The organism is Blautia sp. RTP21359st1_E11_RTP21359_211015 (assembly GCF_040910705.1).
In the GTDB taxonomy this organism is placed as follows: domain Bacteria; phylum Bacillota; class Clostridia; order Lachnospirales; family Lachnospiraceae; genus Blautia_A; species Blautia_A fusiformis.
This window is the reverse complement of the sequence record NZ_JBDGAB010000004.1, coordinates 1-115,343: the sequence shown is the minus strand read 5'-3', so window position 1 is coordinate 115,343 and position 115,343 is coordinate 1. Positions and strand designations below refer to the sequence as shown.

The following is a 115,343-nucleotide window of genomic DNA, read 5'->3' as shown; positions in this document are numbered from 1 at the left end:
AAATTCCCGGTCATGAAACTGTACCTTATCCTCTCCAAGTATCATAAATCCCTGTCCTTCATAGCAGAATCCGATTTCCAGATAATTATGAAAATGGAGATAATCGATATCGTTCCCATAATTCTGAACCCACTTCTGTCCAAGCAATGCAAGGATGGGGCTCCCCTCCGGCATCTTATAATATCGAAGCTCCATTTTGGGTTTTCGTTTTTTTGCCACAAATATTCCTCCGTATGTTTTCTGTTCCAATATTTACTGATCTTTCTGTTATATTACAGCCATACATAAAAAAAAGCAACCTGCAGGATAACAATACTTGATAACTCTTGTTTCTGCAGATTGCAATTTTTATATCAGCTATTTACTTTTTATCTGTTTATTCCTCATCCAGGTAATATCTTCCATATGCATCTGCCGCTTTGATTGCTGCAAATACAGTTTCCGGTGTAACTTCAAATGGCATGTTGTGAAGTGTATCATTCTCCGCACATGCAGTTGTGGCAACTTCCATAAGCTGCTCATCAGTTACCTTCCCAGCTCCAAGCTCTGCCAGAGTAACAGGAAGTCCTACTTCAATGCACCATAAGATGATCTCTTCCAGATCTTCCTGGGGAATATTCTCCAGTACCAGCTGTGTGATGGTTCCGAATGCAACTTTTTCTCCATGATACATATGATGGCATTCTTCCAGTACAGTAAATCCGTTATGGATCGCATGTGCACCTGCAAGTCCTGCACTTTCAAAACCAATTCCAGAAAGAAGTGTATTAGCCTCAATCACTTTCTCAACTGCCGGTGTGCATACGCCTGCTTCCAGAGCTATCTTAGCTTTTACGCCCTCATCCATCAAGGTATTAAAGCAAAGTTCAGCCAGTGCCATGGCAGCCTCTGTTGTCTTACCTCCTGCACAGGAAGTTGCTCCGCTTCTCTTGCATGCCCTTGCCTCAAAATATGTTGCCAGTGCATCTCCCATACCAGCCACAGTAAGACGAACCGGCGATTTGGTGATGATATCTGTATCCATCAGAACAAGATTCGGATTCGCCGGAAAAAACAGATATTTTTCAAAAACTCCTTCTTCTGTATAAATAACAGACAAAGCACTGCAAGGGGCATCTGTAGATGCGATCGTCGGACAGATAAATACCGGTGTTCCCGCATAGTATGCAACTGCCTTCGCTGTATCAAAGATCTTTCCTCCACCAATACCAATGGTAAGATCACACTGCTCATCTTTTACGATCTTTACCAGACGATCAATCTCACTGTTACAGCATTCTCCGTTAAAATAATCAAAAACCACCTCACAGGTACTCTCAGCAAAGCTCTCTTCGATCGTTTTACCGATTCTTTTATATCCGCCTTTACTGATCAGAACCAACGCTTTTTTTCCGCTCTTTGCAGCATAAGTTCCAAGATTCTTCATTTCTCCCGCACCCTGTAAATATTTGGACGGACTGATTAAAATTTTCGCCATTTTATACTTCCTTTCTTTGTTTTCAGAAGTCAGCCTCCGCATCCGGCTTTTGTATTTATATTATAATTGCTGTATTTTTTTATTGCAAGGAGTATTTGAGGATTTATGCAGCATAACCTGAGTTACTGTTACTGTTCACTCTGTTCCTAGTAATATACTTTGTGATCACATGAAAATCAGTTACAGCCAGCTTTCCAGAACATCATTCAGCTTATTCATATCCAGCGGTTTCGCGATATGTCCATTCATGCCTGTATTTTTGGCCAGCTGTACATCTTCTGCAAAAGCATTGGCAGTCATGGCAACAATAGGCAGTTTTCCCTTTTCACCCGGAAGGCTCCTGATTGCTGCAGTTGCCTCATAACCATTCATGACAGGCATTTGGATATCCATAAAAACAAGATCATACGAACCTTTCGGAGAAGCTTCCACTTTCTCAACTGCAATTTTCCCATTTTCTGCCGTTTCCACTTTTGCACCTGTCATCTGCAAAATTTCACCAGCAATTTCTCTGTTCAACTCATTATCCTCAACCAGAAGAATCCTTTTTCCCGTGTAGTCTGATTCTGACAGCTTCTCCAGATAATTTCTTGCCGTTTTTTCTTTTCTTCCTGAAGTAAACTGCCGCAGTGTTGCCGTCAGCCGGGAACGGAACAGCGGTTTTGCAATAAAAGCATCTACACCTGCAGTCTTTGCTTCTTCTTCAATTTCGCTGAATTCATAGGATGTCAGTACAATGATGGGGATCTCTTTTCCTATCCGTTTCCGGATCTGTCTGGCAGTTTCTATACCATCCATCTCCGGCATCTTCCAGTCTAAAATAACAGCAAAGTAATCATCTTTCAACTCATGCCGTGCATAACAGCGCTCAACCGCTTCCCTGCCAGAGAGAACCCATTCACCCATAATACCGATTTCCTTTAATGTTGCAACTGTACTTTCACAGCATGTCCTATCATCATCCACAACCAGGACCGGCAGATTCATCAGATCTCTGTCCTGTTCTTTTTCTTTTTCCTGAAGCTCCAGATAAATTGTTACTGTGATTTTAGTTCCCTTGTGCAAGGTACTGTCCACTTTAATAGTGCCATTCATCAGGTTCACAATATTTCTGCTGATTGCCATTCCCAGACCAGTTCCCTGGACTCTGGTTGTCCGGTGGTCATCCGCGCGGCTGAACGGCTCAAACATGATTTTCTGGAATTCCGGTGACATACCGATCCCATTATCCTCAATCGTAAATTCATAGCATCCAAGTTCTGAAAATCCATTTGGCTTTTCCTCTATGGAAAAAATAATATTCCCGCCATCCGGTGTATACTTGATCGCATTACTCATCAGATTCACAAATACCTGCTGAATCCTCAAGCTGTCACCACAGACAGCCTCATGTTCAATATGATTGATGTGTATATCAAAATTATGTTTATGTTCATCAAGCACCGGTTTCGTAAGTGTAATAAGATTATCTACCAGCTCTGACAGATTGAAATCTTCCTGTGCCAGTGTCATTTTTCCACTTTCAATACGTGCCATATCCAATACTTCATTGATCAGCCCCAGCAGATGGCGGCTTGATTCTGTGATCTTGCCGAGGCATTCAATGACTCTGTCCTGGCTCTCAACATTTGCTCCTGCGATTGCTGTCAGACCCACAATCGCATTCATTGGTGTCCGGATATCATGGGACATATTGGAAAGGAATTCTGTTTTCGCACGATTTGCATTTTCTGCGGACCGGTAAGCCTCCTTCAGTGCCTGACGGGATTCAATCTCTGCTTTCTTCTCCTGTGTCACATCCATGGATGCCAGCAATACCTTTTCCAGCTTTCCATTCTTCCATTCCAAGGGAATATAAGAAGCGATTTTATAAGTCTTTTCATCCAGGCTGCAATACTCAAACTTATAAATATCATTTTCACTTTTCAGTTTTTTCCGAATATTATCCGGGGCTATCAGGATATCTATAGCTTCCAATGGTTCCAGTGTCTTATATTTTTCAAGAACCTGCATCTGAAAATCATGATAAAATCCCAGAGGTTTATATATCATCTGTCCATTCAGATTGTAGAATTCATATCTGTCATTTTCCAGATCACAGACAACAAAGCGGTCAACCAGACGCACTATGCTCTGGATCAGCTGCTCCATGGAAGCATTATCCGCTGCCATCTGCAGATGCCGTGTGCTCTCTACCTTTGCCTCTGTGATATCACGCAGAAAGATCATGGCATATTCTGAATCCTCTATTTCGCCACGTATGACCACATTGCGGACCCATCGTTCTTCTCCATTCAGAGTGATACGGCACTCTAAAGCCAATTCGGTTTCCAGCCCCTTCAGCCTTTCTGCAATATAACCACGGTCGTAAAAAGAGGATACCGCCTTCTTATCTGTCTCCACAACATAGGAATCCACAAAATGCCGGATCAATTCATCCCACGTATGACTCTGTTCAAAGACGGTCATCAGGGACGGTTCAACCTTAAAGGTATCAAAAGTATTCGCTTCCAGATTCACATAATACTCGCACAAATCTGCTTTCGTAAAAGCCCGGTGGAAAGCAGCAGATTTTTGTGCCTGCATGATTTCTTTTTTCTCCCCATCAATGTTAATAAAAATCCCGGCAATCCTGCTGGCAGAACCATCCAGACGGCGTATTACTTCTGCCGATGCCCGAAACCACTGGTATTGATTATCCTTCATTCTCATACGATACTCTACCTGGTATTTTATCTGGTTCGTCTTATCCTTAATTGCCGCCTGAAGCTGCACCATTACTCTTTCTTTATCCTGTGGATGCAGAAGATCTGACCAGGATTCCAGTTTATTCGGAAAGTCCAGGGTGTCATGATAGCCAAGCATTTTTCGGAATTCATGACTCCAGTTTGCATTCACAATCTCACTGTTTTCGTCACAGTCAAAATACCAGAAGCCAGAATAGATAGCCTCATTGAGCAGTGCCAGATTTACATGATCCCAGTTGACCTGTACGGACATAACCCAGATCTGTCTACCCGCCTCATCTGTCGCATCCTCTTTACAAAGCCGTACATTATTCACTGTACCGTCTGCTGCAAGGATCTGTGCTTCCCCTGTTCCATGAAGCTGCAAAAAACGGTCTCGCTCCAGTATATCTTCCTCGTCATAAAAGAAGTTTCTCAATGAGCCTTTTGTCTGTTTCATGAAAGTATCGAATGTATATCCTGTACTATGCAACAGCAGATTACTCACAGACAAAATAGACAGGTTTTGGTCATAAAATCCTGTCATTATACCTACCCCACCATTATTTTCCAGTGTTTTCTGTACGGCCTGTGACATGGCCTGTGTCTGCCCCGTTACAGTCTCACCTAATGAATATATTTTGTCTTCATAATTTTTCATTTTATAAAAGTCCTCTCTCCGTCTTATGCCTTCTTCATCCTGCTTTTATCTGTATACAGAAAACCTGTCCCTGCTAGTTTTGTTACCCATTTTTGCATACAAAAAGGACATCTGCCAAAATCTGCCAGTGTCCCTACTATATTCTTTAAAATCACACATCTATATAGTATAAAAGGTATCGGAATCTCTCCTGTTCAAACATCTTTTCCATATATTATGATGATATGGAAACAGTGGCAACCGGCTGACATGGTCAAGCTTTCTGACTTTAGTCCCTTCTGGCTTTGCGACCCTGCCTTTCAACAGGTTTGCCTTTAAAATAATTTTCATTTTTTCCAAAAATAAAATACCATGTGGTTTTTCTTACGTCAATAATATTTTGGTGGAAAATTTACATATATTTTAACCGAATCAAGTAACTCCCCTGTGGAGGTTACGAAAAGCAATAAGCAGTGGGCGAGGACCTCTCGTAACTAACCTCTCATGTCTACCAGGATCACCATCCTCTGACGAGTCCTAAATTGTCGGGTAGAAACACCTATTACTAGGTATATCCCCCACAGATCCGTACGTGCCCAATTCAGGCATACGGCTCTTCACGACACTTATGCCTCAGATTATCCATATAGGCTCACGGCTGTATACCAGGTCTCTTATTTCGGCATAAATGCCTTCTGGCATGTATGGGATTGAATATCTCCCATCCACAACTAGTTTTGCGATTGTTTTTGGATCTTTTGAATCTGTTTTCTTTGGACTGTTATCATCAAGTTCCTTGATCTTCTTAACCGAGAATGGATTGACCATTACTAATCTTTTCTGATGATCATTTACATACTTCGCAAACGCAAACCAGTAATGACCTGTTGGCTCGCAGCCGATCAGAACTGCAGTCTTTTTATTCTCAGTCTTAAGTGTCTCTGCCCAAAGGTTGAAAGAATTGAACCCTTCCAGATCGTTATGAAAAGGAAAAATACGTTTTGTAAGTTCGCGTCCTCTGTTATCAAAAGCTCTTGCATAATGTATCTGGCTTCCTATATCAACTCCGACAACCATTGTTGAATCTGTTACTTGCTCAATCTTTTCATTCTGTGTATAATTCATTTGGAACCTCCAGTGCTTGATTGTTTTGTTTACATCCGCCAAGATGCAACTCAATCATACCTTGAGGTTCTTTTTTATTCAATTGGCGCTTTTAATGAATTACAGGAATGCTCCTTTCAAGCATATTCAGCACTTATATATTGCTTCCCAAATATTTTAAAGAAAAGCGTACCACTATTTTAATGATACGCTCATCATTATTAAATCACTTCAAAATGCTTCAATGCATCCTTTATTGCTTCAACCTTCTCTGGAGTTGGATGCTTCCTCGGCTGTTTCAATTTCTCTACCGCATTAGGAGCATCGTACATCGGCAAGCCTAAATCTCTCTTTACCTCTGCAATATATGCGGTATGTACTTTGAAGCCGTATTTAGCTTCTATGTACTCCTTTATCATTTTGTAGGTCACTCGTTCTTTGGGCTTATAGCTTTCCGCTCTTTTAGCAATATTATCAAGTGGAACTTTTCCCTCACCCTCGCCAAACTCAACTTTTACGTTGATATGTCCGTCTGGCTTTTTGTGGGAAAGCAGTACTACCGTCTCCACATGCGGTGTCGTTTTTTACTGCTTTAACAGTACGCAAACCCGCATAGTTACTGAGTTTTTACACCCTTTGACAGGTTGCTAATATCTGTAATCATAAGGTTAAGACATGGCGTACAGACCGTTTGATTTTGTAAACGTGTGGCGGGTACGCCGATATTTTGTAACACTTTTATAATACAAAATTATTCTAAATACTGCTACCATATTTGGTAATATATCAGTACGCCGATTTGTTTTGGGCATTTTTGCGAATGGCATTAACACCCTTTCAATGTTCACTTTTATTGAAACCGATATTTTCCTTTTCCATGTCCTGTTACAGGTACGATTACCTCACTATCAACCAACAGTTTTATTAACTTGGAAGCTCTTGATGGCTTTAATCCAGTAATTTCTTCAACTATCGTTCTTCCGAAACAATTTTCTTTTCCACATTTTGAAAATATTTCTACTGTATGATTTATTGTTTTTTCTGAAATCGTATCTGAGAAAGAAAGTAATTTATTTCGAATGTCCACTTTTGTGCTTTCAATGTCCACTTCTCCACTCTTAATGTCCACTTTTACTCTTTCAATGTCCACTTCTGCAAACCTTCCACTAATGTGCATCGTACGATTATGAAGTTCATTCTTCTCATCCAACAATAAATTTCTTAAAAACAATTCCAAATACTCGGTTGTTTCATGAACACCATTTTTCAAATCGTTATAATTGGCCCTAACAAGTGCATTTCTAAAATACCATGCATTCTCCGCAAAAATGTCGTTAGTTGCATCAAATCCAAGTGTTCTAAGATACTTAATAAAAAATACTGCCGTAGTTCGTGTGTTTCCCTCTCCGAATACATGTATCTGCCATAATCTTGATACAAAAAACGCCAGGTGGTGAATAATTTCTTCCATGCTCAAGTTTTTATAACTAAACTTCTTTTCCTCTGCAAAATCATAGTCCAAGGTTGCGCGAAGTTCTGATGCACTTCCATAAAGAACCGTTGCTCCATTCAGCACCCATTCCTTTTTTGTAATATTATAATCTCTCAGTTTTCCTGCATGTCCATAAATCCCAGCAAACAACTTTTTATGAATAGAGATATACTCATTCGGAGTAAAACTAAATGCTTTCTCCGATAAAATTTTTGCAATTCTAACAGCAACTTTGTCGGCCTCTTCCGTACGGTCGTCTGTATCTGCTTTTGGATTTTCTTCATAATACGTATTTAGAAGTTCCTGCGCTTCATCAATCGAAATATCACCTTCAATATTCTTTATTGCAGTATCAATCAAATACTTCGAAGGCTTTAATCCATCCACTGCTTGAAGTCCGATAGCTGTATGCCAGGCGTAACCTTTGTCTCTTTTACTTGGTTCTGATTGCCTTATATACTCTTTAAAAGGATCTTTATCCATCAAATTGCCTCCATTCATTTTTACCAATACCAGCTCTTTCTGATACTGTCTTGCAAAGATTTTTCCTTTTCTTCAGCACTTTTTTCATGCTGACGTTTTCCCAGATATTCATCCTCAGTCTCTATAGACGGATCATACCAGTCAGCTTTCTTCAGCGCCCATTCAATCCATTCTGGAGTAATATCTTCATTTCCACTATCTATCATAGCCTGAATATATTCTCTTATTTCCTTTGCAATTCTATAGTCTTCAGCTTTGTTTACAAGTTCTTTTACAAGACGAATTTCTTGTTCTTTTCTTTGTCTATTTTCTTCTCTACATCTCGCTTCTTCAACTCTCTTACGTTCTGCCTCTTCACGTGCTTCTCGTACAATTCTATTCTCTTCTGCCTTCTCATACAGGGTAACCAAAATATCACCCAGTCTATCTTCTAATTTTTCAGAATCGTTATCTCTAATGTAGCTTCGCTCCCCAAACTCAATACGAAGTTTACCATTATATACCTTGTCATATTTTCTAATTTGCGGTTTTGAAGCCCATCTATGATTTTTGATATCATCATTATACTTTACGAGCTCCTGTGCCTCTTGCTTAGTCATTTCATGCTTTACTTGGTCTTGACTCTCAACCATACGAAATCTAACAATATCATCTCTAATTTTCACAGACAAATCACTATTAATACTTCCACCTAAAGATTCAATTGATTTGAATACGGTATCTAATATAGCAATTGCACGTGACATACACTCATCAGACATTTCCTTAAAGAATGCAGGTTCGTTTTCTGGTTTATTATGTCTTGGATTATAGTATGGTCTACTCTGTGCTTCTTTCAGTTTTGACTTATAATCTGCAATATCCTTCTTGTATTGGACCAACATTTTATGCAATCGTGTACTTTGACTTATCTGCAGATTGCATGCATATTCTAATACTTTATTTCTTTCCGTCTCATCCAAATAATCAAGAATTCCATCCGGCCACTTAGGTATATTCTCCATTTTTTTCTGTGATAAATCTTCCTCGACTGCTACGTCCAATTCTTCTGTTACGTCAGTATGCACTTTCTCTACTACTTCTGCCTTAGCTTTCCGAATACGCTTAACAACCGCGTCTTTCGTTATCAATGAAATTTCTGTATCTTCCAATCCAGAAAATTCTACAATCTCATTCGATACATCTTTTCCCATATTCTTCTTAGTCCAATAACCAGAAGAAGGAAAAGATATATTTTCTACTTTACAAGTTGCTATCAGTTTACCATAATTCAAGTTATATTTTCTGGCTACCCCTGCAACTGAAAGAGCCCATATTTCATCATAGAGCTGCTTACGAGTCAATTTAACTATTCCTTTTTCATTCTCCATCCTGGCAGCTCCTTTCCTGCATATTTTTTGTCAACATCTTTGTATTTTCCCAGCGAAAACGCATATTCATAAAGCTCTAATCCTGCTGATCCTCGTTTTCGCTTAATAGAAAAACCAAATCTTTTTTCATTTCTTCAAACTGTTCTATTATAGTATTTAGACTCTTTTCTATATTTTGAACTTGTACTTCTGATGTTTTCCCATACTTATATGCAATCAATCTCTCACCAATTATGTGATAGGACCAACTCTCAGAATATGTTCTATCTCTTTCTTCATTGTGAATTGCAAAACCGATCGGTAAAAGATCATTTCTCATGCCGATACTAACCGCCATAGGGGATATGCCTAGGTAATCTGCCGCTATCTTACATGTTATTTTACTCATATTTCTAATATCTTCATCTGTATATTTAGGCATAATTTATCTCCTTTAATAAAAATATTTTTCCGCCCTGAACAAGAAAAACTTTTTAAGCTATAAGTAAGTCGCCTTAATCTAAAAAATCAAACTGAGATGCTTTTGATGCAGTTTTGAACCCATCATTTCTATCATGCTTTCCTTCTTCGTTTATTTCTGTTAATATATCTTTAATTTTACTTAGGCCACTTATCTTAAATTGGTATACGGTAAACTATCCGTACTGCTCTAACTTTAAGCCGCCGTTTCCGGCGGCAAGGTTTTAAATATTAGTTGCTTTTGTTTTGCTCCGGCATATTGCTGGAAGTTTTTCAGACCATGGCAGGATATCATCTATAAAACTATATTCCCTGTCATCCTGGTGTTCCTTCAATACAGTCAGGACATGTTCAAGATACCGAAAAGGATTCAGATTGTTAGCTTTTGCCGTTTCTGTGATGCTGTAGATAATGGCACTGGCATTTGCGCCATCCAGACTGTCGATCAGCTTCCATGTATGCTTATGGAGACAAAAGCTACGCAGAGCACTTTCTGTCGCATTGTTATCCATAGGAATATCACCGTCTTCCAGAAAGGCTTTCAGAGAAACTTCCTGATTGATACAGTAGTTGATCCCATCCAGAGTCTTTCCTCTGGAAAGCTGATTTTTAATCTGGATCTCTTTTGCCCATGCAAAGAAGGCCTCTACAAGAGGTCTGATATTGGCCTGACGGTACATCTTTCTGACTTTTGCAGGCTGTCCCTCCATCTGGTTGTCCAGATGATAGATTGCTGCGATCCGGCTGACTGCTTCGTAAGCTACAGTCTCTTTCGCATTTTTCTGTGCTGCTTTCGGCAGGGCTTTCAATGCCTCCGCAAACCTGCGCCTTGCATGTGACCAGCAGCCGGCAAAGACGATGTCTGGATTTTCCCTGTCCAGCTTCCTGTATGCAGAGTAACCGTCGCATACTACGATCCCTTTAAAATCCTTCAGGAATTCTTCCGGATGGTCCGCTTTTATGATTGTCTGGTTGTCCTTACCAGCGTAGACTGCCACATGATGTTCTTCAACAGTATAGACTGCCGGCTGCACACGTACCCTTTTATATATCTCGTCTGGAAGCTGTTTCCATCCATCTGTGCCAAAGACATCCTGGAGTTTTTCTTCTGACAGGGTATGGACGATCACTTCAATCGGAAGATCTTTTAGATCTGCCTCCCGTTTTCCTTTATTTTTACGACGCGGCTGTATCACATCTTCCTCAACAGGCTCAACCACATACAGTGTTTCCGTAAGTGCTTCAGCCTCATTAAATATAAGCTCCAGTTCCAGCTGTCCGGAGATCGTTTCCAGTTTTTCGGAAGAACGGCCGTAACGCTTATTGTTTGCATCAGCGATCTGCTCGATCAGGCGCTCCATGTTTGTATTCAGCTGGTGAATCTGATCCTGCATGGACAGGATGACTGCCATAAGTGTTTCCCTGCTGAAATTATTCAGTTCTTCTTCTGTATATACTTTTGCCATGGATGCCGTTCTCCTTTATCTGATGTTCCTATTGTAACGCAAAGATAAAGAAAAAGCGAATCAGGCAGACAGGGTATTCGTCATTTTTACTAATAGATGAATACTCTGAAAAACTCAAAAAACTATTAGTTTTTCGGGCTTTTCAGAGTACTTATCCACAAGCCCTGTAAAGGGGCCTGAAAGTACTCCTGAATAAATGAAGGCAGCGGAATTATGAAAAGTGGATAACTCTTTTTCGGGACTTATGATGATTGGAAGATGTTTTTTTATTTTCTCTGTTTTGCACAGGATCTTATAAAATCTTATCCGGTCTGACTTCCTGGATCGGATGGCGTGCAACAATTTCCAGTCCCTGCATGAGATATTGGTACTGCTCTGGGGTGATCTCCAATGCTTCTTCTTTTGTGCGGGGCCAGTTGAATGCACCCAACTCCAGTCTTTTGTATAGAAGCAGGAAGCCGTCGCCTTCCCAGACCAGCCCTTTGATGCGGTCAGTACGTCTTCCGCAGAACAGGAACAGAATATCTTTTTGATACGGATCCAGCTGAAAATTGAACTTGATAATGGATGCAAGCCCCTCCATACCACGTCTCAGATCTGTGTAGCCGGTAGCGAGATAGATCCTGCGGAACCCGGAAGCATCATTCAGCATGAAAGATATCTCCGATACGTGACAGGAGTTCTGCTGAAACGGAATTGGATATCTCTACAGAGACCGGTCCTTTTCGGAGGATGATATCCGGATGGAGTCCATTTCTGACAGACTCCTGTTTTATTGGAATGCTGATCTCTGCGAACGAAATCTTTTGTGGGCTGGTTTCATCTGCCGGGTCTGTGATAACCGAAAGGTCCTTTGATGTCGAAGCAGCAAAAGCTTCTTTTCTGAGAATCCTTTGCCAGTAAAAGAATTGTTTGTCTGAGATCCCATTAGCCCGGCACCATTCAGTTTTATTCATACCGCTGTTCAAACATTCATTCATGATCTGGGTCCAATGTTCAATGCGGACCTGACGTGTGATCTTATCCATAAGATCCTCCTTTAAAAAACTTTTAGTTTTACAAAGGGATTATCTCATGGTTTTAGGTAAAAAGCACGGTACTAACTATTTACCGTATACAAAAATCCAGCGATTATACCAAGCGTAAAAACGAAGAAGGCCGCTAGTACTGCGCTAGTGACCTTCATTGTTTATACGCTCTTTTCTTCTTTCACAATATATTCCCTTAAATACTTAAACGGAAACGGAACAACCGTTAACATTCCATACCTTACAAACTCTACTCCCATAAGTGGCAACACTTTCTTAAAAATTAACTTACTGCCTTCTACCGCCTGTATCTCACGCACTACGCTGGCTCTCTCAATTGTGTATTTCATTCCATTACCAATTTCACCAACTGAATATTTTGCATGCGTATCATCATAATCAAAATAATTAATGTCTATATTTCCGGAAAGATACTCGCGTCTCTCTTCTTCTCCACGCAGGTAGGCATATAGCATAATACCGGTATTCTCAAAAACATAGCGCACAACTTCTTTCTTTGTTGTAATTCCTTTGAATAATCCCATTACATTGGCTTTCGTGTATTCTGCATTCACGTCGATATGCGGGATAACTATATCCAATTCTGCGTGTACTTTTATTTTATCTGTTGTATCCATTACTAGACGAAGCCAAGTTACTACGTCTTTTCCTGGAAATCTACCTTCACTAGCTACATTCTTAAGCACATCACCCATCGCAGTATAATCAGGCATAGAATACATATTAGTATCCTTTATAAGATTAATATTACCCTCTGCATCTTTTACTAAACCTATAACACCTCTATAATCATTTTTATTCTCTTCATTCAAACCGAAATAATCCATGTATTTATCATACTCTGTCATGGTAAAAAGATTTCGTTTCAATGCTTCAATTTTAAATGAACCGTCCGGATGAATGGTCATGAAGTAATATGTACCGTCTACAACTACACCAAATAACCAGTCTGCTTTATATCCGTATTGACTCCAATCCACCAATGTAATTTTACCAATAGCAATGTCCTTTTTAATTACAAGCTCTTTCAGAATATTATAAACTGCCGCTGATGATTGGTGTTTAAAATTCTCTACTGTAATATGCTGAACAACATAATCCTCCATGCTTTCTTGATGCGGGTCCACTTCCGAATCTGAATAGAAGGATTTATCATGTATATATCGTACGTTAAGCTTCTTCTTTGATAATCTTTTACCAACGCTGCATTTTGCCTCTGGAATAATTTTATTAATACCATCCGCTACATCCTGCAAATAATCTTCAGAAGTTTCAGTGTGTACAGCATCCACTATATTAATTCCAGAATTCAAAACTTCCTTTTTAACAATATCCTTATATAACTCCAACGACGCACGCTTATATTCCAAAATTTCGTCAATACTATATTGTTTAAATTTAACACGAATATACTTACCAAATTCATCATGTAAGGCATTCAAAATATCATATAAAACACCCATCTTGGTACATGAAAACGTTTCATAATCCGTAAAGTCAAAGAATGTAATGCTACCCCTTTCACCATCTACGGGTTTTATAATAAAGTTTTCTCTACGGTCTTTATTTTCATTAGATACTCGTTTTAAGGTATTATTGTTATAACTGAACTCATATTGCGGAAAATCCTGTAACTTTCTTTTTTCAAATTTCATTTGCTTTTTAAGTGCCAGTGATGTCAACCTATGTGCTACCAATTTTACACACATATCATCTCCGATTTTCACCTCAAGGCACTGCATACCCCAAATAAAATTCTCCTTATCCTTATTCAGCCATGCAGGTCGAAAACATAATAATTTCCCTGACAGATTATTAAAAGATATCATTTCATCAACCGGACTCGTTAGCGCATTCAAAAACAATTGTGTCAACAAATACTCCGGTATACTGCTACTTGTCATAGATTTTATAGACAAACTATCTCCATCCTCTTTTGCATTCAACAAACGTACAAACTCAGCTCTGGAAATAGCGTTTTTAGGAAGCATAACCCAAAAACTCTTTCCGCTTTCAAATTGCAGAGCTGATATCTTTATATCATCAATATCTAGAAAAGTAGCTCCACCTTTTATATATTTATCCGATGTTGTAACATAATAAAAATCATAATCTTTGTCAATGTTGGAATATTCAAACGAAGCCAGGAGTTCATTCGAATAAAGTTTCTTTATACTCATTGCAAATATCCCTCCCGATTTATTTTTGCTATGATTTCTGTTCCTATTTCTTTTCTATCCAACCGATATAAATATGGTATCTCAATAATTCTACCATTATCACTAGACGTAATCTGCATATTGTGATCAAGCATAATATTGATTATTACCGCTCTCTTTCCTCCACACTTATCTAGCTTTTCCAGGACGTTTTTCTTTTCTTCTTCCGCAGATATTAACATGGTTTCTTTCCATAACTTGAAATCAACATACACGCCATTACCTAGGGTATAATCAAACAATTCAAAAAACTCCGGTGGCATTTCCTGCAACGTTACTCCTGCATATTGTTCTAAAATATATTTACCAACAACTTCGCCTAAGGCACCTTTATAAATATTATTAAACATAGGTGGCGTCAATATAAACTCACTAGGAACAAAGCTCGTTGCATATCCATGCTTTTCAAACAATGCTTTCACTCCTGGGATTTGCATAATCTCTTTCAAATGCACCTCATCCTCTGACATCTTTTGTGGAAGACTACCGTCAAACTTGATATTTATATTTTTATTATAGTCTCCTTCTTGCTCATAAGAATAAGCTGTAATTTCTCCCGGCGCACACATATATACAAGCTGATATTGCGAATTCTGTTCTACGTTTTTTCTGCTTAGTGTAGGCCTCATAAGGCATAGCTCACGCAATGCTTTCCAATAATCTATACTATCATCAGTCCAATTGCGCTTCAGCTCATTTATAATCTGCATTGCCTTCAGTGCTAATGCTCCGGCACGATTTTCCATTACGGCAATATCCAAATTTTCATTTGCCTGACCATTATAATATGTTTTACCCACTTTAACTAGTTCCGCAAATTCAGGATTCAACATTCGTTGCTCCACAACAGACAAATCGTAATCTGTTAAAATGGTATTATCCACATAAATATATATATCCGGATTCTTAAGACCGGTTCTACATATTCTTCCTACTGCCTGTATTAATGTTCGAATCGCAAAATTATTTACAGAATCTGTTTTATATGGTTCTCCCTTTTTTCCCGAAAAAGTATATCCACCACTGAAGCATATAAATGCATCTTTAATTACTGCAATCCCATCTTTACGAGAAACTTCTCCTCTTTCCATCAAGAATTCCATCTGATATACAAAACGAATTAAATCTTCAGCTTCAATTCCCTTTTTGCTATCCACATTCACCAGAAGATTTGTCGGCTTCTCAAGATATATGCAGTCAAAGTCTTTTTCCATATCTCCTCTATCGTAATCATTAACTGCTACAATAGTAGCATTCCCCGGTGCTTTATATTGCAAATTTTGTCCCGCACCAACTGTATTATAGGAAGATATAACAAAGAGTTTTTCTCCCTTTGACAATCTCTGTATAAACTCCGCACGCTTAGCATCATAATCTTCACTATTTATACTGTATAACAAGTCTTTACCTTTTAATCCCTTGATACCATAAAGCTTAATAATAGCGTCTGCGAATTCCTCTAATAATTTAATATCAAAAAGCCCCTTATTCTCCTGCGGCAATTTATTATTAAGACACAAGAAGGATTTAACCGAATCATTTAAGATAAATGCCTTCATTACCTTTACAACACGAATAAAGTTATTCTTTGCATATTCAACGCGCTCAAATGATATTGATAATTTTTCCGCATACTTCTTTATAAGTGCTTCGTTTCCGTTAAATATCTCTGATAATTCAACTCTATCATCCGCATTATAAGAAACTGGCTCCACATGAATATTTACTTTGTCATAGTTTGCAACAAAAGTTTGAAATGACTCCTGTAATCTACACCTATCTGCTTCTGGCATCACATAATATTTATCCTGCAACATCCTTTGAAGATATTCCAAGTCATAATTGCCAACAACCGTTTCAAGTGTTGCGGTAGCTGAAATACCTATAATTTGAGCCTTTTCAGACAAGTGAAGTAAAATATGTTCTGGCGAATCCTGAAAATCAAATAATTGAATCTCCGAACGCATACTGTGATTAGGATCATCTATAAAATCATAATAGCGAAATCCCCTATTATAGACAGAGCGGTCAAAATACTTTAACGACATTTTTCCATTGCTGTCTTTTTTATCTTTCTTCGACTTTACCTGGCCTCCCATTACGATAGGCTTCAAATACCTTATCTGTTCTCTTGATAAATGAAACTCTGTCAGCACTGACTCAATTGCATTTTCAAACGTATAATCATCGTCACCCGGCCTTTTATCCTCATCCTTATGATGCTTATAATTAAACGAAAGATTTCTAGCTCCGTTCTGAAAATAAGTCAAGCAGCCTTTAACACTGGCAAGCAAACTTAATACGCCACCTTCTTTCTCTGTTGGTCTTCTTTTTGTAAAACGCAACCAGTTCTGTTTTGCCTTCATATCAGTATCTATATCAATAAAAGCATTTTCTCCCTCAAATACCGAATGAAACTGTAAGTCATTGAAAATAAAATTACGACTTCTATCGCCTTTACCATCTTCTTCTGTTTTGAAGCTATATTGCATCGCAAAACGGTCATATGTTTCATCAAACACACCACCAAATCCTTCAATAATTTCCATAGGATTTTTCGCGTTTTTGTGTTCATCAAGATATGCTTGTTGTAACTTCGATGCAGTAGTAAGCTCTGCCGGAAAATCTCTCGTCTTCAAAGATGCATATACACGATGAAACAGACCTAAATAATCAATATGATTTTCTAAGCCTCTTGTTATGATCTGATTAAGTAACCTGTCTCTTGTTGCATCAAACTCATCTATAAAAATAATTGCATTTTTTGTAATATCCTTATTGTAAAAGCTATATGTAGGTTCAATAATAGTAGTGTTTCCCAAGAAAAACTTATCCATTGACATAAAAAATATTCGCTTCGCTCTCGTATATACCGCCGGATACAATTCTCCTATCCAATGATATTCCGGATTATTAGCGATATTCTTTAACTTTTCCTTTGGTGTTCTGAACTGCTTCAGCTCGCTTTCTATCACCTTACGAAAGGCACCTTCCTGCTGCTTGCGAATTGCATCCTCTGCGTTCTTGCATAAAACATTTATAATGTCCTTACTGGTTCCTTTTAATTCACGCTTTTTATCTCTGTATTCGTTTAATAGTTTTACTGAACCATGTAAATCCTTAAATTCTTGTTTCATAGTGATTGCTGCTGGAATTTTTCTGGCACGATATAACTCGTCCAATTTTTCTACAACCATATCTGCATTAGCTTCTATTCGCAAACAATATTTATCATAATCATCTGCTTTACCACGCCTTGCAAAATGTTCACGCAACTCTTTATCCGGCAAATTTTTCTTAAGAGTTGTAACAAAGAAAATCTTCTTATCTTTGAATTCAGGCGCATCATAATTGTCGACCATAAAATCCAATACACTATATGTTTTTCCAAAGCCAGTCGGCATATCCAACAAGAACAATCCCGTATCCATTGACTTGCAAAAATTTACAATCGCCTGTTTCATAGTATCCTCCAAGTTTTTCTTAGTATGGTGTGAAGATTAAAGTCCTTCAAAAGCTTTTCTCTTACCTGTGCTGTTGCACCAGTATCTGTAAGTACACTATCCGGAAGAACTACACCAACACGTCCACCTGTTTTTACAATAGACATGATATGCTGTAAGAAGTTAACCTGATTATCGGATGTTTTTACAAACTCAGGTCTATTAGCTGCAACCTCCACACTTCCTTGAGGTCTTGTTCCAAATGGTGGATTCGCTAGTATCACCTTGTACATCTTATCTGATGTATCAATAAGAGAATCCTGATATGCAATAGGGCTCTTGTTTACACCGATATCATGTAAGTAAAGATTCATTGATGCAAGTGTTACTACAAGTGCAGTATTATCTGCTCCAAATAAAGCATGATTCTTAAGGAACTTCTGCTTTTCAATATCCTTGCTCTGTCTCTTCATATGCTCATAAGCTGCAAGCAAGAAGCCACCCGTACCACACGCAGGATCGGTTGCCCTTACAAAATTGATACAATCACACGATTTCCCCTTTTGTACTCGTGAACGATGAACACTATGTGCATTATGAACGATACGCACAGTGTGCAAGGTTTGTGCATAATCGAACGATAGCTTTTGTGCGCACATCGGCAGGTCTCCTTTCCTAGGATTTAGGTATTGCAAACTAGAATTTGTCAGCCTAATTGCTTTTTGATTTCAGCTTTCACTTTATCCAAATCAAGGTATAGGCTTCGCACAACTGAACCAGAGCAAGGTAACTCTGATAGCTAACCATATCAATAGCGTGGCAAGAGCCAGTTTAAACGGCTGTACCCCATTTAAACTGGCTCAGTTACTGATAGACAGAAAACTATTGGAACTTTGCGATCTTAAAGATATACCCGCGGATCAGGTGATATTAAAACCCACGCTGTTAAAGCACTAAATATCACATTCATTTCCGGCATCGTATTCTCCAGACCGGTGGAAGTTACCCTTGCAAAGAACAGCCAGCGGTCCTTTCGTGATGTTCCAAGCCCGTAAAAACACGGTGTTTTCTCCTTATATTATAGTTTTGTTTTGTGTAAATATCTATATCTTGTAGAAATTAATTCTGCAGAAATCCTTTTACTTATCAGTACTAGCACATGGTGGAAGTTACTTTTTCATTCAACCGTTATAAAATGCAAGCAGCCTGTATGCTTCATTACACACAGGCTGCTTAATCAAATTTATTATAATTGATGAAAAATCGGTTGCATTTTGTCAAAAGTACAAAACTTTTTGAAACCAAGTGCTTTTAATTCCTGTTATGATAATGAGGATATCCCAGCAATACTTGCTATCCCTGATACCTTATTCTTTCTACCAGCGTTTCCTTTTTCAGATTACTGCTTAAAACGCAGGAAAGTACAATCTGCAACAGACCGACCAAAAAAATCATAATAAAAATTGGTACGATTGGAACATGATAGATATTCATTCCAAATATTCCATTATGTTTTGCATAGGAAAAAAGTGCATAGCCGAGCGGCAGACCAATGATCAAAGCTACGCATATGGTACCAACCGTAAACATCATTCCCTGTAACTGCAGACATAAATTTAATTGTTTATTTGTCATACCCACAGCCTGTAATACACCATATTCCTGCTTTTTTGTCGTAATATTCATGATCATAGTATTCGCCATATTCATAAACCCGATGAGTCCTACAATAGCCATAAACAGATAACAGCCAAGCTTCATCATGCTGCTTGCAAATTCGGTAGATTGTAACTGCGCATGATAAGTATCCATTTTTATATGCGAAGTATTAGAAATCAAAGTATTCAGACTCTGTTCCACAGATGCAACATCTTTTTTATCACAGTCCACCCACAGATAGCCATAGGCTGTTCCCCTCGGATTCATGGAACGGTATACACCTTCCGGAATGACAAGATAAGTGTCCGCGCTTACAAAGGATCCTGCAATCTTTCCCTGATAGGTATAGGTTTCACTTCCATTCTCAAAGTCAAATGCAATGGATTCACCCGGAGCATATCCATCTTGTTCCATCCACATCAACCAACCAAAGAAAATTTCACCATTCTTTACCGCCTGATGATAGTCCATAGAGCCAATATCCCCGTCTTGGCGCATAAAATCAAAATCATTTTTACTCACAATATCAACCGGAAATCTTGTTCCGTTCAGATTTACAGAGACAATCTCTCTCGTCATGACATCTGTCACTCCTGGAATGCTTTTGATTTCTTCAATCATTGAATCATTCAATGGATTATCCGTCAGAATCGTATCCAGATTATTCTCCGGATATCTTTCATCGTACTCAGCAGAATAGTCAAGCTGCAGTTCAAATTGTCCATGATTAACGGAAAGACGTGCTTCATGCTCCGTATCAATATTTCCTACATAATTAGAGATAATCACAAACAATGCGCAGGAAAGCCCCAGTGTGAGGATGGTACCAATGGTTCTTTTTGGATTACCCGTTATATTTGCCATTGCCATAGAAAACACGGTGACATTTTTTTTGCCATTTCGTTTTCCTTTTTTGTGTGTTTCTGCATTTTCTAAATACCGTGTTGCTTCGATAGGTGAAATCCGTGAAACAATTTTCATTGGTTTACGCAGCGCCAAAGCAACGGTAAAAAATGACACGAAAATACATAGAAGCATAACAGGCAGGGAAAACAGTGGCATCTGCTGATTTTGGACTCCCATAGAGCCAGTTCCAGTTGATACAAGGTTTCCCTGTTCTACCAGCCAGTTAAAACCGCATTTTGCAATCAGAAAACCAAGAAGCAATCCAACTGGTATTGAAGAAATTGTCAAAAACATACCCTCTCTGAAGATCAGTTGTTTCATCTGCTTTTTTGTCGCTCCCAGAGCCTTGATTTTTCCATACTCCTGTATCTTGTTGGCAATACCGACCTGAAAAATATTATAAATGACCACAACAGAGAAAAGTACAATTGCAAGAATCAAAACCCCGCATACCGCAATCGTTTCATAACTCGGCTGCAAGACCCATTGCAAATAGAGATCATTGACTATAACGTTTTTTTCTTCGATCCCACAAGCTGCTGCAATCTGCTTTATAACCGAATCAATATTATTCATAGATACATTTGCAGAATCATTTAAAGTAAAATAAATATTATACTGTCTGTCATTCTCTGCGACGTGCTCATCATAAAACTCCTGTGACCCGAAAGCAACATAAGATGCCTCGATGGTATACTCATCCCGATCATATAGGATTCCGCTGACAACAAATTCTTCCGGCTTATATTCTGACTGCATCCCTGCGCGGTAATCCAATGTAACCGTATCTCCGATCTTTACATCACCATACCCCATTGCACGAAAAAATGCTCTTCCTGCGGCAATTTCCTGCATTTTTTCCGGATACTTTCCTTCCTTCAACTCATATTCTTTATTATAAGGAAGCATTTTTCTTGCAGTCTCATCCATGCAGACAAACCCGCCTTTTTCATTGCCTTTTATGATACCTTCGGTGCACATAGTGCCTGTAGCATCTATTTCCGCACGGCGGTTTACTTCTTTTAACTGCGATCCGTCTGCGGAAACAAACAGACCATAATTGCTTCCATATGATCCTGCCGCCCGACTTTTCTGTAAATGAATTACCCCATTTCCCACAGTACTGATGATAACAAGCAGCATCGTGGTCAGACAGATTGCCATCATGATCAGTATACTTCTTGTCCTGTTTCTTTTGTCATTGCTATATGCAATCCTGCTTATTGTCTTCATCTGAAATCCACCACCTGTCCGTCCTCAATCACCAGAATACGGTCAGCGACCTGTGCAATTTCGTCATCATGGGTAATCCTTACAATTGTCTGTCCATATTTTTTTGCTGTCATCTTAAGCAGAGCGATTACCTCATCACTGGTCTTAGAATCAAGATTTCCTGTCGGCTCATCTGCAAATATAATTTCCGGACGATTCACCAGTGCTCTTGCAATTGCTACTCTCTGCTGCTGTCCTCCGGATAACTGATTTGGCAGATTATAAATCCGGTTTTCAATCCCCAGAGTTGCAATAATATCATTTACATACGCTTCATCCACTTTTCTTCCATCCAGCCCCAGTGGCAGTACAATATTTTCCCAGACATTAACAGATGAAACCAGATTAAATGCCTGAAAAACAAATCCGATTTTTCTTCTGCGGAAAACAGCAAGGGCATCTTCCTTCATCCTGTATAAATCTTTCCCTGCTAAAGTAACACTGCCTTTTGTCGGGGTATCAAGCCCTCCAAGCATATGAAGTAATGTACTTTTACCGGAACCTGACTTTCCAACAATTGCGACAAATTCTCCCTGCTCAATCTGAATGTCCACCTGATTGACCGCTTTGACCTGATTCTCACCTACGCCATAAAACTTACAAAGCTGCTTGGTTTCTAATATCACACTCATGTGTTGCCTCCTTTTTAATTCTGTAAAGCGTACCTTTTCAGCACGCTTTCTTTGCCTGTTTATATATTTGGTCATTTTTCAACCTACATCCAAATTGTATCAGGACAATCTTTCATTTCACTTTCAAAAAACGAGCAGAAATCTTACAGAATTGTAAGATTTCTGCTCACTTAAAATTTAACCAACATATGGTAATTGAATCACAAACGTGCTTCCTTTTTTCTTTTTGCCGGAGGTTACCGTAATCGTACCTGCGTGTTTTTCGATAATTTCTCTCGATAGAAAAAGTCCGATTCCTGTACCACTCTTTTCCATGACCTCCTTGGAACTTCCTCTGTAAAATCGTTGAAAAATTTTGTGATACTCATTCTGCGGAATACCAATTCCCTGATCCTCAATTTCCATTCTTACAAGATCGTTTCTTTTTTGTAACCGGATAAATATTTTTGAACCACCCGGACTGTACTTGACCGCATTATCCAGAACGTTGATCACAGCTTCACCAAGCCACCTTTTATCCTGCATAATCGTGCATGTTTCCAGTTCTTTTTCATAGTCAAAAACGAATTCAATTTCTTTCTCATCCGCTTTAGGATAAGTGCGGTTCACAGCAGATATGACAGTATCCATAAGCGGAAGTTTTTTCTTATTAATCTGAATCAGTCCAGTTTCCATCTTGGATATTTCAAGAAGCGACTGCAATAATGTCTCCAGTCCATCCAGAGCGCTCCGACAACGGATACGAAACTCCTCCTGTTCTGTGGCACTTAAGTCATTCTGCATCAGCACACTAAAACATGTATCCAAAGCTGCAACCGGTGTCTTTAACTGGTGAGAAATATCAGAAACCATTTCTTTCGTGTTCTCCTTTTCTGCCCTTGCTTCTTCCTTTATCAACTGAATATGATGTCCGATTGCTTCAAGCTGGTCATTCAATTTTTCCAGTTCTGCATGATTTTCCGTTTTCAGTAAATCATCAAATTTATTTTCACGGAATCTGATCAGAATTTCTTCCAACTGGTCTAAAATTTTCTGATGACACGCATCTTCTTTTTTCTTCCAATAAAGTAAAAAAGTCAAAAGAAGCACGCATATCACAGTGCTTACAGCACCGGTCACCATAACCTGATGCCGGAATTGCGAATAAAATGCATTCCCTTTATTCCCCCAGTATCCATATTGCTCCAATAATCGCCTTCCCTGTTCGTTAGTTTCAATATCCTTATCCTTAAGCAATTCCGAAACAGCATCCAGCCCGGAAAATTCTTCCTTTGCAGCAATCTCTGTCATAAGATTCATTTTATATTTATAATCTTCATAAAACACATACGTGGTAAAGCAATTTAATATTACAAACACTAATATGACCGGCAATACCAAAGACAAGGCTGATGTGAGTTTCCTGTGATATCTCTTTGTCACTGCCTTACCTCCTGATTCCATATATACCCAAGACCTCTGATATTCTTTATATAGACCGGTGCAGCCGGATTGTCTTCAATTTTCTCACGGAGTCTTCTGATATTGACAGCGATTGTATTTTCATCCACAAAATCCCCTTCCAGATCAAACACATTTTCCAATATTTGTGTTTTTGAAAGAATCTGTTTCGGATTCTGAAGAAAAAAAGTCAGCATTTTCAACTCCGTTTTTGTCAGACTGATTTCACGACTCTTTATCAGGACTTTCATTTCTCCTGCGATAAATACGATATCTCCCGAAATCATCTTTCCGGCTTCCGTTTTCTCCTGTCTGCGGCGGAAATGTGCTTCTATTTTCAAAAGAAGTACCGAAAGACTAAACGGCTTTGTAATATAATCATCTGCCCCTGCTTCATATCCCATGACCTGATCCATCTCCTGATCTAGTGCTGTAAGACAAATAATGTATGTATTATAATTGCATCTCATCCACCTTACAAATTCCAGTCCATTCCCATCCGGAAGATTCACATCACAAATGGTAACATCCACATTATTATCACTTGCAATTCTTTTCGCTTTTTTCACTGATTCTGCTGAAAAAACCTCATATCCGGATTTTTTCAGTGAAAATGTAATTCCACGATTTAAATTTTCATCATCTTCAACCACGAGTATACCTGGCATAGCATCTGACCTCTCTTTATTAACTATTCATCTTAAAATGCTTCAATGCCTCCACAATTGCACTCTCTTTATCTTCTGGACACTGCGGTTGCCTGCTATCTTCATTTTTAGGTAAATTATAATTCTTTCCAACCTCAATTCCGCATTTTCTCTTTACCTGTGAGATATACAGATTGGAAACCTTCATGCCGGCATTATGTTCAGCCACATACTTCTTTATCTCATCATATGTAGCCTTAGTCTCTGCAGATGTTATATCCATATCATCAAGTTCAATCGTGACATTAATGTAATCATCCGGCTTTTGTTTCAGTTGGGACAAAAGAACAACCGTCTCCACATGGCTCGATAGGTCCGGATTGATGTCGGTCATCGGGAACCTATCCAGACTAATATGGTATGTACCAAAATATCTCCGTTTGTTTGCGGAAACATATCTACAAATTCTGTAGCAGAAAATTCTTGATACATTCCGCTATCCATATCACAGCCTAAACCTCGCCTGTTCACGGAAAAAGTTCAACTTTTTTATTCGTTTCTACTATTATAGTGATTCAAACATAAAAGTCAAATTTTGCAAGGAACCTCCATCGCCTCAACCTTGTCCGTTCTTCCTACAAAAACAGGTCAACAGCTATTTTTCGTCCTAACTGATAGCCAGGTTTCCATGCACTCGACCTTATCATACCTGAAAATCCAGCATTGAAAGAGAGGACCGATCCTATTACTTCTTCGCATTCTCTTCCAGTTCCAACATGTATTTATCAAAGTCAGACATGAACAATCTGTCCTGAATAACACGATACTTTTCAAATTCAGTCTCGGCTTTAGCCTTGGCAATCTCTGCCGTGATCTTTCCTGCATCCTGAAGGACCTCTCTGTCATCAGCCATCAGGAATAGATCCAGACGCTTTGCCCAGTCCTCCATTGTCATCGGAATGTAACGTTCTGCACGATCCTCGGCCAGATCCAGATAAGCAGAAACGATACGCTCTAATGAACGCATTTCCTGCTCTGAAAGATAATTCTTCGCAACACTCACATCACTTTTTACAATCTTTCCTTCCGGTGCTGCTGCCCACGTGGTCAGCCCCATATGTGGCTTATCAGCATCTGCTCGCTCATAAATCAACTCTGCTGCCGTATGTCCGTGAACTGCATAATGCATCTTGTTCTGCACCTTGGCAAAAAACTGCTTTGTTGTTTTGGATGTGCGGTCGTAATCAAGAGCTGTAGCATAGATGTCCGTTATCTTCTGATAGAATCTACGCTCAGATAAACGGATCTCACGAATCTGCTCAAGCAAACGATCAAAATATTCTGTTGTAAGCACTGATCCACCATTTTTTAGACGTTCGTCATCCATAACCCAGCCTTTGATGGTGTAGTCCTTGGCAATTTGATTGACCCATTTACGGAACTGAACCGCACGCTCTGAATTTACTTTAAAGCCTACTGCAATAATCATCTCCAAGGAATAGTGATTTGTGCTGTAGCTTTTTCCGTCAGCGGCAGTTATCCGAAATTTTCGGATAACTGAATCCTCTTGTAATTCGCTATCACTGAAGATTTTTTTTACATGATAATTTATGGTGCGAACATCCACATCGTACAACGTGGCCATCATCTTCTGTGTCAGCCATATATTCTCATCCTCATAGCGCATCTCAATGCTGTCCTGCTGATCACCGACAGAAGCAACATAAGTCAAATATTCTGCAGCGCTGGAACGGATGGTTATTTCATCTTTTTTCTTTTTCAAATAAGAGACCTCCTTCTGGTTTCTTCTCATTTCACCAATTGAAAATCACAACAAAATTGATGGCTTTAATATTTCTTTGCAAGTCCAGAAAAATGTGACTCCACAATTCTATCCATCTGATTAGCAATCTCCGCAAAAGGCTGGTTCAAGTCTAGAGTTTTAACACTTATCTGACTTCCATGCATTTGATACACATTGTCCGGTTGTATTTCTTCTTCTGTCTTTGCATAGAGAAGCATTCCAGAAACTGTATTTTTCTCCTCTCCAAATTGATAACTCCGATTTTTTACGTATGTAAAAATCTGATACAAATTATTGGAATGAATCGTATGTTTATCAAACTGGGACTGTGTTGTGTGACTATAGTATTTTGCGTCAATAATAAGTACAGTATTGCCACGTTGCAGATGAATATCACTTTGCATGACCGGAAGCATGGTTCCAATACCATCATCCAGTGACCACGGAATCTGTGATGCACTGACAGATAATTCAGGATAATGTCTGCTGTAATATTCCAGAATAAATTTCTCATACAACCTACACATACGTTGCTCATCTACGAAAGAGGCTAACCTATAGTCACCTGAATCTGTTGTAATAAGCATCCCCTCAATAATCAACTGGCAAATACTTACAAGCATTCTATATGTTTGATTGTTACGCTGAAAACGAATGGACGACCATTTAATTCCTGTTGGTTCTATTATCTCTACATTTGAAAAATACAACATTTTCTTTTTTAGATCATCTTTGTATTTTGCTTGCACTTTTCCATTGCGTAAAAGAAGCGTAACAGTTGTTTTCAGTATTTGATTCAGTAAATTGTTTTCTGACAACTCATCAAAGTCGCAAGTAAGTACCCTTTTATGTGCCAACCTATTTTTAATTGTACCCGGCATATTTATTTTGCCGCGCATAACTGAAAGTTCTTCCTGACGACTTATGTATTCTCTATATAGCCCTTGCTTTAACTGCAATCCAATTCCCTTAGACAGAATCGCTGCCAGCAGATTATACATCTCGTCAAAAGACTCTACTGCAACATCTTCATAGGTTTCTTGGTTCAGTGCCTGAAAAGCATAAGAAAGCATATGATAAATATTATTGATTAAAATGCTCTTATCCTTTGTCATTGAAATACACCGTGCAAAATATTCTCCCAACGTTGCAGTTTGTCTGTATCATCAAACCAGTATTCTGCTAACATAGGCAACACATCAAAATCAACCACATCTTGCATCCATTCTTCTGTACACTCATCTGTGTTACAGAAATAGCTATGCCCAATACAGAAACCTTTACCAAGTGATTTATCTTTAGCAATTTCTTGGTTCAATTCCTTAATACGGTCAATCAGAGTATTGAATGTGTCGTTTGCGAATCCTTCCTGATATTTAATAAAACCTTCTGAATCAAATCCCGGTTCCATATCAAAGAAGCTAAAACGACGACGAAGTGCGTAATCAATCATCGCCAGACTTCTATCAGCAGTATTCATCATACCAATGATATGTAGACGCTTTGGGACAGAGAAACTTAGGCCATTGTAGGCTAATGTTGCTTTCGTATCTCTATAATCTGCCTCAATTAACATGAGTAACTCACCAAAGATCTTACTCATATTTCCACGGTTGATCTCATCAATGATAAAGAAATAATCTTTATCAGGATGGTTTGCAGCCTTTTGACAAAATCTATAGAAAATACCATACTTCAATTCAAATCCATCTTCAACCGGCTTATACCCCATCATGAAATCTTCATAGGAATAATTTTGATGGAATTGCACAAACTCTATGCGATCATCATCCTTCTCACCCATAATCGAATATGCAAGTCTCTTTGCCGCAAATGTCTTTCCAACACCTGGAGCACCTTGAAGAATAATATTTTTCTTCTTTTTCAAAACTGCAACTAAGCGCTCATACTTTGCTTCAGTCATATATACATCATTTAAGAACTTTTCTTTGTCATATTTTTCAATACTATCTGCTGCAGGTGGTGCTGGATTTTCATCACGAATCATGTCATAAATGAAATCATATTCACCCTTTGTCAGTTTGAACAGACTACCCTGCGGATTACCAAAGTACTCCATCTTTTCAAGTTCTGGACAAGCTTTCAGAGTTGCATAATCAATTGGAGAAGACAGCCCTTCTACTTTTTCAAAATAAATTGATTTTCCATCTTGTTCCGCACTAATTTTGAGAATTGCAACTACCTGCTTTACCGGTGTGGACTCATAGCCGATTATCATATCTCCAGCCTTTGCATCTAAGAAATTCTGAAAAATACGCCGTTTATTGCCATTATCATTATATAATGTATAATCCTGTACTTCTCCAACTGGCATGCTAGCCATACTCCATATTTTGGGATTTGCATTCAAAAACCAGTATCTATGATCTTCTTCTCCTTCTTCATCTTGCGCATACAAAAGGACTTCTGATAAATCGACTTGATCTAGAGCTTCTGCTAATTCATCACGAAGTTTCCAAACATAAGATCCTTCTTCATCTTTTGCAGCATTCTTACCAACATATAATACAGGCCAAAATCGAGAGTTTTCTTCATCTCTTGCAATTACTGGACATCCAGTTTTTTGAACAATACGTCTTGCCAATGCAACAGATCCACTATTATAAAAGTTCTTGGTTTCTCCATATTTCACAGCAAGCTGAGTGCAAGTAGCCTTTCCACCATAATCCTTCATTCGTTTCATGATTTCGAGACTGCTCTCATTAAATACGTCTTTATCTGTCAGAAGCTCTAACCAATCCTCTACCGTTAATGCCGGAGTATAATCAGTCGGCCACCACTCATCCGCTTTAGGACCTGGTTCCTCCTTGTTCCAATAGCGAGAAATAAAGAAGCCCACATCTATTGTAAGAGTTCGTAATTCAGGATCAGCGTAACATGTAGATGTCAGCTGAGAATTAAGCAGATTTTTAAGTTCATCATCCTGCTGAAGTTCAGCACAAATCTCATCATAAAATGCCACAAAATTCCTGATGTTATCAGCATAAGCACCCTTTTTGAATCGATAATCACTTTCCAGCTCCGACGAGACAGCTTTTACTTCACTCAATTTGTAGATGTAATATTTATCCGGATATCGAAGCCATAAATATGTCATTATCGCATTTTCATACTGGTAATGCTGAGCCGCTCCATTGCCATACCTCTCTAATAACGTATTAGATTTATTTTTGAAGCTGGCTACTCTCTCGTATAAATCCTTGCTCTCATCATACAGTTCAATATACATTGAGCGTACTTCTTCTGGCGCAATCTCTGCAAACTTGGTAATCATTCTTGCTGGGAAGTTATTTACCGATGTCAACAAATTAGCCGTCTGAGCAAGTGACTTTGTTAGCATCTGTGCAAAATCATCTGAATTGACATCCCAATTTAACTGAAAGCATTGCACAGCCTCCCATTTATATTTTTCATTAGGCCACTGTTGTTGCACAAAGCGTTTTTTGTACTCTACCAGCACTTCTTTTAGTCGAAATTTATCGAACACTGTCTTTCACCGCCTTTATACTGATTCTCTAAGACTTTTATAAATCTCATCAGAAAAAATTCCCATCACCTGATGTTTCATTTCATCATTTGACAACAACATTGAAAAGAAATCTTGATTCTGTGACAATCCTTCAATAAGTGCATCATCAATATCATCAAAATAAGAGAACTCAAAGTCTTGCTGTGTATTATTCTTAGCACTTGTTTTAAGTTTATCTGATTTCATAAGGATATCTCTAATCTGCAGCATAGCCTTTACAACAACATCGTTATCATAGTTCTTGCCAGTCTTGCTGTTAATCTCATCGATTATTTCAGACAGTCTCTTTTCTTTATCCTCACTCAAACCAAAGTGTTCCGCCGTTGGCAATTTCATTACCGGCTTTGCAACCAGATCAGATGAAACATGTTCTTCACCCTTTTTCTGAACAAATTGAGAGGCTTTGATCTTTCCATCTAAATTAAAACCACCACCCGGATGCTTAATATTGATATAAGCTAACAGGTATGAAATAAAGTTATATTTCTTGTGCAAATCAGTATCTTCAAAACTAGAAACTTGAAGCAAAAACTCATAATAACGAACAAATCCACGCATATCTGCCACAGCTTGACGCTGTGTTTCATATTCATAATGTTCCAGTAGCTTCTTGCTTTTCTGCAGGAAGAATGTCAATCTTTGCTTCTGTTTTCCTGTTACTTTCTGTGAATACAATATATCATTTGCAGCTTCAATGTCAGCCGGATCAAATAATGCATAGGCATCAATAGTAGCTTCCAAGTCGTAAATTGCATTAGGCGTTACTGAATTTGCCAGTAATGTTGTGGTGTAGTATGGAGCAAATGCAGCTTTGATATCCTCGTATGTATTTACAAAATCCAACACAAATGTCTTTTTATCATATGGAGCACAAATACGATTCAGTCTCGAAAGTGTCTGGACAGCATTAACACCTCTAAGTTTTTTCAGAACATACATTGCGCACAGTTTTGGCTGATCAAAACCTGTCTGATATTTATTAGCAACCAAAAGCACTTGATAATTATCTGTATCAAATTCTTTGGTGAGTCTATCCTCCGGAAAACCATTGATAGATGCCTCTGTATATTCTTTATCATCATCCGGTAGTTTTACTTTTCCAGAAAATGCAACCAGAGCATGAATTCCGTCGTAACCTTTCTTGGTAATGTACTCCTCAAAAGCCTGTCTATATTTAACAGCACCTTGTCTGGACGCGGTAATAACCATTGCCTTAGCCTGGCCACCCAGTTCCTGCATTACCGTTGTTCGGAAATGCTCAACAATTACTTCTACACGCTGTGCAATATTAGTATCATGCAATTCTATAAAGCGTGCAATCTGCCTCTTTGCCGCATTCGTTTTACAACGAGGATCGTCTTCGATTTCCTTGTTAAGCTGGTAAAAAGTTGAATACTCTGTATAGTTCTGCAGAACATCAAGAATAAAGCCCTCTTCTATAGCCTGCTTCATCGAATAAACGTGAAATGCTTCTCTCTGGCCATGCGTATTCAAACGACCAAACAACTGAATTGTTGTCGGCTTAGGTGTAGCTGTAAATGCAAAAATTGATACATTTGCTTGCTTACCGTTTCTTTTGATTTCACTTGAAATCATATCTTCAACATCTGATTCAGTTTGATCACCAGAACCAAGCGACATTGTTACCGCAGCCATATCTTTACCTGCAGTAGAAGAATGTGCCTCATCAATAATTACTGCAAAACTTTTATTCTTAAGGTCCTTTACACTATCAACAATATACGGGAACTTTTGAATTGTGGTTGCAATAATCTTTGTATTACCATTCAATGCAATCGCAAGGTCAGCTGAATTGCACTTATCGTCCATAACACGAATCAATCCGGCCTTATGCTCCATTCCCATGATTGCTTTTTGAAGCTGACGGTCAACAACAACTCGGTCAGTGACAATAATGATGTTGTCAAAAATTATCTTGTTTTCTTCGTCATGAAGAGATGTTAAACGATGTGCCAACCATGCTATAGAATTTGTTTTTCCAGATCCAGCGCTATGCTGAATCAAGTAATTCTGTGCAGTGCGATTTTCTCTAACATCGGCAAGCACTTTTCGAATAACATCCAGCTGGTGATAACGAGGGAATATCAAATTCTCAGAACGTTTGATTTTCCCGGTCTTATCATCTACTTTTTCTTTTGTCTCGACAAAAATAAACTTACTTATTAAGTCCAAAATCGTATCCTTTGTAAGGATATCTTCCCACATATAAGATACGCTATACTTATCTTCAAACGCAGGATTTCCAGCACCAGCAGTTACACCTTCTCCGTTTCCCATATTAAAAGGAAGGAAGAATGTAGCGTCACCTGCGAGTTTTGTTGTCATATACACTTCTTCTAAGTCCATAGCAAAGTTTACCAACGTACCTGCTTTGAACATAAAAAGACGTGTTTTGGGGCTACGGTCGGTTCGGAACTGATAAATTGCATCCTGATAAGACTGCCCAGCTGCATTGCACTTAAGTTCAAATGCAATAATAGCTAGTCCATTCAAAAAGATAACAACATCAATTCGTTCTTTATCGCTGGCCCACACTTCCTCCATTGCAGAGAAAATATTCTGTCCATACTTTCTAGTCAAATCTGGATTGAATGTAGTTGCCGGTTTTGTGTACATGAGTTCCAGCTTCTGATTAGAAATTTCGATTCCATGCTTCAGCACATCAAGAAGGCTGCCACGAGTTTTTGTCGTTTCAGCATTGATAAAACTAACAATCGTCTCTTCCAAATCAGACTTATATATTTTTCTCAGATATTCCATCGTTTCGTGCTGAGTATCTTCTAGAAACTTAAAGAGCATCTCACGGTCAACTGCAAAATAACGATCAAAGTCACTTGCCTTACGAATAACGTAACCATTATCCTTTTCCAGTCTTTCAAGAAGAAATTTCTGATATTCTTTTTCGGAAAGAATTGATGCGTGATGAAGAAGCTTCTCGCTGTATGAAGCAACTCGTTTTGCAGCATTTTCTGCATGTTTTTCCGCATCCAAGTTCGTAATATCAATTATCGTTTTATCATCCATTGATTATCCCTCCTTACTCACTTTTCAGCCGTTTGATTAGTTGACGTGCAAAAAGCAAAGCAATCTGGTCGCAACTATACTTGGATGAGTCAATCGCTTGTATATCCGCTATAGATGGATACTTTTCTTGTAACTGTGAAACCGTAATGTTGTGCAAAATCGGAAGAATCAGCTTCTGTCCATTTCTATTCTGTCGATTTAAAAACTCATTCAATTCACGCTCGGTCCACTCTCGATCAAAGAAGTTTTCCGAAATAACGATAATTGCAAACTCTGCTTTTTTCGTGCCGTTCAGAATACGATCCTTCCAATTATCTCCCCACTCCAAAGACTCTTTATCATAAAAAATCTTAATCCCCAGTTTGTTTAATGACTGATATAATTCTTCAATCAAATCTTCTTTGTCCTTGTTAGCATGGGAAATAAACACATCAAATTCAGGCAAGGTTTTTGCCTGATACTTTGGTACACTAACCATTGAAATTCCGTTCATTTTATTTATAAAATCTTGGTCCTTACTGATGCTCTCCAAACATCCAACGAGATTTTTGTAAGCATCCAGATTTCTATGAAACAGAATTGTTTTCATGCGGTCGCCTAATGGATGTTCTTTAAGATAATTATTGTAAAAAATCTCTACATCATTGATCCATACTTCACTCGGACGATTATATTCGTTTATATCCGTACCGATTGCCGCTGCATTAATTGGGCTTTTAATAGAATGAGTCCTTTCTAGCAGATTATTAAGTTGTTCTTCAAAAGTAGCCATTAGACAACCTCCTTCTTCCCAGTTACATACTCAAAGATGAGTGATTTCTTATATTCGTCAAGTGTTGCAAGCTGCTCTTTCTTATCAGAGATAACATCATCCGCCTTTGCAAGCACTGCATCGACATGTTCAACAATCGCTTTTTGTTCATCCAGCGGTGGAACAGGATATGAAAGATCCGCTAACTTATTCCAACGCAAATCACAAGAACGAACTCGAATTCCGGTTGCCAGTGCAAGGAATACATCACTGTACGCCATGCTACGAAGATAGTACATAATGTATCGCTTGTTTTGGTTGGAATCTAAAACATTAAGCACAGGTGACGCCTTGCCTCTTGAATCAGAAATGCCAATAGCGCCTGCAAAGCCGTCCATACCATGTACAACCAGATCACCGATATCAATGCCTTGATAACCGATTTCTTTATCAGACATCGTAAAACCATCTTCACGTCGATTGCTTCTCAGGGTTACCTCACCATCGCGGAAACAGGTTATTACACCATCATCATCACGCACCGGCTTCTGCATATATCGTAGAATGTACTTGCCACGAATAACCTCCCAATGTGAAGGCATATTGCCAATCCATTGAATCCCGCTGTCCTTCATCTCGGCATCGGGATTCAGTCCTTTGGTGACAGTTTCGGTGATAACAGACCGCTTGTACTGCTCCAGCGTGTCGATCTGAGTTTGAATGTCGGTGGTCAGCACATCAATTTCAGCGCATTTAGCATCGAGAAAATCGGCAATGCGGTGCTGCTCACCTGTTGGAGCAACCGGTATAAAAAGGCCGCCAAACTTATCCATCGGAATGCGCATTCGAATTGTATTCAATTTTCCATTTCCAGATTCTTTAATAAGAATGCCATTTCCAAGTCCAAACAAACTGCGTTGAAACATCGTTGTCTGAAAGATATAGTTATAGTAGCGTACATCTTCCTTTGCATTCCAAGGGCGAAGCATATAATAAACAGGACTAACACAACCAAAATATTGCGACAGCCCCACAGAGCCAGACAATATATTCATGCTATTCATTACGATATCCCCAGGATAAGCCAGTCTGTATGCACTCACATCCTCTTTAGGTTTGTTTCCTCCACCTTCTTTTTGATCGTATGGAATGACGCCTTGTTTAGCAGTCAACGAAAGAATTTCTGTTGTCCTAACAGGATTATTTTTCTCAACTCGTTCTTGCAAACAGTATTTTATTTTTCTTAGTTCCCAATTGGAGGGAAGCTCTCCCAACCAAGAGATTCCACTCGCTTTCATTTCTCTCATATCAGCACCACCTTACTCAAACAGCTTTGCCACACGCTTTGAAACCGAAAATTCCAGTTCCATAAACTTTGTTTCCAGCTCTTCACTTGGCGTTGATGCCTGATATTTGTAGAAATACCGCGTGAATGGGATTTCAGCACCGGTCTTGATGACAGGTTTTTTCTTTCCAAGATCTTCCTCAAAGAAAGCGGCGGCATCCGGGATATGAGGCAAAACCTCACGTGCCATATAATCTTCGATGCTTTCCTCCCATTTCACCAGTTCGGTGTCCTTGGTTTCTTTGTCGTAAATAATCCTTCCCTTGCGGTCACGTTGAATTTCTGCATTCTTATCCATAATAGAGAGGCCATTAGCAATCTTGTCGAGCAATTTTTTATCAGATGTTGCCGAAGCAAGTGCCTTAGTCAGTACAGGCATAAACTCAGTCGGTGAATTATATACTTGTTCTGAAGTGACAGCTTTCAATGTAGTAATAATCTCATCGTATAAGGCCTGATTGTTTTGGAATGATTCCAATTTTTTCTGTTCTTTGCCAGTTAGTTCTTCAGCATTCTCCAATTCATTAACCTTAGCCTGATCATAGAGAGAAGAAAGCGCACCCTTAGACAGCATAGCTTCGATACGCTCCTCTGTAATGGCATAGCTACGCTGAAGAGGCTGCATAACCGTGTACTCACGGTAAATGAACTCCTCGTTGTCGTAAATCTTGCAGTACTCGTTTTCTGCAAATTCTGCATAGAGCTTCGTTACGGTGCTGCGGTCTTCCGGAGATATTTCATTTTTCTTATCACCCAGAGCCTTGCGCAGTTTGTGGAAGAAGGACGAAGCATCTATCAACTGAATCTTGCCCTTGCGCTCAGCACGTTTATTTTTTGAAAGCACCCAGATATATGTAGCTATGCCCGTGTTGTAAAACAGATCTGTTGGCAATGCAATAATTGCTTCGATTAAATCGTTTTCTAACATCCAACGACGAATTTGGCTTTCGCCAGAAGCTGTACCACCTGAAAATAATGGACTACCATTTTCAATAATAGCAGCACGACCAAAGTTATCATCCATTTTGTCAATAGCAGATTGCAAAAACAGCATCTGCATATCGCCGGAACCAGGGAGCCCAGCACCCCAACGGCCTTCAAATCCCTTTGCATATTCATCATTAACGGCTTTTTCTACACCTTCAGCTGCATCTTTACCTCCCCACGGAGTACCAAATGGCGGATTTTCAATAACAAAGCGCATCTTGGTTTCAGCAAATCGATCTTTCTTCATAGTGTCCTGATAGCAGATATTCTCTGCGTTCTGACCTTTGATGAGCATTTCTGCAAGACAGATAGCATAAGATTCCGGATTGATTTCCTGCCCAAAAAGACGAACATCTGCAGTAGGATTATATCTCTTAATGAAGTTATAGCTTGTGGAGAGCATACCACCTGTACCACATGCTTGATCCAAAACTGTAATTACCTTTCCATCGTCAAAGATATCGTCACAGCCTTCAGCTAACAAAATATTTACCATCAATTTAATGATATCTCGTCCAGTGTAATGATCACCAGCCTCAGCGTTTTCAGAGAATCTACGAATTAGATCCTCGAAAATGTATCCCATCTTTACGTTATCAATCGTGCGAGGATTCAAATCCAATTCTGAAAATGCTTTGACGACACTTAACAGGCGATCGTTTTTATCCATCTTGTCAATCTGCTTATAAAAGTCCAAACCTTTCTCAGCAGACACAATAATCTCCTGCACATTAGGAGAAAAACTCTGAAGATACGCTTTAAAGTTGGCTGCTAAATTGTCGGCATCATTAATCAATTCTGCAAGTGTAAATTCACTAGTATTGTAGAACTGAAATCTAGAAATACGATACATAGCTTTTGCTGGGTAATTTGGATTTGCTTTAAACTGTGCAACCACCTTATCTTTGGTAGGTTCCAGCGCACACTCAAAACGTCTGATAATAACCATCGGAATGATTACATCTTTATATTTATCACTCTGGTATGTACCACGCAGCTTATTTGCAATAGACCAGATAAAATTTACCTCTGTTGATACATCGATTGGGGAATCATCCCACATTGCATCAATTGTCTGCTTTTGTGCCATTATATTTTCCTCCATTCAGGCTAAGAGTTTCTTAGTCAATGTTAATTTTATATTTTTAGGTGTCCCAAAATCCGGACTTAGTCCTCAATTCCCATCATCATCTTATAGTGTTGTTCCTGATGCATAGCTGTGAAAATCAGTTCAAACACCTTTTTGCATTGTTCCACATCACTGCCGTCATCAATATAGTTGAATCCATCACTGATAACTGCTGGGCTATCATTCATGTATGTGAGCATACTTGAAGCAATATTGTAGCGATCATAATTTGGCTTCTGACCTTCTATTTCGTCCACAAACAGTGGTTTATTCTGCTCCAAAACAATTTTATGAAGATCATTTCCTTCATAACCGCATATCTGAATAAAGTAGTACTCAAGAATATGACGGATTACATTCTTCACTGTATTTGCCGTTTTCAGTTCTTTGTATTCATCCCACAAAGCAGCATAAGAGTTCTGAATTGGATTATAGTTTTCTTGTTCAGTAGGTACTCTCTGGCTCTGACGCACACAAAGTTTAACCGAAGATATGTTTTCCACCTTACGAATCATATAAAAAGAAACACTGTGGTATCTCTTTGCTTGGTGATGTGTAATCTCCTTATGGAAATAAACATTGTGAGTCAGAATGAAAATCTGTTTAATATAGTCACCATCGACTTTATGGCTACGGTAATCCGTGTTGTTGTAGCAAACTTCAATCATCTCTCTAACAAGAGCACTGACGATGAATAATGCTCCGCTATCCATACTAGATACTGGGTCATCTATAACAACAATTTTATCTTTTACGGCTTCACTGCTAAGGCTTCCTTTAACAAGGTGATAGTAGTATAAAAACGCAATAAAGTTTCTTTCACCTTCGCTCAGTTTTTCTGCAACACTTCCATCCGGACGAATTACTTCATATGTATTTGCGACTCCATCCTTAGCGCGCAAATGGAAGCCCTCAAAGCCTGAATTATCAAGCAGTACATTGATGCTATCAATCGTTGCCTCTGTATTCACAATCTGCTTGTTTAATTCGTTGGCTTCTTCCTTCTTAGCAGTAGCATCTTTTCTCAGTTGCTGCATCTTGCTCTTTAGAGATTTAATTTCGGCATCTAAGTCTGTCAACGCTTTATTGTATGCTGCAACGTCGGCTTTCAAGAGCTCTGCAAGATACTCCCACACCTGCTTTTTGCATAAAACTTTCTCGGTTTTGATATCACCAACAATCTCGTTGTTTTCTTTGATTTTCTTATTAAAACCATCAATCAGTGTCCCAATCTCAATCAACAAACTATCAGTATCTTCCAGTGAGGCAATTGTTGTTGGTTCTTTAATCTTTGCTGCAATCCTCTGCTTATTAATAGTAATAGCATCTATAAGAAGCTGAACCTTTACTTCATATTCTGACAGGTCCAATCCCGGCATAGCCACAGATACATTACTTTCCAGTGTTGCTACAACGGAATCCATCTCTAATTCATAGGTTTTCTGGAATGAATTAATCGCAGCAATATCCTCCTGATACTGCGCATCAAAACACGCAGCTATTTCTTTATCAAAATTAGATGGTAGTTTCTGCTGGCAATATGGACATTTCCCGTCTGTCTGACCAGCAAAATGAGTATGACCACTTCGTACCCAATCAGTAGCTTTTAACGCTTTAATAAATTTTGCAAAATCCGTATCGCTACTACTGGAGATTGGTTTGCCCATCAATTCATATCCCGGCAGGGATGCGTAGGTAACTTTACCGGCCTTAGACAGCATGTTGTACTGCTGTGCATCGCCTGAAAAAACGGTACTGTATAGAACTTTTAATTCATCAAAGTTATGGGCAACCGGAGTAATCGCTAAAATCTCTTGAGCAAATAAGGCTGCCTTTTTCTTACCCTTGATAGCTTCATTAAACAGCGTTCTTGCTTCCGCACTCTTGCTCCAACAATCTGACTGGAATGTTGATAAGGCAGTACTCTTATCCTCTACTTTCTGGTCTATAGCGGCCTTATGTCCGTTGTATTCCTCGCCCATTTTCTTGCGTTCAGCATTGAGAGTATCAACCTGTTCCTGAATGGCAATGTTGGTTTCATTTACGGTAAATACACCAGCAAGATTTCCATAGTTGCGCAGGTTAGCATTTATAAAATCTGTATCATACACAAGAACATCATAATCAGCTGATGCTCTTCCAGCTTGCCACTGTAAATGCTCATCGTTTACCTTGAACGTTCGTGCAATGGTAGATTTGCCTGCACCATTCTTCCCATAGAAGAAATTTACATATGTCGGTTCTATAACCTCATTAGAGAATGTGGCATCATTTAACGTTATTTTTTCTATTGCTGATTTCATTTTAGGGTTCATATGCAAATCTACCTCCTGCTTCTATTCTTTAATTTTTCCTTCTCTGACCCATTCATCAACTTCAGAGATTTTGAATTTATATCGTTTTCCAGCTTTATATACAGGTAATTTTCCTTCTTTTATCCAAGTACGGACTGTATCCTGACTCAAGCTGAGATGTTCTGCTACATCTTCAAGGTTTACCCATTTTTCAACTTGCATGTTTTCATATTCTGCGCTCATATTATTCCTCCATGTTCGATTCCAGATGAGTGGTTACATATTTATAGGGAGAATACTGATATCCCAGCTTCCCTTAATACCTCTACTGCATTTATCTTTTTTACTGCCCAGTGCATGCGATTTAATTCATTCGTTCCACTGCAGCCTTCGATTCCGAGTTCAAACCGAAGTTCATTTATTTTCTGCTGTGGTATCCAATTGAGTATTTGATAATATACTTTGATACCGTTGTTCTGAATTTTCACATCAACAATCAACCCATAAGCAGCATAGTGGTCTGCGTCCGTTTTTCCATAAGTGTGGTTCTCAGTCGCAATAATTGCTGGGTAGGTTTTCAGTGCCGAAATTGCATCATCTGACAAAGTCGCATAAGCTGCTTTCAATTCCTTTGACGTGCTTTCCGTTATTGCTCTATCCTTTCGAACAAGGCAATGACAGTACTGAGGATTTAATTCATCATCCCCGACAACCAGAAGATTATAGAAATCTGTATTTAATGTAATGGTATGCGCTGCGTTAGGGCTTCCCGGCATAGGTGGTGCTCCGCCCACCATCATTACGCTATAGGTATTATTCACTGCATCCGTATGAGCTACCAACGTATTATTGTTACCGGGCAAATTAAATGTTGTATTCGGTGTTTGCGTTTGCAAAGCTCCCGGTTGTGATGGTTGTAATTTATTCTCCATCTTTTTTCAGCCCTCCATAATAATTGTTCGTAATGCTATCAACATGCTGAATGAAGCTATTATTATTTCCGGTCACATTAAAATTGAAAACCATTTGCTGTTTTGACTTTTCTTCTTCCCGACGAGGTTCTTCATAGACTTCTTCAACAATAATATCATCTGGCGATTTATATGCTTGATTATCGGCTACGTTGTCATCTTCAAATTCAATATAACTAAGCTTAATATCGACAGGCCAATTAACACCAATATCTCCAGTGTAAGCCCTTTTGCCTCCACCCGTGGATGGACACCAAATCTCAAATGTTTCTGCCCCAGCCGTATTATCAACATTACATACAGCATAATGAAATACGCCTAATAGAAATGACTGCAAAGGAATCTCTTTCATATTTACGAGTTCCTTCTTCTGCGCTGTTGTGCCATCTTCCCTAATATAGAAAGATTGGCTGTCATCAATGTAATTATCTAATGCTATTAGTTCGACGAGTGCTTTCACGAGCAGCTCGTCTTTTTTTATATCTCCTCCAGCATCAATGAATCCATCCACAAAGCAGCACATTTTTCTCACTGTATCCACATACTCGTTCTTCACTCTTTCGTCAAAAACTCTCAATGCCGTTTTATCACCAAACGGGAAGTAGCCGCCACCGGCATTCTTACATTTTTTATATTCTGATGCATTACCCTGAATCGTTTTAATTTCAGTTGGCATCGGTGTTGCTAAATCAGAACGTATCACTCTCGCAAGACCAATCAAAGTTTCATATTCAGTTAATCCATCTTTTTTTCCTGCGTAGTGTTCATTCGCACCTAACAGTTGCTTTCTTGCCTCTAAAAGTAAAGTGAAAAACGTACCACCACATAATCTTAAATTTTCTTTTTTTGCCATTAATTGTCCCTCTAATCAAATTTACCTACTCAACTTACTCAACTGTGAATGGCAGTCCTACTCAACTTACTATTTTCTATCCCTGTGAAAAGCCACAGGGATTTTTTGTTGTTTGTTGACTGTTGAATCTGATGAATACAAATCAGAGCAATTCCCAACAAACCCTACTAAATCATTATAACACTTTCCGACATTATTTTCAATGCAGTGAAAATGAACGAATAATGAACTCTACGGTGAAATATGCCTGAAATCTCTATTCCCACCTGTGGCTGGTCACAAATTTACGCCAATCACAGGAGGAAAAACAATGGCAAACAAAGACAATCAGAGTAAACAATACCGTATCTACATCAAGGAATCTAAAAGCTGGGTGGATGTTAACAAGGAGTTCTACACGAACTACTATCGTGACATCAATACCTACCGCAAGCGTCAGCAGGAGCATGGTCGTTGTGTCTGCCCTGCAAGCAAACGCTATTTATGCGATATGGACTGTATGACCTGTCCGTATGCTAAGGCTGGCAACCAGCTTTCTCTCGATAACACCGTAAGCGACGGTGAAGGAAATGAAAAGAGCTGGCTTGATGACATGCCGGATGAATCCGTAGCTATCGCTGAATTAATGGAGGACGCAGAACTTCTTCGTGCCCTCTATGCAAAGCTGAATGAGCTGGACCCGGAAGGTCGTCTTATCTGTCAGCTTATTATGGAAGGAAAATCTGAGCGTGACTGTGGCAAGGAAATGGGGCTCTCCCGTAATACCTTTGTATACCGCAGAGACAAGCTACTCCAGAAGCTTCGCTCAGATCTGAAAGATTACATCTAATTTGAATAGTCGTCCTCTGATATTTCAGGGGACGATTTTTCTTTTCAAAAAACTTTCTATAATTTTTCGGCCAAACGACCATCTCACCTCCATTGAGTAGTGTAAGGCGAAACAAAGCGACCTACAGAAAGCGAGGTGAACACCGTGAATCAGACCTTTCACAACAGAAGAGGCACTGACGCAGAAGTAATTGCTACCCTCACAGCAATCAGTCAGGTATCCGCAAGAATGGCGAAGAATCTTAGACTCATCGCCGCACACAGACAATCCGAGGAAGGAGGAACAACAAATGTCAAAAATGAACGATATGGCTATGACCATCGAAGAACTGAGAAATGCTGCCGCTGCTATTAACGATACAGCAGACTGGCTCGCACAGCAGTTTGGAGGAACACCTAAAACCACTGAAAAATCAGAAGCCCCTGCCACTCCTGCGAAATCTGCACTGACCCTTGAGGAGGTTCGAGCTGTTCTGGCTGACAAATCTCGTACTGGACATACGGCTGAGATTCGAGAGCTTCTTAAAAAATATGGTGCAAGCAAGCTGTCACTCGTAGACCCAAAACATTATGAAACCCTGCTCAGGGAAGCGGAGGTGCTCTAATATGCCGCCTAAAGGACATGCACTCCTCTCCGCATCCTCTTCTGACAGATGGCTTCACTGCCCACCGTCAGCAAGGCTTTGCGAAACCTATGAGGATAAAGGTAGTGATTATGCTGCAGAAGGTACCGACGCACACGCTCTTTGTGAGTACAAGCTCCGTAAAGCTCTCGGCATGGAAGCTACTGATCCAACCAAAAGTCTCGACTGGTACAATGCCGAAATGGAAGATTGTGCCACCGGGTACGCCAGCTTTATTATGGAGCTTTTGGAAGATGCCAAGCAGACCTGCTCCGATCCAGTTGTTCTGATTGAACAACGAGTGGACTTTTCCCGTTGGGTGGAACAAGGCTTCGGAACCTCAGATGCTATTCTCATCAGCGATGGAACTATGCATGTGATTGACTACAAACACGGTCTTGGAATACTTGTTTGCGCTGAAGACAATCCACAGATGAAATGCTACGCTCTTGGCGCTCTGGAGCTTTTCGATGATATTTATGACATCGATACGGTCAGCATGACCATCTACCAGCCCAGACGTCAGAACGTTTCTACCTATGAAGTCAGTAAGGATGACCTGTATCAGTGGGCCGATGAAGTTCTGAAGCCTACCGCAGACCTCGCCTTTGCCAGTGATGGAAACTTCCTGTGCGGTGAATGGTGCGGATTCTGTAAGGCAAAGCATGAATGCCGGGCCAGAGCAGAAGCCAATCTTCTACTCGCACAGCACGATTTCAAACTGCCACCACTGCTTACGGATTCAGAAATTGAAGTCATTCTTTCCCGTGTCGACGAGCTGGTCTCCTGGGCCAACGACATCAAGGAGTATGCACTCCAGCAGGCAATCAGCGGTAAAGAATGGACCGGTTGGAAGCTGGTCGAAGGTCGCTCTAATCGCAGATATACCAACGAAGCCGCTGTATCAAAGGCTGTCGAATCTGCTGGTTTTGACCCTTATGAAAAGAAGCTACTTGGTATCACTGCTATGCAAAAGCTACTCGGCAAATCTCGCTTCGAGGAACTCCTTGCAGCCTATATTGAAAAGCCACAAGGCAAACCTACTCTTGTGCCGGAAAGCGATAAACGCCCGGCAATGAACACAGCAAAAAATGATTTATGGAGGAATATGACAATGAGTAAAAATGTAAAAATGACAAATCCCATGAAGGTTATCACTGGTCCTAACACACGTTGGAGCTATGCCAACGTCTGGGAACCTAAATCCATCAACGGTGGCACTCCGAAATATAGTGTCAGCCTGATTATCCCAAAATCCGACACAAAGACTGTTGCAAAGATTGAAGCTGCTATCGAGGCTGCATACCGTGAAGGTGAAGCAAAGCTCAAGGGCAATGGTAAATCCGTACCTGCTCTTTCTGTACTTAAGACGCCTCTTCGTGACGGAGATCTTGAAAGACCGGACGATCCTGCATACGCTGGCAGCTTCTTTGTGAATGCAAATGCAACCTCTGCACCTGGTATCGTAGATGCAGACCGCAATCCTATCCTCACTCGTTCTGAGGTTTACTCTGGAATCTACGGTCGTGCCAGCATCAGTTTTTACGCTTTCAACAGCTCTGGCAATAAAGGCATCGCCTGTGGCCTTAACAATTTGCAGAAGATTCATGATGGCGAGCCTCTTGGCGGTAAGGCATCTGCTGAATCTGACTTTGCAACTGATAACGACGATGATTTTCTTGACTAATGGAGGTAGCAAACTATGGAGACAATCGTGATTAGCACAATTCTTGTAAACATCTGTATCGGCTGCTTCGCTTGCGTCGGTCTCACTACTGCAATCTCTATGATTCAGAGTATCATCAACGACCATAAACGTGAAAAGCGTGAGCAGGAAAAAGACAAGCGCGACCTCGAATACCACGAAAAGCGCATGAAAGACTTTAAGTAATCTATCAACCTGCTGGCGGTGGAACTCACTGCCGCCAGCACATTTTCTGACAAAAGGAGACAACCTATGAATGAATTTGCAGAAATCTTAAATCTATTTATTGCTAATGTCATCTCCTATACCTTTTTTGCGGCGGTATATGGCTTCATCATCTACAACGTAGGAAAAATCATTTTTTACCTTGTTAGTTATGCGGTATACCACATTCGTCGTGACATCAATAAATATAAATCCAATAAAGATAAACAGTAACAAGGCAGGCGGCAGGGATTTCTCTGCTGCCTGTTTTGTAGAAAGGACAATCTCATGAAAACACTTAGTATCGATATTGAAACCTACAGCGATGTGCCACTTCAGAAAACCGGAGTATATCGCTATGTAGAGTCACCTGATTTTGAAATCTTACTCTTTGCCTACAGTGTAGATAACCAGCCCGTTCAGGTCATTGATCTTGCCTGCGGAGAACAGATTCCAAAAGAAATCCTTCTTGCTCTAGAGGATGAATGTGTCATCAAGTGGGCCTTCAACGCTACCTTTGAACGCATCTGTCTTTCTCGTTTCTTAGGTTATCCGACCGGAGAATATCTGAAACCGGAAAGCTGGCGTTGCTCTATGATATGGTCCGCCACGATGGGGCTTCCACTCTCCTTGGAAGGTGTCACGAATCAAAAAGCGCTTTGATGTGAGAGAAATAAAGTCCAGCAAGGACATCACCGACTGGAATGCTGGAAAGATACCAGTCGCAGTCATTCATCCTGCATCTGCTGGTCATGGACTCAATCTACAGGCTGGCGGTTCCACCCTTATCTGGTTTGGTCTGACATGGTCACTGGAATTATATCAGCAGACCAACGCCCGACTTTGGAGACAGGGCCAAGCCGCCGGAACCGTGGTGATAGAGCATATCATCACAAAAGGAAAATACAAATCAACCACAATCGTTTTCTTGGATACACGAAAGACGCGGACGGCAACCTCATCATCGATCCAGAACAGGCAGAAATCGTAAAGCGCATTTATCGAGAATATTTAGAAGGTCTCAGTATGGACAAGATTGCTGCAGGCCTGGAGCGTGACGGTATCCTTACCGGTGCCGGAGGGGAAAAGTGGCACACAAGCACCATCAACAAAATTCTCCGAAACGAGAAATACATCGGTGATGCCCTGCTTCAAAAGACCTACACTACAGACTTTCTAAACAAGACCAGAGTTAAAAATAACGGTCTTGTTCCACAATACTATGTAGAAGGCGATCACGAAGCCATTATTCCGAAGAACATTTACCAGCAGATACAGGAAGAACTTGTCCGCAGACGAGTGGTAAAAACCAGTGACAATGGCAAAAAACGAAGCTACAGTTGCAATCACTGCTTCTCCCAAATCGTCATTTTCGGCGAATGCGGTGAAATGTTCCGAAGACTCCACTGGAACAATCGAGGCGTCAAATCAATTGTCTGGCGCTGCATCAGCAGGCTGGAATCCACCGGACTTGAATGCCACGCTCGAACCATCAATGAGCTGGTTCTTCAGGATGCCGTTGTCAATGCCATCAATCAATTACTCGGCGACAAAAATAACTATCAGGCACAGCTCCAGCTTAACATTGCCGCAGTCATCCGAGCTTCACAGGTAACAGCCATAGACAGCATTGACAAGAAGCTAATGGCCCTGCAACAGGAGCTGATTCAAAAAGCCAACAGTAAAGAGGACTACGACGAAATAGCGGATGAGATCTTCAGATTCCGAGAACTTCGTCAGAAAACCACTGTCGATACCGCCGCAAGGGATGAACAGATAAAGAGAATTAACGACTTGCAGGATTACATCTCACAGCAGACCGCCCTCCTTACTGAATTCGATGAATCACTGGTGCGACGCTGGATTAAGCAGATCACCATCTGGGATGACCGCATAATAGTTGAATTGAAATCTGGCGTCAGCATTGATGTGGATGCATAACTCTATAGATATACAATGGCTCCCCACCACTGGATAATTCCCGGTGATGGGGAGCCTTTTCATTTTATTTCAAATTTTCAATATTTAATTCCATGAACGTTAAAAAGTTAGTAGCATCTTTTAACAAACAGGAAAAGGTTTCTGCATAGTTTTCTTTTTTCACATCAAGCTTTTTCGTAATTTTTTGATATCCCTTTCCTTTACGATGTCCCGTTCCACTTGAACGTAACTCCTGTAGATTTCTCAAGAACTTAATATGCTCATTATAGTTTTCGATATTACTTTCACATAGCCAAGCTTCTATTTTTGAAATGCTACCTACAAGTTTTTCGTAATTACCAGTTAACCGTTTTGAAATGCTCTTTTCATTTAAAGAATCAATCAGTATTTTGACTAAAGAAAGAACCAGCATATCCATCTCAGTAATTGAATTATTTACTGGAACTCGTAATATTTCAAAATTATAAGCATCCTGCTCTGTTAATGATAAAAATAAAGGCCATCCATACTTTTCAGTGAAAACTCTATTTAATCGTGTATAAGCTTTCTTAAAAACAAAATCTGGAGACTCTGAGTCTGATGCAATACACATAAAATCTCTCTTTATTTTTGTTTTGCTCAATTTTCCTCCAATCGACTTGTTAAATCCCCTCCAATAATGCTGCTCGGCTTCACTTGGTAAATCTCTTCCTAAATCACCTAAATAAGCTGATACATAATCTGAATTACTATTATCAATATACAATGACCACAATACACCACATCGAATAATTCCATCTTCGACTTTATAAATTTCAGGTTTCGAATAATACTTATTCAGTACTGCACTGTCAAAATATACAGGTGTTAAATAGTGCGGCGCTGTTGGATTTGCCCCGAAGTAGTTGTTTAATTCTTTCGGATTACAAGTATGGCGTATTTCTTTTCCGTTCTCATCTATACCAATAATAAAATCAACATAAGTCTTTTCTTCATTATACGGCCAAATATTACTATCACATAAACTGCAACCTGAGACAACATTTTTTGCATAAATGATGGAATAATTTTTCCTTTTTAGTCCAGTTGATGTATTTCCGATATTAAGTGCATAAAAAATTGTGTTTTCGCTATTTCTATAAACCAATCCATCTTCCTTGATTTTTTCCGAATTATCGATAGAAACGCACCTGCTATCAATATGTATCATCAATACTTTTTCTTTTACTGCTAGATACGTTTTTAAGTATCTTTTATGTATAGTTACATACCCATTATCATTCATTTTCACTACGGTAATTCCTTCACCGTTAGAAACATCAATATATTCATTTTTTTGTGAATTGAAATACAGATTGAATAATAATCGAAACTCTTCAACAATTTCTATTGAATCTGTAGCTACGCCATTATATTCTCTTTTTATAACAAGTGGTTCATAACCATTGTCATTTCCCCAACGATGATAAACCTTTTCATCATCCTCCCAAGAACCGTAAACTGTAATTCCAGGCATCAATGTATGTGCATTATATGTATCATTTTCCATATCATTTTCAACTTCATTCAAAGGAAGAAGAAAACTCTGAAGGTATATATCATACTTTTTATCAATTTTATTTCCTGATACAGGAACCATTATGTCAGCATCTAATCCTCTCTCTATCCATTCTCGAATATCAATCTGATACAAATAATCTTTATCCATCATCTTTCAAATCCTCCTGTTATCTATTCCACTGCCAAGTCTGCCCCTTAGTATCGAGTGGCTTAAACTGCGGTCGGCTCTGACAACAATCCTAGTGACACAACCTCTGACATCTAATCCACAGCCTAAACCCTACCGCTATTCTCCGGTACTCAATTTCTCTCCAATCAGACCGAAAAGTAGATATGTTTCCATATAATAAAACCGAGCTTTCCGCAAGGCTTCTCTGATGATACCAACCTTACAAAAAGCCCGGAAATACGCCGCTTTTCAGCACTTGATTTTATTTTCTTGACAGCAAACACACAGTCTCAACATGGACTCCCTGCGGAAACATATCAGTAGTAGAAACCCGCACCAGTTCATAATCCTCCGCACACAGCACCTTCAGATCCCTCGCCAGTGTCGCACTGTCACAGCTCACATACACAACCCTCTCCGGCTTCATTTTAAGGATCGTATTCAGAAGTACCTCATCACAGCCCTTCCGTGGCGGGTCTACCACGATAACGTCTGCATAAACGCCATTCTTCTCATACTCTCTCGGCAGCACTTCCTCTGCTTTTCCGACAAAAAACTCTACATTCTCAATGCCATTGAGCTTCGCATTCTCTCTTGCATTGTCAATGGCCTGTGGTACGATCTCCACGCCGCGGACGAATTTTGCTTTCTGGGCCAGGAACAGGGAGATAGTTCCGATTCCGCAGTACAGATCCCAGACAGTTTCATTTCCCGTAAGGCCGGCGTACTCCAGAGCCTTTCCATACAGTTTTTCGGTCTGGATGGGATTGACCTGGAAAAAGGACAGGGGAGAGATCTGATAGGAAATATCTCCGATGCTGTCCGTTATATAGGACTGTCCCCAAAGGAGGCGAAGCTGATCACCCAGGATCACATTGTTCCGTTTTTTATTAACATTGATGGTAATGCTGGTCATTTCCGGAATTTCACAGAGTGATTCCACAAGAGCCTTTTCTGCAGGGATCTTATCTCCGTTTAAGATCAGACAGACCATCATCTCATCTGTATGGAAGCCGTAACGAATCATAATATGACGTACAAGACCTTTTCCCGTGGCCTCATCGTAGGGCTGTACATGATATTTTTCCATGTGTCCGATCACACGGTCCAAAACCTCTTTATTCTGTTTCACTCCCAGAATACATTCTCGGTTATCAATGATGGAGTGGGTTCTTCCTGCATAAAAGCCTGTGATGATCTTTCCGTCTTTATTTTTTCCTACCGGAAACTGTGCCTTGTTTCGATAATGATAGGGGTCTTCCATCCCCATGATCGGTTCCATATCAAGATTCTGAAAACCTCCGATTCTTTCCAGATGTCCACGAACCTTTTTCTCTTTAAATTTCAGCTGCTGCTCGTAGGATAATGCCTGAAGCTGGCATCCTCCGCACTGGCGGGCAATAGAGCAGACAGGTTTCACACGGTATGGAGACGGTGTGATCACCTCCATCAGGCGGCCATAGCCATAGTTCTTTTTTGCCTTGATGATCTTGGCTTTGATCCGGTCTCCGATCACGGCGTCTTTCACAAAAACGGTGAAGCCATCGGCTTTCCCGATACCTTCACCGTCAACTCCGCAATCCTCTATATCTAAAGTGAGTATATCGTTTTTACGGAATTCCATGTATTAAATATCTCCTGTTCTTCTTAAATTGGACTCAAAAAGCCGGTTGAAACCAAGCCATTCTTTTTTGCCTTTGTCTGCGTGAAAAATTTCTGTCAGTGTCTCCATCCTTGCATCTGTATTGTCTGCCAGATTCAGGGCAACTGCCTCTGCAAGTGCCGGTTTCTTGGGAGAACCGTACTCAAGCTCACCATGATGTGCAAGAATACAGTGGATCACCTGATTTTCAAGCTTCTCCGGAAAATCCGGGATCTCTTTTGCAAGATCATGCACCATCTGTGCCCCGATCACAATATGTCCAAGAAGCTGTCCCTCATCTGTATAATCATTCATCGGAAAAGCAGAAAGCTCCTTCGTTTTGCCCACATCATGAAGAAGTGCGGTTGTGATCAGAAGATCTCGGTTCAATAGTGGATATGCATTCGCCATATAATCGCAGAGACGGGTCACTCCAAGAGTGTGCTCCATCAGCCCGCCGATAAAGCCATGATGTACGGTCTTCGCTGCAGAATGTCCCTCAAATATCTTCATAAATTCCTGATCTTCCACAAAGAGCTTCTTCAGAAGCTGGGAAAGATAGGGATTCTTCACACTGTTGATAAGCTCTCGTAGCTGGCTCTGCATATCATCCACACTGTTCTCACTGGTAGGAAGATAATCTGCCGGATCATACTCCCCTTCTCCTGCCTTGCGTGCTCTCTTGATATTCAGCTGCATGGCGCCTGCAAAGCTTGTCACATCTCCCATGATCTCAATGTAATCAAGAGTATCAAACTCATCAATTCCCAGAGAATTGGGATCCCAGATCTTACCATCGATCACACCTGTTTTATCCTGAAGGATCAGATTCTCATAGGGCTTGCCATTCTTCGTTGTAGCTGCCTGTTTCTGTTTGCAGAGATAGATCCCGTTTACTCTGTCTCCCTCATGTAATTCATTTAAAAAACGCATAAAATTCTTGCCTTTCTGTTCTTTTTACTTTCAAAGCAGACATACTCACGAACACATCCGCTTCACACTTTGCATTCATAGCCAGACTTTCTTTATGATCTTTGGCCGCATCCCGGTCCGGGCTTTCTGGCATTTTTGCACAGTTTCCACTTACTTCCGGGCTTTATTCAGTATCATAACACATTTTACTTTCCTTTGCTATGGAAATCATGTAAAATAGGAAACGAAGTGTTTTTTTGCATATCCTGTGTTACGCAGAAAAGCACAGAATCAACAGAAGTAACAAAAAGGAGTAACTATAGCAACAATGAACAAAAAAGCATACAAAGCACTTGAATACTATAAAATCATAGATCTGCTCACAGACAAGGCATCCTCCCCCATGGGAAAAGATCTCTGTCGGAAGCTTACCCCTTCCACAGACATTGAAGAGATCCGGTCCATGCAGCTGCAGACACACGATGCCCTTGCACGCCTGTTCAAAAAAGGCGGCATTTCCTTCGGCAGCGTCAAGGACATCCGCGGCACATTAAAACGTCTTACTGTTGGCAGCGCCCTGAATACACCGGAGCTGCTTTCTGTCTGCAGTCTTCTTGAGAATACCGGTCGTGTAAAGGCCTATTCCAGAAGTGACCGTGATGACGGAATGACCGATTCCCTTGACGGAATGTTTGCGGCACTGGAACCTCTGACACCCCTCAGCACAGAGATCCGCCGCTGTATCCTTTCCGAGGATGAGATCAGTGACGATGCCAGCAGCACGCTTCGTCAGATCCGCCGCAGCATCAAAGCCACCAACGACCGGATACACACCCAGCTTTCTTCTCTGGTTGCAGGAAGTGCCAGGAATTATCTTCAGGATTCCGTTATCACCATGCGCGACGGTCGCTACTGTATCCCGGTAAAGGCTGAATATAAAGGCCAGGTTCCCGGTATGATCCACGACCAGTCCGCCACTGGCTCCACCCTTTTCATTGAGCCCATGGCTGTTGTCAAGCTGAACAACGACATCCGCGAGCTAGAGCTGAAAGAGCAGAAAGAGATCGAAGTGATCCTTGCATCCTTAAGCCAGCAGGTAGCTGCTGAGCTGGAGGCTATTCACGCAGATCTTTCCATCATGGTACAGCTGGACTTTATTTTTGCCCGTGCCGCACTTGCCATGGACATGAACGCCAGTGAACCTGTTTTCAACACAGAGGGCCGGATCCGGCTTCGCCAGGCCCGTCATCCACTGATTGATAAGAAAAAAGCCGTTCCTATTGACATCCGTCTCGGGGATGATTTTGACCTCCTGGTTGTCACCGGACCAAACACCGGTGGTAAAACTGTTTCCCTGAAAACCGTAGGTCTTCTTACCATGATGGGACAGTCGGGTCTCCATATCCCGGCGCTGGATCGTTCCGAACTTGCACTTTTCCGCGAGGTTTATGCTGATATCGGAGATGAGCAGAGCATTGAACAGTCCTTAAGTACCTTCTCCTCTCATATGACAAACGTGGTTTCCTTCCTGAAATCCGCAGATCAGGATTCCCTGGTCCTCTTCGATGAGCTTGGTGCAGGTACGGACCCTACAGAGGGTGCCGCTCTTGCCATTGCGATCCTGTCACATCTTCACGAGCAGGGTATCCGTACCATGGCAACCACCCATTACAGCGAACTGAAGATCTATGCCCTCTCCACTCCAGGTGTGGAAAATGCCTGCTGTGAATTCGATGTGGAAACCTTACGTCCGACCTACCGCCTTCTGATCGGTGTTCCGGGAAAAAGTAACGCATTTGCCATTTCTTCCAAGCTGGGGCTTCCGGATTTCATCATCGCCAAAGCAAAGGAACAGATCAGCGAGCAGGATGAATCTTTTGAAGATGTTCTGACATCCCTGGAGCAGAGCCGTGTCACCATCGAAAACGAGCGTGCTGAAATTGCCCGTTACAAAGAACAGGTAGAAGAGCTGAAAAAATCTCTTCAGGAAAAAGAAGAAAAGCTGGATGAACGTAAAGAGCGGATTCTCAGAGAAGCCAATGAACAGGCACATGCGATTCTCCGCGATACCAAGGAATACGCAGATCAGACCATGAAGCTTTTCCATAAATTCCAGAAGGATCACGTAGATACCGCTTCCGTGGAAAAAGAGCGCCAGAACCTGAAAAAACGTATGTCAAAAGCCGAAAATGGAATGTCTTCCAGACAGCAGAAGCAAAAGCCAAAGAAACAGCTGAAGCCATCCGATCTTTCTCTTGGCGATACCGTAAAGGTGCTCAGCCTGAATCTCAAGGGAACAGTTTCCAGTCATCCGGATTCCAAAGGATATCTCTTTGTGCAGATGGGTATCATACGTTCCAAGGTTCATATCTCCGATCTGGAGCTTGTGGACGAGCCGGTGATCACCACTCCGTCCATGCAGCGTACCGGCGCCGGAAAGATCCGTATGTCCAAGGCAGCCAGCATTTCCACAGAGATCAATCTTCTGGGAAAAACCGTAGATGAGGCAGTTGCAGAGCTGGATAAATATCTGGATGACGCCTATATCGCACACATGAAATCCGTCCGTATCGTTCACGGAAAAGGTACCGGTGCCCTCCGCAAAGGTGTCCACAATTACCTGAAGCGCCAAAAGCACGTAGCTTCCTTCCGTCTCGGCGAATTCGGAGAAGGCGATGCCGGCGTGACCATTGTAGAATTCAAGAAATAAAAAGGAGCTGAAGCCATGGCTACAAAACAGAAAATCCTCATTGTTGACGATGACAACAACATTGCAGAGCTGGTTGCTCTCTATCTCACAAAAGAATGCTTTGAGACTAAGATCGTAAATGACGGCGAGGAAGCCCTGAAGCAGTTCCATATTTTTCACCCGGATCTGATCCTTCTGGATCTCATGCTTCCGGGCATTGACGGATACCAGGTATGCCGTGAGATCCGTCACACCTCCGATGTACCGATCATTATGCTTTCCGCCAAGGGAGAAACCTTTGACAAAGTCCTGGGACTGGAACTTGGAGCGGATGATTACATCATCAAGCCTTTTGACTCCAAAGAGTTGGTGGCACGTGTCCGTGCGGTACTGCGCAGATTTCATGTAAAATCTCCGTCTGCCGCGCCAAAGGAAAAATGTGTTTCCTATCCGGATCTGGTGATCAACCTGACCAACTATTCTGTAACTTATATGGGACACCAGATCGATATGCCGCCAAAGGAGCTGGAGCTTCTCTATTTCCTGGCAGCTTCTCCCAATCAGGTTTTCACAAGAGAACAGCTTCTGGATCACATTTGGGGCTATGAATACATTGGCGATACCAGAACCGTAGACGTTCACATCAAACGTCTACGTGAGAAGATCAAGGATAACCCAAACTGGGCTCTTTCCACAGTCTGGGGAATCGGTTACAAATTTGAGGTAAAGGATTCATGAAACAGCATCTTTATACTAAACTGCTGATCCTGTACTTTATGCTGGGCGGAATCTGCTTTCTGCTGCTTTCCTCCGGTGGCTCCTACCTGGTAGAAAAAAGGCTGGAGCGCTCTACCGGAGAGTCCCTTTACCGCACTGCCAGCCAGCTGGTTTCCAAAAATGAACTTCGTCAGGCTGTAAAAAGCCCCAAAAACAAATCCCTCACCCTGGCTCTTTCCTCTGCAGCAGCCTTTCAAAATGCAGATTTCTGGGTTATGGATACAGATGGGAACGTTCTGATAAACACAAACCAGCAGTCCTCTGATTCCGGTGATATCACCGTCAGGAACTTCCGACCGGAAGATTACGAAGATACCTGCTATTCCTCCGGTACGTTTTACGGGACATTAAAAACCACACAGCTAAGCACAGTCGTTCCCATAAAAGATACGGATCTGGTGACTGGTTATCTGGTGATCCACTACCCTATGAAAAACCTCTACGAAAGCCGCAGCAATATCGTAGAGGTTATGGTCCTGATCTTTATTGTGATCTATGCACTGTTTTTTAGTTTTCTTCTGATCTATTTTTACAGGGTCCACAAACCTCTGAAAGAAATCTTAAAGGGTGCCCTGGAATTTGCCAACGGAAATCTTACCTACACGATCCCCGTAGATTCTGAAGATGAGATGGGATATCTTTCCCACTCCCTGAATTACATGGCAGACAAGCTGAACAAAAACGGAGAGTATCAACGACAATTCATTTCCAATGTGTCCCATGATTTCCGCTCGCCTCTGACCTCCATCAAAGGCTATGTGGAAGCCATGCTGGACGGTACCATCCCACCGGAAATGCAGGAACGTTATCTGAAAGTCATTGCTTTTGAATCCACCCGTCTGGAGAAGCTTACCCGAAGTCTCCTTACCTTAAACGAACTGGATGTCAAAAAGCGTATGATGCATATGCGGCGTTTTGATATCAATGAAACGATCCGTACCACAGCCGCCACCTTTGAGGGAACCTGTTCGGAACGAAACATCCGTCTGGAGCTCCTCCTTGCGGGAAAAGAGCTTTTTGTCCGTGCAGATATGGAACAGATCCAGCAGGTACTGTACAATTTATTGGACAATGCGGTAAAATTCAGCAGCGACAATTCTTCTATCACACTGGAAACCACAGTCAATCATGGCAAGGTTTTTGTCTCAGTCAAAGACCATGGAAGCGGAATTCCAAAGGAAAGTCTTTCCAGGATCTGGGACCGTTTCTATAAGATTGATGCCTCCCGTGGAAAAGACCGCAAGGGTACCGGGCTTGGCCTTGCCATTGTAAAAGAGATCATCAACGCTCATAAGCAGAATATCAATGTGATCAGCACCGTAGGTGTTGGAACAGAATTTATCTTTACACTGGAAAAAGCAAAATAAAACATCAAAAAACCTCTGATCCGGAAGGCTGTAAAAGAAATATCTCTCAATATCTCCTACAGTACTTCCAAATCAGAGGTTTTTATTTACTCTTTGCAGGCTTATTTCCAATCGTAATTTCTCAGATGGCCTTCCAGATTCATATGCGTAAAATTATGCTGTCGCAGCGCCTCATAAAGCACAATGGCAACTGAATTGCTTAAATTCAGGGAACGGATATCTCCGATCATCGGGATCCGCACGCAGGTTTCCTGATTGTTTACCAGGATATCCTCCGGGATTCCCGCACTCTCCTTGCCAAACATAATGAAACAGTCATCCTCATACTGCACATCTGTATAAGTCTGAGGTGCCTTGGTGGTTGCGTAATAAATCTTTGCTCCCGGATTCTTTTTGAGAAAATCCTCATAATCCAAATATCTGGTCACATCCAGATGTTCCCAATAATCCATACCTGCACGCTTGATGGCCTTTTCATTCAGGCGAAAACCAAGCGGTTCGATCAGATGCAGCCTGGTTCCTGTTGCCACACAGGTTCTTCCGATATTTCCTGTATTTGCCGGAATTTCCGGCTCATGGAGCACAATATTCAAAACTCCCATTTATTTTTTTCCTCTTTTCTACATAGCATTAAATATACAAAATATGCATTCGCAATCCGCTTCGCTGCTTGCTCATGAGATCAAAAAGCCAAGCTTTTTGGTCTCATCTTCTGCCGGGCGTTCCAGATATCTGGCATTTCCGCCGCTGTAAAGAAGCCTGTTATTTCCGGAATCGGTCTGCCCGATCACTGCTGCCATGATCCCCTCTCGCCGCAACTGCTGCACAAACGCATCACCGCCATGGATTCCCATAAGAATACTTCCGCCGGAAAGCAGCTTGTACGGATTCACATCAAGGATCTCACAGATCTCTATGGTTTCCTGTCGGATGGGCACACTTCGAAGATCTGCACTAAGACCTACTCCGGATGCCTCCGCCATTTTCCAGAGGGCAGCAAGAAAGCCGCCTTCTCCCATCCGATATCGGGCACTGGCTCCGGATTCTTCCGCCATTTTCCAAATTTTATCATTCTCTGTTCCTGTTCCGTAAACCTCAGGAAGCTTTACAGCATCCTCGAGAAACCGTTCTGCAAAAAACTCCCGCAGCCTGTCATGATAATTCTTTGTGATCCATGCAGTTCCTTCTGCTGCCACAGGGCCTGCCACGATCAGCTCGTCTCCCGGCATAAGCCGTCCGTCTATCTCTGCCTGAAGCGCCTCCAGTGCTTTTTTTCCAAGTTTCATAACTGCCGCCTTAATAAAGGATAAGCGAAAGCACAGTCGGAACTACCATTGCCAGTACCAGAATAACTGCGATGATCGCTGTGATCACTTTTCTTTTTTTCGGATCAAACATTCCCATAATTATTATTCACCTCATCTGTAATATCCGTTAATTGCGCATTGTTGGTCAAAGGATCCCTGTCTGTATAATCAAAAAGAAGCTTCTTTCCGTCCCGGAACACCTCGATATGGGCGGTTTTCGGGATTTTTTTCGCTTTCCGGTAATCCCAGATCAGCCGCTCATACGGCTTCTGGTCTGAAGCAAAGGATGGCCTGCTCTTTAAATTCTCTCGAAGATAAAGATCCAGGAGCATTACATCGGAAAGTGCTTCCGACGGGATCTCTTTCTGTTCTCCGGCAAACTCCATAAGGATCTCATAGCGCCTCATCCTGGAATGAGAGATCTCCGAGTATCCTTTTTTCTCATAAAATCTGCCAAGTGCCTCATACATCCGGAAAGGATCGTCAAAATACTTCTCCAGAAATACAAGGGTATTTTTGAACTGCCCACTATTATAATACACTTCCACCATACTTTCCACCATTTTCAGCCTTAAAATCTCCCCGTAGGTCATCCAGGCTGTGGAAAGTACCTCATAGGGTTCCCGATCCTTGTAAAGAATCTGATATTCCCCTGTCATTTCCATCATGTGTGAACCCTTCAGCACCTTCAGAAAACCAAGCTGAAACTGTTCTGGACGCAGTGCGTAAACATCGCAGAAGGACTTGTGGAAGCTGTCGTATCCCTCATAGGGAAGTCCTGCGATCAGATCCAGATGCTGGTGGATATTTCCAAAGCTGTGGATCTGCTCTACAATCCCTTTCAGCTTTTCAAAATCCATGGTTCTCCGAATGGCTTTGATGGTCTGAGGATTGGTGGACTGTACACCAATCTCCAGCTGGATCAGGCCCGGACGCATGGTTTTCATCAGCGCCAGCTCCTCCGCACGGAGAAGATCTGCTGAAATCTCAAAATGAAAATTGGTGATCCCGTTATCATTCTCCGTAATATACCTCCAGATCTCCATGGCATGGTCATGCTTGCAGTTGAAGGTACGATCCACAAATTTGACCTGAGGAACTTTATTATCAATAAAAAACTGCAATTCCTTTTTTACAAGCTCAATATCACGGAACCGAAGCTTCTTATCTATGGAAGAAAGGCAGTAGCTGCAGGAAAAGGGGCATCCCCTGCTGCTCTCATAATAAATAATGCGGTTTTTAAACTCTGTAAGATTGCTGTATGCAAACGGAACTTTACTTAAATCCATCAATTCCCGCCAGCCCGTGTGTACAATATCCCTGCCTTTGTTTTCATCACGAAAAGCCACTCCACGGATCCCGCTCAAAGTTTCCGGTTTTCTTTCTATATAATAACCTGCCAGTTCATGGAAGGTTTCCTCTCCTTCTCCCACCATCACTCCAAAAAACGCAGGATTCTTTTTCAGAAATTCCACCGCATCGTAGGATACCTCCGGGCCTCCTGCCCAAAACTCCACCTGTGGAAGGATTTTCTTAAGATCCGGCACCAGCTCCCTGACAAAAGAAATATTCCAGATATAGCAGGAAAAGCAGACCACATCCGGCTGCTCCAGATAAATATCTTTTAAAATGTCATCCCTGATCTGATTGATCGTATACTCTTTGACCACAACCCTGGAGCTGTATTCTCCGGAACAGGATTTCAGGTTATATACCGCAAGATTGGAATGGATATATTTTGCATTGCATGCTGCAAGTAAGATTTTCAAATTTTATATTCTCCTAACTTCTGTCGGATAATTTCTTTCCCCGGCAGTTTTCATTATTTCTCTGTTGATCCTTTTCGCTTTATGATTATAACGTTCCCGCCACCGGATGTAAATAGAAAAACAGGGGTTACTGTTCACTGGTAATATTCCGCGAGGTGTTTTTTGTGAGCGAAGGTCACAGAAAACCCGAGACATACCGCGCGAATTTATGCGATCAGCATAAATTCTGTGCATCGCGAAGCGTGTTGCTGAGAACGGAGTGAACAGTAACAAACAGGGATTTCCCTCCTGCCGCAAAAATGCCGTTTTTGTTGTATTTCCATCCAAACAGCGTTAAAATGAGTACTATATATTTTTATAAAGGAGTAATCTTTTTATGGATCGAAACAGCTGTCTGAATTATTTTCAGGCGTTTCCCTTCTGGGAACATATGACGGAAGAAGATCGGAATTTTCTTCTTGATAACATTCGCGAGCTTCATTACCCGGCAGGTGCTGCCATACAGTCTGAAGAGCGCCAGTGCCTAGGAACTCTTTTTCTTCTGAATGGAGTTCTCCGTGTTTATCTACTGTCCGCTCAGGGAAAAGAGGCTACCCTGTACCGTTTAAGGGACAGTGACATCTGCACTCTTTCCGCCTCCTGCATGCTTTCTGCCATTACATTTGATGTACAGATCGATGCAGAAACAGACTGTGATCTGCTTCTGCTTCCGGCAGTTCCTTTTTCCCGGCTGATGAAAAACAATATCTATCTGGAAAATTTCATCTACAAACGGACAACTGAACATTTCTCAGATGTGATCGCAGGAATCGAACGGACATTTTTTATGACCCTGACTCAGAGAATCGCAGCCTTTCTTCTGGATGAAGCTGCAGATACCGGTTCCGATGAGCTCGCTCTCACACAGGAAGCCATCGCCCGCTCCATCGGAAGTGCCAGAGAAGCTGTCAGCCGCAGCCTTAAAAAAATGAATAAAGACGGCTCTATCCAGATCTCACGGGGATCGATCCGTATTCTGGATAAAAGACGTCTTTATGAAATGATGAATACTTTTTAATTTGAAGATGTTTTAGGTGCCGGCTGCAGGATCCACCAGAACAGCATCGGCATAATAGTCATTACTGGCCACATATAACGGATCATCCCATTTACAGGAGACACAAGACATATCAGTATATTCAGCACCGGTATGGCAAAGATCAGAAGTTTTTTCCATTGCTTCTTCACCAGAAGATACCCCATCAGCAACAGAGTAAGCCAGGTATACGTTCCTGCACTTAAGATAAGTCCCAGCCCAGGTGCACGCATCCATAATTCATCATAAAGCCTGAATAGATACTGGATCTTTTTTGGGCCCACATAGCTGACATCGATCCCGGATTTTTTCTGATACAGTTTATCTATGTAAAACCGGTACACGCCCTGCTGTCCTCTTCCCATATGGAACGGATCATTATAACTGTAGATATTATTCAATGTCGCCTGGATATATACTCCCGGATGACGACGGAACATGGCAAACCAGGCTTTAAAATAATCTTTCATGTATCCATCCAATTTAGGATCATTATCATCATCTCTGAACCTGAATGTAATTTTCACAGGATCCGACAGTTCCGGATTATACTTCTCGGCAAGAACATCATAATCCAGGATCCTGTTGATCGCTTTCTTCTCACTTGCGGTTACATCATCCGGATATTCTCTCAGATATCGGGCAGTCTGCTGAAACGGTACCGAAAGCATTTCACATCGGGATCCAGGTGCCACGCCAAGGGCAGGTGCTGCCCCCTTTTCTACGCCCAGATAGCAGGCAAAAACACAGACAGCCACAATAAATGCATATTTCCTCGCACCCTTTACCAAGAAGAAAAACAAAAGGATCAAAGAAGGCAGGACCAGATGAATGCCATTATTTCGGGTAAGACAAACACTGATTCCCAGAAGAAATAAATATACTGCCTTTCTCTTGGAAAAGGAATGACAAATATCTATATACACTGCAAAATACAAAGTAATGACTGCCGTATACAATCCGTCTTTGATCACTGCCTGGGCATAGCTTCCAAATATGGGAACAAATGCAAACAGCAGAACAGTACCAAAAAGTATCCATTTTGGAGCCTTCCATCTGTACAGATAGCGGACTACCGCACTGTAACACCAGATTTCCACAGAAGTAAACACAATGACGATCAGAAATACTCCAAAATTATAACACCAGATAGTTTTTCCAAGTGTCAGCAGTCCACCCATGATCATCGACAGGACCCATGGATGATGATTGTCCAGCGGCATAGCTCCCAAAAATACATCCAGCTGCCGAAATCCATCTGCCGGGATCGAACCTGGGAGAAATGCCAGGATAAACGGTGTCCATCCAATGATCATAGATATCTTTGCCAGGCGGAACCACATTACTTCTTCCTCTCTGGCCGGGATACGCCCGCAGGCCTTTCGGAAAAACTCCATCTCAGGAATCCTCCAGAAATAAGTGATTCCCATATCACAGATAATATAAAATCCTATAAAGCATCCGGCTGAGATCAGGATCTGTTTCTTTGCGCCAAACAGAAAATCCCAGCTTCCATTTGTAAAATAAGAAGTTCCAAGAAGCATTCCCGCCGAAAAGATCACTGCCAAAACATGTGCCTGCCAGTTTCTGTATTTCCGGTAGCCCTCCCATCCTTTCACGTATAAAATAAGAAGCAGGATCCATGCAAGCAAGCTCATGCATCCCAATCCATTATAAACATCGCTCATTTTTTTTGCAGAAGTATTTCCATCCATTGGAAGGCCCGTAAAAGAAAAGGCCAGCGCTGTGATCATTGCCGCGATCACAGGCACTGCATTCTTTTTTATTATTTTCTCATCCATATTTTTATTAACCCTTGTCTAAAATTTTCAGTAAACCAACAATGCTCCGGAAACCATTTCGGTTCCCAGAGCTGTATCTGTTTTTTCTGTTTTCTGTTTTGGTTACTGAAGCGCTGCCTCAAGCTCTGTCTTTGATGTCAGTCCCACAAAACGTGCGGTCTCTTTTCCTTCTTTGAATACCAGCAGTGTGGGGATACTCATGATCTTGTACTGCTGTGCCAGTGATGGCTCTTTGTCTACGTCAACCTTGCCAACCTCATATCCGGCTTCTGCAAGCTCTTCCACGACCGGAGCCTGACGTCTGCATGGTCCGCACCAGGTTGCCCAAAAATCTACCAGTACCGGCTTTTCTGCCTTTAATACCTCTGTTTCAAAATTGTCTGTTGTAAAAACTTTTGCCATGATAAAATTCCTCCTTGATCCTGTATTTATTTTTAGTATCAGCTTATGCTTACGCCTTCAGAAGCTTCCGCACATACTGACAGGCGGAAAGTCCTGCCTGGGCACCGTCATGAACAGCTTTTGCCACCTGGAGAAGTCCACCGGTGCAATCACCTGCTGCATACAGTCCCGGAACTGTAGTCTCCATCTCTTCATTGACCCGGATATTTCCTTTTTCATTCAGTTCCGCTCCGATCTGGCGGGCCATCTCCGAGCTTCCGGCTGTACCAAGTGCTACAAAGACTCCCTCTGCCGGCACAAAAGAATCTGCTCCGGTACCTGCTTCCTGCATGGACACATCACTTTTCAGGCGGATGCCGGAAACACGCTCATCCCCTTCGATCGCCTGGATCTTCATGGTGTTAACCGGAAGCGGATTTTCTCTTGAAAATTCCGGTTTCTTTCCATCTGTAAAGATCGTCACACGGGAAGCGGTATGGGAAAGTTCTTCTGCTTCATGAAGAGCAAAATCACTGTTTCCAAGCACTGCCACTTCTTTTCCTCTGTAAAAAAATGCGTCACATACTGCGCAGTAGCTGACACCTTTTCCCTCAAATTCCTTTACTCCCGGAATCCTGGCAGAAGCTCTCCTGCTTCCGGTTGCCAGGATCACACTGCGTGCCTCAAAATCTCCTGCGGTAGTTTTCACCTCAAAAGTATCAAAACCACCCATTCCCACAACCTGGGCATCCAGGATCCGTACTCCAAGTGCTCTTGCCTGGGCAAGACCTCTTTCGAAAAGCTCTCTGCCGGACAGCGGCTGCTCCAGTCCGTAATAGTTCTCGATCTTCTCCGCTTTTTCCAGTGAACCGATCCCTGTATTTATGATAAGCGGATCCATATTTCCTCTTGCCGCATAAAGTGCTGCCGAGATCCCGGCCGGACCTGCTCCTATGATAATGATATTCTCCATTTCAGACACCTGCTTTCTTCTTCGTTTGGATCTGTTCTATAATATACGCTTCGCATTGGTCTGTTTCTGTGATCAGGTCACTTTTCCTTCACAGAAGTCATTATACCACATTCCCCCAAAATTACACCTTTTTTTCAATAGCTTTTATTTGCGTCTGTTTCTCTTCTATGCTATTATTATAACGACTTTAAACCAATTAAATGAATCAAGATGATACCCCCTGCGGGATCATAAATATCTGCTTGACCTGTAAGGAAACGGATTCCTTATATTTATCAATAGATCATGAATCATAAAAAGGAGCCTAATCTCTATGAGAAATTTTGAATATTTTACCCCTACCCGGGTTATTTTCGGAAAAGATACACACCTTAAGATCGGCACTGTTCTAAAAGAGCAGAACTGCAGCAAAGTACTGATCCATTATGGCAGCCACAGTGCAGTAAGCTCCGGTCTGATCGATGAGATCCGATCTTCTCTGGATGAAGCTGGAATTTCCTATGTCACTCTTGGCGGTGTGGTTCCCAATCCCCGTCTCTCCAAGGTACGTGAGGGTATTGAGCTTTGCCGCAAAGAACAGGTTGATTTTCTTTTGGCTGTTGGCGGTGGCAGCGTTATTGATTCCTGCAAGGCCATCGGCTATGGACTTGCCAATCCGGATACAGATGTATGGAACTTTTTTCTCCGCACCGAAACCCCAAAAGCCTGTCTTCCTGTAGGCGTTATCCTGACGATCGCAGCTTCCGGAAGTGAAATGAGCGGATCCTGTGTGATCACCAATGAAGAGGGCTGGCTGAAACGGAGTAGTGCCCGCAACGATCTGTGCCGCCCACGTTTTGCTATTTTAAATCCCCGCCTCACCTATACCCTGCCGCAATATCAGACCGAAAGCGGCTGTGTGGATATCCTGATGCATACTATGGAACGGTACTTTGTAAATATCGAAACCATGGAGATCACCGACAGTATCAGCGAATCTCTGATGCAGACCGTGATCTATAACTCCCGGATCCTGATGAAGGAGACGGATAATTATACTGCACGGGCAGAGATCATGTGGGCCGGCAGTCTTTCCCACAATGGACTTACCGGCTGCGGAACCGGCGGTGGTGACTGGGCCTGTCACCAGCTGGAGCATGAACTGGGCGGCACCTACGATGTGGCTCACGGAGCCGGTCTTGCCGCTTTGTGGGGAAGCTGGGCACGTTACGTTTATGATGCAAATCCGGAACGCTTTGCCCAGTTTGCAGTCAATATCTTTGACATTCCCTGCAGTACCGACTTCAACAAAACTGCTCTTGCCGGCATAGAAGCCATGGAAGATTATTTCCGTTCCATCCAGATGCCTACCAGCCTTCATGAGCTTGGTCTTGATCTTACAGAAAAGGAGATCCATGATCTGGCGTTTAAATGCAGCTTTGAAGACACCCGTACCATCGGTGTGTTCAAACAGCTTAACATGAAAGATATGGAAAAAATCTATCTTGCTGCCAGATAAATCTGTAGCCATAATATTGCAGATGTTTTTTTGAAAATCAGATTTTTCAGAAAAACATCTGCTTTTTTTATTTTTTCCTTGCATTCTCTACATAAATGTGTTAAAGTAACAAAGTACTCGAAAGAGACATGCCCAGATAGCTCAGTTGGTAGAGCAGAGGACTGAAAATCCTCGTGTCGCTGGTTCGATTCCGGCTCTGGGCATTATTTTTTTACTCTGATCGCAGAATAGCCTCTGCTGGTCAGAGTTTTTTTATACAAAAAACTGCTGCAAATCCCTTGTGGAATCTACAGCAGTCTTTTTCTGATCACTGAAGCAAATAAACTTCTGTATAAAACACGCCCTTCTGCTCTGCTTCGGAGTGTGTTGCCACATATACATCAATGCAATTGGTCCGGATCGCTCCTCCGCAGTCCTCTGCAACATAAACCTGTCCATTGATCACTACTTTGGAACCGTATGGGATCTGACTCGGATCCACTGCGATCGTACGGTTGGTAGTGGCCGTTACTCCTGTGGAAGTAATTCCATTCGCCCATGGTCCGCAGCAGATGCTGCACGGACAATAATGCGTGATCCGGAATGTTCCCAGTGGTTTCAGTGTCGCGTCAGAAGATACTGATACCGGCGTTCCGATCTGTACGCCAGCTGCGGTACTTCCGGAACCACCTGTGGAAGTTACACCATCCACCGCATCCGCAAAAACGCCCTCCCCGGAACTCTTGGTAAGGGATCCTGCTTTTGTATTCTTTTCCTGCTCTGCCTTGGCCACTTCCGTAGCCTGATAACCTTCCAGACAGCTGGTCGGAATATAGCCGACGTGATCTGAACCACTGTCATCTGTGTAAACGATCCTGCTCCAGATAGCATCTACCGTACCTGTTCTTTTCAACTCATCATCCTGAAGGACCTCTCCTACAACCTCTCCGTCCTTCTTGCCGGGATAATCCAGGATATCACTGTCCTGTGCCGCTGTAACTGTATCCGTAAATTTATTTACGATCTCCATATCACTGAGCACGCTGTCCGAAACATAACCGATGATCTTGTCCTCACCTTTCTTTTGGAAGGTCACCTTGCTCCAGCCATTGTCACAGACTGCAACTCTTTCAAGTTTCGTTCCCAGGATCACAGAACGCAGCTCTGTACCACTGTCTCCCGGATTGGACCGGATTTCCGTATTTTTCGCTGTAACATAAAGCGTATCACTCTTCGCCAAAACATTTACTGTGTTTCCCGCCCCATCATCGATCTGAAACTGCTGAGGTGTTTTTTTCTCCTTTGTATATGTATCCAGTGTTGCTTCATATCCCAATACCTCTGCTGATACGGATGCAGGGAAAAGCATAGAAGCACATAAAATAACTGCCAGAAGCTTTTTTCGCATGAAATCTTGCCTCCTTTATTCCGGCATTCTACGGTTTGTCCCGACTATCATAGCATATCAGATCATATTTTGCAATTTCACAGGACAGTCTTCAGAAATTTTTAACAAAAAGATCATATTTTTTAACTGGTCAAATCTATCCGTAACGGATACAATACTTATATGAATATAAAACACAAGAAACCAACCCTTACTAAAAAACAGCGCCACAAACTCCGTGTACAGCAGGTGCGAAGGCAGAAGATCTTTCTGACATGTCTTTTTCTGCTGATCGTGGGCTGTATCCTTCTGCGTTTTTCCAAATTTTCCGGCAGGCAGGAGGAAGCCCATCAGATCAATGCAGCCTGTGAAGCTTATCGCGATGAGGTCTCCAGCGAAGCAGCACAATATGATATGTCCAAGTATGTAGACCTGATCCTGGCTGTGATGATGCAGGAAAGCTCCGGACAGGGTACCGATCCCATGCAGTCCTCAGAAGGAGCCTACAACACCAGATATCCTCAGCAGCCCAATGGTATCACAGATCCTTCTTACTCTATTTCCTGTGGCATCCAGGAGCTGAAATATGCTCTGGATAAAGCCGGCTGTACCGGTCCGACTGATCTTTCCAAGATCCGTCTGGCTCTGCAGGCATACAATTTCGGAGCCGATTCCTATTTTGCTTATCTGGAAGAAAACGGTCAAACTGTGTGGACGGCCCAAAGTGCTCAGGCCTTTGCTCAGATGGCAAGCGGCGGCACACAACGTGATGAAGATGATCCCCTTCATGATCCTGCCGGTCCATGGGACTATGGTGACCAATACTATCCGGATCATGTTTTGCGCTATTACCACTTAGACAATAACTCATAAACCAGCGAAATATTGTCATATACAAGTTCTATTTCAGATGTCTGGAATAAACTTTATATGTTGTATATAATTTCAAAAAAATTCCAAAAAACATTTGACAGAATATAAAATCTATGCTAATATATGTCTTGTCGCTGAGGGAAATATGTGAAGCGATAAGGCATATGCGATAGTGGCGTAGTTGGTAACGCGCGACCTTGCCAAGGTCGAGACCGCGGGTTCGAGCCCCGTCTATCGCTCTTCAGAACTCTGAGTTTTTCAGAGTTCTTTTTTCATTTTTAAAACTATCCTTTTTCGATCAAAAAGTCCCGAGTCTGATCTCTTTTTTCCAGAAATTCAGATTCGGGACTTTATATTTTTTATCTTTTATTTCAGCTGCATATCATGGCCAAGGCATGCATCTTTTAGTGATGGAAAAGGCGGATTCCTGTAAATGCCATCACCATTCCATACTTATTACATGTATCGATAACTGCGTCATCACGTACAGATCCACCCGGCTCTGCAATATATTTTACACCGCTCTTATATGCGCGCTCGATATTATCACTGAACGGGAAGAATGCATCGGATCCCAGTGTCACGCCGGTAAGACCATCCAGCCATGCTCTCTTCTCTTCTTTTGTGAACACTTCCGGCTTCTCTGTGAATGTCTTTTCCCATGCACCATCTGCAAGGACATCCATATATTCCTCACCAATGTAAACATCAATGGCATTATCTCTCTCCGCACGTGTGATCGTGTCTTTAAACGGAAGCTCCAGTACCTTCGGGCACTGACGGAGGTACCAGTTATCTGCTTTCTGGCCTGCAAGGCGTGTACAATGTACACGGGACTGCTGTCCTGCACCAACGCCGATAGCCTGTCCATCCTTAACAAAGCATACGGAATTGGACTGTGTATATTTCAGGATGATCAGAGAAACCTTCATATCTCTCTTGGCTTCTTCCGTAAGCTCTTTATTCTCTGTTACAATATTGGAGATCAGCGCATCATCAATTGCCAGCTCCTGGCGGCCCTGCTCAAAGGTGACTCCAAATACCTGTTTGTGCTCCAAAGGTTCCGGTACATAGTTTTCATCGATCTGGATCACATTGTAATTGCCTTTTTTCTTCTGCTTCAGAATTTCAAGAGCCTCCTCTGTATATCCTGGTGCGATCACACCATCAGAAACCTCTCTCTTGATCAGCATTGCGGTATCTTTGTCGCAGACATCAGAAAGAGAAATAAAATCACCAAATGATGACATACGATCTGCACCTCTTGCTCTTGCATACGCACATGCAAGCGGGGAAAAATTCTTCCAGTCCATATCATCTACCCAGTAGATCTTTGCCAGTGTCTCATTCAGCGGAAGTCCGATGGAAGCACCTGCCGGAGATACATGCTTAAATGAAGTTGCTGCCGGAAGTCCGGTTGCTTTCTTAAGGTCACGTACCAGCTGCCAGCCATTAAAGGCATCCAGGAAGTTGATGTATCCTGGTCTTCCGGAGAGTACCTGGATCGGAAGCTCACTTCCATCTGCCATATAGATCTTTGATGGTTTCTGATTTGGGTTACATCCGTATTTTAACTGTAATTCTTTCATGAAAAAGCTCCTCCGTTCTCTGTGATATCCCTATTTTCTTATTTATTCTTGTTTACGATCCTGGATTCATATTTTCCTGTCTCAATGTCAATAAAACGAACAAAGAGAGAAACTTTATTATCCTGGTTCAGGCTCTTCCAGAGGAGATCCGTAAACTCATCAATATCGCTTGGGATCTCTACCAGCTTCGGCTCTCCCTCGAAACTTGGAAGTGGATTTCCATCGCATTTATAAGTATGGATAAAACGTCCCTGTCCTGCCGCCGCATTCTCATAGGCGAATGTATAACGAAGACAGGAATCCGGATTTCCGTTATTGCTCTTTAAAATAGACATCGCATAATTGAATTTACCGTCTTCAACATGAAGAACACCTGAAATACGAGGTGTATAGTTCGGCGCATCCGGCTCAAACTCTCTGCTGCGGAGAGACTGTTCAAAGGTGAGCTGTCTGTCCATTCCCTCATAGATCGTATCTGTCTGATCACCGTTTGTTACGATGGTCTTATTTCCAAGGACACGTACCGGTGCATAAATGATCAGGCTCGGGTCTGTAAGCTTGGATGGATCAAAAGCCTGTGTACGGATTCCTTCCCCATCCTCAACAAAAATACGGTTTCTGCTGTTCTCGCTTCTTCCCATAATAAAATATGCAGTAACTGCATGTTTCCCGTCAGCGGAACGTCCGATCACAATTCCTCTTCCCGGATAGGAATTTTCTTTCAGTTCTTTTTCAAGTGAAAATGTCGTCATTTTTCACAGTCCTCCTTGTCTAATGTAAGGCCCGGGGCTTATCCCAGGATATGAACGGTAACAAAAAACCGCCTGGACACCCCTTATCAGGCTGCCCAGGCGGTCGGCTTCTCACTTCACTGCACTCCCTGTAGGTAATCCTACTTTCCGCCAGTCATGCAGCTTCTGCTGTTATACTACAATACTTCTTCTTAATTTTCAAGCCCCTATTTTCAGAAATTATTTTTCCAGACTTCTTGTTGCTCACAAAATAAACAATAACACTTTATTTCCCCTGTAATGCATAATCTGTCTGGATCTGTGCTGCAATGTCTGATTTCATCTGGATCCATGCATCGGGATTTTCCACGTAATACTTCGGACAGTCTTTACCTGTGACATCATAATGACGGATCACCTGATCCGAAGTCAGTCCAAAGCGTGTACAAAGCCACGCTGTCAGCTTTACCGCCGAATCATAGGTTGCTGTATTAAACTGCCCTGTTTCATCCGGATGGCAGCATTCAATGGATATGGTATCTACATTTCTGGAATTTGTGGCATAGGATATTTCCGAAGTGGGAATACATTGTACCACTTCTCCCTCCAACCCTATCACAAAATGACTGCTGACTTTGTTGTCCTGCGTTGTCGCAAGATTTTCAAAATAATTCCGGTTGGATACGGCAGTAGATCCCGGATTGGCCGTATAATGAATGGCTATATAATTTACCTGTTCCATAGAAATCTGTGGTCTGGAATAGGAATTCGGTGTCAGAAGCTCCACATCAATAAAAGGTGCTCCTTCTGCCTGCCATTGTTCCGGTCCGCCATTTCCGCTGGCATTCCCGGATATTTCTTCCTGTCCGGACTGAGTTTCACTCTGTTCCATGCGCATCTCAAAAAATGCGTATCCTAACGCACACGCAGCAAAAGCAACGATCACAATGATACATATCAGCACAATCCTCTGCAGGATCTTGATCGGGTTCTTTTTTCTCAAAGACTTCTTTTTTCTTCTGGAAGACCCGGAGGAAGTTTTCTTTACGGAAACAGGCCGCCCGCTATGGGACGGCCTGGGTGACTTTTTACCGGTCTTACCTTTTTTTCCTTTATTATTCATCTACACTGTAGTTTGGAGCCTCTTTTGTGATGTGGATGTCATGTGGATGTGACTCTTTAAGAGATGCAGCTGAAATCTTGATGAATCTGCCTGTTGTCTTAAGCTTCTCAATATTTTCTGCTCCACAGTAACCCATACCGGATCTTAAACCACCGATCAGCTGGAATACGGTATCCTCAACATGTCCTTTATACGCAACACGACCCTCAACACCCTCCGGCACAAGCTTCTTTGCATTCTCCTGGAAATAACGATCCTTGCTGCCATTCTCCATAGCTGCGATAGATCCCATTCCACGATATACTTTATATTTTCTTCCCTGATAAAGCTCGAATGTTCCCGGGCTCTCGTCGCATCCTGCGAACATGCTTCCCATCATGCAGACATTGGCACCTGCTGCGATGGCCTTGGTGATATCTCCGGAATATTTGATACCGCCGTCTGCAATGATCGGGATTCCGTAGCTGTTAGCCACTTCATAACAATCCATAACTGCAGTAACCTGCGGAACACCAATACCTGCAACAACACGTGTTGTACAGATAGATCCCGGTCCGATACCAACTTTGACTGCATCTACTCCAGCCTCGATCAGAGCCTTGGTAGCTTCACCTGTTGCAACATTACCTGCGATTACCTGAAGCTCCGGATATGTTGCCTTGATCTCGCGGACTGCTTTTAAAATGTTTTCTGAATGACCATGTGCAGAATCAATTACGATCACATCTACATTAGCCTTCACAAGCGCATCAACACGTGCAAGCACATTTGCTGTGATGCCAACCGCAGCACCACAGAGAAGTCTTCCCTGTGCATCCTTGGCTGCAAGCGGATACTTGATCTGTTTCTCGATATCCTTGATGGTAATGAGTCCTTTTAAATTAAAGTCATCATCTACAATGGGTAATTTCTCCTTACGGGATTTCGCAAGGATCTTCTTGGCATCCTCAAGTGTGATTCCTTCCTTAGCTGTGATCAGTCCTTCTGAAGTCATGCACTCCTTGATCTTTCTGCTGAAATCTGTCTCAAATTTAAGATCACGGTTTGTGATAATACCTACCAGTTTTCTGCCTTCTGTGATCGGAACACCTGAAATACGGTATTTCGCCATCAAGTCATTGGCATCCTTCAGTGTATGCTCTGCTGAAAGATAAAATGGATCAGTGATAACACCGTTCTCAGAACGTTTAACTTTGTCAACCTCTTCTGCCTGTGCCTCAATGGACATATTCTTGTGAATGATACCGATACCACCCTGTCTGGCCATAGCAATTGCCATTCTGTGCTCTGTAACTGTGTCCATTCCCGCACTCATCATGGGGATATTCAGCTTTACTTTCTTGGTTAAATACGTTGAAACATCAACCTGATTCGGAATTACTTTAGAATAAGCCGGAACCAGCAGGACATCATCAAACGTAATGCCGTCACCAATAATAGTACCCATTGCATTTCCTCCCTTTGTGTAAGATATTTTAAATTTGTGAACTAGTGTAACAAAAAACAAGATTCATGTCAATCCAAAAAAACTTTACTCGGTGCAGAATTTTTCATGGTATTGGCAAGTTCATCATCCAGCTCCAGGATCACCTTGCAGGTTTCTCCGCTGTCTCTTACGATCATGGCATAGCGCTTATGATCCTCAATACCTGAGGAAAAGTCTACGGTTTTCATCTTCTGATTTCCGTTGTAATAATCCATTCTGTGGGATTTCAGAGGTGCCACAAGATCAGCCTCCGCAAGCTGAAGTGATTTTACTCTTTTCCTCTTTGACTTGGACATGATCATATCAATATCCAGTTCCCCGTTAACAAACAGATATTCATATTCCAGGTCTGTTTTCGGAATTACAAAATAGCATGCAACACCAAGAGCGATAGCCGGAACCAGAAGAAGTGCATTCAGCACCAGACCTCCCAGAACCATGATCACGGTCAGTGCAATAAGACCGTATTTTATAGCAAGATCCTTCCCTGTCTGTTTCTTCTTTACCAGAAGTTCTGAATATAAGTCACTCATTTGCTTCTTCCTTTCGTAATTTACTGATTTCTTTTGATTATAACACAAAAAGAGAGCCGCGTCCATGACGCAGGCCCTCTCATTTTGTAAATTATTTACCTGCCTGCTTGAAATTACATCATTCCCATTCCCGGGTTTGGTGCCGGAGCAGGAGTATCCTCTTTGATCGTAGAAACTACAGCCTCTGTTGTAAGAAGTGTAGATGCAACACTTGTTGCGTTCTGAAGTGCACTTCTTGTAACCTTTGCAGGATCAAGGATTCCATTTTCAACCATGTTTACATATTTCTCATTCAGAGCATCAAAGCCTGTACCTACCTCAGACTCTCTTACCTTGTTGATGATAACAGCGCCTTCCAGTCCTGCGTTTGCAGCAATGTGGAACAACGGAGCCTCAAGGGCTTTCAGGATCACATAAGCACCTGTCTTCTCATCTCCCTCAAGTGTTGTTGCAAGCTTTGCAACCTCTTTGGAAGCATGGATGTAAGCAGATCCGCCGCCTGCGATGATACCTTCCTCAACAGCTGCTCTTGTTGCTGCAAGAGCATCCTCAAGACGAAGCTTTGCTTCTTTCATCTCTGTCTCAGTAGCAGCACCTACACGGATAACAGCTACGCCGCCTGCCAGTTTTGCAAGTCTTTCCTGAAGTTTTTCTTTATCAAACTCGGATTTTGTCTCCTCGATCTGCGCACGGATCTGAGCAACACGTTTTGCGATGGCATCTTTATCGCCAAGACCGTCAACGATAACTGTATTCTCTTTCGCAACCTTAACGGATTTTGCACGTCCGAGCTGCTCCATTTTAGCTTCCTTCAGATCAAGACCGAGCTCGTCAGAGATCACCTGTCCACCTGTCAGGATCGCAATATCCTGAAGCATCTCTTTTCTTCTGTCTCCATAGCCAGGTGCTTTAACAGCTACTACCTGGAAGGTTCCTCTCAGTTTGTTAACGATCAGGGTTGTGAGAGCCTCACCCTCAACATCTTCTGCAATGATGAGAAGCTTTGCACCAGCCTGAACAACCTGCTCAAGAAGCGGAAGGATCTCCTGGATGTTGCTGATCTTCTTATCTGTGATCAGAATATACGGATCATCAAGAGTTGCCTCCATCTTCTCCATATCTGTAGACATGTATGCGGAAATATATCCACGGTCAAACTGCATACCTTCAACAAGGTCAAGCTCTGTATGCATGGTCTTGGACTCCTCAACAGTGATAACACCATCCTTGGAAACCTTCTCCATAGCGTCTGCAACCAGCTGTCCAACCTGCTCATCACTTGCAGAGATTGCGGCTACATTAGCGATCTGAGCTTTTCCGTTGATTGCCTGGCTCATGTTCTTGATTGCTTCTACTGCAACATCTGTTGCTTTTTTCATTCCTTTTCTGAGGATGATCGGGTTCGCTCCTGCTGCCAGGTTCTTCATTCCCTCATGTACCATTGCCTGTGCAAGTACGGTTGCTGTTGTAGTACCATCACCAGCTACATCGTTTGTCTTGGATGCAACCTCTTTGATGATCTGAGCACCCATATTCTCGAATCCGTCCTCAAGCTCGATCTCTTTTGCAATGGAAACACCATCGTTTGTGATAAGCGGAGCACCGAAAGATTTGTCAAGTACTACATTTCTTCCTTTCGGTCCAAGTGTTACTCTTACTGTATCTGCAAGTTTATTTACACCAGCTTCAAGTGCTGCTCTTGCTTCTGCGCCATATTTGATCTCTTTTGCCATGATAAAATGACCTCCTATTTATATTGATATACGATAAGATGTTTATATTATTTAATGATTGCCAGGATATCTTCCTGCTTTACAATAATATAATCCGTTCCATCCATCTTTACTTCTGTTCCTGCATATTTGGAATAGATAACAGTATTTCCGACTTCTACTTCCATTTTTACTTCTTTCCCGTTTACAACTCCGCCAGGTCCAACTGCAATAACCTCTGCCTGCTGTGGTTTCTCCTGTGCCTGTCCCGGAAGCACGATTCCGGATGCTGTTGTCTCTTCTGCTTCAACCTGTTTTAATACTACTCTGTCGCCTAAAGGTACTAACTTCATGATCTATGTTCCTCCTTTATAAGTTCCATCTTCGCCTGCTAGCACTCACTTTATACGAGTGCTAATCACTATGGCTATATTAGTGAATTTCACATATTTTCGCAACCCTTTTAAGATATGGTTTTTCTGTATTATTCTGGTTTTATCTCTTTTATACTCTTGTTTTCTCTTGTTTTCTTAATTTCATTATTTATTTTGATTTTATGAAACAGACAAAAAAGAGACTCCCACGCTAGCGGGAAGTCTCTTTTGTCACGTTCTTTATCTTATATCAAGCATCTGACAGTGCTGATCACATTATGCCTTCTTGCTTCTCTGTGCTTTTATTTCCTCAAGCTCATCAAAGATCACTTCATTAAGAACTTTAATGTAAGTTCCCTTCATACCGGATGAACGGGATTCGATCACACCTGCACTCTCGAATTTACGCAGTGCATTTACGATCACGGATCTGGTGATACCTACACGGTCAGCGATCTTGCTGGCAACCAAGATACCCTCATCCCCATCCAGCTCATCAAAAATATGGATGATCGCCTCAAGTTCTGAGAAGGACAGTGTACTGAATGCTGATTTAACGATCTGCTGTTTTCTGTCTTCTTCTGCGTTCTCGTCATGAACCGCACGCATCATTTCCAGGCCAACAACTGTTGTACCATACTCGCTGACGATAATATCCTCAATATCATAGGGATGATCATTGCGATACATGAATAACGTTCCCAGTCTCTCACCTGCAATATCGATCGGATTCACGATTCCCTGATAATTTCCGGGTACATGCTCAAAGCCAAGTGTCTGGAGATTGACATTCTCCTTTGTGGAAAGAACACCAAGAAATCTCTCATTCAATAACGGGTCGATATGTCCGCCGATCTTGTCATCGATCAGCTCTGTGATCTCATCCACACCCGGGCAGATACTGACTCCCAGAACCTTACCTTTCTTACTGAGTACCAGGATATTGGAACTTAAGGTTTCCATGAGCACCTGGCAAATGTCGTTAAACACTACCTTGCTTGAGCTGCTGTTATGCAGAAGCTTATTGATTTTTCTAGTTTTATCTAGCAACTGAACGCTCATTTTTCCTCCTTTCACTTTCGTACCTTGAAAGAAATCGTTTTTCTAGTCTAATATTACACGTTATTCTGGAAATTTACAAGACTTTTTTATATTTTTTTATTTTTAACGGGATTTTCTGAAAATTGGTGGAAAAGCATTTATTCAATCAATCTTCATCTTTTGGTTTTTGTTCCACATATCCGCAGGTTTCCTGGCTGCAAACCAGCTTATTTCCCTTTTCGAGCATATAATTACCACATTTCGGACATTTCTTTGCAGAAGGTTTCTGCCAGGACATAAAATCACATTCCGGATTATTCTCACATCCGTAATATTTTCTGCCTTTTTTCGTTTTTTTCATGACAATTTCGCCGCCGCACTTCGGACATGCAACACCGATCTTCTCATAATATGGTTTTGTATTACGGCAGTCCGGAAATCCGGGGCATGCAAGAAATCTTCCATGAGGACCGTACTTGATCACCATGTTGCGGCCACAGTTGTCACAGATCACATCCGTAACCTCATCCTGTATATCAACTTTCTCAAGCTCTTTCTCAGCCTCATCCACATCATGCTTCAGATCCGGATAGAAGTTACGTACAACCGTTTTCCACTGTACGGTACCTGCTTCCACGCAGTCCAAAAGCCCCTCCATAGTTGCTGTAAAGTTTACATCCACAATACTTGGAAAAGCCTGTTTCATAATATTATTAACAACCTCTCCAAGCTCTGTGACGTAAAGATTTTTCTGTTCCTTGGATACATAGCGTCTGCTGATGATCGTTGTGATGGTCGGCGCATACGTACTCGGACGTCCGATTCCAAGCTCTTCCATAGTCTTTACAAGTGAAGCCTCTGTGTAATGTGCCGGCGGCTGTGTAAAATGCTGCTCCGGCTTCAATTCTTTCAGCTTCAGCTCCATCCCCTTTTCCAGACTTTGACTTAAAACATTGCCCTTTTTGTCATCGCCTTCTTCTGTGTACACAGACATAAAGCCATCAAAGGCAACCTTGGATGCTGCAACCGTGAACACATACTCACCTGCTCCGATCTTGACAGACGTGGTCTCATAACGTGCCGGTGCCATTCTGCTCGCCGCAAAACGTCTCCAGATCAGCTGATATAAACGGAACTGATCCCTGGTCAGGGATTCCTTCACCAGAACTGGTGTCCTCGCAATATCTGTAGGACGGATCGCCTCATGAGCATCCTGTATCTTCTGTCCGTTTTTGATCGCCTTCTCTGTCTGAGAAACATAATCCAAACCATACTGCTCAGAAATATAAGTTCTTGCTGCTGCATCTGCTTCCTCTGAAATTCGAGTAGAATCTGTACGCAGATAGGAGATCAGACCTACCGTACCACTGCCTTTTACATCCACACCTTCATATAGCTGCTGTGCCAGGCGCATAGTCTTCTGCGTAGAAAAATTCAGTGTCTTGGCAGCTTCCTGCTGCAGAGTACTTGTGGTAAACGGAAGGGGAGCGTTTTTGATCCTCTCACCTTTTTTTACTTCTGTGATCTCATATTTACAGTCTTCCAGACTTTTCAGAATCTCATCCATTTCCTGACGGTTTCTGATCGGAAGTTTTTTATCTGTTCCATAGAACTTGGCTGTCAACGGTTTCTTCTCACCCTTTACCTGAAATTCACCCTCCAGGCTCCAGTATTCTTCAGGAATGAATGCATTGATCTCATCTTCTCTGTCACAGATGATACGCAGTGCCACAGACTGTACACGGCCTGCACTTAAGCCTCTTTTTACCTTGGCCCAGAGCAGCGGACTGATGGTATAACCTACCATACGATCCAGCATACGCCTGGCCTGCTGTGCATCTACCAGATTCATGTCCAGTTCCCTGGCCTGCTTGATGGACGCCTTAACTGCTGTTTTTGTTACTTCATTAAATGTGATCCTGTGCATCTTTGCAGTATCTGTCTTCAAAGCCTGCATCAGATGCCAGGAAATTGCTTCTCCCTCACGGTCAGGGTCAGTTGCAAGATAGATCTTATCTGCTTTTTTTGCTTCTTTACGAAGTTTTGCAAGAAGCTCACCTTTTCCTCGTATTGTGATATACTTCGGTTCAAAATCATTGTCCACGTCAATACCAAACTGGCTCTTGGGAAAATCCCTCACATGACCGTTGGACGCTTCTACTGTATAATTTGCCCCCAGAAATTTCTTTACTGTCTTCATTTTAGCAGGTGACTCTACTATCACCAGATTTTTGGCCATTTTACCTCTCCTAATCTCATTCTGCCTTCCTGTCCGGCTTAAAAACTCCTGCTAAATCTCCGGGCAAAAAAGCATTTATTCAAGTCTGATATAATACTGTCTCCCGGTTTCCTTCACAAGCCCCATCAAAATAAGCTGTCCCAGGATCCCGGCTGTTTTTCCCGGTGAAAAACCGGTTTTTCTGATAATATGATCCAGATTTTTTGGTCGTAAATCGAGACAACTATACACCAAATCCAAATCCGTTGCAAGTCCTAACTTGCTTTTTTCAGACAAATTTGTCTTTTTTTTCACAGATAATCCCCACTCATCCAGAAGTATTTCCGGAGAGTATGCAATTCCTGCTCCGTCGTAGATCAGCTTGTGACAGCCTCTGCTCAGCGCATCATTTACTGCTCCCGGAATGGCGTATACCATCTTCCCCTGTTCCAGTGCACAGGCAGCTGTGATCAGTGATCCGCTCTTTTCTTTTGCTTCCACCACAAGCACCAGATCTGCCAGTCCGCTGATGATCCGGTTCCTTGCCGGAAAATAATATGCCCTGCCTTTGGTACCTGGTTCATATTCGCTGATGATCCCTCCGTTTTTTTCGGGGATCCTCCGGTAAATACCTCTGCTGGATGAAGGATAACAGATGTCCACACCATTTCCCAGCACGGCAAAGGTCGGGGTACCACCTTCCAGAGCACCCTTGTGGCCCTCAGCATCAATGCCGGCCGCCATACCGCTGATCACCTGTACACCATGTTCGCTTAAGAATTTTCCGTAATTAAAGGCCTGTATCCGTCCGTAAGGACTGCACAGCCTTGCTCCCACGATTGCCGCTGTAGGTTTGGCATCATCCGGAAAGCTTCCAATGTAATATAATTGTTTTGGCATACCGGGAAGTTCCTTAAGTCTTGCCGGATAAACACTACTGTCCTTCCGGGCACACTGGATCCTTGTTTGCTGTATTTCTTCCATATAAAATACCTTCCTTTTTTCTGTTTTATGACCAGTATTTCTTGTCATATGCCCGGTAAGCCAACGCCTCGCAGATATGTTCTTCCTTTATCTTTTCGGAAGATTCCATATCCGCGATGGTCCTGGCCGTTTTCAGGATCTTATGATATGCTCTGGTACTGAATTGAAACTGCTCATATGCCTGCTCCAGAAGTTTGTCTGCCCCTCCCGTCATTACACAGTATTTCTCCAGTTTTCTTCCGTCAAGCTCCCCATTGAAGCAAAATTTTTCCTTTTTGTAACGTTCTCTCTGGATCTCCTGTACTGCTTCCACTCTCTTTCTTATTTGCGCAGAGGATTCCCCTGCAATTTTCTTTTTCATTTTTGAAAAACTCACTGCCGGAACTTCTGTGCAGATATCAATACGCTCCAGGAGAGGCTGGCTGATCTTTCCAAGATAATGCGTGATCTCCCCTGATGTACAGCGACATCTGTTCATATCCGGGTAAAATCCGCAGGGACAGGGATTCATCGCTGCCGCCAGCATAAAACTGGCCGGAAAAATATAAGTTCCGGCAGCTCTGGACAGATGGATCTCCTTATCTTCCAGCGGCTGACGCAGGATCTCCAGGCTTTTTCTGGAAAATTCCGGCATCTCATCCAGAAAAAGAACACCTCTGTGTGCAAGAGTGATCTCCCCCGGCCCCGGTATCCTGCCGCCACCTGCCAAAGCCTGAGGGGAACTTGTATGATGCGGACTTCGAAAAGGCCTCTGCCGGATCAGCGGATCTTTTTCCGTGAGAAGTCCTGCCACACTGTATACCTTGGTAATCTCCAGGCTTTCCTCAAATGTCATCTCCGGCATAATGGTCGGCAGACGTCTTGCCAGCATGGTCTTTCCGGATCCTGGCGGTCCGATAAAAAGAATATTATGAAAACCGCTCACTGCGATCTCTGCCGCCCGCCTGGCTCCTTCCTGCCCGCAGATGTCCGCAAAATCAACCTTTGGTATTTCCGGTTTGTTTTCTGTTTTTTCTTTTTCCTGATACGCAGCTGTATAAGTGTTTGGGTCTCTCAGACACCGGATCATGTCATTCAGACTTTTTACTCCAAACACCGGCATATCCTTCACCAGATTCCCCTCCCGGATGTTTTCCTCCGGAATAACGCAAAAGCGTAAGCCCAGCTCTCTTGCGCGGATCACCCGAGGCAAAACTCCGGCAACCCCATGGATCTCTCCATTCAGACTGATCTCTCCTACGATCATAACTCCTTCCAGAAGATCCGGTTCCAGAATTCCGGCAGCCGCAAGTACTGCAGCCGCCACAGGCAGATCAAAACCGGCTCCTTCCTTTTTCATATCGGCAGGTGCAAAATTTACAGTTACTTTTTTTGGTGGCAGACAAAGCCGGTTGTTCTTAAATGCAGTCCGGACTCTTTCCTGGGCCTCTCTCACCTGGGCAGAGGGAAATCCTACCATAGCAAAAGAAGGCAGACCATCACTGACATCTGCCTCAACCTGGATCTCACGTACTTCCATTCCGTAGATCGCTGCTGATAAAACACTCGCAAACAAATACATTCCTTTCTGCGAAAAAAACGGATCCCGATCTTCCATCTTTTCGTCTTTTCAGGTCAGGCGGATATTCGAAATCCGCATTGGTTAAAAACAAGGGAATTTTCAGATAGACATTTTCTGAATTTTAGAAGATAATAAATTTAGTATAGTCCATTTTGCTCTCTTTTGCAAGGGTGCATTTCGTTCTGTTTTATACTTTCAATAGAAAGAAGAGGTGAGCACAATGAAATTTCAGCGTATTCAGGATTTACGTACAGACGCGGATCTGTCCCAGAGAGAATTAAGTGAGATTCTTCATATCAGTCAGCGTTCTTATTCCCATTATGAAACGGGATCCCGTAATATTCCTATCGAAATGCTTATCCGGCTGGCAAATTATTACGACACCAGCATCGATTATCTCGTCGGCCGCACAGACCGCAAAAAAATGATCAAATAAAGAGATCCCCGGAAATGTGGAACAGTTTCGGGAATTCCTGTATCGGGATTCCCTGATTGCCAAAATCCGGGGATTCTTTATTTTACCGTGTTTTATTTTTTTTGATCATTCCGTATAATAGGTTTCTTCTTCTCCGTGGGGAATCTCATATTCTTCTGTATTCTCATCAGAAGAATCTTCACTGCTTTCGCTGTAGGATTCCTGTTCATAGGAATTTTCGTTGCTTTCATTATAGGAAGCATCTTCTTCGGAATTTTCGGATACTTCCAGGGATGGCTCCTGCCGGGTCATAATAGACTCTGTTTTCGGATAGGTCAGAGATCCATCTCCCCGTTCATATGTTTTTACCTTCACATAAAGCTCACCACTTTTATCGAAAACAAACTCTCCTTTTGCCTTATTCCCTTCGGAATCCTTAAAACGGAACTGTGTGGCATTTCCTGCTACCTCTGCAGTCACATCTGCTTCTGCGGTCATGGAAGGATCTTTTCCATTCACTCTCTTATAGGTAAAGGAAACAGATTTCAGACTGATATCATAAATATCGATCGTTGTCAGCCCGTCTTCGCTGTACCAGATCCCTTGATAATTTTCCGGTTCAAATGCCGGAAGGATTGTCGGGACCGGTGTCAATGACGGTGTCGGTGTCGCTGTCGGAACCGGTGTTGCTGTTGCTGCCGGAGTTGCTGTCACCTCCGGAATACTGTCCAATGCAGCCAATGCGGCCTCTCTTCGTTGTTCTTTTTCCACCTTATCCCTGTGGGAAACATACAGCATCCCTCCAAGTCCTGCCAGAATAAACAGAATGATCAACAGGATCAGAACTGCTCTCAGCCGTTTTTTTCTTCTTTTGTTTTTTCTCATCTGCATTACCTCTGTTTACTATAGCATACAGGAAACCCTTCTTGTATTTCTCAATTCTGCTTATTTTTTCTCTTTGATGATACCTTTTCTGTAAGCTTCCAGAAGCTGGATCAGCTCACTGATCCTTTCCTTCAGAGCAGTTCCGGTATCGGTATCACCGACCAGTGTACGTTTGTTATTGTAGTGAACCGCCACCCTGTTGGAAACAATATCCTGCTCCTTGGCTACCGCTTCTTCCGCAGAAGTAAAAGGCTCATGAGCAGACAGGATCAGCCCGTAGGAGTTATAAACCAGTGTATAACCGGCAATCCCCGTAACCTTCTGATATGGTCTGGAAAAACCGCCGTCGATCACAAGAACTTTGCCATTGCATTTTACAGGACTCTCTCCCTCACTCTGGTGAACCGGCACATGCCCGTTGATGATGTGACCTTTTTCCGGATCCAGTTCGAATTCACGGAGCAGATCATCTACAACCTCCTCATTTTCCAGAAGATGATAGTAGGCATTTTTAGTTTCTTTATGTGTTTCCTTATCTTTAATAAAATAACGTTCAAAGGTGGTCATCTTGTCTTTTCCGAACAGCGGTGAATTCGGAGCTGCCCAGATATACCACATAATATCCCTGCCTTTACGCTTTTCATCCTCATTTACAGAGAAAAACGCCCGGCGCACATAAGTCTCAAGAACATCGTACAATTCTTTTCCTTTGTAGGTTTTTCCATAAATCTGGACTTCTTTCAGACTTCCATCCTCATTAAGTGGAATACTTCCATGGAACAGAAGATTTCCATTATAAGTTTTATAAAGGCCTCCCTTGTCCAGAAGAAGCCGGACATGATTCTGCAGTTTCTCGCAGTTTCGGAACGCGGAATCCAAGCGTTCCATTACATCCTTTTCCTCTGTAGTAAGTTCATATGGCTTTTTCCAGTCAATAGTAGGAAAATATGTATCGGTCAGCGGATATTCTTTTCCGTCCGGAAGTGTGATCATTCCCTTTTTCGGATCGATCCTATGAAGCAAACAACGCTTTTCCATATGGAATTCTTTGTGCCGGCGGATCAGCTGCCCCTCCAGCTTAAACTGGATAATGGCAATAGCCTTGTGCATTTTCCGTCCAAGCTCTTCTTCCAGAATACTATAGTTATTGGCATCTCCCTTCATCTCAAAAGCAGTACATGGATCATCCTTATAAGCCTCCATTGCAAAGGTTGCCAGAGGCATGAGATTGATCCCATATCCATCCTCAAGAATATCCATATTTCGGTAACGTATGCTGTTCCGGATCACCGTTGCAATGCAGGCTTTCTGTCCTGTAGCAGCTCCCATCCAGACCACATCATGATTTCCCCACTGGATATCCAGCGAATGATATTTCATCAAACGATCCATGATGAAATGCGGGCCCGGACCTCTGTCATAAATATCTCCCAGCACATGAAGATGATCCACAACAAGACGCTGGATCAGTTCTGCCAGGGCAATGATAAAATTCTCTGCCCGGCCGATCTCAATGATCGTATTGACGATGGCATCGTAATATGCTTCTTTGTCCAGAACTTCCGCTTTCTCTGTGATCAGCTCCTCGATCACATATGCATAGTCTGCAGGAAGTGCCTTACGGACCTTGGAACGGGTATATTTGGATGCCGTTGTCTTGCATACTTCGATCAGACGATAAAGTGTGATCTTGTACCAGTTCTCCATGTCTTCTTCCTGTTTTTTTACAACCTCCATCTTTTCCTTCGGATAATAGATCAGTGTGGCAAGAGAACGTTTGTCGCTGTTGCTTAAGGTATGTCCGAATACATCATCGATCTTTTTTCGTACAGCCCCTGATCCATTCCGAAGAACATGGGAAAACGCATCGTATTCTCCATGAATGTCCGACATGAAATGCTCGGTACCTTTCGGAAGGTTTAATATAGACTGCAGATTGATGATCTCTGTTGAAGCCTTTGCTATAGTAGGATACAGCTCCGCAAGTCGCTGCAGGTATCTTAATTCTTCTTTTTTCATAGTATCTGGTATCCTCCTGGGAGTTCTCACTGCCAGATCAGCCTTCAGGATAAACGGCAGTATTTTTTATTTATTGTAAGCCCTTCCGGTATCATATATCAACCCGTAAAATCAAACAGTGACATCTGATTGGACTGCGGGATATCTCCGAAAAGATCCATATCATCCATCAGATCGATAACGGTCTTGCTGACCTTGGTACGATCACGGAAATCATCCTTGGAAAGGAATCTGCCTTTTGCGGCAGCATCCACAACTGCCTCTGCTGCCTTATCTCCAAGACCCTCTATGGTATCCAGAGCAGGCATCAGTTTATCTCCGATGATCTGGAACCGGTGTGCCTTTGCCTTATAAAGATCGATCGGCACAAAATCAAAACCTCTGGCGTACATTTCCTGTACGATCCTCATATCCTTCAGTGTATCCTGTTCCTTCTTGGATGCCTCATCACCTTTTTTCCGGATCTCCGCCATATAATATTCCAGACGTTCTTTTCCCATGCACATCAGTTCATAGGAAAAGGAAGTGGCACGGATACTGAAAAATGCTGCATAATAAGCCAGTGGATGAAACACTTTATACCAGGCGATACGATACGCCATCATAACATAGGCTGCCGCATGGGCTTTCGGGAACATGTACTTGATCAGCTTACAGGACCAGATATACCAGTCCGGAACATCATGCTCTTTCATAGTCTGGATCCATTCCTCACGAAGCCCCTTTCCCTTACGGACACTCTCCATGATGGTAAACGCCAGACCACTTTCCACTCCTTTTCCGATGAGATAGATCATAATATCATCTCGCGTACAGATTGCTGTGGAAATGGTAGCTGTACCATTCTGGATCAATACCTGGGCATTTCCAAGCCATACATCCGTGCCGTGGGAAAGTCCAGCAATACGTACCAGGTCGGAAAAATATTTCGGCTTGGTATCGATCAACATCTGCATGGCAAAGTCTGTACCAAACTCCGGGATCCCGAGGCATCCCAGCCTGCAGCCGCCGATATCCTCCGGGCTGATCCCCAGAGCCTGCGTTCCCGCAAACAGGGACATGACATCTCTCTGGTCCAGCGGAACTGTTCTTGCACTGATGCCGGTCAGATCCTCCAGCATACGAATCATGGTCGGATCATCGTGTCCAAGTATATCAAGCTTCAGAAGATTTCCGTCAATGGAATGGTAATCAAAATGTGTGGTGATGATATCACTGTTCACATCATTGGCTGGGTGCTGCACAGGTGTAAATTTCTCAATCTCCTCACCCATAGGCAGTACGATGATACCTCCTGGATGCTGGCCAGTGGTACGGCGGACACCGGTACAGCCCTTCACGATACGGTTGATCTCACAGTAACGCTTGTGCTGCCCCCGTTCCTCATAATAGTTCTTCACATAACCAAATGCGGTTTTTTCCGCAAGGGTACCAATGGTTCCCGCCTTAAAGGTCTGCCCTTTTCCGAAGATAACCTCTGTATACCGGTGAGCATTGGCCTGATATTCACCGGAAAAGTTCAGGTCGATATCCGGCTCCTTATCACCTTTAAAACCAAGGAATGTCTCAAAAGGAATATCAAAGCCTTCCTTGTTCATCCTGGCACCGCATTTCGGACAGATCTTATCCGGCATATCACATCCTGCCATACCCGCGTATTTTTTCACCTCAGGGGAATCAAAATCACTGTATTTACAGTCCGGATTCGGACAGAGATAATGAGGCGGCAGAGGGTTTACCTCCGTGATACCGGACATGGTCGCTGCCAGAGAAGAACCTACAGAACCACGGGATCCAACCAGATAGCCGTCCTCATTGGATTTCCACACAAGCTTCTGTGCAATGATATACATTACCGCATAACCATTGGAGATAATAGAATTCAGCTCCCTGTCCAGACGGTCCTCCACGATCTTCGGCAACGGATCTCCGTACATTTCGTGGGCCTTCGTGAAACAGATATTCTTAAGATCCTGCTCGGAGTTCTCAATGACCGGTGGAAATTTATCCGGATGGATCGGTGATATCTTCTCGATCATATCCGCGATCTTATTGGTATTGGTGATCACCACTTCTTCCGCCTTTTCACTTCCCAGATATGAAAATTCCTCCAGCATTTCCTCCGTTGTACGAAGATAAAGCGGGGCCTGGTTATCTGCATCAGAAAATCCGTTTCCTGCCATGATGATCCGTCGGTAAACCTCGTCCTGAGGATCCATAAAATGCACATCACAGGTGGCAACCACCGGTTTTTTGAACTGTTCTCCAAGTTTTACGATCTTCCGGTTTATCTCTTTTAAGTCTTCCTCAGAATTGATCATATCATGTTTTTCATCCGCAAGCATAAACGCATTGTTCCCAAGAGGCTGGATTTCCAGATAGTCATAAAAATTTACCAGTCTGGCGATCTCCTGATCCGGTGCATTGCGAAGAAGTGCCTGATAAAGCTCTCCTGCCTCGCAGGCACTTCCCACCAGAAGGCCTTCCCTGTATTTTTCCAGCACGCTTTTGGGAACCCTTGGTCTTCTGTGATAGTACTTTAAATGGGACTGGCTTACCAGCTTGTACAGATTGATCCTTCCGGTCTCATTTCTTGCAAAAACAATAGCATGGTATGTGGGCAGCTTTCGGATGGTATCCGGTGAAACCGCACCCTGCCTGTTCATCTCATCCACATCAAAAATATCTCTTTCTTCCAGCATCTTTACAAACCGCACAAAAATCTCTGCGGTACATGCCGCATCATCCACAGCTCTGTGGTGATGATCAAGAGAAACACCTACTGCCTTGGCTACCGTATCCAGTTTAAAACGGTTCAGGGCAGGAAGAAGGAATCTAGCCATACCAACGGTATCCACATAAGTAAAATCATCCGAAATCCCCTGCCGTTTACAGTTTTCAATAATAAAGCTCATATCAAAGTCCGCATTATGGGCCACCATCACGCAGCCCTCACAGAATTCCAGGAATTTCGGCAGTACTTCCTCTATCAAAGGTGCATCCAGGACCATGGAATCATTGATGCTTGTCAGCTGCTCAATACGGAACGGAATGGGCACTTCCGGGTTTACAAAGGTGGAAAAACGATCTGTGATCTGTCCTTTTTCCACTTTTACCGCGCCAATCTCAATGATCCTGCAGGTTAGTGCTGAGAATCCCGTAGTCTCAATATCAAAAACAACAAAATCTCCATCCAGCCGCTGCCCTTTGGAATTGGTGACCATACCCTTCAGATCGTCTACCAGATACGCTTCCATTCCATAGAGCACCTTAAAATCAGACTCCTTTGGAACACAACCGCCCCAGGCATCAAAGCAGTGATTTGCCTCCGGGAAGGACTGCACCACGCCATGATCCGTGATAGCGATAGCCTTATGTCCCCACTCATAGGCACGTTTTACCAATGCCTTTGCATCGCTGACACCATCCATATCGCTCATCTTGGTGTGACAGTGAAGCTCCACACGCTTCTGAGGACTGGTATCCATTCTTGTGCTGGTAAAATTGGCGATTTTCTTGATACCTGTAATATTTCCAATAGTAAGCTCACTGTCAAAACGGTCAATGGTGGTAACTCCCTTCAGCTTCAGGAATGCGCCTTTTTTTACACTTTCCGTCACTTCCGGAACCTGCTCGTTACGCAGAAACATCTTCACAACAATACTGTCCGTAAAATCGGTCACAGGGAAGATCAGGATCGTTTTCTCATTTCGGATCTCACGAGCTTCCACATCCATAACCTGACATCGGATGATAACCTCACCCATCTCACCGGTAATGCTCTCCAGCGGAATCGTTTCTCCATCAAAATCTCTGCCGTAAACCACATCCGGATTGCTGTCCCTGCGGAATCCGAAGCTGCCGCGGAAATCCCCCTTCTGAACCTTCTGCTGTTTTTTGTCAACGGATTTCTTCTCGTTTGTCTTTTCGCCGCTCTTATCTCCAGAGGTTTTCTTTGTCTCTTCCCTGGCTGTATCCTCCTGCTTCGGTTCGCTTTCCTGATCCCCGCTGAGTTTGGCATGCTTCAGGACATTTTCCACTTCCTGTTTGATCTGAAGTGCAGCATTTTTCCGGTATTTACTCTCTTTCACTTCCACAAAATCCAGTTCCACTTTCAGATCCATACCGCAGCGTTCACAGAAAACCTTATGAAAATATTCAACAAGTATTTCGCTTTTCTGTCTGGAAATAACCGTATCCGGAAGCTCCATACGCAAGGTATCTTTTCCTGTAAAAATGATTTTTGATCTACGGAACAGATTGTACTCCAGCATGTTATAGTTGCGCAGCTCCATCTCCATACTGGAGCGGTAGCTTTCCAGAAAGTTCTCCGGTGTATACTGCTCGGAAAGATGAAATTTTTCCACAACTGTTACAGTCATGGGAATCCCCGGAAAGCATTGCCGCTCGATCTCATCCTCCAGCGCAAAAATATTCTTCTTGTGTATCCAGCGGCTGCTTTCGATATAAACCCTCAGATGAGTTCTTCCGGGGTTCATGGAAACCTTTGTCACAAATACCATGTCCAGAAGTTCTTCCAGCTCTTTCTTCACTTTAAGATGCGGAAATACATCAAAAAAATCTTTCTCCATTATGACTCCTGCTCATTCCAGGTAAGAAGTTCCTGACGAAGTGTATCCAGAAGATCCATTTCCGGTACTTTTTTTACAACATCTCCATGCCGGATCAGAAGACCAACACCATCGCCTCCTGCAATTCCAAGATCTGCTTCCTTCGCCTCTCCCGGTCCATTTACCACACAGCCCATAACCGCAACCTTAATATCAAGAGGAATATCCTGTACCATAGTCTCTACCTGGTTTGCAAGGCCGATCAGATCGATTTTTGTTCTTCCGCAGGTCGGACAGGAAACAACCTCCACGCCTCCTTTGCGAAGTCCCAGCGTTTTCAGGATCCTTTTGGCTGATTTCACTTCTTCCAGCGGCGCGCCTGTCAGAGAAACACGGATGGTATCTCCGATTCCCTGATACAGGATGATCCCAAGTCCGATAGCTGATTTGATATTTCCCGAATACAGAGTTCCTGCTTCTGTAATTCCCACATGAAGAGGATACTGTGTTTTTTCTGCGATCAGTTCATGGGCTCTGGCGCACATGAGAACATCAGAAGATTTGATGCTGATCACAAGATTGTCATATCCCATCTCTTCAATGATGTGCACCTTATCAAGAGCACTCTCCACAAGTCCTTCGGCTGTAACACCGTGATATTTTTCTACCAGTTCTTTTTCAAGGGAACCGCTGTTTACTCCTACACGAATAGGGATATTCCGTTCCTTTGCTGTATCCACAACTGCCTGGATTCTCTCTTTGGAACCGATATTTCCCGGATTGATACGGATCTTGTCCGCACCGTTCTCCATGGCTGCAATGGCAAGGCGATAATCAAAATGGATGTCCGCAACCAGCGGAATATGGATCTGTTTTTTGATCTGGGATAAAGCCTTCGCAGCTTCCATAGTAGGAACTGCGCAGCGGATAATATCACAGCCTGCTTTTTCCAGTGAAAGGATCTGCGCAACCGTTGCTTCTACATCTTCAGTTTTCGTATTGGTCATGGACTGGATAAGGATCGGATTTCCTCCTCCGATAACACGATTTCCAATTTTTATTACTTTTGTATGATCTCTGTACATAAAAATCTCCTTTATGAATCCTGAAAGGCAGGTGTCTTCAAACGCCCTGCCTTTCCTTTCCGAACTATCTTTTTACTCTTACTCCTAACGTCGGATCTCCAGCAGCTTTGTTTTCAGTTCGTTTTCCATACGTCTCATATCTGCCTCTGCTGCCTGACGTTTTTCACGGCCTTCCTGCTGGATCTTCATCACATCATCCAGTGTCTGGATCAGTTCCTGATTGGTTTTTTTCAGAGTTTCAATATCTACAATACCACGCTGGGATTCCTTTGCAGTTTCCACAGATGCCAGGTGAAGCGTTTCCGCATTTTTCTTCAGAAGTTCATTGGTAAAATCCGTAACCTGCCGTTGTGCCTGTGCGGCTTCTGTGGAGTGCGCGATCCCTAGAGCCAGCACCATCTGGCTTTTCCAGAGAGGAATGGTATTTACAATGGTTGTCTGGATCTTCTCGATCATCGTCGTATCATTGTTCTGGATCATGCGGATCTGCGGTGCAGTCTGCATAGAAATGGTTCTGGTAAGCTCCAGATCATGAAGCTTTTTCTCAAAGCGGTCACATTTGCTTTCCAGATCATTGGCAGCCTGTGCATCTTCCGGAAGTCCGCTTGCCGCTGCCTTCTGATGCAATTCGTTGAGCTTGCCTTCTCTGACTTCCCTAAGCTTCTTTTTACCCGCAAGAATGTACATGGAAAGTTCTTTAAAATATGCAAGGTTCTGCTCATACATTTTATCCAGCACGGCAGAATCTTTCATCAGACGCATCTGGTGCTGCTCCAGAGCTTCCGTGATCTTCGTCACATTTCCCTCGGCCTTTGTGTAACGGTTTTTCAGAGTTTCCACCTTCGCTGTCTGTTTTTTGAAAAAACCGAAAAATCCCTTTTCCTCTGTGGCATCAAAATCCTTCAATTCTCCTACCACATTTGCAAGAAGCTCTCCTGCCTCCCCAAGATCCTGTGTCTTCACATTTACCAGCGCTGCATCAGAAAAATCTGCCATCTTCTTCTGAGTGCCGGCTCCGTACTGCAGGATCTGGTTTGTATTTTCAATATCGATCTTTGCTGCAAAGTCTTCTACGATTTTCTGTTCCTGGGGAGATAACACCGGTTCCTCTACTGCAGGCTCCTGGGGTTTCTCCGGTTCTTTTTTTGCAATTTCTTCTTTTTCTTCCGTGAGATCCGGTTCCAAAGTCAGCACCGGTGCTTCTACCTCAAAGTCTTTAAATTCTTCTCCCATAAGCATTCTCCTTGATCAGCTGTACCTTCCGGCAGATGTCTGTATTCCAGCTTCTGATCTGCTCGTTGTACTTATTTCATTTCCGCATTCTGTTTCATTTTTTCGAAATCATCCTCTGTCAGTCCCTCCTGTGCCAGAACCGTATGCAGCACAGAAATATCGGTGGATACATCCCATGCGGTATCCCGGAATATGGAATCCAGAAGTTTCTCAAAAGCAATATTCAGTGTATCAATGGTTTCTTCAATTTCTTTCTTGGAAGCCGTGATATTCTCGCCCTGTACAGGCTGTCCATCCATATCCTCATAAGCATCCAGAAGCTTCACAGTCATGGGCAGATAGTAATCCATCATTTTCTTAAGATCCGGAATCACCTCCGGATGCTCTCCTGCACGCTCAAAAATTTTCTGAACGATCATTTCCATCCTGGAAATCTTTGCGGAAATTTCTTCCCCGGGAATGGCGTCATTGCTCTCACGGATCTTTACCAGAAATTCATTTCCTTTTCTCAGGACTTCCTGGGCTTCCGGACTCATATTCTCCTCCAGCTGAACCTTAGGATCTGCTTCCTGTTTACGAAGCTCCAGCTGCTTCTGTGTTTCCAGATACTGCTGATAGGTCTCATTGCTGGTGATCAGACAGGTTCCCTGCTCATCCACATGGCCTTCCAGAAACCAGCCCTTCTGGATCATTCTGCTGATATCTTTTTTTACAAATTTCTCGTTCTTTCCTGCTGCCTGGGCAAGCTTCTGAAAATTACAGTAGGTGTGGTCTCCCAGCGCACGGATATATTTCTGGAAACGTCCCAGTCTTCCGAGACGGCTTGTTCCTGCTCCCAAAAGAGCACCGCCACCTGCTGCGCCTGCACACATCACTCCAAGCACACCTGCTGCAAGTGCACCGCTGTGTCCAATGCCCATCCAGATCAGAAGCACCATGGCTCCAAGCCCCATGCCACTTAAAAGTATCCCACCGGAAACTGCCATCATCATGCCTTTGAGATTCTCACCGGTAGTCTTTCCGTAGAGCAGTTCCGACTGTTTCCTTACAGCCTGCTGCTTTGCTTTTCTGCTTCTTCCGTAATAAGGGCTCTGGTATGTATAGCTTTTCTTACGGAATTCCGGATCAGCACCCGGATCAAACACGGAATTCAGCGCATTTTTCAGCGCTTCGCTTCCAGAATCAATGGCCTTATTTACTGTCTGGTTGATCGTATGGCTTAATTCGTGATAGCTGTTTGAATTCACTGCATTATCTACAATATCCTGAATCTTTTTTCCAAGGTCTTCAAATTCGTGATTGTCCATTTTTCCCTCCAGTCTATAGATAATTTTTATTATATCGAAATCATATTAAAATTACAAGCAAATGAAAAAAAGGAACAAAAACTATTGAAGTCATCACGTAAAAGTTTTACAATGGTAAAAAGTAAAAATTGTAAACGGAGGAATCGTTATGGAAAAAAAGAACATCGACTGGTCCAGCATCGGATTCGCTTACATGCCAACCGACTACAGATACGTGTCTAATTTTAAAGATGGAAAATGGGATGAGGGTACTTTAAGCACAGACCCTAATATCGTACTCAACGAGTGTGCTGGTGTGCTTCAGTATTCTCAGAGTGTATTCGAGGGTCTGAAGGCATACACAACAGAAGACGGACATATCGTTACTTTCCGTCCTGACCTGAACGCAGAGCGTATCGCTGCATCTGCGGCAAGACTTGAAATGCCGGTATTCCCGAAGGAAAGATTTATCGACGCTGTTGAGCAGGTTGTTAAGGCAAATGCTGCATGGGTTCCGCCATATGGTTCCGGCGCAACACTTTATCTTCGCCCGTACATGTTTGGTTCCAACGCCGTGATCGGTGTTAAACCGGCTGACGAATATCAGTTCCGTATCCTTACAACACCGGTTGGTCCGTACTTTAAAGGCGGCGCCAAACCGATCACGATCCGTGTCAGCGACTATGACCGTGCCGCACCTTGCGGAACCGGTAACATCAAGGCTGGCCTGAACTACGCAATGAGCCTTCATGCTATCGTAGATGCTCACAAACAGGGCTTTGATGAGAACATGTACCTTGATCCCAAGACTCGTACAAAAGTTGAGGAGACAGGCGGAGCAAACTTCATCTTCGTTACTAAAGACGGCAAGGTTGTAACACCGAAGTCTGACAGCATCCTTCCTTCCATCACACGTCGTTCTCTGATCTACGTTGCAAAGGAGTACCTTGGACTGGAAGCTGAAGAGCGTGAGGTCTACTTCGATGAGGTTAAAGATTTTGCAGAGTGTGGTCTTTGCGGTACTGCTGCAGTTATCTCTCCTGTCGGAAAGATCAATGATCACGGCAAAGAAATCTGCTTCCCAAGCGGAATGGAAAAAATGGGTCCGGTCATCCAGAAGCTGTACGACACACTGACCGGTATCCAGATGGGACGCATCGAAGCACCGAAGGGATGGATCCACGTAATCGAGTAATTACCGGATTTTCGTCATTATACATAACATTAAGCACCAAAAAACAGACCGCCGTATTTTTTTCGGTGGTCTGTTTTTTTATTATTTCTTCATTGTTTTTCTGTACAAAGCGGGCATTCTCATTCTGCTTTATGATCTGTGCTCACATTATCTATCTTTTCTCTCGTATTTCACAAACGCATATTCCAGATCAAAGTATGTCTGTTCTTCACTCTCCGCTGTGATCTCCCAGTCCGGGTCCTCATCCAGGTTTGGGAAATACGCATCCGCTTCATATGCAAAATCGATTTTTGTCACATGAGCTGTATCACAGTACGGGAGCATCTGTTTGTAAATACTGTCTCCGCCGATACAGTACACATCCTCTGCCGGATATTTCTCCACTTCCTTCAGTGCTTCCTCGATACTGTGAACGATCACCGCACCTTTTACCTGATAATCCCTGTTGCCGGTGATCACAATGTTGGTTCTGTTTTTCAGAGGAAGTCCGTTTGGAAAAGACTCCAGTGTTTTTCTTCCCATAACAACCACTTTTCCTGTAGTTTCCTCACGGAACATCTTCATATCTGCCGGAATACTTACCAGAAGTTCATTATTTCTTCCGATTCCCCAGTTTTTATCTGCTGCAACAATAATATTCATTCTTTCTTCCTTTCTTTATGCAATTATACTGCAATGGGAATATTTTTGATCTGTGGCCATGTCTCATAATTCTCCACGATCAGATCATCGGTGGTGAATTTATAAAAATCCTTTATCTCCGGATTCAGTTTTACTGTCGGTGCAGGATACGGTTTTCTGGAGATCAGTTCTTTAATTACCGGAATATGACGATCATAAATATGGCAGTCTGCGATCACATGAACAAGCTCTCCGGCTTCCATATCGCAGGCCTGTGCGATCATCATGAGAAGAAGAGAATACTGACACACATTCCAGTTGTTTGCAGCCAGGATATCCTGAGATCTCTGGTTCAGCACCGCATTAAGGACCAGCTTGTCTTTTCCGGGTTCCTTGGTTACATTGAAAGTCATGGAATAGGCACATGGGTAAAGATTCATCTCGTGGAGATCCTGATGTACATAAATATTGGTCATGATCCTTCTGCTGTACGGATTGTTCTTAAGATCAAAAAGAACTCTGTCTACCTGATCCATCATTCCCTCTTTATACTGATGCTTCACACCTAACTGATAGCCGTAGGCTTTTCCGATGGAACCGTTCTCATCTGCCCAGCTGTCCCAGATGTGGCTGTGAAGATCATGGATATTATTGGATTTCTGCTGCCAGATCCATAGAATCTCATCCATTGCACTCTTTAACGCTGTTTTTCTTAAAGTCAGTGCCGGAAACTCCTTCCGGAGATCATAACGGTTCACAACACCAAATCTCTTGATGGTATAAGCCGGAGTTCCATCCTCCCACACAGGACGTACCTTCTCACCTTCTGTGCTGGTTCCGTTTTCTATGACATCTTTGCACATGTCAATAAATATATTATCTGCAAGACTCATTTGTTAATTTCCTCCTGTAATTTTCTTCTATTCGATCCCGGGCTGCTTTTTTCTTAAAAATGCCCCTGAAATTTATTTTATATTCTAACACATTTCAGTCCTTACTGTCCACTTCCCCTTTAACCTCCTATCCCATTTAACCTTCTTTCCCTGTTTTTCCTTTTCCCTGTTCTTTTTCTGTATTTTTCTGGACTTTTCCATGCGGGAGTGCTATATTAAGAGCCATGAAAATACTGATTACATTATTAAAACCTTTTTCTTTTGCACCTGCGATCCTGATGATGTGCGTGATTTACTCTTTTTCCGCACAGACCGGAGATGTTTCCGGTGCCCTGAGCTACAAGATCAGCTACCAGATCGTAGAAACCAAAAACGAAATATTAGCTTCCGGCAAAAGCCTGGAACAGCTTTCCCAGGAAGCTGCCGGTATCGAATTTTATGTCCGTAAGGCTGCTCACATGACAGAATACTGCCTGTTGGCCATATCTATTTCCTTCCCCCTCTATGTATACGGAGTTCGGGGAATCTGGCTGATGCTCCTTGCCGGATTTGTATGTGTGGGATTTGCCGGACTTGATGAATACCACCAGTCTTTTGTAGAGGCCCGCGGACCTTCCGTAAGGGATGTAGGGATCGACAGCTGCGGAGCAATGATCGGAATTTTGCTGGTACAGGCATTCTGCTGGTCTACCTTACATACCCCCAACAGAAAAAAATCTCGAAAAAAACGCAGAAACGCGCAAAGACGCAGATAACTGTTTTGCGATCTGCCTGATCTAAAAAACGGAACATACATAAGGATTTTTTTGCCTTATGATGTTCCGTTTTTGCTATTACTAATCGTCATATCTCAGCAGGCATTTTACTCTCACCTGCATCCGGTTTTATTTTTCGTCTTTCTCCTCCGGTGCGTCATCCAGATTTTCCGCAAGATGCGCCCGCTCCGCAATTGACATTTTTTTCTTTGCCACAGTTTCCGGATTTTGAGAAGCTTCCTCTGCCGCTTTTTTCGCAGCAGCTTCTTCTATCTCATGTTTCTGTGCGCCAGCCTTTGCAAGATTACGGATCGCCATGATCAGAAGCACTGCTCCGATCACAACAAAAATACCTCCCGCTGCCAGAAATACCACACCGGAGTCTTCTGCTCCGCTTATGACACTGGCGCAAAGACGATATCCTGTATACACAAGATAGCCTCCTGCAAAGATCCACAGAAGACTGCTTCTTGTGGAAGAATTTCCCTGTCCGGAATTCTTTTCCTCAGCAGTTTCCTGCTGCAGCTCTTCCTTATTTTCTCTTTTCTGTTCTTCCATGATGTATTTCTGTCCTTTCTGATATCCTTATATTTCTCTATTTGTCAGATATCTTTTCCCTGTCAGCTTCTGTTTTTTCCTTCTCTTCCGTTTCTTCTTTTACAAGTCTTCCATAAAGCTTTGTCATTTTATAAATCTTCTGAATAATTGTTTCATTGAGCTGGCCTTTTTTCATACGCCACTTCCAGTTGTCACCAAGAGTTGACGGTTCATTGATCCTTGCCTCATTTCCAAGGCAGAGATAATCCTGTACCGGGATCACACAGCGATCTGCAACACTGGACATCGCCGCACGTATCATGCTCCACACTGCCGCAGTCTCATGCTTGCCCTCACAGCCAATATAGGCCCTGGCAAAATTTCGGTCATGCTGGCTCAGATTGCGGAACCATCCTCTTGTTGTCTCATTGTCATGAGTACCTGTGTAAACAATGCAATTCCTTTCATATCTGTGCGTCAGATACGGACTGTCCTCATTCTCGTCAAAAGCAAACTGCAATACCTTCATTCCTGGGAATCCGGATTCTTCCACCATCTCGATCACACTGTCTGTAAGGAGACCAAGATCCTCTGCGATCACATCCAGCTTTCCAAGATTCTTTTCAAGCGCACGGAACAGATCCATTCCCGGTCCCTTTTCCCAGTGACCGAACTGGGCAGTTTTATCTCCGTACGGAATGGAATAATACTCATCAAAGCCTCTGAAATGGTCGATCCTTACCACATCATAAAGCTTCATACAATTTGCCATTCGGCGTATCCACCATGCATAGCCTGTTTTCTTGTGATATTCCCAGTCATAAAGCGGATTTCCCCAGAGCTGCCCTGTGGCGGAAAAAGCATCCGGCGGGCATCCGGCAACGCCGATCGGAATATTTTCCTTATCAAACTGGAACAATTCCGGCTGTGCCCAGGCATCCGCACTGTCAAACGCAACGTAGATCGGGATGTCTCCGATCATCTCCACTCCCTTAGCATTTGCATAAGCTTTCAGTGCTGTCCACTGTTTAAAAAAGCAGAACTGCTGGAAGCAGTAAAATCCCACTTCTTTTGCAAGCTTCTCTCTTTCTTCAGCCAATGCAGCTTTTTCTCTGTTTTTGAGTTCCGTAGGCCATTCGATCCAGCTGATTCCATTTAAGCTGTCCTTGATTGCCATATACAGGCTGTAATCTTCCAGCCAGGCAGCATTTTCTTTTACAAACTTACAGTACTCCTGGTCTGTCTCACAGTCATAATTTTCAAAGGCTTTTCTCAAAAGCCGAAATCTGGAATTATAAATCTTCTCATAATCCACATAGCTCTCGTTTGTACCCCAGTCACAGTCCTCGCAATCACTTTTATCCAGATATCCCTCTTTTACAAAAGCCTCCAGATCAATAAAATACGGATTTCCCGCAAAGGTAGAAAAAGACTGGTATGGTGAATCTCCATATCCGGTAGGTCCGAGAGGAAGAATCTGCCAGTATTTCTGTCCTGCTCTTGCCAGCTGGTCTACAAACTCATATGCTTCCTCAGAAAAGCATCCGATCCCATATTTCGATGGCAGACTGGATACTGGAAGTAAAATCCCACTTGCTCTCATAATTTACGAATCCTCCTGTTTTCTCAGTAGTTGCGCCCTCTCACAGATGTCTGCAGGAGCACTCAGATTTTTATTATATCACTCTGTCACAGAGCGTTCAAAGTCCTTTTTTGCAGATATATGTAAATATATCATGATAAACCTTTTCCCTGTCTTTCTCATTCAGGATCTCGTGGCGCATTCCCGGATATAATTTTCCCCGGACATCCCGGTATCCTGCACAACGCATGGCACGGACAGACTTCGCAAACTGTCTCACATTTCCCATGCAGGGATCCTCCGCCCCACTGATAAACAGCACCGGCATTTCCGGCTTTGTACACTTCCAGTGCTTCACATCATAGGCTCTTTTCATCAGGTCAAAAAGTGCCAGATATGCATCATCCGTAAAGGTAAATCCACAGTATTCTGAATCCGAATAATCCTGCACAACCTGCGGATCAGAGCAGATCCAGGAAAAACGGTTTTTTTCTTTTTTAAAGTGCATTGCATAGCTTCCAAAAGACATCATCTCGATCAGACCCGCACTGTGTTTAGGCCCGAAAACAGTCTTTCCCGCCTTTGCCAGAGCTACTCCGACCGGACGAAATACATTATAGCTGGGTGAGCCGCAGACGATCAGCATATCCATACAGCTGTCATGATGAGCTGCATAGGCACGAACTGCCAGAGAGCCCATGCTGTGTCCGAAAAGGATCAGCGGAATACCTGGGAAATGATCCTTGATCAAGCAGTTCACCGTATGGATATCCTGCAGCATGGCATCCGCCCCACCACCGTACATATACCCAAGATCCTCTTTACTGCGTACGCTTTTCCCATGGCCACGGTGATCATGGATCACACTTATATATTTTCGCTCTGCCATATATTCCATAAAAGGAATGTAGCGTTCCTTGTACTCACTCATTCCGTGAACGATCTGTATGATCCCACGGTATTTCTCATTACGTTCCAACTCCGGCACTACTGCCAGGCAGGAAATTTCCAATCCGTCTGCTTTTGAAGGAAATGAATACTGAATTGTCCGTAACATATATTTCACCTCACCTTTTCTGCTGCATAAAGCGGGCATTCGCATTCCGCTTTGTCACCTGTACTCAACCACTTTTTCTGTGTCTTCCAGTATATCATAACACAGGGGGTTTCTCAAACAGTAAACCTATGATATAATCGTTACGGTAACACAGGGGTGATGCTGTTTGCCCGCAAATGCAAACAGATATCCTCTGACTTACCCACCCGAAAACCAGAATGACTTATTGTAAGGAGGAATAATGAATACAGAAGACAATAATGATTTTTATGACGATGAGCTCTCCAGATCATTGATCTCCAATGATTTTGAAGACGACACTCCCCACAGAAAGAAAAAAAGCAAAAAGCCTCTCGTGATCTGTCTGATCATCCTTCTGATCGCTGCCGCAGCCGGCGGAACCGCCTGGTATATGGTGCAGCGCCATAAACCGGTAGAAGCCACAGAAGAATTTCTCACAGGCATGCAGAACATGGATTTTACCACTATGGAGAACCTTCTCCAGAGTCATGATCTCAGTGCTCTGGATGATGCAGATATCCGGGATTCTGCTTACACAGATTTCTTCACTACCGTCAACAAAAAAATGACCTACAAGATCACCAAAAACAAATTTGACATCCAGAACGGAACTGCCAGGATAACGGTTCACATGAAATATATTGACGGAACCAATATCTATGCAGCGACCATTCAGGAATATACCCGTAAGGTTGCTGTCGCAGCCTATGCCGGAAAAGAAATGACACAGGATGATATCCAGGAAATGCTCGCTACACTTCTTGCCGAAAATGCTTCCACAGCTGATGAGAAATACAATGAGATCGATATTACCTATCCTCTGATCAAAATCGGCAGCGACTGGAAGATCGTTTCTCTGGATGACACCACAGTCAAGGTTATGTGCGCAAACTTCAAAAGCGTAAAAGACGAGATATCATCCCAGCTTACGGATGACAGCACAGATAGCAGTTCTGCCGCTGCAGAGGATTCTTCCACCCCAGGCAGCACGGCCTCTGCTGAGGGCACAAGTGCATCCATTGATATTACAACTGACAAATTCTCCGTCCGTTTCAAACAGTTTGCGATTTCCAAGGACTACGGCGGAAATCCCTGTCTGATGATCTACTACGACTATACAAACTCCGGCGATTCCCAGTCCAGTGCATTTGTAGACTTCACCCTGCAGGCTTCCCAGAACGGAGAAGCTCTGGAAGGAACTTATCCGGAAGCCAGCGATGATGCTGTAGATAACTACATGAGCACCATTGATCCCGGCAAAACCGTCACTGTATGCCAGGTATTTCTTCTGAAGGATACTACCAGTGATGTAACGCTTCAGGGCAAAGAAACTCTGAATGTAAGCGGCGGACAGACAACCTCTCAGATTCTGAAGCTGAAGTAAGATATCGGAATCGCCTAACGGATATTTACGATCCAAATTCGATAAACCGGAAATTTACATTTTATCTTGCATATGAAAGGAAAACGGAAATTTCTCCTTCATGATTTTTTCATGGCTGGCAGAAATTTCCGTTTTTCTTTTTCTCATTCCTGTGTATATTTTTTTGATTCCATGAAAAACTATTTCCTGTATAACGAAAGGATGGTGACTTATGTCAAATAAATGTCTGCAGTACTTCACCCTGACCATTGCTGTGGTCGGTGCCATAAACTGGGGTCTGATCGGCTTCTTTAATTTTAATCTGGTAGCATTCCTGTTCGGAAGCATGAGCTGGCTCTCCCGGATCATCTACGGACTTGTAGGCTTATGCGGGCTTTATCTTCTGACCTTCTATACTCTGATCGATCAGGGTGAAACAACTGAATAAGCTACGCAGTAACACATAACGCGAAAAATCCTCTGCTGCATAAAAATAAAGCAGAGGATTTTTTCGCAACAAAAAAGAACTCTGATCATCCTCAGAGTTCCGAAGAGCGATAGACGGGGCTCGAACCCGCGGTCTCGACCTTGGCAAGGTCGCGCGTTACCAACTACGCCACTATCGCACAAGCGGGTGATGGGAATCGAACCCACGTATCCAGCTTGGAAGGCTGGTGTTCTACCATTGAACTACACCCGCAGTTATGAAATTATAAATCTTCATCCTTCGATGAGAGCGATAGACGGGGCTCGAACCCGCGGTCTCGACCTTGGCAAGGTCGCGCGTTACCAACTACGCCACTATCGCATAAGCGGGTGATGGGAATCGAACCCACGTATCCAGCTTGGAAGGCTGGTGTTCTACCATTGAACTACACCCGCGCATCGTCGCTTCGGTGATTACCGATCGCTTGACCGCTGCAACGATGATTAGTATATAGCATACTGTTTTATTTGTCAACAGGTTTTTTTATTTTTTTTAATTTTTTTATTTATTGGATTTTTTATCAATACTCCCATACATTTGTGGCAGAAACCTGGGCCTTCGGTTTCTTGATCACAAGCTCCGGACTTTTTGCACTGACCTTGGTATTTGCAGGAATGGATTCTGTGATAAAGGTATTACCACCTATAATCGTATTCTCTCCTACAACCGTCTCACCACCGAGCACTGTGGAATTAGAATAGATCGTTACATTATCACGAATCGTCGGATGACGTTTTACATTGGCAAGCTGCTGTCCCTTTCTTGTGGAAAGCGCTCCCAGTGTTACTCCCTGATACAGTTTTACATTATTTCCGATCTCTGTAGTCTCACCTACAACCACACCGGTACCATGATCGATAAAGAAATACTCTCCGATGGTCGCTCCCGGGTTGATATCGATTCCTGTACGGCCATGAGCATATTCTGACATCACGCGCGGGATAAATGGGATCTCTTCTTTATAAAGAACATGTGCCAGACGATACACGTAGATAGCAAATAATCCCGGATATGAAAAAATGATCTCTTCCTTGCTCTTGGCTGCGGGGTCACCATCAAAACCAGCCTGTACATCTGTCAGAAGCAGTCTCTGGATTTCAGGAAGCTGCTCAAAAAATCCACAGGCAGTTCTGTCTGCATGAGCTGCTGCTTCTTCCGGTTCCTCTCCGTGATAAAGAAGTGCGATCTCGATCTGATTCTTCAATCTGTCATAAAGATCATTCAGTCTGTGTCCCACATAATACTCCGGAAATACGGTAGCACTGGTATCCGTACTGAAATATCCCGGAAATACAATAGATTTCAGATCTCTTACTATATCAATGATCACCGAACGGTTTGGCAGACGTCTGCCGCTCTTCGGCATAAAAAGTTCTTCTGAAGCATAATTCTCAGTAAGACCCTTTGCCGCTCTGAGAATCGCTGATTTCTTATCGCTCATAATTCCCTCCATTTCTGCACATCCACTTCTGTCTGTACACTTTATCTCATTATCATATTATAGTCTGGAAGATTCGTCAATAATACAAAAAAGAAAAGTTTTAAAAAAGATTGACCTTTCTCCGGATACCTTATATAATAATAAAGGTTTGCATCCGGAGATGTACCCAAGTGGCTGAAGGGTCCGCACTCGAAATGCGGTAGGTCGGGCAACCGGCGCGAGGGTTCAAATCCCTCCATCTCCGCTTTTCTGCCGATTTATGACAGGAAGAATTTTATTTATATTTTATTATACAAAAAGCACTCTCATCTCTTGACAATTGTATATTTTATATGTATAATTGCAACAGTGATGAAAACACAATTTAATATAGGGGATTGGTCAAATGGTATGATAGGGGTCTCCAAAACCTTTGGTGGGAGTTCGATTCTCTCATCCCCTGCTATTAGAATCGCTGAAAAACCTTAATTAAGGATTTTCAGCGTTTTTTATTGTATGGCAGAAAAAGTGATCGCCCGGCCTGTCATATCAACATCCGGGCGATCACTTTTCAATATTTTACTTCTCACTGCATTCATATCGTGAAAATCTCTGCACGTGTCCACATGCGCTTATCACTTCAGTTTCTTCAGATTATCCGGTCCAAATCCAAATGGCAACAGTTCCTTTAACGTAAAGATATCATATTTTTCTCTGCTGACTGCCAGTATGATCTGAAAGGTTTCCGGATCACAGAACTCCATCATAACCTGTCTGCATACTCCACAGGGTGCTGCATACTCTGTAGGAACACCATCCTTGCCGCCAACGATACAGATTGCCTGAAAGTCTCTCATGCCTTCACTGACCGCTTTGAAAAAAGCAGTTCTTTCCGCACAGTTTGTTGGAGTATAGGCAGCATTTTCTATGTTACACCCGGTATAATAGGTACCGTTTTTTGCAAGAAGTACCGCCCCTACATGAAAATGTGAGTATGGCGCATAGGAATAGTCCATCTGTCTGATCGCCAGATCGATCATTTCTTTGATCTGTTTTTCTTCCATAATTTTCCCACCTTTCCTGAATCAGGCATGTATACGTTATTCTTCTTTTTTCTGTGCCTGATCTGCACGGATCAGTTCACGGATCGCCTGTACTGCAACCTGGATTGCCTTATCGGTATCATGTACCACAGGATTATCCAGACCCAGCTTCTCTCTTTCCTGATTTGCAAGCACCAGGAAACAGGAGCCCACACGTACTTTTAAATGGCTTGCCACTATAAAAAGAGCAGCGGATTCCATCTCCGACGCAAGACAGCCGAGACGTTTCCACGCTTCCCATTTATTCATCAGTTCATAGCTGACCGGCTTGGTTTCCGGCTCATGCTGGCCATAAAAGGAATCCTTACATTGTACCACACCTGTGTGGAATTCACATCCTTCTTTCTTTGCTCCTTCCACAAGTGCATTGATCACTTCCAGATTTGCCACTGCCGGGAATTCAATAGGTGCATACTCTTTACTGGTGCCCTCCATACGGATTGCCCCCGTTGCAACAACAATATCACCACTTTTTACCTCCGGCTGCATTCCACCGCAGGTTCCGATGCGTACAAATGTATCAGCCCCGCACCGATAAAGCTCTTCCATTGCGATAGAAGCGGACGGTCCGCCGATTCCGGTAGATGTCACACTTACCTTCACTCCGTCCAGTGTTCCGGTGTATGTTACGTATTCCCGGTTATCTGCTACCAAAACCGGATCCTCAAAATACTGTGCGATCTTTTTGCAGCGTTTCGGATCTCCCGGTAAAATAACGTAACGTCCCACTTCTCCTTTTGCTACCTGAATGTGATACTGTCTGTCCGCATCCTCTGAATAATTTTTCATGTTTGTTTCCCCCTTTCTCAGCTAACAGTTTCCCTATTCCTTATGAATAAAAAAAAGACTGCATTTTCATACAATCCAGTCCTTTATTCTTTTATTTTAGCCTTGCTTCCCGTCAATTCCTGCAAAACTGTATTGTCTTACATTACAGTCAGATTTTCGTATTTACTCAGTCAATGTCAAACCTCTTTTGTCTTTATCCCATTATAACATAGATTCATTTTCTTCAAAAGCTTAATATAAACATGTTCCACAAACCACGGTTCTGTTGATCTCATCAATGCTTCTTCCGGTGAAAACCAGGCTACACCGCTGTTTTCATCTGCTTTTATGGAAACAGCCTCTTCTGAATCTGCCTCAAGGAGATATGTTAGATTAAAGTGCAGATGGCTGGATACATATTTTCCTTTTTTCATATGGCCGTCTACAGTCAGGGATTCCAGGGAAAAAATCTCTTCTGACACCGGACGAACATTGGAAATCCCTGCCTCTTCTTTTACTTCTCTGACAGCAACGGACAGTAAATCCGTCTCACCATCTGCATGTCCTCCAAGCCAGGACCAGGAATTGTATATGTTGTGATATACCATAAGGACTTTCGTCCGTTCTCTGTTTACTACCCAGGCAGAAGCTGTCATATGGGCTACTGCATTTTCCCTGGAAAAAGCATTCTCATTATTTCTGATCCAGTCCAGGATCAGGATTTTATCTTTTTCTTCCTGCTCATTATATGGCTTGTATTTTTCTATCTGATTGATCAGTTTCTGGCGTGTTATCATTATGCACTCTGTCTCTTTCTTAAACATCCATAAATGTATTTTTAGTCAAGCGGATAAAAGCATCCGCTTCGCTACTTGCTCATAACCGGATAACTACTTCACAGTTTATCAGAAGGAGCTTGTAACTATCTTTTTTATTTAATACCCATCCTTTAACCGGACAATATTTTTTAATTTTTTTCCATTCAGATATCGTTCCATATTTTCCATGCAGATGTTCCAGATCATATCCTGGACTTCAGCGTTTCCACCGAAACTCGGGCCTGCAATGTGTGGAGTGATAAGGACGTTTTCCATATTCCAAAGAGGTGATGTCTCCGGCAATGGTTCTGTTTCAAATACATCCAAGACCGCTCCTTTTAAGTGGCCTTCCTCCAGTACTCTGATCAGGTCTTCTGTTGGAATGAGGCTTCCTCTTCCTACATTAACCAGAATTGCATCTTTTTTCATGGAATATAGCCGTTCGTAATTCAGAAGGCCTTTTGTTTCCGGTGTTCCCGGGAGACAGCCGATCACAATGTCCGCTTTCTGAAGCTGCTGATCCAGCGCTGTCAGATCATATACCTCATCAAACTCTTTCATCTGCTGCAAATGCTCCGGGACTGCAGTTCTTTTTATTCCAGTCACATGCGTTTCAAACGCTTTCATTCTATGGGCAATATTTCTTCCTATATCCCCTGTTCCCAGGATGAGAATGTTTTTTCCATATATGGTTTCTGATGATCGATTCTGTACCCAGAGGTGTTTCTGTTTGTTCTTCCAGTAGTTCGGAAGTTCACGGTACAGCGCAATGATATTCCCGATCACATATTCTGATATGATCTTTCCAAAAGCGCCGGAAGCATTGGTTAATGTAACTCCTGTCGGAAATGCTTTCATTTTTGTATATTTGTCCACACCGGCCCAGGTCAGCTGGATCCAGCAAAGATTTTCTGCTTTCAGGATTTCTTCTTCCTCTGGCTCTCCGATCACTACTTCTGCTGCTACAATCGCATCCTCAGTTTCTTTGCCCTGAAATGTAAATTCGCACTGATCTCCGAATTTTGTTGCAAACTGATTTTGAATTTCTGCATTGCATTGTGGTTTTAGTAAAACTTGTATTTTTTTCATGTTTTTCTCCGCAAATCATCTTTATCAGCTATATCCTACCATAATTAACAGCCATCTGCTATTATTTTCTGTTATTTCTGCCGCTGATACCTGGTCACTGCCAGGATCATGCAGACAAAAACTACCGCAAACATAGCTTCCAGTCCAATGCCTTTCCACACCGATACAGCTGCCTCACCTGTTAGGTGGCTATAACTTCCAAGAGTCTCATTTACGTTTTCATACCAGTACACAGGAAGAAACTGAGACACCTTCAGGACGTTTCTGTCCATAATGTTCATGGGAACAAACACACCACACAGAAAGCACATTCCAAGAGACAGGATATTTGCGATCCCGCTTAACATGTTGCTGTTTTTTACAAAAAGACCGATCAGATAGGAAAGTGAAAGTGCCACTGCCATCATTACCAGAGTGTTCAGTACATAGTATCCGAAATTTTCTGAACTGAGAAATGTTTTTCCATACATAAGGATAGCTCCAGCCATACCGATTCCCCATAAGCCCCCACCCATCACAAACATGGCCAGAAGCCCTTCCAGACTCTGTCGTCTTGCAGAGATCGCAGATGCCTGCATTCTCTTTGGTATATCGTCTTTTTTGAAAGCCATCAGAACATATCCCATCACATAGCAAAGTAATGCAAGAAACAGATATGGAATATATCGGAAATAATAGAGCCATCCGGACGTACCACTGTTTTCATCTGTATCCAGCATGGTGACTTCTCCTCTTTTTTTATCCAGGATCGCTGTTGCCGCTTCCTTCTGGGAAAAACCGGCTTTCAGATATGTCCGCATTGTATTCAGGCAGCTCTCAAGCTGCTGATCCACATAATATGCCGAATAAGATCCGGGCACCTTGGTCACAGAAATACTTTCGCCGTTTACCATACAGTTCTCATAAAAATCCTCAGGAATCACCACGATGTACTCCACATTTCTGTAAAAAAGCTCTTCCTGAAGCTTCTCTCTGTTATCCTCCAGCATGGTCACGTGATGCGTACCTTCAAGCCATTTTACCAGTCCTTCTGCAAGTGGTCCGTTGTCTTTATCCACCACTCCGATCTTTATTTTTTCGCTTTCATAGCTGGTATAAGTTTCCTTACCGGCCGCTGCCTGAAGTGCCATTGTCACTCCGAAAAAAATGCCCAGATACAGGAGGATCAGACCTGTATTTTTTTTCATGATCCTCATATAGCCTTTAAATACTGTCATAACGTTCCCTCCTGACCATGAAAAAGGATGCCATCACCAGCACCACGCACATTACCGCCAGTGTGATCAGATTTCTATAGTATCTGGTCATATCATCATATACATTGATACAGTAAAACGCATCTGAGATCAGTGATGCAGGATTGATCCGGTTCACAAACGGAACACTTTTTTCCACGATATCCTTCATATTTCCGTTCATCAGTCCGGCAAGAAAGCTGCTTACCATAGAGATTCCAAGCATGAGCCCGATTCTGACGCCTTCCTGCATTTTTCCGAAGCTACCTATAAACATTCCCATAGATACACCGATGAGACTTCCGAAAAAAGATACCACCAGCATTTTTCCCATCTGTCCCTGAAAATCCAGATTGAGAATATACCGGAGATACAGGATCAGAATGATCACGTCCACATAGCCCAGAGCAAAAGATGTCAGCTGGTCTGTAAGGATCAGCTTCAGCTTGTGGGTCGGCGTTACACACCGTCTGGCTGCCAGAGGTGTGATATTGGCCTGGATCCCGATCGCAGAGCCAAATCCGATAAAGCATCCATACAGGCAGGCCATGGCGATCAGTGCGTAAAAGAACTGCACATTTCCGTCAATGGTCCGGCCACCAAGAGAGACTTCCCTTACCAAGCTGTCGGAACTTAACAAGGGTTTCATGGTTTCCATATCCATCTGCGGATTTTTTTTCATGATATTGGTGATAGTCGTTCTGGTGTTTTCACAGCTGTCGAGAACTGTCTGAAGGATACTTTCTTCTATTCCGGTTCCTGCTACTGTAAGGGAAGGCTCTTTTCCCACATAATAAATCCCTTCTACTTTTTTATCCTGCAGTGCTTCCAGCGCTTCCTTTTCCGACATTTCTTCTGCTTTTAAAAGATCCGGACTGCTTTTTTCCACTTCATCCAGATAGGTCATAAAAAACGTATCCGCAGAAGCTTCCTTCACCACTGCCACCGGAACCGTCTGAAAATCTGCTTCATTGATATTTCCGAATGCAAAATAGAAAAAAGTTCCAAGCACAAGTGGAAAGACAAGCGGCCAGAATACAATGTTAAAATTACGGATCTTGGAAAGAAAACTGTATTTCAGTAAATGCAACATCTCCCATCCCTCCTAATCTCTTAGCTGTTTTCCGGTGATTTCCAGAAAGACATCATTTAATGTAGGCAGTTCGGAAAAGACTCTTCCAAAAGAAATATCCTGGCTTTGCAGATAATTAAGAAGACGGATCAGGTTATGCTTCGCATCGGTACAGCGCACGACCAGCACCTGTTTTTCATACTGCACATCAAACACATGCTCCAGTGTGCGGATATCCCGGAGATTTTTTTCTTCCAGGGCAATGGCTTCTACGGTAATGGTCTCTCCTGTTTTGATCATCTGCTTCAATTGTTCCTTTGTTCCCTGAGCGATGACTCTTCCGTGATCCATGATGGCGATCCTGGTACAGATCTGCTCCACTTCTTCCATGTAATGGGATGTGTAGATAATGGTGGAGCCCTGGTGGTTCAGCGTCTGGATCCCTTCCAGGATCTTGTTTCTGCTCTGTGGGTCTACAGCTACCGTCGGCTCATCCATAATGATCAGTCTTGGCTTGTGGGCGATCCCGCAGGCAATGTTCAATCTTCGTAAAAGGCCCCCGGAAAGCTTCTTCGGGTACATTTTGCGGAAATCTTCAAGACCTGTAAATTCAATGGCATCCTCCACCAGCTCTTTTCTCCGTTTCCTGTCCCGTATGTAAAGGCCGCAGAAATAATCGATATTTTCCTGCACTGTCAGCTCATCAAAAACGGCTACATTCTGAAGCACGATCCCAATCTGTTCCTTGAGCTTATAGCTGTCCGGCTTCATCTCTTCTCCGAATATCTTTATTTCACCTCTGTCATATTTCAGAAGTGACAAGAGGCAGCTGATGGCCGTTGTCTTTCCCGATCCGTTGGGGCCAAGTAATCCGAAGATCTCACCCTCCCGGATATCCAGTTCCAGATGATTCAGTGCGGTAAGATCACCGTATCGTTTTACCAGATTTTCTATGTGGACCATACTCTGTGGCATATGTTTTCCTCCTTTTTTACAGTCCGTTAAGCAGGACTTTTATGTCTTTTTCGCAGAAATTCATATTTCTTCTATGATGCCATTATATCCTTTTCTTCTTTCTGCTCCAAGTGTTGAATGTCACCACCTGCGAATGACAAATGTCATGTCTTTTTCAGAAGGATAGATTTTTCTTTGCAGGGAAGGAACCGGTATATTATAATAAAGACACATTGATTTCAGAAATTTGTGCAGCAAAAGGGGTTCTCCCGGAACAGGATACGATAATTTTAGCCGGTTATCTGCCTGACTTTCGGAAAATGCTATAATTCTGAGAAAGGAGGGTATATTTTTTATGCGTTATCTTACAGATTCCATACTATTGCTTTTATACAGTACTTTAACATTTTTTTATGTGCCTGCAGATCAGGCTCTTGTGTTTGCCCTCCTTTTTGCGGTGATCCTTTGCTGCATTACTTATCTGTGCAGGGTATGTAAAACAGAATCCTGTTCACACAATTCTTTGCCAGTATTGAAACCCGCCGGAAATATCATTCCGGTTCTTGCAGGAAGCTATGTGATCTTTGGATTATGTTCCCTGTGGTTTTCGGATCTTCTTCTGTTTTTCCCGCTGTTGCTGTATCAGACCTTATCTGCCGGGCTTTTTCCTCTGGCAGTGGCTGAGCTTCCACTTTGGGGATTTCTGGTTTTTCAGATCAATAAATTTCCGGCAGTTCTTTGTCTGCTTGGGATTTTTGGTTTCGTTCTCTCATTTTTTCTCTGGCTCTATGCCGAAAAATATCAGGCTCTTTACCAGGATTTTCATCAGATCCGGGATGACAGTGAGGAACATACGCTTCTTCTTTCTGAAAAAAACAAGGCACTTCTGGAAAAACAGGATTACGAGATTTATGCTGCTACATTGCGCGAGCGAAACAGAATTGCCAGAGAGATCCATGATAATGTGGGACATGTACTATCCCGTTCTATCCTTATGACTGCTGCCTGCAAAACCATCAACAAAAATGATTCTCTTGATCCTCTGCTTGGAAATCTGGAAGAATCCCTGAACGGTGCTATGAACAGCATCCGTTCCAGTGTACATGATCTTCATGACGATGCGATAGATCTGGAAGATGCCATAAAAGGACTTGTAAAGGATTTCACCTTCTGCCCGGTGAATCTTACTTATGATATGTCCAGGCAGATTCCAAGAGAGGTGAAATACAGTCTGATCAGTATTACAAAGGAAGGGCTTTCCAATGTGATGCGGCATAGTAATGCGGATTCTGTGGATATTCTTCTGCGGGAGCATCCTGCACTTTATCAATTGTGCATTGAGGATAATGGGACACCGGAAAATGGAATTCCGGATATTCAAACTGGATCAGACAGCAATAAGGCAAAAAATACTTCCGGTGGTATGGGTCTGTCCAATATCCGTGACCGTGCAAAGGCGCTGGGCGGTACGGTCCAGATTACGCAGGAGAATGGTTTTCGGATCTTTGTAACGATCCCGAAATCTGTTTCTAATTGAATCAGACAGATATTTCTCACTTTGCCGGAAACCTTCCTGATTTGATCAAAGTACTTTCCCGGCATATTGGATCCGTCTGTTTTTTCTGATCTGTAAATTTACTTTTTATAACTCATAAACAGGAGATTTTGACATGAAAATTATAATCGTAGACGACGACTGCCTGGTTGCAGGAGCACTAAAAACCATTCTTGAAGCAAACCCGGATATCGAAGTGACTGCCACCGGCTCTGATGGTGAAGAAGCCTGCTCTCTGTACAGAGAGTATCTTCCGGATATTCTTCTGATGGATATCCGTATGAAAGGAATGGACGGACTGGAAGCTTCCAGAAAGATCCTGGGCGAATTTCCGGAGGCAAAAATTCTTCTTCTGACTACTTTTTCCGATGATGAATATATTGTAAAAGCCCTCCGCCTCGGCACAAAGGGTTATCTTCTGAAGCAGGATCATACCAGCATTCTTCCGGCTCTTCAGGCGGTTTACTCCGGCCAGACCGTATTCGGCACAGAGATCATATCCAAAATCCCTGAACTCCTGCAGTCTTCCGACGGATTTGATTATGCTTCCAGAAACATCAGCGAACGGGAGCTGGATATCATCCGGCTGATCGCCAACGGATACAGCAATAAGGAGATTGCCACAGAACTGTTTCTCAGTGAGGGAACGGTACGAAATTATCTCAGTTCCATTCTGGATAAACTGCAGCTGAGGGATCGGACTCAAGTTGCTGTTTTTTATTATCAACATAAGTAAAAACCTCCTGCATCCAAATTCCTGTAAATATTTATTAATTTAATAGAATCGGAGGATTCCTCACAATGAACCGCTATCTTACTATCTATATCCCGAAAACAGCTGTTCCGGCACCTGTCTCCCGCTTTCTTCGCACGCAGGCAGGTCTTACAAAAAAGCAGATCAGCCAGGCGAAGTTCCGTCCCGGTGGTATCCGGAAAAACGGACAGCAGTGCCGGGTAACGGAAACCGCTTATCCCGGGGATCAGATCATAGTATGCCTGGAAGCGGACGATGTAGATTCTGCCCAGCTGGAATCTTCATCCTTTACTGTCAATTTGTCCAATCACCATTTCCAGTTCTCCGCAGACGCAATTTCATATTCTGATTCCGCAGCTTCAGAATTTGCAGGTTCTGATGTCAATTCTCACATTTATCATTCACTGGCTGCAACGTCACAGTTTCTTCCTGAGTTGGCGATTATATACGAAGACCAGGATATCCTCGCCATAAATAAACCTGCCGGGATTGTCACTCACCCTTCCGGTTCTCACTACAGTGACAGTCTCGCCAACCAGGTGGCTTCCTATTTCCGTTCCAAAGGAGAGCCTACCAAAGTCCGGTCTATCGGACGATTGGATAAAGAAACCTCCGGTATCCTGCTCTTTGCCAGGAACCAGACTGCTGCCGCCAGATTACAGAACCAGCGTGAAGAAGGGATTTCAGAGAAAACCTATCTGGCTGCAGTTTCCGGTTTCATGCCTGTGGATGAAGATGGAGCTTTTCACAGGATCTCCGTTCCCCTTGCACCTGACCCGGATAACCGTCTGAAAATGGTCGTATCCACAGATGGCACGCTTCCCGGAAGCAAACATGCAGAAACCCTTTATTCTGTTCTGAAATCTACCGGCCCTGACGCAGCAGCTCCGGCTTCTCTTGTAATGCTCCGTCTGAAAACCGGCCGTACCCATCAGATCCGTGTACACATGGCATCTCTCGGGCATCCTCTTCTGGGTGATTCTCTGTACTGTTTATCGGACATATCGAATCCGTTTTCCCGGGCTGCACTCCACGCATGGAAGCTTAAATTTCAACTTCCATTTTCAATTGATGAATCTGCTTCCGACACCCGGGCTTCCATGCATCATGACAAAAATGCCAAAAAAGAAATCTCCCTGGAAGCACCCCTCCCGGAAGATTTCAAAAAATTCTATGAAACGATATTCTGAAGCCATACGCCTTTTTTTACAAGGATAAATCCAATGACACATTTCATCATATCCGCTGCCTGGACCATTGCGTAGATCACAAGTACAGGCAGACCTGTAAAACGGCTTAAGGTAAATGCGATCGTTACACTTACCACCCAGATAAACACACTGTCAAACAGAAATGTAACGATGGTCTTTCCACCGGAACGCAAAGTAAAATATGTTGCATGCAAGAATGCATTCTGCGGCATGAAAAATGCTGTGAGCATAATAAAATATTTCGCCAGAGTACGTGCCTCAGCATTGGTATTGTAAAGCCTTGGAAACAGTGGTGCCATTACAAACATCACAGCTGCCACGCAGGTACAGCAGAACACAGAAAATGCGATCATCTTGTTGTCCGTATCTCTGGCTTCCTTCATCTTACCTGCCCCCAGAAGCTGTCCTACAACAATGGCTACCGAATCTCCAAGTGCGATAAATATGATATTAAATACATTGTTGATGGTATTGGAAATATTTAATCCCGCAACCACGTTCAGTCCACGGACTGAATAACATTGTGTCAGCATGGCCACTCCGGCTGCCCATAAAGTCTCATTCAGAAGCAGCGGGGTTCCCTTAATAAGTGTCTTCTTTGTCAGGTTCGCCGGAACCTTTAATGTTGAATACAGACCCTGTGCAAAAATATTCTTTTCTGTATGCTTATGTGTCCAGCTCAGGACAATGCAGGCTTCCACATATCTGGAGAGCACTGTGGCAACAGCCGCGCCTCTTACTCCCATTTCCGGGAATCCGAATTTTCCATAGATCAGAAGATAATTAAATATCAGATTGATCAGCACTGCCACGATCCCGGCCTTCATTGGAAGTACGGTCTCACCGCATTCACGTAAAGTACTTGCATAGACCTGCACCATCATAAATGGCGGAAGTCCCAGAAGCATGATCCATAAATACTGTTTCCCATAAATAAGAGTATCCCTGATCTCCTGTGCAGTCCCGTCACCTTTTAAATACATGCTGATCAGTGAACCCCCTGCTGTCAGAAACAGTATAATGGTGATTGCTGTCAGAATCACTGCCATCCACAATTTATAACGAAGTGTCTGGCGGACACCCTCATGATCCTTCTGTCCGAAATACTGTGCTGTAAAAATTCCCGCTCCGGACACCCCGCCGAAAATACATAGATTATATACAAAGATCAGCTGATTGACGATCGCCGCTCCAGACATCTGTTCGGTACCGATACGACCGATCATAATATTGTCCAGAAGACTGACAAAATTTGTGATCCCGTTCTGTACCATGATCGGTACTGCAATAGACAGGACCATCAGATAAAACCTCTTATCTCCTACGAACTTTCGGAAAAAAGAAGATTTCTCTTTTACCTTCTCCATAAATTCTTCCCCCTTGTTTTTCGTTTTCCTTCATCCAAAATTCTCCACAAAAAGGAGACTGCCCACCTGAAACATTCTTCCCTTTCGTAAGCGTTGTAGCTACTACCTTACTACAAACTTCTTTTATTTTCAATAGTCTTTATAACGATAAATCTCCGCTTTTTTTGTATCTTTTTACTCCACCATACGACTCTCGTCTGCAATATCCTGATCTTTGAACTTTTGTTCCAGCTGTGTCACAATTTCAGTGTCAAAGTTTTTCAAAGTGATCTAAGCCGGCTGAAAAAAGATCTGGACCGGCTGAATCTGGTGCTGAATTATATTTCTGAGAATTACAAACGGCCTATTTCTCTGGATGAGATCGCAGGTGTTGCTTATCTCCAGGCTGGATATTTCTGCCGTTTTTTCAAGAAAAAGATGGGGGTTACATTTCTGGAATATCAGAATGAATACAGACTTTCTTTTCTCTACAAAGATCTGATCAATACGAAAGACCCTGTGCATGTGATTCTGGAACGCCATGGATTCAACAATTATAAGCTGTTTCGACGGATGTTCCAGGAGCACTTCGGGTGCACACCTAAGAAGGTGCGGGAGAATATGCGGAAATAACAGTACCTTCTCTTACACCATCCAGTCTTCCCGCAAATACGAAGGAAAGTACCGCAGCAATCACTGCCATGGATACGTCAAAACAGATCTTGGTTGTTCCAAAATTTGTTTTCCATGTGAGGATAACCATATAAAAAATGATCCTATACCCGCATAAAAAAACAGCGAAATGGATTTTACTTCCATTTCGCTGTCTTGTGTTATTTCTTGTTTTCTATTATTTTTTTAGTATGTCGTTTTACGCAACCTGATTTTTGTTGTTGGTAACTGTGATCAGATGACTTTTGATCAGTACCGGACGTACTGCATTATAGATGATCGCTACCAGAATTACAGATACAACTGCATTGATAAAGGTTGCCGCCGCACTCATTTTTGCAAGTGCCTGTGCCAGTTCCTGTGGCTGTCCCAGAATGTACTGTTTGTAGAAATATCCTACGATAGGATCTGCAATTACGTTAAATGCAAGTCCTGCGACAGATGCGATCACACTCCATTTGAAAACATATTTTTTATCTGTACTCTCATTGATCTTTGCAACCTTGTGTGCCACAAGACCTACGATCAGACCGATACAGAATTTCAGTACAAAGGTTTTCGGTGCGCCTGTGATATAAACAGGGTCCATGATATCTGCAATTCCCATTCCGATAGCTCCGGCAAGTCCGCCATATACGCCACCCAGAAGCAGTGCTGCAAGTACGCAGAAAGCATTTCCGATATGAATGGATGTTGCGTCTCCGCCCGGCACCGGGATCTTGATCTGCAGAAATGTGAAGGATACATAACATAAAGCTGCTAATAACGCAGTTTCTGCAAGTTTAACTACTGTGTTGTTCTGTGTGTTCATAATAATTCCCCTCTCGTTTCGTTATTACCTTTGTTATTACTTTAATGTATGATTGTATTAATGTAGGAATGTAATAACTTGGATGTTATAGTACCGCTTGTTTGGGTATATTACAAGGGGCAATTTTTATGTTTTTTTAGGGGACAGTTTTTATGGGTAATAAAAAAGTGGCTGTTTAAGCCACTCTTTCATGATTGTATATTCAAAACTACATACATGTTCTATTGATGATCGTTAATCTTTTTTGAATCAATTTTAACCTGCGTACCGATCAGCCTTTTTTCACGGGCTCGCAGCCAAAGCTGCATCGCCTGTTCTTTTGGCTACTCCAGCGGTGGTCATCTCACGACTCCGTCGTTCGATGTCATTTGCTTCACAAATATTCAGTCTGTACCATAAATGGTTCTCCACAAGCAAGCTTGTTCCGCCCCATCTCTGTTACATCCTGCCCGCTTCCTCGGCTTTTTGGTCAAGCCCTCACCCGATTAGTAACAGTCAGCTCCATGTGTTACCACACTTCCACCT

At 42.5% G+C, this 115,343-nt stretch carries 91 protein-coding genes, 8 tRNA genes, 5 pseudogenes and 2 riboswitches (1 of these 106 running past the window's edge); of the genes and pseudogenes, 28 read left to right on the top strand and 76 right to left on the bottom strand.

Annotated features, from left to right (window positions below; translation table 11 throughout):
• The 30 genes and pseudogenes from AB5026_RS02620 to AB5026_RS02475 all read right to left on the bottom strand — a co-directional run.
• A protein-coding gene (locus tag AB5026_RS02620) for a helix-turn-helix domain-containing protein (protein ID WP_256163682.1) crosses the window boundary here: on the bottom strand, window positions 1-219 show its start. It extends 717 nt beyond the left edge of the window; the window shows 219 of its 936 coding nt (coding positions 1-219); it begins with the start codon at window positions 217-219; the stop codon falls past the left edge of the window.
• Window positions 220-376: 157 nt separating this feature from the next.
• Window positions 377-1,477 carry a glycerol dehydrogenase gene (locus AB5026_RS02615; protein ID WP_195635161.1) on the bottom strand — a complete coding sequence of 367 codons (1,101 nt, stop codon included), beginning with the start codon at window positions 1,475-1,477 and terminating at the stop codon, window positions 377-379.
• Between the two features lie 180 nt (window positions 1,478-1,657).
• On the bottom strand, window positions 1,658-4,864 hold the full coding sequence (locus AB5026_RS02610; protein ID WP_368212701.1) for a response regulator: 3,207 nt from the start codon (window positions 4,862-4,864) through the stop codon (window positions 1,658-1,660).
• A gap of 232 nt (window positions 4,865-5,096) precedes the next feature.
• Window positions 5,097-5,187, bottom strand: a riboswitch (cyclic di-GMP riboswitch).
• A gap of 289 nt (window positions 5,188-5,476) precedes the next feature.
• A complete protein-coding gene (locus AB5026_RS02605) occupies window positions 5,477-5,968 on the bottom strand; it encodes a transposase (RefSeq protein WP_173746126.1) in 492 nt (163 codons plus the stop codon).
• Between the two features lie 200 nt (window positions 5,969-6,168).
• A pseudogene (locus AB5026_RS02600) lies at window positions 6,169-6,519 on the bottom strand (hypothetical protein); the annotation flags it as partial.
• A 278-nt stretch (window positions 6,520-6,797) separates the two neighbouring features.
• Entirely contained in the window at window positions 6,798-7,922 is a 1,125-nt protein-coding gene (locus AB5026_RS02595) for a Fic family protein (protein ID WP_059085452.1), read from the bottom strand.
• Between the two features lie 20 nt (window positions 7,923-7,942).
• Window positions 7,943-9,292, bottom strand: coding sequence for a hypothetical protein (locus AB5026_RS02590; RefSeq protein ID WP_195274657.1), 1,350 nt, complete (start codon window positions 9,290-9,292; stop codon window positions 7,943-7,945).
• A gap of 76 nt (window positions 9,293-9,368) precedes the next feature.
• Window positions 9,369-9,713: a hypothetical protein gene (locus tag AB5026_RS02585; RefSeq protein WP_059085450.1), complete on the bottom strand. Its 345-nt coding sequence runs from the start codon at window positions 9,711-9,713 to the stop codon at window positions 9,369-9,371.
• 262 nt (window positions 9,714-9,975) lie between these two features.
• Window positions 9,976-11,217: a transposase gene (locus AB5026_RS02580; RefSeq protein ID WP_368212700.1), complete on the bottom strand. Its 1,242-nt coding sequence runs from the start codon at window positions 11,215-11,217 to the stop codon at window positions 9,976-9,978.
• Between the two features lie 292 nt (window positions 11,218-11,509).
• Complete coding sequence (tnpB, locus tag AB5026_RS02575) at window positions 11,510-11,869, bottom strand: IS66 family insertion sequence element accessory protein TnpB (protein ID WP_015524382.1); 360 nt, start codon at window positions 11,867-11,869, stop codon at window positions 11,510-11,512.
• Window positions 11,859-12,245 carry a hypothetical protein gene (locus AB5026_RS02570; protein WP_015524381.1) on the bottom strand — a complete coding sequence of 129 codons (387 nt, stop codon included), beginning with the start codon at window positions 12,243-12,245 and terminating at the stop codon, window positions 11,859-11,861. Before AB5026_RS02570 ends, tnpB begins: the two co-directional genes overlap by 11 nt.
• Before the next feature lie 161 nt (window positions 12,246-12,406).
• On the bottom strand, window positions 12,407-14,446 hold the full coding sequence (locus tag AB5026_RS02565; protein WP_173746128.1) for a hypothetical protein: 2,040 nt from the start codon (window positions 14,444-14,446) through the stop codon (window positions 12,407-12,409).
• Window positions 14,443-17,949 carry a hypothetical protein gene (locus tag AB5026_RS02560; RefSeq protein ID WP_368212698.1) on the bottom strand — a complete coding sequence of 1,169 codons (3,507 nt, stop codon included), beginning with the start codon at window positions 17,947-17,949 and terminating at the stop codon, window positions 14,443-14,445. Before AB5026_RS02560 ends, AB5026_RS02565 begins: the two co-directional genes overlap by 4 nt.
• A complete protein-coding gene (locus tag AB5026_RS02555) occupies window positions 17,946-18,587 on the bottom strand; it encodes a class I SAM-dependent DNA methyltransferase (RefSeq protein ID WP_274602170.1) in 642 nt (213 codons plus the stop codon). Before AB5026_RS02555 ends, AB5026_RS02560 begins: the two co-directional genes overlap by 4 nt.
• 694 nt (window positions 18,588-19,281) lie before the next feature.
• A complete protein-coding gene (locus tag AB5026_RS02550) occupies window positions 19,282-21,726 on the bottom strand; it encodes an ABC transporter permease (protein ID WP_368212697.1) in 2,445 nt (814 codons plus the stop codon).
• Window positions 21,723-22,397 carry an ABC transporter ATP-binding protein gene (locus AB5026_RS02545; RefSeq protein WP_368212695.1) on the bottom strand — a complete coding sequence of 225 codons (675 nt, stop codon included), beginning with the start codon at window positions 22,395-22,397 and terminating at the stop codon, window positions 21,723-21,725. Before AB5026_RS02545 ends, AB5026_RS02550 begins: the two co-directional genes overlap by 4 nt.
• A 177-nt stretch (window positions 22,398-22,574) precedes the next feature.
• Entirely contained in the window at window positions 22,575-23,840 is a 1,266-nt protein-coding gene (locus AB5026_RS02540) for a sensor histidine kinase (protein ID WP_368212694.1), read from the bottom strand.
• Window positions 23,816-24,505, bottom strand: coding sequence for a response regulator transcription factor (locus AB5026_RS02535; protein WP_008120506.1), 690 nt, complete (start codon window positions 24,503-24,505; stop codon window positions 23,816-23,818). Before AB5026_RS02535 ends, AB5026_RS02540 begins: the two co-directional genes overlap by 25 nt.
• Window positions 24,506-24,524: 19 nt before the next feature.
• A pseudogene (locus tag AB5026_RS02530) lies at window positions 24,525-24,851 on the bottom strand (23S rRNA (uracil-5-)-methyltransferase RumA); the annotation flags it as partial.
• A gap of 378 nt (window positions 24,852-25,229) precedes the next feature.
• Window positions 25,230-26,267 (bottom strand): virulence RhuM family protein, encoded by a 1,038-nt coding sequence (locus AB5026_RS02525; protein ID WP_110103429.1) that lies wholly within the window; start codon window positions 26,265-26,267, stop codon window positions 25,230-25,232.
• 65 nt (window positions 26,268-26,332) lie between these two features.
• On the bottom strand, window positions 26,333-27,403 hold the full coding sequence (gene mcrC, locus AB5026_RS02520; RefSeq protein ID WP_118752506.1) for a 5-methylcytosine-specific restriction endonuclease system specificity protein McrC: 1,071 nt from the start codon (window positions 27,401-27,403) through the stop codon (window positions 26,333-26,335).
• Window positions 27,400-29,796: an AAA family ATPase gene (locus AB5026_RS02515; protein WP_110103431.1), complete on the bottom strand. Its 2,397-nt coding sequence runs from the start codon at window positions 29,794-29,796 to the stop codon at window positions 27,400-27,402. The genes mcrC and AB5026_RS02515 overlap by 4 nt, the downstream gene beginning before the upstream one ends.
• A 15-nt stretch (window positions 29,797-29,811) precedes the next feature.
• On the bottom strand, window positions 29,812-32,883 hold the full coding sequence (locus tag AB5026_RS02510) for a type I restriction endonuclease subunit R (protein WP_180215018.1): 3,072 nt from the start codon (window positions 32,881-32,883) through the stop codon (window positions 29,812-29,814).
• Window positions 32,884-32,896: 13 nt separating this feature from the next.
• Window positions 32,897-33,655 carry a toll/interleukin-1 receptor domain-containing protein gene (locus tag AB5026_RS02505; RefSeq protein ID WP_110103432.1) on the bottom strand — a complete coding sequence of 253 codons (759 nt, stop codon included), beginning with the start codon at window positions 33,653-33,655 and terminating at the stop codon, window positions 32,897-32,899.
• The gene (locus tag AB5026_RS02500) at window positions 33,655-34,941 is read right to left on the bottom strand and encodes a hypothetical protein (protein ID WP_368212693.1); all 1,287 of its coding nucleotides are present in this window, start codon (window positions 34,939-34,941) and stop codon (window positions 33,655-33,657) included. The genes AB5026_RS02505 and AB5026_RS02500 overlap by 1 nt, the downstream gene beginning before the upstream one ends.
• Before the next feature lie 12 nt (window positions 34,942-34,953).
• The gene (locus AB5026_RS02495) at window positions 34,954-37,056 is read right to left on the bottom strand and encodes an N-6 DNA methylase (protein ID WP_368212691.1); all 2,103 of its coding nucleotides are present in this window, start codon (window positions 37,054-37,056) and stop codon (window positions 34,954-34,956) included.
• Window positions 37,057-37,133: 77 nt separating this feature from the next.
• Window positions 37,134-39,410: an AAA family ATPase gene (locus tag AB5026_RS02490; RefSeq protein ID WP_368212689.1), complete on the bottom strand. Its 2,277-nt coding sequence runs from the start codon at window positions 39,408-39,410 to the stop codon at window positions 37,134-37,136.
• Between the two features lie 21 nt (window positions 39,411-39,431).
• Window positions 39,432-39,632, bottom strand: a complete 201-nt coding sequence (locus tag AB5026_RS02485) for a helix-turn-helix domain-containing protein (protein WP_008976224.1) — start codon at window positions 39,630-39,632, stop codon at window positions 39,432-39,434.
• 41 nt (window positions 39,633-39,673) lie between these two features.
• The gene (locus AB5026_RS02480) at window positions 39,674-40,321 is read right to left on the bottom strand and encodes a hypothetical protein (RefSeq protein ID WP_368212687.1); all 648 of its coding nucleotides are present in this window, start codon (window positions 40,319-40,321) and stop codon (window positions 39,674-39,676) included.
• A complete protein-coding gene (locus tag AB5026_RS02475) occupies window positions 40,311-41,213 on the bottom strand; it encodes a hypothetical protein (protein ID WP_368212686.1) in 903 nt (300 codons plus the stop codon). Before AB5026_RS02475 ends, AB5026_RS02480 begins: the two co-directional genes overlap by 11 nt.
• Window positions 41,214-41,523: 310 nt before the next feature.
• Here AB5026_RS02475 and AB5026_RS02470 point away from each other — a divergent pair, with 310 nt between their 5' ends.
• From AB5026_RS02470 to AB5026_RS02430, 9 genes and pseudogenes are all read left to right on the top strand, one after another.
• Entirely contained in the window at window positions 41,524-42,042 is a 519-nt protein-coding gene (locus AB5026_RS02470; protein ID WP_368212685.1) for an RNA polymerase sigma factor, read from the top strand.
• A gap of 289 nt (window positions 42,043-42,331) precedes the next feature.
• Window positions 42,332-42,646: a DNA ligase gene (locus AB5026_RS02465; protein WP_368212684.1), complete on the top strand. Its 315-nt coding sequence runs from the start codon at window positions 42,332-42,334 to the stop codon at window positions 42,644-42,646.
• 1 nt (window position 42,647) lies between these two features.
• A pseudogene (locus tag AB5026_RS02460) lies at window positions 42,648-43,760 on the top strand (DUF2800 domain-containing protein); the annotation flags it as partial.
• A gap of 18 nt (window positions 43,761-43,778) precedes the next feature.
• Window positions 43,779-44,351 carry a DUF2815 family protein gene (locus AB5026_RS02455; RefSeq protein WP_173740051.1) on the top strand — a complete coding sequence of 191 codons (573 nt, stop codon included), beginning with the start codon at window positions 43,779-43,781 and terminating at the stop codon, window positions 44,349-44,351.
• Between the two features lie 15 nt (window positions 44,352-44,366).
• On the top strand, window positions 44,367-44,555 hold the full coding sequence (locus tag AB5026_RS02450) for a hypothetical protein (RefSeq protein ID WP_015524375.1): 189 nt from the start codon (window positions 44,367-44,369) through the stop codon (window positions 44,553-44,555).
• 66 nt (window positions 44,556-44,621) lie between these two features.
• Window positions 44,622-44,807, top strand: coding sequence for a hypothetical protein (locus AB5026_RS02445; protein WP_110103440.1), 186 nt, complete (start codon window positions 44,622-44,624; stop codon window positions 44,805-44,807).
• Window positions 44,808-44,861: 54 nt separating this feature from the next.
• A pseudogene (locus AB5026_RS02440) lies at window positions 44,862-45,215 on the top strand (hypothetical protein); the annotation flags it as partial.
• Window position 45,216: 1 nt separating this feature from the next.
• Window positions 45,217-45,474 (top strand): annotated as a pseudogene (locus tag AB5026_RS02435) (ATP-dependent helicase); the annotation flags it as partial.
• A complete protein-coding gene (locus AB5026_RS02430; protein ID WP_110103441.1) occupies window positions 45,417-46,514 on the top strand; it encodes a recombinase family protein in 1,098 nt (365 codons plus the stop codon). The pseudogene AB5026_RS02435 and the gene AB5026_RS02430, both read left to right, overlap by 58 nt.
• Window positions 46,515-46,578: 64 nt before the next feature.
• Here the strand turns inward: AB5026_RS02430 and AB5026_RS02425 are convergent, their stop codons facing one another.
• The 3 genes from AB5026_RS02425 to AB5026_RS02415 form a co-directional block, all read right to left on the bottom strand.
• Entirely contained in the window at window positions 46,579-48,204 is a 1,626-nt protein-coding gene (locus AB5026_RS02425) for a hypothetical protein (protein ID WP_110103442.1), read from the bottom strand.
• Window positions 48,205-48,484: 280 nt separating this feature from the next.
• On the bottom strand, window positions 48,485-49,846 hold the full coding sequence (gene rlmD / locus AB5026_RS02420; protein WP_118752502.1) for a 23S rRNA (uracil(1939)-C(5))-methyltransferase RlmD: 1,362 nt from the start codon (window positions 49,844-49,846) through the stop codon (window positions 48,485-48,487).
• A gap of 3 nt (window positions 49,847-49,849) precedes the next feature.
• Complete coding sequence (locus tag AB5026_RS02415) at window positions 49,850-50,797, bottom strand: 3'-5' exoribonuclease YhaM family protein (RefSeq protein ID WP_015524370.1); 948 nt, start codon at window positions 50,795-50,797, stop codon at window positions 49,850-49,852.
• A 307-nt stretch (window positions 50,798-51,104) separates the two neighbouring features.
• Between AB5026_RS02415 and AB5026_RS02410 the strand changes: the two genes are divergently transcribed.
• From AB5026_RS02410 to AB5026_RS02400, 3 genes are read left to right on the top strand one after another with little or no spacing between them, the layout of a single operon-like run.
• The gene (locus tag AB5026_RS02410) at window positions 51,105-53,486 is read left to right on the top strand and encodes an endonuclease MutS2 (RefSeq protein WP_368212681.1); all 2,382 of its coding nucleotides are present in this window, start codon (window positions 51,105-51,107) and stop codon (window positions 53,484-53,486) included.
• A 15-nt stretch (window positions 53,487-53,501) separates the two neighbouring features.
• Window positions 53,502-54,203, top strand: coding sequence for a response regulator transcription factor (locus tag AB5026_RS02405; protein ID WP_015524367.1), 702 nt, complete (start codon window positions 53,502-53,504; stop codon window positions 54,201-54,203).
• On the top strand, window positions 54,200-55,609 hold the full coding sequence (locus AB5026_RS02400) for a cell wall metabolism sensor histidine kinase WalK (protein WP_250789636.1): 1,410 nt from the start codon (window positions 54,200-54,202) through the stop codon (window positions 55,607-55,609). The genes AB5026_RS02405 and AB5026_RS02400 overlap by 4 nt, the downstream gene beginning before the upstream one ends.
• A 101-nt stretch (window positions 55,610-55,710) precedes the next feature.
• Here AB5026_RS02400 and trmL read toward each other — a convergent pair whose 3' ends face one another.
• From trmL to AB5026_RS02385, 3 genes are all read right to left on the bottom strand, one after another.
• Window positions 55,711-56,211: a tRNA (uridine(34)/cytosine(34)/5-carboxymethylaminomethyluridine(34)-2'-O)-methyltransferase TrmL gene (gene trmL / locus AB5026_RS02395; protein WP_015524365.1), complete on the bottom strand. Its 501-nt coding sequence runs from the start codon at window positions 56,209-56,211 to the stop codon at window positions 55,711-55,713.
• Between the two features lie 72 nt (window positions 56,212-56,283).
• Window positions 56,284-56,895, bottom strand: coding sequence for an AIR synthase-related protein (locus AB5026_RS02390; RefSeq protein WP_110103447.1), 612 nt, complete (start codon window positions 56,893-56,895; stop codon window positions 56,284-56,286).
• 104 nt (window positions 56,896-56,999) lie between these two features.
• Window positions 57,000-58,685, bottom strand: a complete 1,686-nt coding sequence (locus AB5026_RS02385) for a B12-binding domain-containing radical SAM protein (protein ID WP_173758331.1) — start codon at window positions 58,683-58,685, stop codon at window positions 57,000-57,002.
• A 376-nt stretch (window positions 58,686-59,061) separates the two neighbouring features.
• Here AB5026_RS02385 and AB5026_RS02380 point away from each other — a divergent pair, with 376 nt between their 5' ends.
• Entirely contained in the window at window positions 59,062-59,742 is a 681-nt protein-coding gene (locus AB5026_RS02380) for a Crp/Fnr family transcriptional regulator (protein ID WP_059085432.1), read from the top strand.
• Here AB5026_RS02380 and AB5026_RS02375 read toward each other — a convergent pair.
• The 3 genes from AB5026_RS02375 to AB5026_RS02365 all read right to left on the bottom strand — a co-directional run bounded on the left by AB5026_RS02375 (window position 59,739) and on the right by AB5026_RS02365 (window position 62,916).
• Entirely contained in the window at window positions 59,739-61,562 is a 1,824-nt protein-coding gene (locus tag AB5026_RS02375; protein WP_368212678.1) for a DUF6020 family protein, read from the bottom strand. The two genes, AB5026_RS02380 and AB5026_RS02375, sit on opposite strands and share 4 nt — an antisense overlap.
• Before the next feature lie 102 nt (window positions 61,563-61,664).
• Window positions 61,665-61,964: a thioredoxin gene (gene trxA / locus AB5026_RS02370; RefSeq protein ID WP_021651804.1), complete on the bottom strand. Its 300-nt coding sequence runs from the start codon at window positions 61,962-61,964 to the stop codon at window positions 61,665-61,667.
• Between the two features lie 49 nt (window positions 61,965-62,013).
• Window positions 62,014-62,916, bottom strand: a complete 903-nt coding sequence (locus tag AB5026_RS02365; protein ID WP_021651805.1) for an NAD(P)/FAD-dependent oxidoreductase — start codon at window positions 62,914-62,916, stop codon at window positions 62,014-62,016.
• Between the two features lie 313 nt (window positions 62,917-63,229).
• On the opposite strand from AB5026_RS02365, the gene AB5026_RS02360 reads away from it, so the two are divergent.
• Both AB5026_RS02360 and AB5026_RS02355 read left to right on the top strand, forming a co-directional pair.
• Complete coding sequence (locus AB5026_RS02360; protein WP_015524359.1) at window positions 63,230-64,414, top strand: iron-containing alcohol dehydrogenase; 1,185 nt, start codon at window positions 63,230-63,232, stop codon at window positions 64,412-64,414.
• A gap of 130 nt (window positions 64,415-64,544) precedes the next feature.
• Window positions 64,545-64,617, top strand: a tRNA-Phe gene (locus tag AB5026_RS02355).
• A gap of 104 nt (window positions 64,618-64,721) precedes the next feature.
• On the opposite strand, the gene AB5026_RS02350 is transcribed toward AB5026_RS02355, so the two are convergent.
• Window positions 64,722-65,801, bottom strand: coding sequence for a 3D domain-containing protein (locus AB5026_RS02350; protein ID WP_173740021.1), 1,080 nt, complete (start codon window positions 65,799-65,801; stop codon window positions 64,722-64,724).
• Between the two features lie 162 nt (window positions 65,802-65,963).
• Here AB5026_RS02350 and AB5026_RS02345 point away from each other — a divergent pair, with 162 nt between their 5' ends.
• Both AB5026_RS02345 and AB5026_RS02340 read left to right on the top strand, forming a co-directional pair.
• Entirely contained in the window at window positions 65,964-66,653 is a 690-nt protein-coding gene (locus tag AB5026_RS02345; RefSeq protein ID WP_059085429.1) for a lysozyme family protein, read from the top strand.
• Window positions 66,654-66,819: 166 nt separating this feature from the next.
• Window positions 66,820-66,892: transfer RNA gene (locus AB5026_RS02340), tRNA-Gly, on the top strand.
• Between the two features lie 165 nt (window positions 66,893-67,057).
• Here AB5026_RS02340 and AB5026_RS02335 read toward each other — a convergent pair.
• From AB5026_RS02335 to AB5026_RS02285, 11 genes are all read right to left on the bottom strand, one after another.
• Window positions 67,058-68,242, bottom strand: coding sequence for a phosphoribosylaminoimidazolecarboxamide formyltransferase (locus AB5026_RS02335; RefSeq protein ID WP_015524356.1), 1,185 nt, complete (start codon window positions 68,240-68,242; stop codon window positions 67,058-67,060).
• Between the two features lie 38 nt (window positions 68,243-68,280).
• The gene (locus AB5026_RS02330) at window positions 68,281-68,994 is read right to left on the bottom strand and encodes an IMP cyclohydrolase (protein WP_015524355.1); all 714 of its coding nucleotides are present in this window, start codon (window positions 68,992-68,994) and stop codon (window positions 68,281-68,283) included.
• An 86-nt stretch (window positions 68,995-69,080) separates the two neighbouring features.
• Window positions 69,081-69,162: riboswitch (ZMP/ZTP riboswitch) on the bottom strand.
• A gap of 97 nt (window positions 69,163-69,259) precedes the next feature.
• On the bottom strand, window positions 69,260-69,976 hold the full coding sequence (locus AB5026_RS02325) for an N-acetylmuramoyl-L-alanine amidase family protein (RefSeq protein ID WP_242872606.1): 717 nt from the start codon (window positions 69,974-69,976) through the stop codon (window positions 69,260-69,262).
• A 112-nt stretch (window positions 69,977-70,088) separates the two neighbouring features.
• Window positions 70,089-71,543, bottom strand: a complete 1,455-nt coding sequence (gene guaB / locus AB5026_RS02320; protein WP_368212676.1) for an IMP dehydrogenase — start codon at window positions 71,541-71,543, stop codon at window positions 70,089-70,091.
• Window positions 71,544-71,611: 68 nt separating this feature from the next.
• On the bottom strand, window positions 71,612-72,115 hold the full coding sequence (locus tag AB5026_RS02315) for a DUF6106 family protein (protein WP_144093870.1): 504 nt from the start codon (window positions 72,113-72,115) through the stop codon (window positions 71,612-71,614).
• A gap of 113 nt (window positions 72,116-72,228) precedes the next feature.
• Window positions 72,229-73,848 (bottom strand): chaperonin GroEL, encoded by a 1,620-nt coding sequence (groL, locus tag AB5026_RS02310; protein WP_368212675.1) that lies wholly within the window; start codon window positions 73,846-73,848, stop codon window positions 72,229-72,231.
• Window positions 73,849-73,895: 47 nt separating this feature from the next.
• Entirely contained in the window at window positions 73,896-74,180 is a 285-nt protein-coding gene (gene groES, locus AB5026_RS02305; RefSeq protein WP_015524351.1) for a co-chaperone GroES, read from the bottom strand.
• 297 nt (window positions 74,181-74,477) lie between these two features.
• Complete coding sequence (codY, locus tag AB5026_RS02300) at window positions 74,478-75,263, bottom strand: GTP-sensing pleiotropic transcriptional regulator CodY (RefSeq protein WP_015524350.1); 786 nt, start codon at window positions 75,261-75,263, stop codon at window positions 74,478-74,480.
• A gap of 145 nt (window positions 75,264-75,408) precedes the next feature.
• Window positions 75,409-77,481 (bottom strand): type I DNA topoisomerase, encoded by a 2,073-nt coding sequence (topA, locus tag AB5026_RS02295; RefSeq protein WP_021651815.1) that lies wholly within the window; start codon window positions 77,479-77,481, stop codon window positions 75,409-75,411.
• Window positions 77,482-77,556: 75 nt separating this feature from the next.
• On the bottom strand, window positions 77,557-78,444 hold the full coding sequence (dprA, locus tag AB5026_RS02290; protein WP_368212673.1) for a DNA-processing protein DprA: 888 nt from the start codon (window positions 78,442-78,444) through the stop codon (window positions 77,557-77,559).
• A 25-nt stretch (window positions 78,445-78,469) separates the two neighbouring features.
• The gene (locus AB5026_RS02285; RefSeq protein ID WP_368212672.1) at window positions 78,470-80,005 is read right to left on the bottom strand and encodes a YifB family Mg chelatase-like AAA ATPase; all 1,536 of its coding nucleotides are present in this window, start codon (window positions 80,003-80,005) and stop codon (window positions 78,470-78,472) included.
• 220 nt (window positions 80,006-80,225) lie between these two features.
• On the opposite strand from AB5026_RS02285, the gene AB5026_RS02280 reads away from it, so the two are divergent.
• Window positions 80,226-80,441 carry a helix-turn-helix domain-containing protein gene (locus tag AB5026_RS02280; protein WP_015524345.1) on the top strand — a complete coding sequence of 72 codons (216 nt, stop codon included), beginning with the start codon at window positions 80,226-80,228 and terminating at the stop codon, window positions 80,439-80,441.
• Between the two features lie 105 nt (window positions 80,442-80,546).
• Here the strand turns inward: AB5026_RS02280 and AB5026_RS02275 are convergent, their stop codons facing one another.
• The 6 genes from AB5026_RS02275 to AB5026_RS02250 form a co-directional block, all read right to left on the bottom strand.
• Window positions 80,547-81,305, bottom strand: coding sequence for a hypothetical protein (locus tag AB5026_RS02275; protein ID WP_368212669.1), 759 nt, complete (start codon window positions 81,303-81,305; stop codon window positions 80,547-80,549).
• A gap of 60 nt (window positions 81,306-81,365) precedes the next feature.
• Entirely contained in the window at window positions 81,366-83,324 is a 1,959-nt protein-coding gene (locus AB5026_RS02270; protein WP_368212668.1) for a fructose-1,6-bisphosphatase, read from the bottom strand.
• A 98-nt stretch (window positions 83,325-83,422) separates the two neighbouring features.
• Window positions 83,423-87,916, bottom strand: coding sequence for a PolC-type DNA polymerase III (locus tag AB5026_RS02265; RefSeq protein ID WP_368212666.1), 4,494 nt, complete (start codon window positions 87,914-87,916; stop codon window positions 83,423-83,425).
• On the bottom strand, window positions 87,916-88,980 hold the full coding sequence (gene ispG / locus AB5026_RS02260; RefSeq protein ID WP_237972624.1) for a flavodoxin-dependent (E)-4-hydroxy-3-methylbut-2-enyl-diphosphate synthase: 1,065 nt from the start codon (window positions 88,978-88,980) through the stop codon (window positions 87,916-87,918). The genes AB5026_RS02265 and ispG overlap by 1 nt, the downstream gene beginning before the upstream one ends.
• 84 nt (window positions 88,981-89,064) lie before the next feature.
• Window positions 89,065-90,213, bottom strand: coding sequence for a toxic anion resistance protein (locus AB5026_RS02255; RefSeq protein ID WP_059085427.1), 1,149 nt, complete (start codon window positions 90,211-90,213; stop codon window positions 89,065-89,067).
• A 71-nt stretch (window positions 90,214-90,284) separates the two neighbouring features.
• Window positions 90,285-91,520 carry a 5-bromo-4-chloroindolyl phosphate hydrolysis family protein gene (locus tag AB5026_RS02250; protein WP_022426634.1) on the bottom strand — a complete coding sequence of 412 codons (1,236 nt, stop codon included), beginning with the start codon at window positions 91,518-91,520 and terminating at the stop codon, window positions 90,285-90,287.
• A gap of 148 nt (window positions 91,521-91,668) precedes the next feature.
• On the opposite strand from AB5026_RS02250, the gene AB5026_RS02245 reads away from it, so the two are divergent.
• The gene (locus AB5026_RS02245; RefSeq protein ID WP_021651824.1) at window positions 91,669-92,694 is read left to right on the top strand and encodes a branched-chain amino acid aminotransferase; all 1,026 of its coding nucleotides are present in this window, start codon (window positions 91,669-91,671) and stop codon (window positions 92,692-92,694) included.
• Window positions 92,695-92,841: 147 nt separating this feature from the next.
• On the opposite strand, the gene AB5026_RS02240 is transcribed toward AB5026_RS02245, so the two are convergent.
• Both AB5026_RS02240 and thyA read right to left on the bottom strand, forming a co-directional pair.
• Window positions 92,842-93,336 (bottom strand): dihydrofolate reductase, encoded by a 495-nt coding sequence (locus AB5026_RS02240; protein WP_015524334.1) that lies wholly within the window; start codon window positions 93,334-93,336, stop codon window positions 92,842-92,844.
• Window positions 93,337-93,359: 23 nt separating this feature from the next.
• Complete coding sequence (thyA, locus tag AB5026_RS02235; protein ID WP_015524333.1) at window positions 93,360-94,208, bottom strand: thymidylate synthase; 849 nt, start codon at window positions 94,206-94,208, stop codon at window positions 93,360-93,362.
• A 224-nt stretch (window positions 94,209-94,432) separates the two neighbouring features.
• Between thyA and AB5026_RS02230 the strand changes: the two genes are divergently transcribed.
• Window positions 94,433-94,963: a VanZ family protein gene (locus AB5026_RS02230; RefSeq protein WP_022426633.1), complete on the top strand. Its 531-nt coding sequence runs from the start codon at window positions 94,433-94,435 to the stop codon at window positions 94,961-94,963.
• Window positions 94,964-95,092: 129 nt separating this feature from the next.
• On the opposite strand, the gene AB5026_RS02225 is transcribed toward AB5026_RS02230, so the two are convergent.
• The 3 genes from AB5026_RS02225 to AB5026_RS02215 form a co-directional block, all read right to left on the bottom strand.
• Complete coding sequence (locus AB5026_RS02225) at window positions 95,093-95,521, bottom strand: hypothetical protein (protein ID WP_022426632.1); 429 nt, start codon at window positions 95,519-95,521, stop codon at window positions 95,093-95,095.
• 37 nt (window positions 95,522-95,558) lie between these two features.
• Window positions 95,559-97,103, bottom strand: a complete 1,545-nt coding sequence (gene malQ, locus AB5026_RS02220) for a 4-alpha-glucanotransferase (protein WP_368212665.1) — start codon at window positions 97,101-97,103, stop codon at window positions 95,559-95,561.
• Between the two features lie 97 nt (window positions 97,104-97,200).
• On the bottom strand, window positions 97,201-98,139 hold the full coding sequence (locus AB5026_RS02215) for an alpha/beta fold hydrolase (protein ID WP_022426630.1): 939 nt from the start codon (window positions 98,137-98,139) through the stop codon (window positions 97,201-97,203).
• A gap of 241 nt (window positions 98,140-98,380) precedes the next feature.
• Here AB5026_RS02215 and AB5026_RS02210 point away from each other — a divergent pair, with 241 nt between their 5' ends.
• Complete coding sequence (locus tag AB5026_RS02210; RefSeq protein WP_022426629.1) at window positions 98,381-99,544, top strand: DUF5067 domain-containing protein; 1,164 nt, start codon at window positions 98,381-98,383, stop codon at window positions 99,542-99,544.
• Between the two features lie 211 nt (window positions 99,545-99,755).
• Window positions 99,756-99,971: a DUF378 domain-containing protein gene (locus AB5026_RS02205; protein ID WP_015524323.1), complete on the top strand. Its 216-nt coding sequence runs from the start codon at window positions 99,756-99,758 to the stop codon at window positions 99,969-99,971.
• Window positions 99,972-100,076: 105 nt separating this feature from the next.
• Here AB5026_RS02205 and AB5026_RS02200 read toward each other — a convergent pair.
• The 5 genes from AB5026_RS02200 to epsC form a co-directional block, all read right to left on the bottom strand.
• A tRNA-Gly gene (locus AB5026_RS02200) sits at window positions 100,077-100,149 on the bottom strand.
• A 3-nt stretch (window positions 100,150-100,152) separates the two neighbouring features.
• Window positions 100,153-100,223: transfer RNA gene (locus AB5026_RS02195), tRNA-Gly, on the bottom strand.
• 35 nt (window positions 100,224-100,258) lie between these two features.
• Window positions 100,259-100,331 (bottom strand) — tRNA-Gly (locus AB5026_RS02190).
• Between the two features lie 3 nt (window positions 100,332-100,334).
• Window positions 100,335-100,405, bottom strand: a tRNA-Gly gene (locus AB5026_RS02185).
• Between the two features lie 125 nt (window positions 100,406-100,530).
• The gene (gene epsC / locus AB5026_RS02180) at window positions 100,531-101,451 is read right to left on the bottom strand and encodes a serine O-acetyltransferase EpsC (protein ID WP_022426729.1); all 921 of its coding nucleotides are present in this window, start codon (window positions 101,449-101,451) and stop codon (window positions 100,531-100,533) included.
• A gap of 156 nt (window positions 101,452-101,607) precedes the next feature.
• Between epsC and AB5026_RS02175 the strand changes: the two genes are divergently transcribed.
• Window positions 101,608-101,695 (top strand) — tRNA-Ser (locus AB5026_RS02175).
• 127 nt (window positions 101,696-101,822) lie between these two features.
• A tRNA-Trp gene (locus AB5026_RS02170) sits at window positions 101,823-101,893 on the top strand.
• A gap of 172 nt (window positions 101,894-102,065) precedes the next feature.
• Here the strand turns inward: AB5026_RS02170 and AB5026_RS02165 are convergent.
• The 7 genes from AB5026_RS02165 to AB5026_RS02135 all read right to left on the bottom strand — a co-directional run bounded on the left by AB5026_RS02165 (window position 102,066) and on the right by AB5026_RS02135 (window position 108,478).
• Window positions 102,066-102,494: a cytidine deaminase gene (locus tag AB5026_RS02165; protein WP_015524321.1), complete on the bottom strand. Its 429-nt coding sequence runs from the start codon at window positions 102,492-102,494 to the stop codon at window positions 102,066-102,068.
• Between the two features lie 36 nt (window positions 102,495-102,530).
• The gene (gene udp / locus AB5026_RS02160) at window positions 102,531-103,322 is read right to left on the bottom strand and encodes a uridine phosphorylase (RefSeq protein ID WP_022426843.1); all 792 of its coding nucleotides are present in this window, start codon (window positions 103,320-103,322) and stop codon (window positions 102,531-102,533) included.
• A 176-nt stretch (window positions 103,323-103,498) separates the two neighbouring features.
• Window positions 103,499-104,098, bottom strand: coding sequence for an NUDIX hydrolase (locus tag AB5026_RS02155; RefSeq protein ID WP_349045584.1), 600 nt, complete (start codon window positions 104,096-104,098; stop codon window positions 103,499-103,501).
• Between the two features lie 138 nt (window positions 104,099-104,236).
• Window positions 104,237-105,208 (bottom strand): D-2-hydroxyacid dehydrogenase, encoded by a 972-nt coding sequence (locus tag AB5026_RS02150; protein ID WP_368212662.1) that lies wholly within the window; start codon window positions 105,206-105,208, stop codon window positions 104,237-104,239.
• Window positions 105,209-105,279: 71 nt separating this feature from the next.
• Window positions 105,280-106,425: an ABC transporter permease gene (locus tag AB5026_RS02145; RefSeq protein ID WP_015524317.1), complete on the bottom strand. Its 1,146-nt coding sequence runs from the start codon at window positions 106,423-106,425 to the stop codon at window positions 105,280-105,282.
• Window positions 106,412-107,536: an ABC transporter permease gene (locus AB5026_RS02140; protein ID WP_368212660.1), complete on the bottom strand. Its 1,125-nt coding sequence runs from the start codon at window positions 107,534-107,536 to the stop codon at window positions 106,412-106,414. Before AB5026_RS02140 ends, AB5026_RS02145 begins: the two co-directional genes overlap by 14 nt.
• A gap of 12 nt (window positions 107,537-107,548) precedes the next feature.
• The gene (locus AB5026_RS02135) at window positions 107,549-108,478 is read right to left on the bottom strand and encodes an ATP-binding cassette domain-containing protein (RefSeq protein WP_368212705.1); all 930 of its coding nucleotides are present in this window, start codon (window positions 108,476-108,478) and stop codon (window positions 107,549-107,551) included.
• A 346-nt stretch (window positions 108,479-108,824) separates the two neighbouring features.
• Between AB5026_RS02135 and AB5026_RS02130 the strand changes: the two genes are divergently transcribed.
• The 3 genes from AB5026_RS02130 (at window position 108,825) to AB5026_RS02120 (ending at window position 111,968) form a co-directional block, all read left to right on the top strand.
• Window positions 108,825-110,006, top strand: a complete 1,182-nt coding sequence (locus AB5026_RS02130; protein WP_368212658.1) for a sensor histidine kinase — start codon at window positions 108,825-108,827, stop codon at window positions 110,004-110,006.
• Window positions 110,007-110,139: 133 nt separating this feature from the next.
• Window positions 110,140-110,760, top strand: coding sequence for a response regulator transcription factor (locus AB5026_RS02125; protein ID WP_114001699.1), 621 nt, complete (start codon window positions 110,140-110,142; stop codon window positions 110,758-110,760).
• 65 nt (window positions 110,761-110,825) lie between these two features.
• Window positions 110,826-111,968: an RluA family pseudouridine synthase gene (locus AB5026_RS02120; RefSeq protein WP_368212656.1), complete on the top strand. Its 1,143-nt coding sequence runs from the start codon at window positions 110,826-110,828 to the stop codon at window positions 111,966-111,968.
• Here the strand turns inward: AB5026_RS02120 and AB5026_RS02115 are convergent.
• On the bottom strand, window positions 111,950-113,356 hold the full coding sequence (locus AB5026_RS02115; protein ID WP_368212655.1) for an MATE family efflux transporter: 1,407 nt from the start codon (window positions 113,354-113,356) through the stop codon (window positions 111,950-111,952). The two genes, AB5026_RS02120 and AB5026_RS02115, sit on opposite strands and share 19 nt — an antisense overlap.
• Window positions 113,357-113,665: 309 nt before the next feature.
• Here AB5026_RS02115 and AB5026_RS02110 point away from each other — a divergent pair, with 309 nt between their 5' ends.
• Window positions 113,666-113,968: a helix-turn-helix transcriptional regulator gene (locus AB5026_RS02110; RefSeq protein WP_243113535.1), complete on the top strand. Its 303-nt coding sequence runs from the start codon at window positions 113,666-113,668 to the stop codon at window positions 113,966-113,968.
• A gap of 238 nt (window positions 113,969-114,206) precedes the next feature.
• Here the strand turns inward: AB5026_RS02110 and AB5026_RS02105 are convergent, their stop codons facing one another.
• Entirely contained in the window at window positions 114,207-114,818 is a 612-nt protein-coding gene (locus AB5026_RS02105) for an ECF transporter S component (protein WP_129976152.1), read from the bottom strand.
• Between the last annotated feature and the right edge of the window lie 525 nt (window positions 114,819-115,343).

Excerpts from the sequence above, each read along its gene's own strand:
- AB5026_RS02615 (WP_195635161.1), bottom strand. The coding sequence starts at position 1,477 with ATGGCGAAAATTTTAATCAGTCCGTCCAAATATTTACAGGGTGCGGGA.
- AB5026_RS02610 (WP_368212701.1), bottom strand. The coding sequence starts at position 4,864 with ATGAAAAATTATGAAGACAAAATATATTCATTAGGTGAGACTGTAACG.
- AB5026_RS02605 (WP_173746126.1), bottom strand. The coding sequence starts at position 5,968 with ATGAATTATACACAGAATGAAAAGATTGAGCAAGTAACAGATTCAACA.
- AB5026_RS02595 (WP_059085452.1), bottom strand. The coding sequence starts at position 7,922 with ATGGATAAAGATCCTTTTAAAGAGTATATAAGGCAATCAGAACCAAGT.
- AB5026_RS02590 (WP_195274657.1), bottom strand. The coding sequence starts at position 9,292 with ATGGAGAATGAAAAAGGAATAGTTAAATTGACTCGTAAGCAGCTCTAT.
- AB5026_RS02585 (WP_059085450.1), bottom strand. The coding sequence starts at position 9,713 with ATGCCTAAATATACAGATGAAGATATTAGAAATATGAGTAAAATAACA.
- AB5026_RS02580 (WP_368212700.1), bottom strand. The coding sequence starts at position 11,217 with ATGGCAAAAGTATATACAGAAGAAGAACTGAATAATTTCAGCAGGGAA.
- tnpB (WP_015524382.1), bottom strand. The coding sequence starts at position 11,869 with ATGCTGAATGATGCTTCCGGGTTCCGCAGGATCTATCTCGCTACCGGC.
- AB5026_RS02570 (WP_015524381.1), bottom strand. The coding sequence starts at position 12,245 with ATGGATAAGATCACACGTCAGGTCCGCATTGAACATTGGACCCAGATC.
- AB5026_RS02565 (WP_173746128.1), bottom strand. The coding sequence starts at position 14,446 with ATGAGTATAAAGAAACTTTATTCGAATGAACTCCTGGCTTCGTTTGAA.
- AB5026_RS02560 (WP_368212698.1), bottom strand. The coding sequence starts at position 17,949 with ATGAAACAGGCGATTGTAAATTTTTGCAAGTCAATGGATACGGGATTG.
- AB5026_RS02555 (WP_274602170.1), bottom strand. The coding sequence starts at position 18,587 with ATGTGCGCACAAAAGCTATCGTTCGATTATGCACAAACCTTGCACACT.
- AB5026_RS02550 (WP_368212697.1), bottom strand. The coding sequence starts at position 21,726 with ATGAAGACAATAAGCAGGATTGCATATAGCAATGACAAAAGAAACAGG.
- AB5026_RS02545 (WP_368212695.1), bottom strand. The coding sequence starts at position 22,397 with ATGAGTGTGATATTAGAAACCAAGCAGCTTTGTAAGTTTTATGGCGTA.
- AB5026_RS02540 (WP_368212694.1), bottom strand. The coding sequence starts at position 23,840 with ATGGAATCAGGAGGTAAGGCAGTGACAAAGAGATATCACAGGAAACTC.
- AB5026_RS02535 (WP_008120506.1), bottom strand. The coding sequence starts at position 24,505 with ATGCCAGGTATACTCGTGGTTGAAGATGATGAAAATTTAAATCGTGGA.
- mcrC (WP_118752506.1), bottom strand. The coding sequence starts at position 27,403 with ATGACAAAGGATAAGAGCATTTTAATCAATAATATTTATCATATGCTT.
- AB5026_RS02510 (WP_180215018.1), bottom strand. The coding sequence starts at position 32,883 with ATGGATGATAAAACGATAATTGATATTACGAACTTGGATGCGGAAAAA.
- AB5026_RS02505 (WP_110103432.1), bottom strand. The coding sequence starts at position 33,655 with ATGGCTACTTTTGAAGAACAACTTAATAATCTGCTAGAAAGGACTCAT.
- AB5026_RS02500 (WP_368212693.1), bottom strand. The coding sequence starts at position 34,941 with ATGAGAGAAATGAAAGCGAGTGGAATCTCTTGGTTGGGAGAGCTTCCC.
- AB5026_RS02495 (WP_368212691.1), bottom strand. The coding sequence starts at position 37,056 with ATGGCACAAAAGCAGACAATTGATGCAATGTGGGATGATTCCCCAATC.
- AB5026_RS02490 (WP_368212689.1), bottom strand. The coding sequence starts at position 39,410 with ATGAACCCTAAAATGAAATCAGCAATAGAAAAAATAACGTTAAATGAT.
- AB5026_RS02485 (WP_008976224.1), bottom strand. The coding sequence starts at position 39,632 with ATGAGCGCAGAATATGAAAACATGCAAGTTGAAAAATGGGTAAACCTT.
- AB5026_RS02480 (WP_368212687.1), bottom strand. The coding sequence starts at position 40,321 with ATGGAGAATAAATTACAACCATCACAACCGGGAGCTTTGCAAACGCAA.
- AB5026_RS02475 (WP_368212686.1), bottom strand. The coding sequence starts at position 41,213 with ATGGCAAAAAAAGAAAATTTAAGATTATGTGGTGGTACGTTTTTCACT.
- AB5026_RS02470 (WP_368212685.1), top strand. The coding sequence starts at position 41,524 with ATGGCAAACAAAGACAATCAGAGTAAACAATACCGTATCTACATCAAG.
- AB5026_RS02465 (WP_368212684.1), top strand. The coding sequence starts at position 42,332 with ATGTCAAAAATGAACGATATGGCTATGACCATCGAAGAACTGAGAAAT.
- AB5026_RS02455 (WP_173740051.1), top strand. The coding sequence starts at position 43,779 with ATGAGTAAAAATGTAAAAATGACAAATCCCATGAAGGTTATCACTGGT.
- AB5026_RS02450 (WP_015524375.1), top strand. The coding sequence starts at position 44,367 with ATGGAGACAATCGTGATTAGCACAATTCTTGTAAACATCTGTATCGGC.
- AB5026_RS02445 (WP_110103440.1), top strand. The coding sequence starts at position 44,622 with ATGAATGAATTTGCAGAAATCTTAAATCTATTTATTGCTAATGTCATC.
- AB5026_RS02425 (WP_110103442.1), bottom strand. The coding sequence starts at position 48,204 with ATGATGGATAAAGATTATTTGTATCAGATTGATATTCGAGAATGGATA.
- rlmD (WP_118752502.1), bottom strand. The coding sequence starts at position 49,846 with ATGGAATTCCGTAAAAACGATATACTCACTTTAGATATAGAGGATTGC.
- AB5026_RS02415 (WP_015524370.1), bottom strand. The coding sequence starts at position 50,797 with ATGCGTTTTTTAAATGAATTACATGAGGGAGACAGAGTAAACGGGATC.
- AB5026_RS02410 (WP_368212681.1), top strand. The coding sequence starts at position 51,105 with ATGAACAAAAAAGCATACAAAGCACTTGAATACTATAAAATCATAGAT.
- AB5026_RS02405 (WP_015524367.1), top strand. The coding sequence starts at position 53,502 with ATGGCTACAAAACAGAAAATCCTCATTGTTGACGATGACAACAACATT.
- AB5026_RS02400 (WP_250789636.1), top strand. The coding sequence starts at position 54,200 with ATGAAACAGCATCTTTATACTAAACTGCTGATCCTGTACTTTATGCTG.
- trmL (WP_015524365.1), bottom strand. The coding sequence starts at position 56,211 with ATGGGAGTTTTGAATATTGTGCTCCATGAGCCGGAAATTCCGGCAAAT.
- AB5026_RS02390 (WP_110103447.1), bottom strand. The coding sequence starts at position 56,895 with ATGAAACTTGGAAAAAAAGCACTGGAGGCGCTTCAGGCAGAGATAGAC.
- AB5026_RS02380 (WP_059085432.1), top strand. The coding sequence starts at position 59,062 with ATGGATCGAAACAGCTGTCTGAATTATTTTCAGGCGTTTCCCTTCTGG.
- AB5026_RS02375 (WP_368212678.1), bottom strand. The coding sequence starts at position 61,562 with ATGGATGAGAAAATAATAAAAAAGAATGCAGTGCCTGTGATCGCGGCA.
- trxA (WP_021651804.1), bottom strand. The coding sequence starts at position 61,964 with ATGGCAAAAGTTTTTACAACAGACAATTTTGAAACAGAGGTATTAAAG.
- AB5026_RS02365 (WP_021651805.1), bottom strand. The coding sequence starts at position 62,916 with ATGGAGAATATCATTATCATAGGAGCAGGTCCGGCCGGGATCTCGGCA.
- AB5026_RS02360 (WP_015524359.1), top strand. The coding sequence starts at position 63,230 with ATGAGAAATTTTGAATATTTTACCCCTACCCGGGTTATTTTCGGAAAA.
- AB5026_RS02350 (WP_173740021.1), bottom strand. The coding sequence starts at position 65,801 with ATGCGAAAAAAGCTTCTGGCAGTTATTTTATGTGCTTCTATGCTTTTC.
- AB5026_RS02345 (WP_059085429.1), top strand. The coding sequence starts at position 65,964 with ATGAATATAAAACACAAGAAACCAACCCTTACTAAAAAACAGCGCCAC.
- AB5026_RS02335 (WP_015524356.1), bottom strand. The coding sequence starts at position 68,242 with ATGAAAGAATTACAGTTAAAATACGGATGTAACCCAAATCAGAAACCA.
- AB5026_RS02330 (WP_015524355.1), bottom strand. The coding sequence starts at position 68,994 with ATGACGACATTTTCACTTGAAAAAGAACTGAAAGAAAATTCCTATCCG.
- guaB (WP_368212676.1), bottom strand. The coding sequence starts at position 71,543 with ATGGGTACTATTATTGGTGACGGCATTACGTTTGATGATGTCCTGCTG.
- AB5026_RS02315 (WP_144093870.1), bottom strand. The coding sequence starts at position 72,115 with ATGAGTGACTTATATTCAGAACTTCTGGTAAAGAAGAAACAGACAGGG.
- groL (WP_368212675.1), bottom strand. The coding sequence starts at position 73,848 with ATGGCAAAAGAGATCAAATATGGCGCAGAAGCAAGAGCAGCACTTGAA.
- groES (WP_015524351.1), bottom strand. The coding sequence starts at position 74,180 with ATGAAGTTAGTACCTTTAGGCGACAGAGTAGTATTAAAACAGGTTGAA.
- codY (WP_015524350.1), bottom strand. The coding sequence starts at position 75,263 with ATGAGCGTTCAGTTGCTAGATAAAACTAGAAAAATCAATAAGCTTCTG.
- topA (WP_021651815.1), bottom strand. The coding sequence starts at position 77,481 with ATGGCCAAAAATCTGGTGATAGTAGAGTCACCTGCTAAAATGAAGACA.
- dprA (WP_368212673.1), bottom strand. The coding sequence starts at position 78,444 with ATGGAAGAAATACAGCAAACAAGGATCCAGTGTGCCCGGAAGGACAGT.
- AB5026_RS02285 (WP_368212672.1), bottom strand. The coding sequence starts at position 80,005 with ATGTATTTGTTTGCGAGTGTTTTATCAGCAGCGATCTACGGAATGGAA.
- AB5026_RS02280 (WP_015524345.1), top strand. The coding sequence starts at position 80,226 with ATGAAATTTCAGCGTATTCAGGATTTACGTACAGACGCGGATCTGTCC.
- AB5026_RS02275 (WP_368212669.1), bottom strand. The coding sequence starts at position 81,305 with ATGAGAAAAAACAAAAGAAGAAAAAAACGGCTGAGAGCAGTTCTGATC.
- AB5026_RS02270 (WP_368212668.1), bottom strand. The coding sequence starts at position 83,324 with ATGAAAAAAGAAGAATTAAGATACCTGCAGCGACTTGCGGAGCTGTAT.
- AB5026_RS02265 (WP_368212666.1), bottom strand. The coding sequence starts at position 87,916 with ATGGAGAAAGATTTTTTTGATGTATTTCCGCATCTTAAAGTGAAGAAA.
- ispG (WP_237972624.1), bottom strand. The coding sequence starts at position 88,980 with ATGTACAGAGATCATACAAAAGTAATAAAAATTGGAAATCGTGTTATC.
- AB5026_RS02255 (WP_059085427.1), bottom strand. The coding sequence starts at position 90,213 with ATGGGAGAAGAATTTAAAGACTTTGAGGTAGAAGCACCGGTGCTGACT.
- AB5026_RS02250 (WP_022426634.1), bottom strand. The coding sequence starts at position 91,520 with ATGGACAATCACGAATTTGAAGACCTTGGAAAAAAGATTCAGGATATT.
- AB5026_RS02245 (WP_021651824.1), top strand. The coding sequence starts at position 91,669 with ATGGAAAAAAAGAACATCGACTGGTCCAGCATCGGATTCGCTTACATG.
- AB5026_RS02240 (WP_015524334.1), bottom strand. The coding sequence starts at position 93,336 with ATGAATATTATTGTTGCAGCAGATAAAAACTGGGGAATCGGAAGAAAT.
- thyA (WP_015524333.1), bottom strand. The coding sequence starts at position 94,208 with ATGAGTCTTGCAGATAATATATTTATTGACATGTGCAAAGATGTCATA.
- AB5026_RS02230 (WP_022426633.1), top strand. The coding sequence starts at position 94,433 with ATGAAAATACTGATTACATTATTAAAACCTTTTTCTTTTGCACCTGCG.
- AB5026_RS02225 (WP_022426632.1), bottom strand. The coding sequence starts at position 95,521 with ATGGAAGAACAGAAAAGAGAAAATAAGGAAGAGCTGCAGCAGGAAACT.
- malQ (WP_368212665.1), bottom strand. The coding sequence starts at position 97,103 with ATGAGAGCAAGTGGGATTTTACTTCCAGTATCCAGTCTGCCATCGAAA.
- AB5026_RS02215 (WP_022426630.1), bottom strand. The coding sequence starts at position 98,139 with ATGTTACGGACAATTCAGTATTCATTTCCTTCAAAAGCAGACGGATTG.
- AB5026_RS02210 (WP_022426629.1), top strand. The coding sequence starts at position 98,381 with ATGAATACAGAAGACAATAATGATTTTTATGACGATGAGCTCTCCAGA.
- AB5026_RS02205 (WP_015524323.1), top strand. The coding sequence starts at position 99,756 with ATGTCAAATAAATGTCTGCAGTACTTCACCCTGACCATTGCTGTGGTC.
- epsC (WP_022426729.1), bottom strand. The coding sequence starts at position 101,451 with ATGAGCGATAAGAAATCAGCGATTCTCAGAGCGGCAAAGGGTCTTACT.
- AB5026_RS02165 (WP_015524321.1), bottom strand. The coding sequence starts at position 102,494 with ATGGAAGAAAAACAGATCAAAGAAATGATCGATCTGGCGATCAGACAG.
- udp (WP_022426843.1), bottom strand. The coding sequence starts at position 103,322 with ATGAAAAATTATTCAGAGGATGCGGACAGACAGTATCACATTCAGGTA.
- AB5026_RS02155 (WP_349045584.1), bottom strand. The coding sequence starts at position 104,098 with ATGATAACACGCCAGAAACTGATCAATCAGATAGAAAAATACAAGCCA.
- AB5026_RS02150 (WP_368212662.1), bottom strand. The coding sequence starts at position 105,208 with ATGAAAAAAATACAAGTTTTACTAAAACCACAATGCAATGCAGAAATT.
- AB5026_RS02145 (WP_015524317.1), bottom strand. The coding sequence starts at position 106,425 with ATGACAGTATTTAAAGGCTATATGAGGATCATGAAAAAAAATACAGGT.
- AB5026_RS02140 (WP_368212660.1), bottom strand. The coding sequence starts at position 107,536 with ATGTTGCATTTACTGAAATACAGTTTTCTTTCCAAGATCCGTAATTTT.
- AB5026_RS02135 (WP_368212705.1), bottom strand. The coding sequence starts at position 108,478 with ATGGTCCACATAGAAAATCTGGTAAAACGATACGGTGATCTTACCGCA.
- AB5026_RS02130 (WP_368212658.1), top strand. The coding sequence starts at position 108,825 with ATGCGTTATCTTACAGATTCCATACTATTGCTTTTATACAGTACTTTA.
- AB5026_RS02125 (WP_114001699.1), top strand. The coding sequence starts at position 110,140 with ATGAAAATTATAATCGTAGACGACGACTGCCTGGTTGCAGGAGCACTA.
- AB5026_RS02120 (WP_368212656.1), top strand. The coding sequence starts at position 110,826 with ATGAACCGCTATCTTACTATCTATATCCCGAAAACAGCTGTTCCGGCA.
- AB5026_RS02115 (WP_368212655.1), bottom strand. The coding sequence starts at position 113,356 with ATGGAGAAGGTAAAAGAGAAATCTTCTTTTTTCCGAAAGTTCGTAGGA.
- AB5026_RS02105 (WP_129976152.1), bottom strand. The coding sequence starts at position 114,818 with ATGAACACACAGAACAACACAGTAGTTAAACTTGCAGAAACTGCGTTA.